Origin of the sequence: Neomicrococcus aestuarii (assembly GCF_014201135.1) — a bacterium.
Classification (GTDB): Bacteria; Actinomycetota; Actinomycetes; order Actinomycetales; family Micrococcaceae; genus Neomicrococcus; species Neomicrococcus aestuarii.
This window is the reverse complement of record NZ_JACHDR010000001.1, coordinates 634,386-749,728: the sequence shown is the minus strand read 5'-3', so window position 1 is coordinate 749,728 and position 115,343 is coordinate 634,386. Positions and strand designations below refer to the sequence as shown.

Genomic DNA, 115,343 nt, shown 5'->3' with positions numbered 1-115,343 from the left:
CCCCACCACCTCGTGTGAACGATGCCGCACGGCCGCGACCTGCATGCACTGCCACGGCCCGCTGTCATTTACGGGCGGCTCGCGCGTGCCCTCCTGCGGATGGTGTGGACGCGTGGCGAATGCGTGGAGTTGTTCGGTGTGTGGGTTCACCCGGTTGAGGGCGCGATCCATCGGAGCGGACCGAACCGCCGAAGAGCTGGGGCGCGCATTTCCTAAGGTTCCCGTGGTCTCAGCAACGGGCGCGCACCCAAAATTTGCGGTCTCTTCCCAACCGCAGCTGGTTGTCGCCACCCCTGGCGCGGAACCGCGAGCCGAGGGTGGATACCAAGCTGCGTTGCTCTTGGACGGGGACCGATCGCTCATGCGCGAAGGATTACGCGTGGCCGAGGAAGTGATGCACCGGTGGTTCGCCGCAGCGTCTTTGGTCAAGCCCGCATCAAAGGGCGGCCTCGTAGTGATTGCTGCTTCTCAATCGGATCCGACGCAAGCAATGGTGCGCGCGGATGCGGCCGGCTTTGCGTGGCGGGAGCTGGAACAGCGTCGTGACGTGAATTTGCCACCGGCCTGCCGTTCCGCAGTCATCGAGGGTCCAGCTACCGCAAGCGACCAGTTCGTAGCCGCATTGAACCTCCCCGAAACGGTCACCACTCTGGGTCCCGTGTGGATGGAAGAAGGGCAACACCGTTGGCTCTTGTTCTTCCCGTATGCGGCGGGCGCTCAAGTGGCGCGAGAGCTCAAAAACGGAAAAGTGCGCTCGAGCACGCATCGGTGGCCCATGGTCTCAGTCCGCGTTGATGATTCCAGCATGCTCTAAGCGGGATTCTTGCAGCAGGACGTTGGCTAAACCAGCGCCTGCCTTGAGAACACGAGCTACTGAAGGAACCCACGTACCGCGGCAGCAGCGGAAAACGGCGTTTCGTAATGAATCAAGTGCCCCACGCGAGGAATCACCGTCAAACGTGCATCAGGAAACAGCGACGCCAGGTGCTCTTGTTTCGGGACGCTTCCCAGCTCATCGAGTTCACCCACAATCAACAGCGTGGGCACCGGGATCCGAGTAGCGTAGTCCCGCACGGATTCCTTGATGGAGGACTCGTAGGACTGTTGCAGCACATCGATGCTGGCGAACCCGCCAAAGTAAGTGCGGTGTTGGTTGAAAACGTACCGGCGAATATCGGCGTCCTTGGACTTGGTCATCGCAAAGGAAGTGACGTCTGTGGCGAGGCGCATCTTGATGAAACTCTCGCCGAGATCGCGGGGGAGTAGCCGCGCAAAACCGTAGTATCCCTGAGCGAGGTAACTGAGTGCGCGCTGGCTGCTTTCCAACGCCGGCTCGCAAATGGGGTTGATCAGGATCAGCGATTGGAACGATCCCGGATGCTGGGCCATAAAAGCGGAGGTGACAATGGATCCATAGGAGTGGCCCAACAAGATGGCGGTGTCGCTTATCCCCAGCACCTTCTTCAGTGCCTGAATCACCAAACCGTACCCAGCGACGTCGTGCTTTGTGCCCCAGTAAGCGGTGGACTCCCCGAACCCGGGCAAATCCGGAACCACAAAGGTGTACTCGGGCAGCGCGTTAATGATGCGACGCAAGCCGTGATGATCGCCGCGGAAACCGTGGATCGCTAGGATCACGCCGTCGCTCGTGGCTTTGAAATGGCCAGAAACCTCATCCACGATGGCCCGCTGATGCTGCACTGTGGCGGGATAGGTGTACACGCGGACGTCTGATTCCTCGACCCGCACCGTCGTCGCCACGGCCGGACGGTCATCATTGAGCGGCTGATCTGATTGCACGTCATCAGCCTACGGTGTTTCACTCGTTGACTCGCGGCGCTCTGCCGAATAGTTTCAGGTCATGTCCAGTTTTATGTTGGCAATTGACCAGGGAACTACTTCAACGCGCGCCGTGATCTATGACGTTGCCGGTAAAACCATCTCGAGTGGGCAGACGGAGCACCGGCAAATCTTCGCTCAACCCGGCTGGGTAGAGCACGACGCGTCCGAAATCTGGAGCAATACGCGCGAAGTGGTGGGAATGGCTCTGGCGAAGGCGAACCTCACACGCCAGCACATTGCTGCCGTGGGAATCACCAACCAGCGCGAAACCACGGTGTTGTGGGACAAGCGAACCGGCCAGGCACTGGGACCGGCCATCGTCTGGCAAGACACCCGCACCCAGGATTTCGTCGAAAAGCACACCGCAGACGGTTTCGCCATCGCCATGAAGGACATTTCCGGACTGCGCTTGAACACCTATTTCTCGGTTTCAAAATTGGCGTGGCTACTCGATAACGTTCCGAAAGCTAGGGCGTTGGCCGAAGCGGGGCACGCGGCTTTTGGCACCATCGATTCTTGGATCCTCTGGAACATGACCGGGGGAGCGGATGGCGGAGTTCACGCCACGGACGTCACGAACGCGTCCCGCACGGGGCTCATGGACATCTACAGCTGCACGTGGTCGGCGGAGTTGTGCAACGAACTCGATATCCCGTTGTCAGTTCTTCCGGAGATCAAGCCCTCGTCCGGTCACTTTGGAGTGTGCCACGCGGATCAGCTGTTGCGGGACACCCCGATCACCGGAATCCTGGGCGATCAGCAGGCGGCCACCTTTGGTCAGGCCGTCTTTGAACCTGGCGCGGCGAAGAACACGTACGGCACGGGCTGCTTTTTCAATTTCGTTACTGGCGAGACTCCCGTGGTGTCCACCGAGGGCCTCCTCACCACCGTTGCCTACCAGCTGGAGGGGCAGCGCCCCGTATACGGGTTGGAGGGATCCGTAGCCGTGGCCGGTTCGCTGGTGCAGTGGTTGCGGGACAACCTGGGCATCATTTCCTCGTCGTCTGAAGTGGAGGCCCTAGCGGAATCCGTGCCCGATAACGGCGGCGTCTTCTTCGTCCCGGCGTTCTCTGGTTTGTACGCGCCGTATTGGCGCCCCGAGGCGCGCGGTGCGATTCAAGGACTGACGCGGTTTGCCACGAAGGCTCACCTCGCCCGCGCGGCGATAGAAAGCACGGCTTTTCAAGTGCACGACGTCGTAGCTTGCGTGAGCGCTGAGAAGCTCTCTGACGGTGGGGCCCTGAAAGAATTACGTGTCGACGGTGGCATGGCCGTGAACAACGCACTCATGCAGTTCCAAGCGGACATTCTGGGTATTGATGTCATCCGTCCGCAGAATGTGGAAACCACATCTCTGGGGGCAGCCTTCGCAGCCGGATTAGCGGTGGGATTCTGGGAAGATCTCGACGCGCTACGCAGCCTGTGGTCTGAGGAGCGGCGCTTCACTCCCTCCATGGACGAGGACACCAGGAAATCGTACTTGGGGCAGTGGAACCGGGCTGTGGGCAACACCGTAGGGTGGCTTGATCCGCTCACCTAGAGCGAGCTTTCGCGAATTAGCACACTTCGGCCTAATATTGAAGGGTGAATCAACACGTCCTACTACCGTAAAGCACGCTTCGACGCGTGCATGCCCTTGCATTTTCTGCTTCGCGGAAGGCAGGGGTTTTTCTTTGGTAGGAGCGTCGCTTGACGCAGCATGAATCACCATCACTAGAGCGAACGAGAAGTCGTTCTCAGGATTTCAGGAGTCACACGTGAGCACGGAAGAGACCGGCACCTACGATTTCAAAGCGGCCGAGTCCAAATGGGTGAAGGTTTGGGACGATCTCAACGTCTACAAGCCCCTCGACGACGACTCCAAGGAGCGTCGCTACGTGCTCGATATGTTCCCGTACCCCTCGGGTGACCTTCACATGGGCCACGCCGAAGCATTTGCCATGGGTGATGTGGTGGCCCGTTACTGGCGCCAAAAGGGCTACGACGTCCTGCACCCGATCGGCTGGGACTCCTTCGGCCTGCCGGCGGAAAACGCCGCGATCAAGCGCAACGCTCACCCTGCCGAGTGGACCTACAAAAACATCGATACGCAGGCCGATTCCTTTAAGCGTTACGGCATCTCCGTTGACTGGTCGCGGCGCCTGCACACCTCGGACCCCGGCTACTACCGGTGGACCCAATGGTTGTTCATCGAGCTGTATAACCGCGGACTGGCGTACCGCCAGAACTCGCCCGTGAACTGGTGCCCTAAGGACCAGACCGTGCTCGCTAACGAGCAGGTTGTCAACGGCGCTTGTGAGCGCTGTGGCACCTTGGTCACGAAGAAGGAACTGAACCAGTGGTACTTCAAGATCACCGAGTTTGCGCAGCAGCTGCTCGATGACATGGAGCAGCTCGAGGGCCACTGGCCTGAGCGCGTGCTGGCCATGCAGCGCAACTGGATTGGCCGTTCCGAAGGCGCTCACGTTGATTTCGTGATCGAGGCCCTCGAGGCTGACGCCGCCAGTGAGCGTAAGGTCACCGTCTTCACGACGCGCCCAGACACCTTGTACGGTGCTACGTTCTTCGTGGTGGCAGCTGATGCCAAGCTCGCAGCTGAGATTGTTGCGCCTGAGCACCGTGAAGCGCTGGACGCTTACCGTGAACAGGTCAAGGCTCTTTCTGATATTGAACGTTTGGCCACGGACCGTGAGAAGACCGGAGTCTTCTTGGGCCGTTACGCCGTCAATCCTTTGAACGGCGAGAAGCTCCCGGTCTACGCTGCCGATTACGTACTGGCCGATTACGGTACGGGCGCCATCATGGCCGTCCCTGCTCACGACCAGCGTGACTTGGACTTCGCGAAGGCGCTGGGACTTCCAGTGCGTGCCGTCGTCAACACCGGGGAAGAAGATCCAGCCGAGACCGGAGTTGCAACTTCCGGTGAAGGCAAGCTCATGAACTCGGGCGAGCTGGATGGCTTGTCCAAGCAAGAGGGAATCGCTAAGGCGATCGAGCTGGTCCGCGCTCAGGGCACCGGTGACGCGAACACGAACTTCCGCTTGCGTGACTGGTTGGTCTCCCGCCAGCGCTTCTGGGGTGCACCGATCCCGATCATCCACTGCGAGACCTGCGGTACCGTTCCGGTTCCAGATGATCAGCTGCCTGTGCGCTTGCCAGATGACATGCGTGGCGAGCAGTTGGCCCCCAAGGGTCAGTCGCCGTTGGCATCCAACGAAGCCTGGGTCAATGTGGAGTGCCCGAAGTGTGGTGCCGCCGCAAAGCGTGACACGGACACCATGGACACGTTCGTGGACTCCTCTTGGTACTACTTGCGCTTCATGTCCCCAAACAACACCGAAGCCGCCTTCGATGCAGAGGCAATGAAGAAGTGGATGCCCGTTGACCAGTACGTCGGCGGCGTGGAGCACGCGATTTTGCACTTGTTGTACTCGCGCTTCATCACCAAGGCCCTTCACGATTTGGGTCACATCAACTTCAACGAACCATTCACGGCGCTGCTGAATCAGGGACAGGTTCTTAACGGCGGTAAGGCGATGTCCAAGTCGCTCGGCAATGGCGTTGACTTGGGTCAGCAGCTCGACGAGTACGGCGTGGACGCCATTCGTCTGACCATGGTGTTCGCCTCCCCACCGGAGGATGACGTGGACTGGGCAGACGTTTCGCCGTCCGGTTCCCAGAAGTTCTTGGCTCGCGCTTGGCGCGTGGCCCAGGACGTCACTAGCGAACCTGGTGTGGACTTCACTGCCGGCGACCGTGCGTTGCGCTCGGTTACCCACCGCACCGTGGCTGATGCGACGGAACTGTTGGATTCTGGCAAGTTCAACGTGGTGATCGCCCGCATCATGAGCTTGGTGAACGCTACCCGCAAGACCATCGACTCGGGTGCTGGCGCGGCCGATCCGGCAGTGCGCGAAGCCGCCGAAACGGTTGCGATCCTGCTCAGCCTCGTCGCCCCGTACACCGCGGAGGACATGTGGGAGAAGCTCGGCCACGAGCCATCCGTGACGCTTGCAGGCTTGCCAACCGTTGATCCAGCCTTGCTGGTGGAAGATACGGTCACCGCCGTAGTTCAGGTTCAGGGCAAGGTCCGCGATCGTCTTGAGGTGTCCCCGGATGTTACCGAGGACGCGTTGAAGGAAGCAGCGTTGGCGTCGGCCACGATTCAGCGTGCGCTTGAGGGCAAGGAGATTCGCACCATCATTGTGCGCGCCCCGAAGCTCGTGAACATTGTGACCAAGTAGCCCGGATAACTAGGTCTACGTAAGTTCACACCATGGACGAGGGAAACCCTAGGGCTAGGGTGCCGGGTTGGCTTGAGCGGTTGCGTCGCTCTCGGAGCGCTGTTGCCTCTGAGAGTGACGCAACCGAGGAGAGTCGGTCACCACGCATTGCCGTCGTGACCGACTCTGGCTCCTCCCTGCCTCCCGAGTTCGTGTCAGCCCACGCGGACGTGCTGACGGTTGTTCATATGCCCGTCATGATCGATGGGCAGATCTACGCGCAGGATCCTGCGAATATTGACCGCGAGCTTGCGTTGGCCTTGGCGCTCGGGAAGCCCGTCAAGACGTCGCGGCCAGCTCCCGGTCAGTTCTCCGAGGTTTACACAGCCCTTGCGGAGCGCGGATTCCATGGTGTCGTCTCTATTCACATTTCGGGGGAGCTCTCCGGAACGGCGGATGCGGCACGGCTTGCTGCCCAAGACGGGCCAATCCCCGTCGAGGTGATCGACTCCCGTACCGCTGGACTCGCTCAGGGCTTCCTGGTGATGGACACGGTGGAATTTCTTGAGAGGGAGGACGACGACGCAGCGCAGGTTCCGTCGTCGTCCTCCGAAATCAGTGGTCCCGCTAACGGAGCCGATTCTGCGTCTGACGTAGGGGAGAAGCTCGAGCCTTCATCTGCGGAGATTGCCGATCCTGTCGAGCAGATCTTCCAGAAAATCCGCACCCTCTGCACCACCGCAGTGCCAACTATCGACTTCGCTGTCCCGTCTCTAGACCAATTGCGAGCCGGCGGCCGTATCTCGGTAGCAGCATCGGTCCTCGGATCGTTGTTGTCCGTGAAACCGATTCTGCACCTTGTGGACGGCAAGCTCCAGGTGCTTGAACGCGTGAGAACTACGCCGAAGGTCTTTGCTCGGCTCTTAGAGCTGGCTATTCAAGAAGCGGAGCGAAGCGAAGTGCCGGTCCGCTTTGGAGTTCAGTCCTTTGGCAGCGAAGAGCTCGCGAGACAACTCGCCCGGGATCTTGAGAGCCATACCAAGTATCCGGTCATCATCACGAGTGTGACCACTGTTCTGGCCGCTCATACCGGGGCCGGAGTGTTGGCGATCTGCTGCGCTCCGGAGCGGTAGGAATCACCCACATCGGTAGTGCGGGAAATAAGTCGTTCGAACTAAACGAGGACACATTGTGCTTCGACCGAAATCGGTTGGGTCCGGTCGAACTTCCCACATCAATAGAGACTTGGACTAGCGGTGCCCCCGACTGGAATCGCCTGCCGCACCTGGCAGATCACATAGTGATCAGACAGAATTTCATAAAGTCTAAAGTTGTTCTGCAGTATTAAGGAATATTGCCTCTGCAGTAATTCCCCGGTAAAAACTCCAGCTTTCTAGATCATCGAAATTATCCGTTTCTCTAATGGCTATTTCAGGGATATCTATCACTTCCGGTGGCGAAGTAAGCCCTGTAGGCGATTCATGCGTCCTAACCGCTAATGAACATGGGATGGGAGTGCCCCCAGTTTGGTTGACTCCTGACTTGTGAGGATTCTGTCCTTGCAGGAAGGATGTTCCTGTGCGCAAGCCCTACCCCACCGAGTTCCGCCGCGATGTCGTTGCGGTCGCTCGGAAGCATGAAGCCCCTCTGGCGCAGATCGCCAAGGACTTCGGGATTTCCGAAGCCACTCTGCATAACTGGCTGAAGAAAGCCGACATTGAGGGTGGCGTCAGTCCCGGCGTCACCGAGAAGGAAACCGCAGAGTTGCGGGAGGCAAAGAAGCGGATCCGTCTCCTTGAGCAGGAGAACGAGATCCTGCGCCGGGCCGCGGTGTTCTTCGCCAGGGAGCTGCCCCCAAAATGAGCTTCCCGCTGGTCCTTGACCTTGCCGCCGACGGAATCCCCGTGGCGGTGACCTGCCGGGTGCTTGGCTTCTCCAAGCAGGCCTTCTACAAATGGAAGGCAAACCCTGTCTCCGACCGGGACAGAGCTGATGCGCACCTGATCAACGCAGCCCTGGACATCCACCGCGACGACCCGGCCTTCGGGTACCGGTTCATCGCCGATGAACTGCCAGCCCAGGGCATCAGGGCCGGGGAGAACCGGGTGCAGCGGCTCTGCAGCAGCCAGCGCATCTGGTCCGTCTTCGCCAAGAAGCGCGGGCTGAACCGTAAAGCAGGCCCACCAGTCCACGACGCCCTCGTCGGCCGGAACTTCACCGCCGCCGCACCCAACCGGCTATGGCTCACAGACATTACCGAGCACCGCACCGACGAGGGCAAGCTATACCTGTGCGCGATCAAGGACGTCTATTCGAACAGGATCGTTGGCTATTCCATTGATTCCCAAATGAAAGCGGCTCTGGCGGTCTCCGCGCTGCGCAACGCGGCGGCCCTGAGGTCACCGGAAGGGACTGTGGTGCACTCGGACCGCGGATCTCAATTCCGCTCCACTGCCTTCGTTAGGACGCTCAAAAGCCACGGATGGACCGGCTCCATGGGCCGTGTCGGCGCATGCGGCGACAACGCCGCCATGGAGTCATTCTTTGCCCTGCTGCAAAAGAACGTGCTGGACCGACAACGCTGGACCTCACGACAGGAACTACGCCTGGCCATCGTGACCTGAATCGAGAAAACCTACCACCGCCGGCGCCGCCAACGCAGCCTCGGTCGTCTCACGCCGATAGAGTTTGAGACAATCAAAACCGGCCTTCAAGCGGCCTGAAAACTATCAACCCCGAGAGTCAACGAAACCCGGGGCAGTCCCGATTGAAGCGATTGTAAAAACACGCCAGTTTATTTTTGGCCCATTCTTAACCGCCTCTGAGAGAGTCACGCCTTCTGGGGCCTTATCGATAACACTCATGCTCAGCTTCAACTCCGATTCTTGATCTTGACTGCGGAAAACGCATTACCTGGAGATGGCGATAGCAGCCCTTGTGGACCACTAGGGAAGGGAACTTCTAGTCCCGAGAAAATTGATTTGAACCATGCATCTTCCGGCTTCCGGATTACCAGCGAAACGATGCGCTGATAGCGGCTAGAGAAATTTACCGCTGTGGTTGTGAACACACTTTGACAGGAACGAGTGTTCAAGTCAAGAGTTCAAGTCCGATTGACCGATTGGCCGTTAGGTCGCCGCTTACAAATTCCAAGAAGCAGCCCGGCGCCCGCGGTTTTCACTCCCGCAAGTCGGCACTTTAAGTCTTTCAAGGAACCATCCTCCTTGAGTTCAAAGATTAATTACCGAATTTTCCGGCCTCCTCAGGAAATTCGACATCCACAGAGCGGGGTACCGTGAAGCACGCGGTCGCGGGCTCATCGGAATTTTTGAGGGCTTTCAATTTGGGTTTGTTCTAGCCCACGTTCCACGGAGTCCAACGAAACGATGACTGGTAATCGAGGCTGAGGCTTCTGACCGCTTTTTAGGTCTCTTATTAACCGTGCAATTCGCGGGTGGGCGCGAGTGGCCGCAGTCATAAAGTTCCCGTATTGGATCTTTATGGCATCGGCCAACGAACTGTACCTCCCGCGAGTCGACTTCCATGAATAGATCTTTATGGAGCGTTGTTTGAAATTTGGTCCAGTCTTGCTGGACTCCTTCTACTTCAGACATTAACTCAGCTGTAACAGCAACGAAACACCCGGAGATTTACCGCTAGTATTCTGGATTTCCCAGCAGTTACCAAAAGGGAGTAGATGTAGTGGATACTTTGAATGGAAAATTGAGCAAGGCCGGAGCAATCCACAAAGTGGAAGATGGCTTCAAGAATCTTCCGAGCATGCAAGTGCCTGGTTGTGAAGCGTTCATCGGCGATTCCCTCGCTAACCCAGAGGGTTCTGCAATCAGCTCTGGATTCTTCGAACTCAAAGCATCAGAACCGCTGATTTACGAGTACACCTACGATGAAATGAAGGTCGTCATTCAAGGCGAGTTCATTTTGACCGATCAAGCCACTGGTGAGGTGACCCACGCCAAGGAAAGAGACGTTCTCTTCTTTCCAAAGGGAACAACGGTCAAGTTTGAAACGACGGACTATGCCCTAGGTTTCTACACTGGCCATCGCTCTTTCGCTCCGTAAGTCATGGAAATTGACTTCACGAGCGTGCCCGCACCGGTAGGTGCCGAGTCACCTCCGGTTCGGGCACGCTCATTCATAACAGTTTCCTTTAATACCTCCGGTGCGAAAGTGACTCAAGCGTGGCTTCGGCAATCGAATTTCAGTAGCCGTTGTCGGCATATCAGCGTGGAACGCTTGGATTCCTTAGCCTGGGAAGACCTTCGAAACATAATTGGGAACGCTCGAGTCGGCGTCCATTTTGTATTTGCGGGTCCCCAGATGGACATCTATGCAGCCAGAGCACTTGCCCTGAGCGAAGGTGCGATAGATGCAGAGATCACACTCCTCGAGACGGAGATCCGTGATCGGAGAGTCTACTGTGCCCACTGCAGAGGAACCACGGTAACTCAAGAGAAGATCGGAACGATCACAACATGTTCGGGTTGTGCACGCGAACTGCAGATTTATCATCACTTCTCACGTAAGAGCGCAAGCTACTTAGGATTCATGGCAAACGCCGAGGAGGTCACATGACTGCAATACCAGTCGCAATGAGGCCGCGAGTCTCCAAACAAATGATCCTAGAAGTCGTGGACGTCAGAGACCTTTCGCCAAAAGTTAGGAGCTTTTCGTTCGCGAGTATCAGTGGCCAGCAGTTGCCAGCATTCGTCCCGGGAAGCCATATTGTTGTCGAGTTGGGCTCAAAGTCCAACTCGTACTCTCTAACTGGAAGCGGTCAATACCCGGACGCCTACACCATTTCTGTTGCATTGGCTCCGGAGGGCAACGGCGGATCGAAAGCAATGCATCAGCTGCAAGTCGGAGATTCAATAAAGGTCTCCTATCCGCGAAGTGCATTTGCGCCCGTGGCCTCGGCCCGACACCACTTGTTCATTGCGGCGGGCATAGGGATAACTCCAATACTTTCCCATGCCCGTGCTGCAGAAGAACTTGGCAGGTCTTCATCGCTTATGTACGTATTCCGGCCCACTTCGGGAGTACATCTTCAAGAGTGCCGTTCAATTTACGGGACCACTTTGACGGAGTACACCGACCGGGAATCCTTTAACTCGTCACTTCGTAGTGCTCTCCTTAACCAGCCCATAGGGACGCATCTATACGTCTGCGGACCAGCGGGCTTCATGTCTAGTGTTCTTCGTCTGGCCGAAGAGATGGGCTGGCCAACAGAGCGACTTCACTCGGAGCACTTTGAAGCTGACGTTCAAGGACCAGGTAAAAATTTCCAAGTAACGCTCGCTCAAAGCGGCCAAACGATCACTGTACCTGGCACCAAGTCACTGTTGGAAGCGCTTGAGGGAATCGGTATCTCAGTTCCCAATATGTGTCGAAAAGGTGTCTGCGGAGAATGTGCCGTTCCTGTACTGAAGGGCCGGGTTGAACACCGCGACCTCTATTTGACGGATGAAGAAAAGGCACTCCACGAAACTGTGATGTGTTGTGTGTCGCGAGCGCAGGAGCAAGAACTGGAGTTGGATCTATGAATGTCGAAATGCAGAGTGCCGGTTCATCCACGGACGAGATTGACTTTCAAGAAGTGCCGACTTTCGAATCAGAAGTGCCCAATCGAATCAGCGGCTTCCCGTTTCCTTTTCGGGATGATGTATATCGGTACAGCACAAATGTGGAGCCGGCCCTTCAACTTGTACAAACAGAAGCAGGTAGCTGGGGTGACAGGATCATCGATATTGATTCCAACTATCTGGAGGAGCTCAATCTTCGAGAGACTGTCTTAAGACTCGATCCAACCAGACTTCAAGTGATGAGCCATATGCGTCCAGCCGCCTGGGACGCCATCACAACGGTGCTACCTCAGATGGCCGCGACATATCCAGACATCATGAAATTTGAACGCCAAGGTAATCAATGCCGCTGGCAAAACGGATTGCAGGATATTGATCTAGAATTCACGGTCGGTGCGGATGAAACCCTACCCGAAGGACCTTTGCATTTTCTCGGTAGCCAAATCCAAGACGACATAGTGCTTATGGATCAAAGAGAGGGCAGCCTATGGCTCGACGCAGGTCTAGTGACCTTCGCCGCCGATTGGTCCGTTGGATTTGATGTTGGCATGCGATTTCTTGAGATTCATGGTCCCGTTCCCCGAGTCCATGAAGAACGGATCATTACAAGGGCACACCAGTTTCTACTTCGGCTCCAGCCTGGTGAACAGTATCGCAGAACCAACTGGACCATGACGGTCGACCGGCGATTGGACACTTCCACTGAGACGTACCCCGAATGGGGTAAGGACAGAACGCTCGTTGTTGATGACCCCACGCTGCCGGACCGACTTCACCTTCGCGTTGAAGTACAGCACTTGATCAAACTGCCTGCAACCGGCGCTCTGCTATTCCTTGTTCGCACTTATCTTGCTTCACTCCGCGAGATTGCAACCGTTCCCGAATGGCGTACGAGACTCGGCAAAGTTCTGGAGGAACTGCCGTCCGACATGGCGGAATACAAAGGCATAGATCGATATCGAAACGCAGCCGCACATTGGCTTCAAGGAGGCGACTAGCTGTGGGTGTCGTGACTTTAGATAGAAACATCTCGTCGTTTGAGCTCTCGGACAATACCGTAGATCCAAGCGGCAGTTCATATCTCCTCATCTCCTTCGGCCAGAACGAAAGTGAAACGCACGCTAGGGCCTTGCTGGCAGACGCAATGAATCATGGACCTGTGCAGTGGCTGACGTTCGCCAGTTTCAGTCCTGTATCTCGTCGGCCGATAGAGGGCGCCATTCGCTCATGCAGAAACGGCGTCAGAATAGCGATCATCGGAAATCAATTTGACGTATTGCAGTGTGCCGCATTGGCTCGCTCGCTCGGTGCACTCGAGAACGAAATTCGTAAACTCATCACGCAATCGTCCGACTTGCCGATCTATTGTGCACATTGTCGTCAAACTAGCCGAGTTGTTGGCACCCCAGGATCGGTCGTAGTTTGCTCGGCGTGTGCTCGTTCGGTTGAAATTCACGCCCATTTTTCTGAGTCAAAAGGCTGTTTCCTCGCATCCGATGCAAGAGCTCGGACATTGCCATGACGTCTCCACTCAACAACTCGACGGACTTATTCGGTCACCTGCATCCGTCCTTCGACACTCGCGCTCGGGAGCTAGTAGTCCAATCCGCTGCACAAATTACCCCTGAAATCACACACTTCATACTGGAGGACCCTGAAGGCCGAATTCTGACTAGCTATGAGCCCGGGAGTCACTTGTTCATTCAAGCAGGAGTAAAGAAAAACGCGTACTCGCTTGTTGGTGACGGTGTGAATCCTCGTCAATACGCAATATCTGTTCGGCGACAAGAAACCGGCGGAGGATCTGAATGGCTCCACGCGAATGTCAGCACCGGCAGCCGGGTCGTCGTTGAGGGTCCACGTTCCATGTTCTCGCCGGACCTTGGCGCAAGGAAGTATATGCTCGTCGCCGCCGGTATCGGCGTGACTCCAGTTCTTTCACATGCCCGCGCCGCTGCTAGGTGGGGAAGGCAAGCCGAAGTCATTTATATCTACAGACCCAATGCAGCTGCACACCTTGACGACTTGAGGAATCTAGATGGTAAAGGATTCATAAAGTTGTATGAAGCAGAAGGAAGACAAGCTGGATCGGCTTTGATACGCGAGCGATTTCATGTGCAGCCATTGGGTACACACGCCTATGCTTGCGGTCCGAGCGAAATGCTTGAGTCGTTTCGAACCGCTGGGATCAATGCAGGATGGTCATCTGAACGCCTACACCTCGAGAGGTTTGATCCACCAAAACAAGAGCCTGGAAAGTCGTTCCAGGTACACGTCACCTCAACTGGGCAAACACTAACGGTTGAGCCAAGTGTCAGTCTTCTCGAAAAGCTGCTCGAAGCAGGCCATCCTATTCCAAATCTTTGTCGTCAGGGAGTTTGCGGCGAATGCAAAGTGCAAGTCAAGTCAGGCACGATTGATCATCGCGACATCGTCCTAAGCGAAGACGAGAAAAATGCAAACTCATCAATGCTGTGCTGTGTATCGCGAGGCGAAGAAATTGAGGTGGACATATGAGCGTTGTTACAAATTTGGAGTCTCGGTATACGGAAAACCTCCCTTGGCCTTTTAGGGAGGAGCAACAAGACTTCCAATACTCAGTGAATGTGGAGCCCGCGCGCATCCTCAAAAAGACGCAGGCAGGCAAGTGGGGTGCCGAAATCGTTGATCTTGGTGGCGAAGAATACTTGCACATCATGAAGGAACGTCGCCGTATATTGGAAGAGGATCCGTCTCGTGTCCAGATACTCCCTGGCATGATGCCGGCCTGTTGGGACCTGCTGATGTACTACCTTAGAGATCTGTCCATCGCTCATCCGACGTCAATGCATCTGAAGGAAGACGGAGACGTCGTACATTGGCGAAACGATCTTCTGGGAACTGATCAGACCTTTCGCATCGGCGACGAAGATTCCCTCCCTTTCGACCCGTTGACCTTTCTAGGACGAGAAATTCCCGACGATCTTCTTCTTGTTAAGGAACGCGGGGGTCAACTCTATTTTGATGCAGGCTTAGTAACTTTCGCTGCTGCATGGTCGGTCACTTTCGATGCTGGAATGAGTTTTCGAGAGATTCATACTCCTGTCCCGCGGCTAAATGGAGAAGGAATAACATCACGTGCGGAACAATTTCTTATGCGCCTGCCACAGGACAAGGTATATCGACGAGTCAACTGGACTCTCTCAGCGTCTGGCTCACGGAAACTAGACATCAGCCTAGAGAAACTTCCAGAGTGGGGACAGGATATTCCTCAACTTTTAGCTACAGGTGATCTGGGAAACCTGCAGCTGCGAATTGAACTTGAACATTTCATTCGGCTACCGATGTCCGGGGCAATTACGTTCAGCATAAGAACTTTTATGGCTTCATTGAAAGAGATCAAGAATATCCCAATTTGGAGAGACCAATTGGCAAAGATTCTAATGTCTACCCCAGAGGACATTGCGACATACAAAGGCTTCATCGAATACCGAGAAGCGGCTGCCGCCTGGTTGCTTGAAAAATAGTGCTGAATCTTTAAGCGCGGCAAGACATTTCTCAATTCCTGTTTGGCCCACTTGAACCCAAAATAATCAGCGTTCGCACCCATTGATTGGAGACTCTCATGCCCGAATCAGATCTCGCATGGTTACTTGCCGCTTTTGCGCTCGTAACTATCATGTTTCCCGGCCTAGCCTTTTACTACGGTGGATTGCTCGGAAAAAACAATGTCCTAAACATGATCATGATGGTGCTTAGCTCCTTAGCTATAGCAGCAATACTGTATGTCCTTTACGGTCACGGGATGGTGTCTGGAAGTTCTATTGCGGGTCTTGGCTTAGTTGGTAATCCGCTCGAATTCATTGGTCTAAACGGTTTGGAGGTGGACGACACTAGTGGCGGGGCTCAGTCAATCTACTGGGTGGCCTTCTTCATTCTGTTCGCAGCGATCACAATTGCCATTGTGGCTAGCGGCGCTGCCGGTCGTATGAAGTTCGGTGCGTGGATTGTATTTAGTGCAATCTGGCTGACGTTGGTCTATTTCCCGATCGCGCACTGGGTTTTTACGTTCTCCAACGAGGAGACCGGGTATGTTGGAGGCTGGCTACGTAACGTTGTTGAGCTCCATGACTTTGCTGGCGGTACCGCAGTACATATGACCGCAGGGGTCGGTGCACTTGCTCTCGCTCTTGTACTTGGAAAGAGCCGGACACCCCAGGCTAAGCCTCACAACCTACCGATGGTAATTCTCGGAGCAGGGCTTCTTTGGGTCGGTTGGTTTGGCTTCAACGGGGGATCTGCTGCAGGATCTAATTTCCTGGCACAGTATGTAATCATGACGACCCTGTTGGCCGGCTGTGCAGGAACCGTTGGCTACCTTATCGTGGAGAAAATTCGAGATGGGCAGCCTACTACGCTTGGGCTCGCTACAGGAACTATTGCGGGGTTGGTTGGTATTACACCTTCCGCTGATGCCGTAAATCCGCTTGGGGCATTAGTAGTCGGTCTAGCTTCGGGTGCGGTTGTCTGCTGGGCAATCACATGGAAACAAAAGCTGGGCTTTGACGATACTCTCGATGCATTCGCCGTACACGGAATTGGTGGAATTGTAGGCACTCTTTGCGTAGTGCTTATTGGCTCGGCAACTGCACCGGCGGGCGTGACTGGCGTTCTTTTCGGAGGTGATTGGAGCATTCTTTGGCGAGAGCTCACGGCTATCGCCGCAACCTGCCTCTACGCGTTCGTAGTTACCTATTTGATCGCATGGGTAATGAACAAGATTTCAAGAATTCGTGTTGACGAAGAGACTGAATACCGTGGACTTGATTTAAGTCTTCATTCCGAATCCGCATACACCGACTCGGAGTGACACACGGCAAATTTTCTACCGATTTTGACGAAGGAGCATCATGAAACTTGTCACCGCCATCATTCAGCCATTCAGGTTGGAGCAAGTGAAGCAAGCTTTGTCCGACACCTTGCACAAGGGACTCACGGTTACCGAAGTGCGAGGCTACGGAGCGCAAAAGGGCCATACCGAGGTTTACCGGGGCACAGAGTTTCAGGTTGATTTCCGGCCCAAAGTGAGAATTGACCTAATTGTGTCGGATGAAGATGCAGCAGAAGTAATTGAAACCATCATCCAGGCCGCCCGGACGGGAAGCCTCGGTGACGGGAAAATTTGGACCCAAGATATTTCGGACGTAATCCGCGTTCGGACAGGTGAACGGGGCATAGACGCGGTTTAGCACATGACCATTTTTAGGTCGCCGCTCACAGGCGTCTTCGACTATGAGTAGTCCACCTCAACGCAATTAGAGCCACTCAACGGGAATCGGCAGCTACTCCGGACTCATCCGGCGTAGCTGCCGATTTGCTTTTCTCGATGACTTGCCAAGCTGACGCCTAGATTCCGAAGACCAAAATTCTTGAAGCAAGTTACACAGAGTTAACGTTCGCTGCGAGCGTTTGTAACACCAATTTGGCTACTGTGGATAAACAAGGTTTCACAGCAGGCAACATCAAGTGAACAGGAAAGTTCCGATGACAAGTATCGCAGCCACTGAAGTTAATACTCAGCAAACCGCCAACGATGAAGCAGAATGCATTTCGCTGGCCGATATCGCCAAAGCTCACGGCGTGCGATTTCTGTTGGCAACATTCGTCGACATGACCGGCAAACCATGCGCGAAACTGGTACCAGTCGAAGCCGCGGACGAGCTCGAGAGTGGCGCAATGGGATTCGCAGGCTATGCTGCCGGCCTCATTGGCCAAAAGCCTCAGGACTCTGATCTAATCGCTGTTCCTGATCTCGCGTCCTTCACGCCAGTCCCATTTATCAAAGAAGGACTGGCGATTATCCACTGCGACCCATATGTCGATGGAAAGCCTTGGCCATATGCGCCACGTGTAGTCCTCAAGAACACACTTGAGCGGTTATCCCGTATGGGGATGCAGGCGAAGGTCGGCGCCGAAGTTGAGTACTTTCTCGTCAACAAAAATGTCGACGGTACTGTTAGCACCGCTGACACCCTCGATGACTCGCCCCGTCCCTGCTACGACGCACGTGGCGTCACCAGGATGTACGACCATTTGACGTCAGTGTCTGAGGCAATGAACGCTCTCGGTTGGGGCAATTACGCCAACGACCATGAAGATGCAGCCGGCCAGTTTGAGCAGAATTTCAATTTCGACCATGCGCTCACCACCGCTGACCGAGTGGTTAGCCTTCGTTACATTCTTAATATTCTGGCTGAACAGCGGGGAATGACGGCTACTTTTATGCCAAAGCCATTTACTGACCGCACCGGAACAGGTCTTCATTTTCACCTGTCTCTTTGGTCCGGTGAAGAGGCACTCTTTCCAGGCGATGACGGATCGCGGGGCTTGGGTCTCTCCCAGCTGGCTTACTCTTTCGTCGGTGGAATTCTGGAGCACGCTCCGGCATTACAAGCGTTTCTCGCTCCGACAGTCAACTCTTACAAGCGCTCAGGCGCCACCACTAGCAACTCGGGTGCAACTTGGTCGCCACGAAAGGCGTCGTTTGGTGGGAATGACCGTACGCATATGATTCGCGTCCCGGACGGAAAACGGATTGAACTTCGTTCGGGTGATGGATCCGCGAATCCTTATCTCGCCATAGCAACCGCTATAGAAGCTGGACTTGATGGAGTTGAGAACGGGATAGACCCCGGCTCACCATCCGGACCAGGGGAAGCTCGCGAGGATGCACACCTTCTTCCGCCGACTCTTCTTCACGCTGTCGAGGCACTACGTCGGGACCAAGTTATCCTCTCGAGCCTTAGCGGCGACGTGAAAATCGGCAACTATTACGCCGACGCTAAAGAAGAAGAATTCCTCTCTTGGCACAACCAAGTCAGTGATTGGGAAATACGAAATTACTTGACTTCGATCTAATATCTCCCGCTTAGTAAAGGAAATCATATGTGTGGAATTGCCGCGCTTCAGTTGCGCAACCCCTCGCTTCAGGCCGACATGGGAAGTCTTTTGAATTCGATGATGTGCCAAATTGTCGAACGTGGGCCAGACTCCGCTGGATTGGCTGTTTACGATACGCCCGGTTTAGTCTCCGAAGGCACATCTACCCTTAGCTTGCTTGGCAAAGACCATGGATTGTCGATTGATGAGATCAAAGACTCATTGACAAGCATGCTATCGCCATCGGCAACGCCGGTAGTAAAGGTAGTAGGCGACACCACTCTCGTTAGTGCATCCGTTGAGACTGATCTACTTGTTCGCTCAGTACAAGAGACCCTGCCTGATTCAGTGATTATTGGACGAGGTGAACATGTGGCTGTAATGAAGGGTGTAGGCCACCCGATGGAGATTGCATCCGATCACGGGCTTGAATCAATGGCCGGCAGTCAGGGACTCTCTCACACAAGAATGGCCACCGAGTCGGCCGTTACTGCAGGCGGTTCTCATCCCTTTTCAGTCGCAGACGATCTATGCCTTGTTCACAACGGATCTTTCTCAAATCACGCCTCTATCCGACGCGAACTCATACGTGAAGGTGTCGAATTCGATTCTGACAACGACACCGAGGTTGGTGCGCGGTACATCGCCTCCCGTTTGAAGAAGGGTGACGATCTAGAGGCAGCTCTCAGGAATCTAGGCAAGGTTTTCGATGGCTTCTATACCTTGGTTGTCACCACCTCAAAAAGCATGGCCGTCGTCCGTGACCCCATCGCTTGCAAGCCTGCCATCATCGCCGAAACAGACGACTACGTCGCAATGGCGTCGGAATATCGAGCACTGGCGTCCTTGCCAGGTATTGAGACGGCACACATTTTTGAACCAGAACCAGGAAAGGTCTACACGTGGTCACTCTAACAAGCCCCGAATCCCAGATTCCGAGCGCAGCTCCACAGGTCAGCGCAAATCCCGTCGCATTTGTGGTGGATCTAATTGATAGTCCCGTGCGTGACCTGAATCAGGCACTTCACGACGCAGAAGATGGTCAAGCGTGGACGGTAATAAACCCAGGGGGAAAACATAGCCTTGCGGTAGGCATCGACACTGATATTTCAGTAAGTATCAATGGCCATGCTGGTTATTATGCTGCCGGAATGCACCAAAAGGGCGAAGTAACCATTAGTGGCAATGCTGGTGTGGGTCTGGCTGAGAACATCATGTCTGGAAGAGTCCATGTAAAGGGCGACGCGTCACAATCTGCTGCCGCAACTGGTCATGGGGGATTGGTGGTAATTGACGGCAACGCTGGTGCCCGATGTGGAATTTCTATGAAAGGTGTTGACATCGTGGTCGGGGGAAATATCGGTCATATGTCAGCATTCATGGCGCAAGCAGGACGGCTCGTCGTCTGTGGAGACGCCGGAGAAGCACTCGGCGACTCCATCTACGAAGCAAGAATTTATGTCAAGGGAAGCGTTGCATCGCTTGGCGCGGACTGCATCCAAAAGCCCATGGAATCCGAGCACCTCGAGGAACTTGCCGAACTCCTCATTGCAGCCGGACGAACCGACGATCCAACGGAATTCAAGCGTTACGGATCAGCTCGAAATCTTTACCACTTCAGCGTCCACAACTCGACCGCCTATTAATAAGGACAGAAAAATGACCGCCACCTCAGTACCCCAAGATTCTGTTCAAATCGATCAGAGCAACCCAGCCGCTATTACTTCGGTTCAGCAGACCGAGGAACTTGGACTGCGTGAATCGGCCACTTTTGACCGAGCTACAATCGCAGACATCCAACGAGCAGCCGCAACCGGCGTTTACGATATTCGCGGCTGGGGCGCAAAACGAAAGCTCCCGCACTTCGATGACTTACTGTTCCTGGGCGCATCCATGTCCCGGTACCCACTCGAAGGATATCGCGAGAAGTGCGACACCGATGTAGTTCTTGGCGATCGTCATGCAAGCCGTCCGCTACACCTAGAGACACCGATAACCATTGCAGGGATGAGCTTTGGAGCCTTGTCCGCAAACGCAAAAGAAGCGCTGGGACGCGGTGCAAGCGAGGTTGGTACCTCCACCACCACTGGCGATGGTGGAATGACGCCCGAAGAACGCGGTCAGTCAAAGAATCTTGTCTATCAATATTTGCCGTCGCGTTACGGTATGAATCCTGATGACCTCCGCAAAGCGGATGCCATCGAAGTTGTTCTAGGCCAAGGTGCAAAGCCAGGCGGCGGCGGCATGCTGCTGGGCCAAAAGATTACTGAACGCGTCGCTGGAATGCGAACACTGCCGGTAGGAATTGACCAACGATCCGCAAGTCGTCATCCCGACTGGACCGGCCCAGACGATCTAGAAATCAAGATCGGTGAACTTCGTGAAATTACTGACTGGAAGACTCCGATCTACGTCAAAATCGGCGCGTCTCGCCCCTATTACGACACAGCACTAGCTGTCAAAGCTGGAGCAGACGTCGTGGTTGTGGATGGCATGCAGGGCGGTACTGCTGCGACTCAGCAGGTATTTATTGAGAACGTGGGAATTCCCACTTTGGCGGCCATCCCGCAAGCAGTGCAAGCCCTTCAAGAACTTGGGATGCACCGAAAGGTTCAGCTGATCGTTTCCGGAGGAATTCGTACCGGTGCCGATGTCGCTAAAGCTATGGCGCTTGGAGCCGACGCTGTAGCTATTGGTACGGCGGCCCTAATCGCCCTCGGAGACAACGACCCCCGATACGCTGCGGAATATGCAGCGCTAGGCTCGGCAGCCGGCTTTTACGACGACTTCCAAGACGGACGAGACCCAGCTGGAATCACCACGCAGGACCCCGAGCTGGCATCCCGACTTGATCCTGTAGCGGCCGGACGTCGCCTAGCAAATTATCTTCGTGTTCTAACCATGGAGGCACAGACTATTGCACGAGCTTGTGGAAAGTCTCACCTACACAATCTTGAGCCCGAGGATTTAGTTGCTCTTACAATTGAAGCATCCGCTATGGCTCGCGTGCCGTTAGCTGGAACAAACTGGATTCCAGGGGTCAAATAATGGCCGATTCATCCGATTATGTAGTGGTCGGAGCGGGCCTTGCCGGTGCCGCAACAGCATGGAATCTAGCCTCCCGAGGCCATGAAGTTACCCTCCTTGAACGAACGGTTCCGGCAAGTCACGAGGGCAGTTCTCACGGCTCTGCTCGCATTTTTCGATATGCATATCCCGACGATTTCTATACCCGCGCTGTCATCGAGTCCAGACTTCTCTGGGATGAACTCGAGAAAGTCTCGGGGCAAGCTCTGATCACTCGAGTTGGGGCGGTGGATTACGGATCCGAAAGACGTCCGGAAGAACTCGCTCGCATCCTTGAACGAGCGGGGGTAGATCACGAACTACTCAATCCAAGCGAAGCGCGCAATCGATGGCCGCACATTGCCGTTGATACGCCAGCACTTTGGCATCCAGGAGCTGGCGTTATCGATGCTGAAAGTGCGGTCAACACGATGGTCGACCAAGCCAAAATTCAGGGCGCTAGGGTTTTGACCAACTGGGATGTATCCGAAGTCCAACGTTCCCTGAATGGGTATAAATTAGTCTCTTCGTCCGGGGAAAGTCTCGAGGCATCAAATCTCATTATCAGCGCCGGAGGATGGCTCCCAGCCTTACTCGATCTCTTACCACTGCCCGCAGGATTCCTTGGGGGACTGCCGGCAATAACTGTCCGCCAGGAACAGGCATACCACTTTCACTATCTTGACAACCAAGCACCTTGGCCAACATTCATTCATAAGAGTGCAAACATGCAGACCTATGGGTTGCCGGGAGGGCGAGACGCCGACTTTGTTGGCCAGAAAGTTGCTGAATACAACGGCGGAAGGTTCATATCGTCCGCAGCGGAACAAACTGGTCAGATTGATCCGGAAAATCGACTCCGAGTCATTGATTACGTGCGTAAGTACCTTCCAGGCCTCAATCCAGAGCCCTATGCGGAAACTACCTGTTTGTTTACCAATACCCCGGACGAGAATTTCATCATCGACAAAACAGAAAACATCACAGTGCTTTCTCCTTGCTCTGGACACGGAGCAAAATTTGCGCCGTTGATTGGTGAATGGGCAGCCGACCTAGCGACAGGAACACGCGACATTCCCGTACGGTTTCGTCCGGCAACTGCTCATACTGGAGCCATCGAATCCAACTTTTAGCCACGGGAAAGACTTACAGAAATGGACGCACGAATGGGAAATTCTGCGATGAAGCCAGCATTCGGCACGGTAACCGGTCTGATGCAAGACATCGCCCGCATAGGAGCCGACAAGCATCGCGGCGGCTACTCCCGTCCAGTATTCTCCGGCGCCGAGACTGAGCTTCGTAGTTGGTTTAGCGAGCAAGCCGGACGACGCGGGTTAGACGTTTATACGGATGTAAACGGAATTATGTGGGCTTGGTGGGATACATCGATCGGAATTCGTCGAGATGCCGTTGTCACAGGCAGCCACTTGGATTCGGTACCCGGCGGTGGAGCATATGACGGCCCGCTTGGCGTGGCCTCAGCCCTCATTGCGATCGACATTTTAAAGTCTCGTGGAATTAGACCCAGACGTCCTCTGGCCATTGCAGTTTTCCCCGAGGAGGAGGGATCCCGTTTTGGCGTAGCGTGTTTAGGTTCGCGACTCCTCACGGGGGCCATAGACCCCAACAAAGTACGCAACCTCAAAGATGTTGATGGCAATACCTACGCTGATGTAGCCGCTGCAAATGGCCAAGACCCCCGATTCATCGGCGCCGATCTAAGTGCCCTTAACCAACTCGGTCTATTCATCGAGCTCCACATCGAACAGGGAAGAGGGCTGTTTGACTTAGACCAGCCAGTGGCCATCGGCTCTTCCATACTTGGTCACGGAAGATGGAAACTCTCCGTATATGGGCAGGGTAACCACGCAGGTACCACTCTGATGAGTGACCGACATGATCCGATGATAGCCGCTGCAAAAATTCTCGTTGGTATACGGGATGCTGCAACCAAATACCGAGATGCCCGCGCGACCGTTGGAAGACTTCAGCCTATTCCAGGGGGAACTAACGTGATCGCATCCAGAGTGGACATGTGGGTCGATGTTCGCCATCCCAAGGATGAAATCACGGCATCGCTCGTGGAGTCCATTCACCTCAATGCTCGCCTCATAGCCGCCGAGGAGGGATGCAATATAGCATTCGACGTAGAGTCGCTAAGCCCCACGGTTCACTTCAACACGAGTCTTAGAGAGCAACTTAAAGGACTGATTCCAGCCGCACCGATACTGAACACCGGCGCTGGTCATGATGCCGGAGTACTTGCCTCCCATATTCCTACCGCTATGCTGTTCGTCCGAAACCCCACCGGAATTTCACACTCCCCAGAAGAGCAAATCGAAGATGCGGATTCCGAAGCAGGCGCCCTATGTCTGGCAGATGCATTGTCTGGGCTCATCGGTCGAGCACGGCATATAGGCTAGAAAGCCAAGTCCAGCCTATGATGTCTCAATGATCACCCCTCCTCCTTACCATTCGGACCTTCCACTGGACTCAAAAGGTGATGCGGACACGGATATAAGTCGTACCCCAGTTAGTCTTGAACAAATCATCGCTGGACAAGTTCGGCATTACAGGACAGCAAACGGTCTCTCCTCAGCTGAGCTCGCATCGAGGACAAATATGTCAAAAGCCATGATTTCCAAGATTGAGTCGGCCAGCACATCCTGTTCACTGACGACGCTACAACGACTGGCAGATGGTTTGAGGGTTCCGGTGACCGCCCTATTCCGCGGAGCAGACACCGACCGAGATGCTACCTTCACCAAAAACGGAGAAGGTAGCGTAACAGTCCGAAGCGGAACGCAGCACGGACATGAATATCGTGTGCTAGGAACCCTCAAAGGACGACCAGACGCCCTAGAACCAACCCTGGTGACACTGACGGACGCTTCGGACGTCTTCCCCCTTTTTCAGCACCCCGGCACGGAATTTCTATACATGCTCTCGGGTAAAATGATTTACGGACATGGAGCCTATGAATATTCAATGCAAGCCGGTGACTCGCTTCTTCTCGACGGAGAGGGCCCACATGGCCCATTAGTGCTGATTGATTTGCCTATCAAATTTCTTGCTGTTTCGGCAAAGTGAGGCAGCAAGCATCTATCTATTAGATCCGCACAACTTCACTCTCAGAATTTGTATTCTGTAACCAGAGTCAGCGTTTTTGAGCCAGTGGAGGTTTAGCTGCTTAGAAGTTCGCGAGTGACTCAATCGACTTAGCAGTTGAACTTATGCGTTAGATCTTAGATGAACAAAATTCAATGCCGGGCTGAGGATAATTTCCCGCTCACGGCATGTTCCCTGAGCTCAATTAACCGTTGGAAGTTGTTTTGCGAACTGCGACCTCCTTCTCTCGACTAATGCAGCGATTCACCCACATCTGTTCAGCTAAAGTGCTGAACCCCCTCTTTATCAACAATTCACGACTTTCGCTGAAATAGGGCTGCCTTCCATCTCTAACCTCTTTGCTATGGGGCGACATCGATGGGAACAACTCGAACTTGAACACGACATCGGCGATGCAGCAGAGTCCGATCCGCAGTACCAGTCGGATCAGGAACGCATCAAGGGTGGTCGACGCGATGCGGCGCGCGTTGATTCTTCTCGCGGACATTGGCTTCGTCGGAACCTGACACGATCACGCTCCGCTCTGATAAGCGGATCGAAGAAGTCTCCGCGAAATCCAGAGCGGCTTGATCTCACGTGGCGTGTGAAACGAAGCGCAATCCTTTGCCTTCTGGTGGGAGTTCTGCTGTGGATCGCTTTTAGCTTGTGGCTACGCCCAATCCCGCAGTCTCAAGAGCTGGGATCCATCACCAGAGAAGCACCCACTGCAACAAGCCCCAGCTCATCAGCCCTCAGTTTGTCCGATCCAAGCTCATCCAGTTCCAGTCCGATAGGCGAGAGCCCTTCACCTTACGAAGCTTCATCGACGCCGAGTGAGTCGAACCATCCCGAAGGTCAAGTCACGGTCTCGGTTCAAGGTTTGGTGAAAAAGCCCGGGCTTTACACGGTCACGTCTGGGGAACGTTGGGGAAACGTCATCGAGCGTGCCGGCGGCATCTTGCCTGAAGCGGACATCAAATCCATCAATCTGGCCGAGCTGGCACAAGACGGACAGCAGTTGTACGTCCCGAAAGTGGGCGAGCCGCCGCCAGTTGCTGCGCCAGGGTCTGCGTCAGGCTCTGTACCCGGTAATTCGTTAGACGATTCATCGACTAGTGGCGCAAATGCAACCGATTCGGCACCTAGTGTCTCTGGCACCAGCCCCGTCACCAATACGGTCATCAACGTCAACGTGGCCTCCGCTCAAGAACTTGAAGCACTGCCAGGAGTGGGGCCTGCACTGTCCCAGCGCATTGTTGAGTTCCGCGAACAGAATGGCCCTTTCGCTTCCATGGCGGAGCTCGATGCAGTCTCAGGGATCGGTCCAGCGCTCATTAAGAAGTTCGAAGGCCTGGTTGGCTTCTAGTGGCCGCAACAACACAGCGACTCGATCTTCGTCTCGTCTGGCTAGCCACCGGCGCGTGGCTTGCTGCTCTGTGGCTTTTGCCGTCCTCTCTTGAAGTGTCCGCGATTGCGCTCGTTATAGGAACTATTTTCAGCGCAGCTGCTTTGTGGGTCCTCAGCAAACAAGAGGGCATCCTGAGCTGGTTCTCGCCACTCTGGTCACCACTAGCCATGGCACTGGCCGGCGCCACAGTTCTCGCAGGAGCCACTACTCTCCACCATCAAGATCTGAATTCCTCGCCGCTCGTAGGACACATCAACGAAGAGAAGACGGTCAGGCTCAAGATAGAGCTGCTTGAAGATCCTCAGCCGATCACCATGAAGACCGCATTTGCCAGTGAATCGGCTACACCAGCCGTTCCGGCGGTCGGCACAAGTCCGGATTCGGAGCAGGATCCGCGTTCTACTGCGAATGCATGGTTGACGGACATCAGAATCGAACAGTTCACCAACGACGGCAAATGGTTCTCCGCCAACGCGACCGCCACTCTCACGCTGACACCTGAAATGATGAGGTCCTTCGGGAGCTCCTCACCGCTTAGCGGGATGAAGTTCGAAGTACTGGCAAAACTCGGACCCGCCGAACCCGGCCGAAGGAGTATCGCGTGGGTCCGTGCGGTCACGAAACCCCTACCTCTAGCAGCCGAAGAGTCATCAGCATTCGGTCAATGGGTTAGGCACACCCGTGACACACTCAGCCAACAAGCTCAGCAACTTCCGGGCGACGGTCCAGCGCTGTTACCAGGCATGGTGATGGGGGACCGAAGCGGTCAGAGCGATGAGCTAGAACAAGCCATGAAAGATGCTGGCCTCGCGCACCTCACGGCCGTGAGCGGCGCAAACTGCTCCCTGATCCTAGGATTCATTGGGCTACTGCTTCGCTCTCTCGGGCTCTCACGATGGCTCGTCATTCTAGGGTGCCTTTTGGGCCTGGTGTGCTTTGTTCTGATCGTCTTCCCTGAACCCAGCGTGGTACGAGCAGCCGTCATGGGCAGTATCGCAGCACTAGCCGTTTTCGCCGGCCGCCAACGGCAGGCTCTCACAACGCTTTCCTTGAGCATCACGTTGCTCTTAGTGATAGATCCGTTCTACGCGTATGAACCAGCTTTCCAGCTTTCCGTGAGCGCTACGGCAGGAATCATCCTGATTGGTCGACCCTTATCCTCGCTTTTGAGCCATCTATTTCCAGAATGGTTCTCCCAAGCTCTAGCGCTTGCTTTGTCTTCCCAGATTGCTTGCCTGCCCGTGCTGACACTGTTGGCCCCGCAGTTTTCTACTTGGTCTACCTTTGCCAATATTGTGGTGAGCCCACTCATTCCATTCATCACCATTCTTGGGACCGCGGCACTGCTGATCGGCACTGTCATCCCATTAATTTCTCTACCACTCGTATGGATTGCTGGGCTTCTTTCAGCCGTTGTGGGTTGGATTGGTCGGTGGTTCGCTGGCCTGCCATATGCTGTTCTCGAATGGCCATCCGGTGCACCTGGCGCACTCGTCGCGTGGATGGTGGCCGCGTTCCTCTTAGTGGGTCTCTGGAATTTCAAGAGGCCCCTAGTGAGGTTCGTTCTTATCACCGCGGCCTGCGCGGCCCTACTGGCTAGCCTCGTACCGCTTTCCAAGTTTGTTCCCGTTTCACCGGGGGAGTGGAACATCGCGATGTGCGATGTGGGTCAGGGGGATGGATTCGTGATCCGCGCCAGTAACGGATCCGATCCCAGCGCGAACGCCAACGCCAACGAGGTCATAGTCGTTGATACCGGTCCGGATCCTCTGTTGATGGACGAGTGTCTCAAGTCGCTCGACGTCACGCAGATTCACACGTTGTTCGTCACTCACTTACATGCAGACCACGCGGGCGGAGTTTCGGGGGCGGTCGAAGGAAGAAAGGTAGGAAGTATCTATTACTCAAGCTCCGAAGACCCCGCATCTTCCAACGCCCCGGAATCACTGGGCGGCCACGATGTTCCAGTCACGCAACTTCACGAGGGGCAACACGGGAGAATCGGAGGGATCTCGTGGACTGTCCTATCCGCAGACTCAAACGCGTCCAACGAGAATGACGCGTCCTTAGTGGTGAAGTTCGTGATCAACGGCTGGAGTTTCCTCACCACGGGGGACATTGAATCCGACGCCATGGATGCACTCATCGATCGGTCACCCGACAGTGCGCTCGAAGCCGAAATCCTGAAGATCAGTCACCACGGAGCACGGAACGGTGGCACTCGCATTATGGAGGCCGCATCGCCACAGCTGGCCCTGATCTCCGTCGGCCTCGATAACGACTACGGGCATCCCGCACCAACTACCACTGATCGACTCAGCGAATTGGGCATACCCGCTGCTCGCACCGATCAGCACGGCCTTGTGCTGATCACCATCACCGATTCTGAGCGCCTAAATTACCGTGCGATTCCCACTCGAACTAGGATCGAATAGGCCCAACAGAGGAGAACACTCGTGACACCTGCTCCCGCGTCCCGCGGAAAGGCGAAATCAGCTACCGGAACGTCGTGGCGACAAGCCGCGCCCGCCCCATTGATCTTGCTCAGCGGTTCCGACGACTACATCGTCTCCAGAGTGCTCGACAAACTCCGCACAGGCATCCGCCAACAATTTCAGGACGCCCAGCTAGTCCAGTTGGACGCCGCCAAATATCAGGGCGGCGAGATCATGCTCTCGGCGACGCCGTCGTTATTCAGCGACTTCATCATTCTGGAAGTCACCAACGCTGCAACCATGAGCGATGCCTTCCTCGAAGATGCCTTGAACTACATCAAGTCGCCAGCGGAAGACGTAATGTTCGTGCTGCACCACAGTGGCGGCAACCGCGGCAAGAAACTTCTTGACGCACTCAAAAAAGCCGGCGTGTCAACGATCGACTGCGCGGCACCAAAGTCCGAAGCAGAGAAAAACGATTTCGTGATTCAAGAGTTTCGAGCTCTAGATCATCAAATTCACCCCGAAGCAGCTCGCGCTCTCGTGGCGGCTCTTGGAAACGAGCTGGGTGACTTGGCTGCTGCATGCAAACAGCTCTCCGAGGACATCACAGGCCCCATCACACTTGAGCACGTGGACAAGTATTACGGCGGACGAGTCGAAGCAACCGGATTCAAAGTAGCTGACGCAGCGCTTGCTGGACGTTCCACCCAGGCTCTCAGCTCTTTACGTCATGCACTCTCAACAGGCACGGACCCCATTCCCATCATTGCGGCATTAGCGATGAAGCTCCGTCAGATTGCCAAGGTGGCCGGACGACGCGGCGGCGCAGAGTTGGCCGGTGAGCTAGGGATGGCCCCCTGGCAGCTCCGCCAAGCGCAAGACCTCGCAAACTACTGGTCCCAAGACGACCTCATCTCCTGCATTGCACTCGTGGCCGAAACCGATGCCATGGTCAAAGGCCAATCTCGTGATCCGGAGTACGCGGTAGAGCGCCTCGTGACCCAGATTGCCTTGTCTGCCCGGCGTTAGAGCCAAGCGCGCGACGTTGGACGAAGAGAAGAGACATCGGGCCGAGAAACTTGGGACAACACAAAAGTGGCCGCCTCCCGAAGGAGACGGCCACTTGAAGTTCTATGAGAACGCTACTGCTTAGAGAGCAGCAACCTTCTTCGAGATCGCAGACTTGCGGTTAGCAGCCTGGTTCTTGTGGATAACACCCTTGCTAACAGCCTTGTCAAGCTTGCGGTTAGCGGTGCGCAATGCCTTCTCAGCGGCTTCTTTGTCAGCGGAGGTTACAGCCTCGTTGACGGCGCGGATGAGGGTCTTGAGCTCGGAGCGCAAAGCAAGGTTGCGAACGCGAGCCTTCTCGTTGGTGAGAATGCGCTTCTTCTGGGACTTAATATTGGCCACGAATGAATTTCTCTCTGATGATTCGGACAGGATCGTGAGGGTTCCAAGTCGATTGGACCGGCTGCGTGGGGATACAGTTGAAAAGATCGACTTGGGTGCCCGTCGATCTGCGCGGACACACAGCTGTATATCCTAGCAGGAATAACAGTTGATTTACAAAGATACGGGCCGCTAGCGGAGTGTCAGAAACTCTCGCGCATGGCTTGAGCTACGTCGTCGTACGTCTCGCGGGAAAGAACTGCGCCCTCACGACGGATGCCATCCTGACGCAAGCGAATCACACGATCCAACTTTGCCTCGCTCGGGCGACCCTTCGAATCCCAACCGCCAGTACCTACATCAATGTAGCTATGGTTCTGACGAACCGAATTATCCCGATCCTTCGTGGTCAGCATGAGCCCCAGCAGGTACTCGCCGTCTCTACCAATCACTAGGACGGGCCGGTCCTTGCCGCGAGAGTAGTCCTCCTCGTACGGAACCCACGCCCACACCACTTCACCGGGATCAGCAGCACCATTCGGGTTGGGAGCGTATGCAGCGGCTACGCCCTGCGACGAGCGCGCTGGGTAATCACCCGGATAACCGCCGCGTTCCCACGAACCTTGAGCGGCGTCGTCGTATTGGCGTGAACTATCAGACGTATTTCGGGACGGGGAAGGAGTGGATGAACTGGTACGCGTCGAGGATCCGCTCTTCTGACCGGACTGCGAACCGGAGCGGTCATTGAGACGCTCACGAATGATGGGCTCGGCAATCCGAAAAATCTGGCGGGCGACCCGCATCAAAGCGTTCGCATCAAATTTCATGTCCCCACGCTATCAGCGCTGCAACGAACCGGGGGAGCTTCATGGGACAATAGGAAATCCGCATCCGATCCATCGACATGCGGAATTCCATTAAGAATGATCCGCAAGCGAGGCTATTTACGTGTCACCTCAGGCCCGCACCGCTCCGGTGCCCGCCGCCACCGATCCGGCGCTCATCCGAAATTTCTGCATTATTGCGCATATTGACCACGGCAAGTCAACGCTTGCCGACCGCATGCTGCAGCTCACCGGAATCGTTTCCCAGCGTGACATGAAGGCTCAGTACCTCGACCGCATGGACATCGAGCGCGAACGTGGCATCACCATCAAGAGCCAGGCCGTTCGCATGCCATGGGAAGTCGATGGCACCGCGTACGCACTGAACATGATTGACACGCCCGGTCACGTGGACTTCACCTACGAAGTGTCACGTTCTCTAGCAGCGTGTGAAGGCGCCGTGTTGTTGGTGGACGCAGCTCAGGGCATCGAAGCCCAGACGCTCGCGAACCTCTACCTGGCGATGGAGAATGACCTCACCATCATTCCCGTGCTGAACAAGATCGACCTTCCGGCAGCGCAGCCAGAAAAGTATGCCGCTGAACTTGCCAACCTCATCGGTGGAGATCCCGAGGACGTGTTGAGGGTCTCCGGTAAGACCGGAGAAGGCGTGGAAGCGCTGCTTGACCGCATTGTTGGCACGCTCCCAAACCCTGTGGGTGACGCGAACGCGCCGGCCCGCGCCATGATTTTTGACTCCGTGTATGACACCTACCGGGGTGTGGTCACCTATGTTCGCGTGGTGGACGGCAACTTGTCTCCGCGCGAGCGCATTCAGATGATGTCCACGCGCGCTACCCACGAACTCCTCGAGATCGGCGTGAGCTCGCCGGAACCAGTTCCTACCAAGGGTCTTGGCGTTGGCGAAGTGGGCTACCTCATCACTGGCGTGAAGGACGTTCGTCAGTCCAAGGTGGGCGATACCGTCACCAATTTCGCCAAGCCAGCAACCGAGTCGCTTGGAGGCTATGAAGACCCCAAGCCGATGGTGTTCTCTGGTTTGTACCCGATTGATGGCTCCGACTACCCGGCGCTTCGCGACGCTCTGGATAAGCTCCAGCTCAACGACGCTGCCCTCATCTATGAGCCGGAAACCTCCGTGGCTCTGGGCTTCGGCTTCCGCGTGGGCTTCTTGGGTCTTCTGCACCTCGAAATCACGCGCGAGCGTCTGGAGGCCGAGTTCGGTCTGGACCTCATCTCCACGGCACCGAACGTTGTGTACGAGGTCATGACGGAAGACAAGAAGATGACCACCGTGACGAACCCGAGCGAGTTCCCGTCCGGCAAGATCTTGGAAGTCCACGAACCCATGGTGGCAGCCACCATTTTGGCCCCGAACGAATTCGTCGGCGCCATCATGGAGCTGTGCCAGTCTCGTCGTGGCATCATGCGCGGCATGGATTACCTCTCTGAAGATCGTGTGGAGATCCGATACCACTTGCCGCTGGCTGAGATCGTCTTCGACTTCTTCGATGTTTTGAAGTCCAAGACCCGCGGCTACGCTTCCTTGGACTGGAAGGCCGACGGTTCACAAGTTGCAGACCTTGTAAAGGTGGACATTCTGCTCCAGGGCGAGCAGGTTGACGCGTTCAGCGCCATCACGCACAAGGACAAGGCTTACTCCTATGGCGTCATGATGACGGGCAAGCTTCGTGAGCTCATCCCGCGCCAGCAGTTCGAGGTGCCCATCCAGGCAGCCATTGGATCCCGCATCATTGCTCGCGAATCCATTCGCGCAATCCGCAAGGACGTTCTGGCCAAGTGCTACGGCGGCGACATCTCCCGTAAGCGCAAGCTGCTTGAAAAGCAGAAGGAAGGCAAGAAGCGCATGAAGATGGTGGGCCGCGTGGAAGTTCCACAAGAGGCCTTCATCGCGGCGCTGTCTTCCGGTGAAAGCTCCAAGGACAAGAAGAAGTAACCCATGCCGTCAACTCTTCCTGACGGGGATCCGGCGCCAGCTGACGGTCGGCTCCCCGAAGGAACGGCGGGCCGTTCTGCGGGCCGCGATTTCTCGCTCTACGTCCACATCCCTTTTTGCGCTGTGCGCTGCGGGTATTGCGACTTCAACACCTATACCGCGCACGAGCTCGGCGGGGGAGCATCGCAAACAACGTATGCCTCCACGGTGAGCCAGGAGCTGGTCTTCGCGGGGCAGGCGCTGCAGGAGTCCGGCATAGAATCACGCCAGCTCTCCACGGTGTTCTTTGGCGGCGGCACTCCCACGTTGCTGCCGGCCGAGGATCTTGCGCGCGTGCTCGCAACCGCGAAAGAAGTGTGGGGCTTGGCCCCTAACGCGGAAGTCACCACTGAGGCGAACCCGGACTCGGTGACCCCCGAATCGCTGAAGGTTCTCCGGGACGCGGGTTTCACGCGAATTTCGTTCGGTATGCAGTCCGCCGTGCCGCATGTACTCAAGGTTCTGGATAGGACGCACCGTCCCGAGAACGTGGGCATCATGGTGCAGGCTGCCAGGGATCTGGGCTTGAGCGTGAGCGTCGATCTGATTTATGGCACCCCCGGGGAGTCCCTTGAGGATTGGAAGACCAGCCTGGAGACGGCGCTGAGCTATCAGCCGGACCACATTTCTGCGTACTCGCTCATTGTTGAGCCCGGAACCAAGCTTGCTGCCCAAATGCGGCGCGGTGAGGTTCCTCCCGTGGACGAGGATGATCACGCCGAGAAGTATGAGCTTGCCGACTCGATGCTCGCCGCTGCCGGTTACTCCTGGTACGAGGTCTCCAACTGGTCTCGCACTCCGGAGGATCGCAGCGAACACAACCTCGCGTACTGGCGTGGAAACGATTGGTGGGGTGCCGGCCCTGGCGCGCATTCGCACATCGGTGGAACGCGCTTTTGGAACGTCAAGCACCCGAGCGCGTACCAAACGCGCATCGATGGGGGAGTCTCACCTGCGGCCGCCCGGGAAACTCCGGACGAGGATGCACGGTACCTGGAAGATCTCATGCTTCGGGTTCGGATTTCCGAGGGGCTTCCGTTGAGCGTGCTTCGCGATGATGCACGACGACGCGTGGCCGGCTTGATTGCCGATGGCTTAGTAGAGCCCGGACCGGCGTTAGGCGCACAAGGCGAAAAGCGCTTGGTGCTGACGCTCAAGGGCCGCTTGCTTGCGGACGGTGTTGTACGTACCCTCGCGGACTTTTAGTCAATCAGTCGAAGGTTGAAGCGGTAACGGTACGGCCGTCCCTTGTTCACTTCGATACCCGCGATCACACCGTTGATGGTCAAGAACAACCACAGCAACACGGCGATGACGGCGAAGAACCCACCAACGAACGGGATCATCGAGAGCAAGTTGGCGACGATCGCGAGAATGGTGGGGGGAAGCGTGAAGTTGAAGGCTTCCTTAGATTCTTGCGCCGTGAACGGTCCACGTTCGCGGAAAACATAGTGAATGATTCCAGAAGGAATGCATCCCAGGATCGCACCAAAGTGCGCAATGGTTGCCCACTGACGGTCTTCGCTAGGAGTCAACGGTTGGGGCTGCTGAGCGGATGCTTCAAAGCGGGGATCCTCTGGAGAGTTCCCTGAATTAACACCACCGTTGTGTATCCCGCCGTTCACCGTTGTTGACTCCTTGAAAGTGTTTTCATGCATCAAAAATACTCGGCAGGTGCCGATGAATTCTCGCCTATCTTAACCTGCCAACACTGCAATAACCGCATGGCTCGCGGAAACCAGGCGCATCTTTGCCTCAACTGCCGACGGAAAGCACGACGACACAATGCCGCGGCCTTTTGGAATAGGACATGCAGAAATGTGAATATCTACGAGTGAAACTTGTTACGGCACTTCAATCTGAAGCTAAATCCAGCTGTTCGAGCCAAATGGTTGGGGCCGCCGTGGATGACTTAGCATCCGCAGAACTCGCAAACACCTTTAAGGCATTGAGCGATCCTTGCCGCGTCCGGCTCCTGTCCATCATTGCAGCCCACGAAAACCAAGAAGCCTGCGTGTGCGACTTGAACGAGTCCTTCGAGCTTTCGCAACCCACCATCAGCCGTCACTTGAAGATTCTTGCCGACGCTGGTCTAGTCACTCGCGATAAGCGTGGTGTCTGGGTCTACTACCGCGCTAACAACGACGCGCTCGTCAAGCTGGCCGACTTCCTTTGGCCAAGTCAGCCTGCCGAACCGATATCGAACCGTCGTGCAGCTGCCCCTGCAAAGTTGGCGGCAAGAGCGTGACACCTACAGGCCTTCAGCGTGTCGTCGCAGAGTTCCTCGGGACCGCTTTCCTCGTGATGGGCGTGATCGGCTCGGGCATCTATGCCTCGAAGCTATCCACCACAGATGACGGACTAGCGCTCCTCGAAAACAGCATCGCCACGGGTGCCATTCTGGTTGCCTTGATCATCGCATTCCAAGGAATTTCGGCCAGCTTCAATCCCGTAGTGACCTTGGTCAACCGTTTCCTGGGACATTTGGACACCAAGCTCATGTTCGCCCTCATGGGTGCGCAAATGACGGGTGCGTCACCGGCACGTTGCTCACCCACATCATGTTTGAAAAGCCAGCGTTCACCATTTCCACGAATGATCGCTTCGGCGGGCATCTTTGGATTTCCAAAGTCATTGCGACGATAGGGCTCTTGCTGATCATCTTGTTGACGATCAAGAGTGACAACGCGAGATATGTCTCCGTGGCCGTGAGTGGTTACATCGCCGCCGGGTATTCGTTCACGTTATCCATGAGTTTCGCCAAACCAGCCGCGACGTTCGCGCGAATCTTCACGGACACCTACGCCGGAATCGCTCCAACTTCCGCGTGGCCCGATAGGGGTCTGACCGGTAGCAGAACAGTGGTTGGCGCCATAGAATCTTTTGGTGCGGCATGCTTCAGGCATGGCCGGTGGACAGGTGACGATAAATAGATGCCCGGGAGACCCCCAAGGCCTTGACGATTCGGGTGGGACTTTAGCCGAGGGCGCGCCTGGCCCGGGCGGCTGCGAGGGTATCGGCATCCCCGACGGTGGTCAGGCCGCGGGTGCGACCCTGGGCACAGGCGGCGGCGAGACCGGCCATGGTGCGTTCACGGATTATGTCGCGCTCGAGTTCGGCGAGCGCTGCCATCATGATGAAGAAGAATTTCCCTTCTACTGTTGGGCTGTAGGTTCCCGTCAGTGTTCCGGTGAGAATAAGCAGGCCTACCCCCTGGACGTGGAGGCCATCGGCGATGGTGAGCACTTCCTTCACCGACCGGCCGAGCCGGTCCAATTTCCACACGCATAGGGTGTCCGTCGGCCGGAGATGGTCAAGTGCTTCAACGAGTCCCGGGCGGGCGGTGGCGCGACTGGAGATTGTATCTTCGAAGACTCGGCCGCAGCCGGCAGCCTCAAGGGCATCCCGTTGGAGCTGGGAGTCCTGCCCATTGGTAGAAACACTGGCGTAACCGATGAGATTGAAATGCTGAGTTGCCACTGATCAACTGTCGCACAACCGTTGCTGGTTTTCCGGTGAGTAGGTTTTCCAGTTGCAGGCCGGTGGTCTTCTCTTCGCCTTCAAGGTCGGTGACGGCGCTGTTCCAGATGAACTCGATCTTCGGGTGAGCCAGTGCCCGGTCGGCCATGGTCTTCGAAGCGCGCAGGCTCTCGCGGCGGTACACGACGGTGACCTTGCAAGCGAATTTGGTCAGGAAGAGCGCTTCTTCCAGGGCGGAGTCGCCGCGGCCGATCACGGCAATCTCTTGTCCGGGGAAGAAGAATCCGTTGCAGGTTGCGCAGGAGGATACGCCGTGGCCGGTCAGTCGCTTTTCGTTCGGTACGCCTAAGGTGCGATAGACCAAACCCTTGGAAAGGATGACGGTGTGTGCCAGATAGGTGGTGCCGTTGCCTGCCGTGACCTTTTTGATGTCACCGGCCAAATCGACGTGAGTGACGTCGTCAAAGAGAATTTCGGCGCCGAAGCGTTCGACCTGCTTCTGCATGTTCTCCATCAGATCCGGGCCCATGATGCCCTCGGTGAAGCCGGGGAAGTTCTCCACCTCAGTGGTGTTCATGAGTTCTCCGCCGGCGGTGACCGAAACAGCAATGACTAGCGGGGCCAGATCCGCGCGGGCGGTGTAAATTGCGGCGGTGTATCCGGCGGGGCCGGAGCCGATGATGATGACGTTGCGGATGAACTCGGAGGTACCAGGGCTCATGGGGAAGCCTTTCAAAACAGGTACGAATCGATGAGTGAAGGATTTAGTGCGAGGCGAGGAGGCGGTGCTTGAGCTCATTGACGCGGGTGTGGATGTCATCGCGAACCAGTTCCATGCGTTCGCGTCCCTCGATGCCGCGTAGGCAGGGCTCATCGGTCTCCCATACTTCGATCTGGACGCCGCCCAGGTCGGGAACGCTGGCCTCGGTGCCTAGTACGACGACGAGTCCGGCGGCGCGCATGTTCTCCTCGGTCAACAGCTTGGTGTTTTCGGCGCTGAGGTCGATACCCAGATCCGCCAGGACCTCAGCAGAAAGAGCGTTGAGGGCTTTTCCTAGTTGGGTCCCGGCCGAGGTTACGGTGATGTCGCTTCCGGCTTCATCAGTCCGGCGGCCATTTGGGACTTGCCGCCGTTCTTCACTCAGACGAACAGGACGGCAGGACGGGCTGCTGGTGAAATGGTGCTCATGGGTTAGGCCTTCGGGATTAGGGTTGCGGCCAGGGAATCCAGGGCGCCGGGAACTAGAGAGTAGTAGGCCCAGACTCCGCGCTTTTCGCGGTTTAGCAATCCGGCTTCGACCATGATTTTTAAGTGGTGCGAGACGGTGGGCTGGCCGAGGTTTAGCGGCTCGGACAAATCGCAGACGCAGGTTTCGGCCGTCGGGGATGAGGAAACGATCGAGAGGATGCGTAGACGGTTCGGATCGGAGAGCGCCTTGAAGCGTGCGGCCAGGGCCTCGGCCTCGATCGCAAGCAAGGAATCCTCGCCGTGTGTGGGAACGCAGCACGGAGCTTCGATTTCCTGCTCGGAAACCGCGGGGGTTTCCTGACGGGTTGGGGTGGCAACGGGTGTGGACATATACCTCGCCTCACTTTCCTTAGGTCCCCGTAAGAAATATTGACAATCGTCGATATATGCAACAATACTCGATACATCGAGGTTCGTCGATGTCTAGTTTTGGAGATAATTTGCCGTGACACACACCCCCGCACCCGCAGACACGGGGCACATCACCGCCAAGCTATCCACTTTGGATCGCTACCTGGTCATCTGGATTCTGGCGGCCATGGCCCTCGGGCTCGGACTAGGACGACTCATCCCAGATCTGGGCCACGCCCTAGACTCCATCAAGGTCGCCGGAGTCTCCCTGCCGATCGCCCTGGGCCTGCTGGTGATGATCTACCCGGTCATGGCCAAGGTTCGCTACAACGAGACCGGGCGCGTGCTGAGCGATAAGAAACTGATGATCACCTCCCTGGTGATCAACTGGGCCCTCGCTCCGGCATTCATGTTCGTCCTAGCCTGGACCTTCCTGGCCGATCTTCCCGAATACCGCACCGGGTTGATCATCGTCGGACTGGCCCGCTGCATCGCGATGGTCTTCATCTGGAACGATCTGGCCTGCGGGGACCGCGAGGCCGCCGCCGTGCTGGTGGCCATCAACTCCGTCTTCCAGGTTCTCGCCTTCGGCGCGCTGGGTTGGTTCTACCTCCAGGTGCTGCCCACATGGTTGGGTCTACCGACTACCAGTGCCGAGTTCTCCGTCTGGTCCATCACGCTCTCGGTCCTAGTGTTCCTAGGCATCCCACTCATCGCAGGGTTCCTTACCCGTACCTTCGGCGAAAAGGCCAAGGGCAGGGAATGGTACGAGGACAAGTTCCTCCCCAAAATTGGCCCTTGGGCCCTCTACGGGCTGCTGTTCACCATTGTCGTTCTCTTCGCCCTGCAGGGTGATGCGATCATCGCTAAGCCGCTGGACGTCGCACGCATCGCGCTGCCGCTGCTGGTCTACTTCGCGGTGGTGTTCGGCGCGTCAATGCTCATTGGCCGCTCCCTGGGCATGGGCTACGCACGGACCACTACCTTGGCGTTCACTGCGGCGGGCAACAACTTCGAACTGGCCATCGCCGTCGCCATCGCCACCTTCGGCGTCACCAGCGGCCAGGCCCTAGCCGGAGTCGTCGGACCGCTCATCGAGGTCCCGGTGCTTGTAGCACTGGTCTACGTCGCCCTCTGGTCTCGCAAGTTCTTCGCTTCCTTCAACACCGCAAAGGTCAACGCATGAACACCACCGCTAAGCCCTCCGTCCTCTTCGTCTGCGTCCACAACGCCGGACGCTCCCAAATGGCAGCGGCCTTCCTGAGCAACCTCTCCAACGGGCAGATCGAGGTCCGCTCCGCCGGCTCGCAGCCAGCTAACACCGTGAACCCGGCTGCCGTCGCTGCGATGAACGAGGTCGGCATCGACATGTCCAACGAAATCCCCAAGATCCTCACCACCGAAGCCGTCAAGGAATCAGACGTGGTCATCACCATGGGCTGCGGCGATACGTGCCCCATCTTCCCGGGCAAGCGCTACGAGGACTGGAAACTGGAAGATCCAGCAGGCAAGGGCGTCGATTCCGTGCGCCCCATCCGTGACGAAATTCGCGCGCGCATCGAGACGCTGATCAGCGAACTTCTACCAACTCGCTAGTTATCCACTTCCGTCAGGAAGTCGATAATCTCCTCGACGCGACCCAGCAAGGCGGGTTCAATGTCGGCGTAGTTGGTGACGCGAGACAGAATTCGCCGCCAAGCCAGGCCCAGATCTTCGGGCGTGGAAGCTGGCCAGCCAAACGCGGTGACGATTCCGGTCTTCCAGTCTTGGCCGCGGGGGGCAACTGGCCAGGCGGGAATTCCCAGAGCGCTGGGCTTGACCGCCTGCCACACGTCTACGTACGGGTGACCCACAATCAGGACATTGCCGGCCGCGCCGGGAACTTTCATGGCGCGCTCGGCGATCTTCTGCTCCTTGGTGCCCATGACCAAGTGGTCTACAAGGATTCCCAAGCGACGCTGTGGGCTGGGCGCGAAGTCAGCGATCACCGCAGCCAAGTCGTCGACGCCGTGGAGCGGTTCCACCACAATGCCTTCCACGCGAAGGTCGTGGCCCCACACCTTCTCCACCAGCTCGGCGTCGTGCTTACCTTCAACCAAGATGCGGCTGGCACGTGCGGTGCGCGCTTTCAATCCCTGGACCACTACGGATCCGGAGGCAGAGCGCGTGACGGGAGGCAGCGTCGTCGTTTTCACGGGAGCAATGATGCGGACGGGTTCGCCGTCCAGAAGGAAGCCGTAACCGGCCTTGAAGGAACGGGTCTTTCCGCCGCGGCCCTCCAAGTGGAGCACCAACATGCCGCCGGATTTCTCAATCCGCATAATTTCACCCACAAAGCCGGTCTCGACGTCCTCGATGACCATGCCTTGCGCGGCAGGCACTTCTCGCAATAATTTCCGAACCGGCTTACCAATTGCTTGCGGTCCCCATGAGCTGTAGTCCACATCTCTCCTCTCCGGCCTTTGATGCTAGCAATGCCTCAAAAAGTATTAGACTTAGCACTTGATCGTGTCGAGTGCTAAAAGTATGAGCACTAGAGGGAGGTGCCGCATGGATCAGTTCAAAGCTAGCCGACGAGATACGTCCAAAACGGAACCTCGTCGCCTCGAAGTTCTCCGGGCGATCGTTGAGGATTTCGTGCAGACCCGTGAGCCAGTGGGCTCTAAGGCTCTCGTGGAACGTCATCTCTTGGACGTCTCTGCTGCCACCATTCGTAATGACATGGCGGCGCTTGAGGACGAGGGCTTCATCGTTGCACCACACACGTCGGCCGGCCGCATTCCCACGGAAAAGGGCTACCGCCATTTCGTGGACATGATTGAGGAAGTTCGCCCGCTCTCGGCGGCGGAGCGACGTGCCTTCCAGGTCATGCTCGAGGGCGCTGAGGATGTTGACGAAATCCTGGACCGCACGGTTCGCATGCTGGCTCAGATTACGCAGCAGGTTGCGGTTTTGCAGGTTCCCATAGTGGACGACGACGCTGTTCGGCATCTCGAGCTCGTTTCGTTGGGTGCCACTCAAGCATTGATCGTGCTCATTTCTTCCACCGGCAAGGTGGAGCAGCGCGTCATTGTGGTTCCACCGAGCACCACGGACGAGGTGTTGAGCGAAGTACGCACGGCCATCCTGAGCACCATTCAGGGCGAGCCGATGATGGTCGTGGGAGCCGAGGCTCGCGTCGGCGTCACCACGCTGCCGTTCCCACTGCGAGAGCTTGGCGAGCTGGTTGCCGCCGGACTCGAAGTCATGGCGAATCAGGGCAACAGCTCGCGCTATTTGGTAGCCGGTACTGGAAACCTGGCCCGCTCCACAAGCGACTTCCAGCAGACCATCACACCGATCTTGGACACCCTTGAGGAACAAGTTGTCCTCTTGCGGTTGTTGTCAGAACTAGAGCAAGACGCGCACGGAATCGCGGTGTCCATTGGACACGAGAATTCCTACGGAGGACTTTCCGAAGCTTCCCTCGTGGCGTCCTCCTACGGACCCGGGCAGCTCGCGAAGCTCGGCGTCCTTGGCCCGACGCGCATGGATTACCCCGCAAGTATGGCCGCCGTGAGAGCGGTAGCCCGGTACTTGTCACGAATTTTGGCCAGCTAGCACCTAGCTGAATCGCTAGAAAGGAAACTGCCACCACATGGCAACCCACTACGAGGTATTGGGCGTCTCCCAGGACGCCACCGCGGAAGAAATCAAGAAGGCATACCGCAAGCTCGCCCGTAAGCTCCACCCGGATATCAACCCGGGCGCGGAGGCTGCTGAAGAGTTCAAGCTCGTCACGCGCGCGTATGAAGTGCTCTCCGATCCGGATAAGCGCAACATCTACGATCAGACGGGTAACGAGAACGGCACGTCTCAAGGCTTCGGCGGCGGCGCTGGCGACTTCGGTTTCGGCGACATCTTTGAGCAGTTCTTCGGTGCCGCGTCCGGCGCAGGTCAGGGTCCCATCCCACGCACCAGCCGCGGACGCGATGCACTCATCACGGCAACCATCGAGCTCAAGGACGCCGTGCAGGGCACGGTTTACCCCTTGGACATTGAAACCGCCGTCACCTGCCCGGTCTGCGATGGCTCGTGCTGTGAAGCCGGCACGCAGCCGGAAACCTGCACCATTTGCCGCGGCCGCGGTCAGGTTCAACGCCCGGTTCGTTCTTTCTTGGGACAGATGATGACCCTCGAAACCTGCTCCGCTTGCCGCGGACACGGCACCATCATTCCTAGCCCGTGCCGCGAGTGCCAGGGCCAGGGCCGCATCCGTGAGCGCGTCACCAAGCAGCTCAAGATTCCAGCAGGCGTCAGCACGGGCACGCGTATCCGCTTGGACAGCCAAGGCGAAGTGGGCCCCGGCGGCGGACCTGCCGGTGACCTGTACGTGGAAATCGACGTCAAGCGCCACGCCGTCTTCGAGCGTGAAGGAAACGATCTTCACGCCGAAGTCACGCTGCCAATGACCGCTGCTTCGCTCGGTACCACCGTCAAGTTGGACACCTTCGATGGCTCGAAGGACGTCACCGTGGATCCAGGTACGCAGACGGGCCACACGGTCCGCTTGCCAGATCTTGGTGTGCCTCGTTTGCGTGGCTCGGGACGCGGAAACATCGTGGTTCACATCAACGTCGAGACTCCTACCAAGCTCGACGATGAACAGCGCGAGCTCCTCGAAAAGCTCGCCGCACTGCGCGGCGAAGAGTTCGCTGAGGGCCGCGTGGAGAACCGTGGAGGCTTCTTCTCGCGCCTCAAGGATCACTTGAACTCGCGCTAAAGCCGCCGCAGTTCACACCGCAGTTCACGTTGACGCTGAAAGACGCCGAAGGGGTCGCATGAGCAATCAAGCATTTTGGTACGGTTCGTCCTTGGCTGCAGTTGTTGCCGGTGACGAGCTGGAGCTCGGCGGCCCCGAGGGTCATCACGCGTCCAACGTAAAACGCATCGCGGTAGGTGAGCAGGTTGATCTCGTCGACGGCGAAGGTCACCGAGCTGTCACCGAGGTGACGGCAACCAGCAAGTCTGGCCTGTCCCTGAAAGCCCTCCAGCTCCACACTGAGGCCGCTCCGCGTTTCCCCGTCACTCTGGTGCAAGCCCTCGCCAAGGGAGACCGGGATCTTCAAGCGGTGGAGTCCGCCGTTGAGCTCGATGTCAGCCACGTTGTTCCATGGCAGTCGGAGCGCAGCATCGTCAAGTGGCCGGCCGATCGCGCGGCAAAAGCACTCGCCAAGTGGGAATCGCTGATCCTGTCTGCCACGAAACAATCACGCCGTAGCTTCCGGCCCAGCGTAGAAACGGCCATCACGTCCACGCAGCTGAAACGGCGCATCGGCGAATGGACGGCAGATGGCTCGCTCGTGGTCATCCTGCACGAGGCCGAAAACAACGCGCTAGCTCACGTGGTCTCTGCTTATCTCAACCAGAGAACCGCGCAAGGCGGACTTGAGGACGCAAGCGGCGCCGTCGTACTGATTGTTGGCCCTGAAGGCGGCATCAGCCCGCAAGAAATTGAGAAATTCACGCAAGCAGGAGCCGTTCCTGCGCTTTTGGGCCGCAACGTGCTGCGCAGTTCTAGCGCGGGGCCGGCGGCCATGGTGCTGGTGCGTCATCTCACCGGGGAGCTGTAGCCTTCCGCTCCTGTCAGAGTGGGACGCCCCAAGGGGACAGCGAATCGTTAGCTCATCGCGAAGGACTTGGTGTCCACCGCAACGCGTTCGCTAGAGCCTTCATTCTGACCCCACACCACCAATTGGTAGGTGCCAGGCTCGAGGTCCAACTCAAGGCGGAATTCTGAATCCGTGGGGAGCTTATTCGCCTGTGAGATTGTTCCGTCTGCCACGACGTCGCCCGTTTGGCCGTTTTCTACGCGCAATACCTCGTAGAAGGAGCCACCCGTGAAGCGCGATGTCAGGCCGAAGACTTTGAGTTTCTCGCCGTAAGTGGAACCCTCGGCCGGATCAATGACCCACAACGGCGCGCGGAGAGCACTATTTCGCGTCATTGGCTTGTCCAGCGTGACGAAACCCCACGCTTTGTAGCCTGTGCGGCCATCGACCGCGATTGACACGGTGGGATCCTGCTTTCCGGTCAGCAACCCGGAATTCGCGGCCGCAGCGGTAGCGGTGTACACCAATTGCTGGATGCTGCGTTCGGCCAAGCCCTTGTCAACGGAACGGTCGAAGGCATCGGAGGAGATGTCTACCGTGATCTCGTTCTCAGCTGTGATAGTTGCGCCGATGCGCTCAGCAGGGGACCACACATTGAAGTAGTTCGGATCCTTGGGCGTTCCCTCAAGCATGTACTTAACGCTGGTCACTACCGGATCGCCTTGATCCGGCACCGAGGAGAACTCGCGATACAAGTACACGTTTTCCGCGTTCTCGCCCAACCAATAGGTGGGGGAGAGCTGATTAGCGCCGAGCGTCTCGAGTCGCGATTCAGAAGCGACCGGAACAGAGGCCGACGAGGACGCTTCGCTCTGGGCAGGCATCGTTGACTGCGCAGGAATGATGGGACTTTCATCGGTCGAACAGCCCACAGCAGCAATCGCCACTACACCGGCTACGGCCGCGACTGCAATGGCAGCGCGAGCACGTCCTTTCGACAAATTCATCAAGTACTAATCCTCATTAACGGCAAAAAGCGCGGGGGATGCGCGTCAAACAGGCTACACACGAACAATTATCCATAACATTGTTATTTACAATATTGCCCATTCCGTAATCAATTCTTGACCTTTCAGTATGAAAGGGACTGCGCTGTGAGCGAGGTTCTTGCTGCCTTCCGGGTGGGAAGTGGGCGCGTGAACTAGAATCAAAAAGCGCGGATTCATTCGCAGAAATAGGGAAGATAGGTGTCCAGCCCGCATGGCAGATGAGCTCGAAAATTCAGTGAGCTTCAGCGTTCCTTTCGAAACGACCCAGGAAATGGTTGCGGCCTTGGGTGCTCAAGATGAGCTCCTGCGGGTCCTCTCTGGTGTTTTTCCGTCCGTGAGTGTCACTCCAGTTGACCAAGATTTGACCGTCCGTGGCCCCAAAGAAGAGGCCAACGGTGTCAAAAACGTCCTTGAAGATGCGCGTCAGTTGGCGCGGCTCGGCACCACGGTGACCCTTGAAGTCATCGAGGAATTGGTGCGTCATCACTCGACAAAGGTAGGCGCGCCCGCGGTGACGTCTTCACGAGGAAAGCACGACGCCGCAGCTGGGGTTGCGCCGTCTTCTAGCGGTTTCCGGGCACTTCCGCCACAGTCCTTTGGTCTGAACATTCTCACCAGCAAGGGGCGCAGCATCCGTCCAAAGACGGTGAACCAACAGCGCTACGTGGACGCGATAGACAACAACACCATCATTTTTGGTATTGGTCCGGCAGGTACAGGTAAGACCTACTTGGCAATGGCGAAGGCAGTTCAGGCTCTGCAGGCTAAGGAAGTTTCCCGCATCATTCTGACGCGTCCCGCTGTAGAAGCCGGCGAGAAGCTGGGCTTCCTGCCAGGCACGCTCACGGACAAGATCGACCCGTATTTGCGTCCGCTCTACGACGCTTTGCACGACATGGTGGACGGTGAAACCATCCCGAGGCTCCTAGCTGCGGGAACCATCGAAGTGGCACCCCTTGCCTACATGCGAGGACGTACGCTCAACGATGCGTTCATCATCCTCGATGAGGCCCAAAACACCACCCCAGAGCAGATCAAAATGTTCCTGACGCGTTTGGGCTTTGGCGCCAAGATGGTCATCACCGGCGACATCACTCAGGTGGATCTGCCAGGCAATACGCGTTCCGGCTTGCGCGCCGTCACCGAGATTCTTGACGGTGTGGATGACATCTCCTTCCAGTATTTGGAATCCTCAGACGTAGTACGACACCGGTTGGTGTCCCAGATTGTGAGTGCGTACGAGAAGTGGACGGACGAACAAAGTTCGGAGCCGCGCTCGGGTCACCGGAAGATCGGAAAAAAGAATGTCCATTGAAATCAGCAACGAAACCTCGATCGCCACGGACCTCGATGAGGTTCGTAAGCTAGCCCGTCACGTTCTCGACAGCCTGTGGGTTCACCCGGAAGCTGAAGTAGGCATCACGCTGGTGGATGAGGAAGCCAGCTCACGATTGCACGTGGAGTGGATGGACCTCGAAGGCGCCACGGACGTCATGTCCTTTCCGATGGATGAACTTACTCCCGGCACCCCCGGAAAGCCCAGTAGCGCCGGCATGCTCGGTGACATTGTGATCTGCCCGATGGTGGCACAGGATCAGGCGAAGGCGGGTGGGCACTCCTATTTGGACGAAGTGCTCTTGCTAACCACCCACGGGCTCTTGCACCTCCTTGGCTTTGACCACGATGAACCAGATGACCGCGAGGAAATGTTCTCGCTGCAGCGCGAGCTTTTGGAGAAGTTCCTGGGTCGCCCTGCTCCCAAGGAGACCATTCAATGATTCCTGCCACCCTTGCGATCGGAGCTCTTGCGTTTCTTGCGATCGCTGGCCTCCTGTCCGCTGTTGAGGCAGCTTTCTTCTACCTGAGTCGGCAAGAAGCCGAGCAGCTCTTGGCACACAAACCCAAGAGCGCTCTGCGTGCCATCCTGGACGATCCCGTCCCGCACACCAACGCTCTTCGCTTGTGGCGCTTGTGGTTTGAGATGGCAACCGCCGTCGCCGTAGCCATGCTGTTCACGTTCCTGATTGAGAACTTGTGGATCGCCGGGTTAGCGGCCACCCTGACCATGTCACTCATGGCGTTCGTGGTGGTGGGAGTTTCTCCTCGCCGCTTGGGACGCAACCGTGCTTCCTCCTTCGTAGCAGGCACCGCCCCGCTCATCCGACTCTTGCGCATGGTCCTAGGTCCAATTCCGCAATGGCTTGTGGCTGTCGGCAATAAGTTGTCTCCGGGCGAGACCAGCGGCGACGAAGCCTTCTTCTCCGAAGAACACTTCCGAGACATGGTGGACCGCGCTAACGAAGCGGACATGATTGAAGACGTTGAGGCAGAATTCATCCATTCCGTCTTCGACCTCGGAGACACCCGGGTGCGTTCCGTCATGGTTCCGCGCACAGACATGGTCACCGTTGATTCGGGAACATCGCTCGCCGACTGCATGACTTTGTGCTTGAAATCCGGCTGCTCCAGAATTCCCGTGATTCAAGAAACCAGCGACCACATCGTGGGCATCGTGTACTTGAAGGACATCGCACGAGAACTGCACTTCAAGTCAGATCCAGATTCCACCGTCGATGACATCGCTCGAGACGTCCGCTACGTTCCCGAATCCAAGTCTGTGGCAGAACTGTTGAAAGAACTGCAGATCGAGTCCACCCACGTGGCGATTGTGATTGACGAGTACGGCGGAACTGCCGGCCTGGTCACCCTCGAAGACTTGATTGAGGAAATCGTCGGCGAGATCGACGACGAGTACGATCGCTCCCGGCCAGACGTTGAAGAAGTACGTCCCGGCGTGTTCCGAATCAGCGCCCGCACACCACTCGACGACCTTGGCGAACTCTTCAACAAGGATCTTGAAGACGACGAAGTAGATACCGCCGGTGGCCTTCTAGCCAAGTACTTGGGCCGCGTGCCCATCGTGGGTTCGGAGGTTTCCGTCGAAGGAATCCATCTCCACGCAGAAACTCTCGAGGGGCGCCGCAACAGAATCGGTTTCCTTCTGACCTGGTTTGAACCCGAAGACACCGAAGAGGACGAAGAATCTCACGGTTCTCACGGTTCCAGCGGACGACGCGATTCTGCAGACATTCACCACCTCGAAAGCGAGCAAGCCTCATGAGTAACACCACTGAAACCACGCCGGAAAACTTCCGTGCCGGATTCACCTCCTTCGTAGGACGTCCCAACGCCGGAAAGTCCACGCTCACCAATGCAATGGTGGGACAAAAGGTGGCCATTACCTCCAATAAGCCGCAGACCACGCGTCACACCATTCGCGGAATCGTGCACCGCGAGGATTCTCAGCTGATCCTCGTTGACACCCCGGGACTACACCGCCCCCGCACGCTTCTAGGTCAGCGACTCAACGACCTCGTTGCGGAAACCTTGGGTGAAGTGGACGCCGTGGGCTTCTGCCTCCCAGCCAACGAAAAGATTGGCCCTGGCGACAAGTTCATCGCCCAAAAGCTCGGTGGACTACCCCCTCGTACGCCCATCATTGCCCTCGTCACCAAGACGGACCTCGTCAACCCAGCGCAACTGGCCGAGCAATTGCTCGCCGTCACCAAGCTGGGAGAGGAACTCTTGGCACCCAAGGGGTTTGCCGCCGTCGTACCGGTATCTGCTAAGGACGGCTACCAAGTCGAAGAGGTCGCTAAGGTCCTGGCACAGCTCATGCCAGTTTCACCGCCGTTGTACCCAGACGGGGAACTGACGGACGAGCCGGAAATGAAAATGATTTCCGAGCTCATTCGCGAGGCCGCACTCGAGGGTGTCCGCGATGAACTGCCGCACTCGTTGGCTGTTGTGGTTGAGGAAATGATCCCTCGCGAAGACCGTCCCGCCGATAATCCGATGGTGGATATTCACGTCAATCTCTACGTCGAACGGCCAAGCCAAAAGGCGATCGTCATTGGCAAGGGTGGAACGCGACTTCGAGACGTCGGCACCAAGGCTCGCAAGGAGATCGAAACCCTGTTGGGGACCAAAATCTACCTTGACCTGCACGTGAAGGTCGCGAAGGAATGGCAGCGAGACCCCAAACAGCTGGGACGACTCGGCTTCTAAGCCACCAGTAATTACGACACTCGGTCGTTAACAAGTCGCGAAGTGGGGCTAGGGGAGTGCTAGGGTCGAAACATGCTTTCGGGATTGCTACTACTTAGCCGCCGCGGCGGGGCCTAAAGAGCGCAGGCGCTCTGGCCGATCCCCGCTGCGGAGTTTGCGTCCCCGGCCATCGCTCATAGCGACCGAAATTTCTCTTACACAGAAGGCTAAGCAATGCAGAATTTCCAGAAGCCCTCCGGAATGCCCATCCACAAGTATGTGCCGTTCCAAGACCAAATCGTCACCGCACTTCCTGACCGCACCTGGCCAGACAAAGTCATCACGAAGGCACCACGCTGGTGTGCAGTTGACCTTCGCGACGGCAACCAAGCGCTGATCGAACCAATGAGCCCAGAGCGCAAGCACAAGATGTTTGACCTCTTGGTCCGCATGGGATTCAAAGAAATCGAAGTGGGATTCCCGTCCGCTTCACAGACCGATTTTGACTTTGTTCGTCAGCTCATTGAGCAGGATCGTATCCCCGACGATGTGACCATTCAGGTGCTGACTCAAGCACGCGAACACCTCATTGAACGCACGTACGAAGCGATTCAGGGTTCAAAGCAAGCCATTGTTCACCTGTACAACTCCACCTCCATCCTCCAGCGCCGCGTGGTTTTCGGTGAGGATCAGGACGGCATCTTGGACATCGCCGCCTCGGGTGCGCGCTTGTGCAAGAAGTACGAAGAAGAACTGGCCGGTGACACGAAGATCACCTACGAATACTCGCCGGAATCCTTCACAGGAACAGAGCTGGAGTACGCCGTGCGCGTTGCGAACGCTGTGGCTAACGAGTTTGGGGTAACACCTGAGCGTCCAATGATCCTGAATTTGCCGGCAACCGTTGAGATGGCAACCCCAAACGTGTACGCCGACTCCATCGAGTGGGTTCACCGCAACATCGCCAACCGCGATTCCATCATCATCTCGCTGCACCCACATAACGACCGTGGAACCGGCGTCGCGGCAGCGGAACTCGGCTACATGGCCGGCGCCGACCGCATTGAAGGCTGCCTTTTCGGCAACGGTGAGCGCACTGGAAACGTCGACTTGGTAACCCTCGGCATGAACATGTTTAGCCAGGGCATCGATCCAGAGTTGGACTTCTCCGACATGGACGAAATCCGTCGCACCGCCGAATACTGCAACCAGCTGCGCGTTCCCGAGCGTTCACCCTACGGTGGCGACTTGGTGTTCACCGCTTTCTCCGGCTCGCACCAGGATGCCATCAAGAAGGGCTTCGAGCACATGGAGCGCGACGCTGCGGCGGCCGGCAAGACGGTCGACGAAATCCCTTGGGCAGTCCCGTACTTGCCGGTGGATCCCAAGGACATTGGGCGTAGCTACGAAGCGGTCATCCGTGTGAATAGCCAGTCCGGTAAGGGTGGCGTTGCGTACTTGCTCAAGAACGATCACCAGTTGGATTTGCCTCGTCGCGCACAGATGGAGTTCTCTGGCGTTGTGCAACGACGTGCGGACACCGAGGGCGGCGAAATTTCCGGCGCACAACTCTGGACGATCTTCAAGGACGAGTACTTGCCGTCCGATGATGCAGACAAGAAGTGGGGCAAGTTCCAGCTCGGCGGTGTCCGCACCGACACGGGTGAGAACGGCGAATTTGAGCTGACTGTCAAGCTCTTCGTTGATGGTGAAGAGCGGATCCGTACCGCTAGCGGCAACGGTCCCATCAGCGCTTTCGTCAACATCCTCACGGCTGAAGGCATCGACATCCGCGTCCTGGATTACTCCGAACACGCTTTGAGCGAGGGCGGTACGGCTCAAGCCGCCGCCTACATTGAAGCAGCCGTTGGCGAACGAGTCCTCTGGGGTATCGGCATTGACGCCAACACCGGAACCGCATCGCTGAACGCAGTGATCTCGGCCGTCAACCGCGCCTTGCGCGAATCTACGCCGGCCGCATAGCGAGTGAGGGTACCGCGCATAACGCGCGGATACTGAAGATATATGTCACGACACGCGTCCTTCGCGGCACGCTCCTACCGAACCCACGGGATAGTGCTTCGCACCTACAAGCTAGGCGAAGCAGACCGCATCATTGTGATGCTCACTCCCGATCGTGGGCAGGTTCGAGCGGTCGCGAAGGGCGTTCGTCGTACCACCTCTAAACTCGGTGCAACTTTAGAACCGTTCATGTACGTGGACGCGCAAATTGTCCAAGGCCGAACTCTGGATATTGTCACTCAGGCGGAGCTCAAGCGTCCCTACGGTCAGTACATTGCAACGGATTACACACTGTTCACCACGGCAAATGTCATGGCCGAAACCGCGGAGCGCTTGACCCAAGCTGACGACGAATCATCGGCCGTACAGTACCGGCTATTCCATGGGGCACTGGCCACCTTGGCACGCGGCGGACATAACCCGACGCGCGTCCTGGATTCCTACTTATTGCGCGCTCTCGCCGCCGAAGGCTGGGCACCCAACTTCGAAGAATGCGCGAAGTGCGGAAAACCTGGACCTCATGCTTCCGTAAATGTTGTTGGCGGCGGAAGCGTGTGTGTTGATTGCCGGCCTTCAGGTTCGCTCTCGCCAGGGCCATCGACTGTCTCTCTGTTGGCGGCTCTTTTGAGTGGGAACTGGGAAGCTATAGACATCGCGGATCCCGCTGATCAGCGTGCTGCCTCCGGAATTGTTACCGCTTTCGTACAATGGCACCTTGAGCGTGGCCTGACGTCCATGCGACATATTGAAAGGATTACCGAGTGAGCGGCACGTACCAGGCTCCCTATCCGCACCCTTCGGGAGCAACGGCGCCCGCGATGGACCCGCGGTTTATCCCAGAACACGTCGCAATCGTGATGGATGGCAACGGTCGATGGGCCAATCAGCGTGGATTGCCCCGCACCGAAGGACACCGGGCGGGCGAAGCCGCTTTGCTGGATGTCATGGCGGGCGCCGTTGAGCTGGGTATCAAGTATGTTTCCGTCTACGCATTTTCAACGGAGAACTGGAAGCGCAGCCCCGAAGAAGTCCGCTTCCTCATGGGATTCTCTCGAGATGTTCTTCGCCGGCAACGCGACACTCTGAACTCTTGGGGTGTCCGCATTCGGTGGGCGGGTCGCAAACCTCGCTTGTGGTCCAGTGTTATCAAAGAACTGCAGGCCGCTGAAAAGCTGACCGCACAGAACACCGGAACACAGCTGACCATGTGCGTAAACTATGGGGGTCGCGCTGAGATCGCCGATGGTATTGCCAAGCTTGCCGAGGATGTCCAGCGTGGGAAGCTCTCACCCCACGGCATCACAGAGCGCACGCTCAATAAATACCTTTACGCGCCTGAGCTACCCGATGTTGACCTGTTCTTACGCACCTCTGGCGAGCAGCGCACATCGAACTTCCTGCTGTGGCAATCAGCGTACGCGGAGATGGTGTTCATGGATAAGCTCTGGCCTGACGTTGATCGCCGGACTCTGTGGGAAGCAGTGGAACTCTACGCGCAACGCGACCGCCGATACGGTGGCGCGATCGATCAGGCTAGCGCAAGTACCCCTGAGACCAGCGCGTAATCGCCGCGTACGCACCTTCGCGCACGTCAGAAGACGAACTCAAAAGGTCGTGCATTCCGTCCGCAATTCGAACTACTGTCACGTTGCTGCCTAAGCTCAATACCCGTTTGAGGTTCACGTCGACGTCGAGTACGGAATCGGCGGCCATCATTTCGGGGACGAAGCTCAGTCCTAGCTTCGAGCGTTCGGAATACAGTGCCAGAATTGGCGTCTGAATGTTCAGCCCTTTGCTGACCTGAGCGTGTCCGTTCAAGATGGCCAGCAGCCAGCCTGCGCGGATAGGGAAGGCCAGACGAGGCCGCCATACCGGGTGCAGATCCCATTCGCCGTCGGCTTCCCGGCTCAGTGAGCGCCAATAGTGATCAACCTCTGGCAGCTTGACCAGCTGGCGTGGATTGCGCCTCGCCAGAGGTGTCAAGAGTGATCCCACGGTGTTGCGTAGGGGAGTGGAACCGTAGAACTCAAGCCACGGTGAATTCAAGATCAACGCCGCGAAAGTTTCTGGATGGCGTGCGGCAAATAGAGACATCACCAGTCCACCCGTGGAATGTGCCATCCCGACCAACTCAACATCGGCTTCATCGCCGAGCAGTGCTTTAAGGTCATCGTGGATCCGGCCTATCGCTGTGGTGAGATCCTCATCGTATTCAGTCAGGTCAGTAATGAATCCTGGCGTGGTCCACTTGCGAAGGCTTCTGCCAAATCTTCGAAGATCCAGTGCAAAGAAGTGAACACCTTGTTCGTGCCAGTACTCGGCAAGTCGACGGTGGTAGAAGTAATCGCTCCACCCGTGTAAATACAGGACAGCGCGAACGCGACCCTGCGTCGTCGTACTAACCGTCCCTCCACCAGAATCCGGGCGAAACCGTACGAGGGTCGCCGAAACCGGGCCTTCGTCGTCGTCCTCAAAATGTAGCGTCGTGTACTCAAAACCGTCGCCCAGAATATCCGGCCGCCACTCACCGTCAACGGTGTCCTCCGCGAACTCGCCGAAGGGGACGCCGTCACGCGAGGTGTGCTGCTGATCAACTGGTGGCACGGTCATGAACAGAGCCTACTGAAAAGCGGGGGATTGCCGCAGCGGAGCAGGTCAGGCCACGGACGAGAGCGTCGAAACCTCAGCGGACCCTCGCCAGTTATTTGGTGAGGTCTGCGTGACGCTGGAAGAATACTTCGCATGCGCTTTTATCCCACGTTCTTTAAAGTCTTCTTTTCCGGTATGGAACCTGAAAAGGCTCACCACGTGGGATTTTCCATGGTGCGACTCGCAGAAAAAACGGGCGCCTCCGCAGTACTTCGCCGCATGACCGCACCCGATCAGTCCCTGGAACGCACCGTCATGGGCTTGACCTTCCCCTCACCGTTCGGCCTCGCAGCGGGCTTTGACAAGGAAGGACACGGAACCACAGCGCTTTGCGACCTTGGTTTCGGCCACATTGAAGTGGGTACCGTGACCGCAATCGCGCAACCCGGTAACTCTCAACCGCGCCTCTTCCGCCTTGTTGAGGACAAAGCGCTCATCAACCGTATGGGCTTCAATAATCCCGGTGCAGCAGCCGTTGCACCGCGCATCCGCGAATCTCTTACACATCTGTCACGCCGCTTCGGCCGCACTCGCCCCATCTTGGGCATCAACATTGGCAAAAGCAAGGTTGTGGAACTCGAGGACGCTGTATCCGATTACCGGACCAGCGCGGCGACCTTGGCACCACTTGCCGACTACATGGTGGTCAATGTTTCCTCCCCGAACACTCCGGGTCTTCGTCTCTTGCAGTCCGTGGAGAGTCTCCGTCCCATCCTTGAAGCGGTCCGCGATGAGTCTGAAGCAAAAGCCCAGCGCCGTGTACCCCTGCTGGTAAAAATCGCACCCGACCTCGCGGACGAAGACATCGCAGAGGTTGCGGCGCTGGCAATCGAGCTCAAGCTCGATGGCATTATCGCCACCAACACCACCATTTCGCGCGAAGGTCTCTCCACGAGCAGCGATGCCGTCGAGTCGATGGGCGCCGGCGGCTTGTCCGGCGCACCGCTCAAAGACCGCTCCATGCAGGTCCTCCAGCAGCTTCGTGCACTGCTTCCAGACAGTATCGCCATCATCTCCGTGGGCGGAGTCACCGATGCTGAAGACGTGATCGATCGTTTGAACGCCGGTGCAGACCTTGTTCAGGCCTACACCGCGTTCCTCTACGAGGGTCCATTCTGGGCATGGCGCATCAATGCGGGGCTGAAGAAGGCGCAGCGCGCCGGGCGTCTAGCTCGCAGCTAGCTTCCCTCAGTAGTCGGCGAGCTTGCCTCGGCTTCCGGAGGTTCGGCGAGACGATCCACGCGGCGCCGGCGTTCGCGGAGGTAGGTCTGTTCGTATACACCCTGCTTGGGATTCCGCTGACGGGCTTCCTCGAGCGAGTGGCCCAAGAAGGTTCCATCCTTACCAAGGCCTCCTTGCTTGCGAAGGGACTCCCAGTTCTGAACAACCTGGCCCCATGTAAGCCTCGAACTCATCGTCGTCATACCTATAACCTCCTGTAGATGTTTACACACAAGAAGACTATGAGCACCCCCTGACACTTAGAACTGGGGAAGTAGTTCACACAAAAAAACTGGGCCGGTACTGCATACATGATGCGGTACCGGCCCAGCTAAAAACTGACTGAAGTGCGCTTACTGTGGGTGCTCGCCGCGCGCAACCTGCGGCTTCGGCAGACGAAGCTTGCGGAACTGCATGCCACGAGTCGCCGCGTACCAGAGCACGCCTCGCTCCACGGTGCCGAACTTCTCCAGAAGGCGCTTCTTAAGCTTGCGGGTCATGATGAGAGTGTCCACCACGGTGATGAGCAGAACTGCCCACATGGCCAGCGTGATGTAGGACTGCACGCTGATGTCCTGAATGAGGAGCGCAACAATAATGAAGGCCAACAGGACGAACATCAGGTATTCAGAGAACATGTAACGGGCGTCTACAAAGGCACGGGCGAAGCGCTTTTGCTCCCCACGATCCTTCGGCAAGAGGTAACGCTCATCGGCGGTCTCATTCGCAAGGCGGAACTGACGCTGACGCTCTTCGCGTTCTTTGATCTTCTGTTCCTTGCTGAGCTTACGATCGCTCGGCACCAGCGGACGCTTGTTTTGAGCCTGCTGCACCGATCGCTTCGGCGTCGGTGCCCCCTTCCCAGCCTGCGGGTCACGGTCGGTGACTTCCGGCTCAGTGGTTACAGGGGTCTCGGTCTCTTTATTCTTGCGTCCAAACACCCCACAATCCTACCGGTCAGTGGATAGAGTGAAGAAATGGCAACACACTCAATCCCATCTCAAGATGCCGTAGACGTTGACGCGATCCGTCAGATTGTCTCGAAGAACTTCTCTACCAGCGTTGAACATCTCAAGAACCTCGCCCGGATTCCGTCTGTAGCGTGGGATTCGTTTGACCCGATTCATGTGCGTCGCAGTGCTGAGGCGGTCGCCGAACTCGCGAGGGAACTCGGTTTTAACGATGTCCGCATCGCAACGGCTCCCAAGCCCGATGGCACCGAAGGTTCCCCGGCGGTGCTGGCAAAGAAGCCGGCGGCCCCGGGAAAGCCCACCATCCTGCTCTACGCTCACCACGATGTGCAGCCTCCAGGCGATCGTGAGCTGTGGGACTCGGAACCGTTCGAACCTGAGCAGCGCGGGGACCGCCTGTACGGCCGCGGTGCCGCGGATGACAAGGCTGGCGTGATGGCCCACTGGTCCGCCATCCGGGCGCTCGAGGAGTCCACTCCCGATCACGGTCTGGGCATCACCTTGTTCATTGAGGGGGAGGAAGAGGCGGGTTCGCCGTCGTTCCGGAATTTTCTCGAAGCGCACCGTGAGGATCTTGCCGCCGACGTAATTGTGGTGGCAGACTCCGCGAACTGGTCCGTGGGCACTCCCGCACTGACTACCTCGTTGCGCGGCATGCTGGGCGCCGAGTTCGAGATCCGCGCATTGGATCACGCCGTGCACTCCGGAATGTTTGGTGGTCCGATTCTGGATGCCCCGATTCTCGCGGCACGATTGGTCGCTTCATTACATGACGCCGACGGAAATGTTGCAGTGGCCGGCTTGGAACAAAGAGACACTGCAACGGTGGAATATGACGAAGAGCAGTTCCGCTCAGATTCGTCCGTAGTGGAGGGCTACCGCTTGGCGGGATCGGGAAAGATCACGGACCGTTTGTGGAACCGACCGGCAATTTCGCTCATCGGCTTGGACATGGTCAGCGTCGCCAATTCGGCAAACGCACTGATTCCACAGGTACGCGGCAAGCTCAGCGTGCGCTTGGCACCGGGCCAGGATCCCGTGGCCGCGGGGGAGACCTTGCGCACCCACATTGAAGGCTTGGATTTGCAGGGAGCTGAGGTTCGTTTCACGGTGACGGAAGCGGGCAGCGCTTATTTACAGGATGCAGAGCACGACGCCGCAGCTCGCCTCATGAACGAATCCTTGCGGGATGCTTGGGGCACCGATCCGGTCAATACGGGCATCGGCGGAAGTATTCCGTTTATTGCCGATCTTAAGGAGCTGTACCCCTCGGCGCATATCTTGATCACGGGCGTCGAGGATCCGGATTCTCGAGCACACAGCGCCAACGAATCATTACACCTACCCGAATTCGAGAAGGCCATTACTGCCGAAGCGCTACTTTTGGCTCGACTAGCAGCTGGTGGATTAGGCGCCTCATCTCCTGAGTAAAAGGGTGCAGTACCTACCGCACATGCTCGGGAAGAAGTTTGCAGACTAAGCCGTTGAACATTATGCGAAGGTTTGGTGCGGCAACTTAGCCCTTGCAGACGTAAGATTGATCAATAGATGCGGTCCATCACCATCCGGGCCGTGAGAAAGCGAGTTGATGAAATATGAGTACTGTCACTAACGATGTACAGGCTTCTGCTGAGGAGATGCCAACGCACGAAGTGTTGCTCTCTGATGTAGCTGCGGGCAAGGTTCGCAGCCTACTGGAGCAAGAAGGACGTACGGATCTTCGCTTGCGCGTTGCCGTTCAGCCAGGCGGTTGTTCCGGCCTGATCTACGAGCTCTACTTTGATGAGCGCGTGTTGGATGGCGATTCCGTGCGTGATTTCGATGGCGTTGAGGTCATCGTGGACAAGATGAGCGTTCCGTACTTGAGCGGCTCGTCCATTGATTTCGAGGACACCATCAGCAAGCAGGGATTCACGATCGATAATCCCAATGCTGCAGGTTCTTGCGCCTGTGGAGACTCCTTCCACTAAGCAGAGCTGACTTGGAACTTCGCTCCGGCATGTCATTTACACGCGCCGGAGCGTTGTTTTCCTTTTTCTGGGCACAGAAGAGGGTAAGCTCTACAGGGAGTAGTAGAAGAACAATGATGCGCTGGTACTTCTAACGAGCCAGGGAGTGGGAAAGTTCCCACGGACTCGAGAATCCACCATCGCCACCGCCGCACCAACGAAGAGGAAGGGCCGTCTGTGAGTTCGCAAGATCGAACCGGTAGCCGCCGGATGGTTGCAAAGGTTACCGCCATTGCTGCCGCCGGCACGCTGCTGTTGACGGGTTGTTCGGAAGAAGTTCAGCGAGGCTGGCTTCCGAACGTCGTAAAGGACACCACAAACCACACTGGTGCCATTCAAGAGCTCTGGGTTAACTCTTGGATTGCATCTCTTATCATCGGCTTGCTGACTTGGGGCTTGTTGCTCTGGTGCATCATCGCCTACCGCCGCCGTAAGGGCGACGAGGGGTACCCGCGCCAGCTCAGCTACAACATGCCGATGGAGATCTTCTACACGGCTGTGCCGATCATCATCGTTTTGACGTTCTATAGCTTCTCGAACACTACGCAGCACGCAATCGACGAGCCTGTCGATTCGCCGCTCGTTATCGACGTTCGCGCTAAGCAGTGGGCTTGGGACTTCAACTACCAGTACGAGGGCGAAGAGAAGTACTTCGCTGGCGTACAGGCGCACCTTGACGGCGAAGCAGGCGCCGAGGATCGTCTCCCCACTTTGTACCTTCCGGTTAACGTTCCAGTCACCTTCGAGTTGAACTCGCGCGACGTTATCCACTCTTTCTGGATCCCAGCCTTCTTGCAGAAGCTGGACATGATTCCAGGTAAGACCAACCACATTTACTTGACCCCTCAGGTGGAGGGCGAATTCCAGGGTAAGTGTGCAGAGCTTTGCGGAGAGTACCACTCCGAAATGCTCTTCAAAGTCAAGGTTGTCTCTGAGCAAGAGTTCAACGACTACCTGGCGACTCTTCCTGACGGACAGCTCGGCGAGGAATACGACCGCCAGCCGAACGTCGTCAACAGCGCAGTACAAGGCGAAGGGGAGTAGGCACAATGACTACCTACGAATACGCCACGGACGAAGCGAAGGCTATTGCCCCTCGCGTGGTCCCGGTATCTAAGGGAAAGATCGTCGTTGACTGGATCACGACGACCGACCACAAGAAGATCGGTTACTTGTACCTGATCACTTCGTTCTTGTTCTTCTGCATCGGCGGCGTCATGGCACTCATGATTCGCGCTGAATTGTGGGAGCCAGGAATGCAGATCCTTCAGACGAAGGAACAATACAACCAGCTCTTCACGATGCACGGCACGATCATGCTTCTCATGTTCGCTACGCCGTTGTTCAATGGCTTCGCTAACGTTTTGATGCCACTTCAGATCGGTGCTCCGGACGTCGCGTTCCCACGTTTGAACGCCTTGGCCTACTGGCTGTACCTCTTCGGTTCCACGATCGCCGTGGCCGGCTACATCACCCCGCAGGGTGCTGCATCCTTCGGTTGGTTCGCTTACGCTCCACTGGCTTCGACCACCTTCAGCCCTGGCGTTGGCGGCGACTTGTGGGTCTTCGGTCTGGCACTGTCCGGTTTCGGTACCATCCTTGGTGCCGTCAACTTCATCACCACGATCATCTGCATGCGTGCTCCTGGCATGACCATGTGGCGCATGAGCATCTTCACGTGGAATACGTTGATCACCTCATTCTTGCTCATCATGATCTTCCCGCCATTCGCAGCCGCTCTGTTCGCCCTTGGCGCTGATCGACGCTTCGGGGCGCATGTGTTTGACCCCGAACACGGTGGACCTATTCTCTGGCAGCACCTCTTCTGGTTCTTCGGACACCCTGAGGTGTACGTCATAGCACTGCCGTTCTTCGGTGTGGTATCTGAGATCTTCCCGGTCTTCTCTCGTAAGCCAATCTTTGGTTACAAGGGCTTGATTTTCGCAACCATCGCTATTGCAGCGTTGTCCGTCGCAGTGTGGGCTCACCACATGTACGTCACGGGCGTCGTCCTGTTGCCATTCTTCAGCTTCATGACCATGCTGATCGCAGTTCCAACCGGTGTGAAGATCTTCAACTGGATCGGAACTATGTGGCGAGGATCCATCACCTTTGAAACTCCGATGCTTTGGTCGATCGGCTTCTTGGTTACCTTCCTCTTCGGTGGTTTGACCGGTATTACGCTTTCCGCTCCTCCGCTCGACTTCCACGTATCCGATACCTACTTCGTGGTTGCTCACTTCCACTACGTGGTTTTCGGCACCGTGGTCTTCGCGATGTTCGCTGGCTTCTACTTCTGGTGGCCAAAGTGGACCGGAAAGATGCTCAACGAGCGCCTTGGCAAGATTCACTTCTGGCTCTTGTTCGTTGGCTTCCACATGACGTTCCTCATCCAGCACTGGTTGGGCGTCTTGGGTATGCCACGTCGTTACGCTGACTACATGGTGGAAGATAACTTCGCCGCTATGAACGAAGTTTCCACTGTTGGTTCCATCATCTTGGCCATGTCCATGATCCCGTTCTTCTGGAACGTGTTCATCACGGCTCGCAACGGCCGCAAGGTTGAAGTTGATGACCCATGGGGCTTCGGCGCTTCGCTCGAGTGGGCAACGTCTTGCCCACCGCCACGTCACAACTTCCACTCGATCCCACGTATCCGCTCCGAGCGTCCTGCGTTGGATCTGCACCATCCTGAATTGTCCGCATTCCGGACGACTCCAACCACTGCCGCAGCGAAGATCTTCGGCCCGGCTGACCAAGGGGATAAGCGCTAATGAAAGTTGAAACTGGCATCTTCCTCGGTGGAGCGGCATTCTTCCTTCCAGTAGGAATCGTTTACGGTTTCCTCACCGGATTCAACGAATGGGTTGGCTTCCCAGCCATCTTGATGGTCGCGATCATGTCGGCATTCATCGGCTTCTACTTGCAGAAGACCGCAAAGAGTGTTGGCCCCCGCCCCGAAGACCGTAACGATGGCGAAATCCACGAGAACTCTGGTGTGGTTGGCTCGTTCAGCCCCTGGAGTTGGTGGCCACTGGTTCTTGCCGGTGCAGCTGCTATCGGGTTCTTGGGACTCGCAGTTGGCTTCTGGGTAACGTACATCGGTGCCGGACTGGCAGTAGTCGCCCTGATCGGGTGGGTCTACGAGTACAGCCGCGGCGATCACGCCCACTAAGCTCTAGCTAAAAGGTCTGGCCCTTCCTGTTGTTTCAGGAAGGGCCAGACCTTTTTTGTGTCCACTCTTGGCTTCCTTCTCCGAGAATCGATCACCAATGACTAAGTCACCGAGAATCATTCGCTTCGAACCACCGTCCGCCAATCGCCGGCACATCACCTGCCCACCAATGGCTCGTCGCCTGCCGCTCATCCACTCGTCACCCTCCGACGCACTTGTCCTCTCCCAACAGTGCGGCCAAATTTCTACAACTCCAGTGCGTTTTCTCGTCGCAATCCGTACTCGCATAGGGGTGGGTTGTATTGAACTGGCCTCATATTGGTCATGTGAAGCTTTGACATCTAGCTGGAGTTGCGGCGGGCCAATCGACGACCTCTGATTGAAGCGCAACGCCTACTTCGCTCAAACCCGAACGACAACACCGGTGACGCTTCAGTCGAAGCTCTAAGATGGTCGCATGCCATCGTCACTGCCGAAGTATCAACGAATTCGTCTGGAACTGAAGCAAATGGCGGACAACCATCCCAACAGCCGAGATCCCATTCCATCCGAGCGCGACTTGAGCCAGCGCTTCGAGGTTGCCCGCATGACGGTTCGTCGGGCCATCGACTCTCTCGTTGAAGAGGGCGTGCTGGAGCGAGTTGTTGGCGTCGGAACGTTTGTTTCGCGTCCCAAAGTGGATCTCCACGCACGATTGACCTCCTACTCGGAGGAAATGCAGCGACGAGGCATGGTCCCAACGTCCAGACTCCTCTATTTCGATGAGCGGGCCGCAAATGCTCATCTCGCACGAGAAATGGAACTCAGCGAGGGTGAACCAGTAATTCGCCTCCAGCGCCTTCTACTGGCCGATGGAGAGCCGATGAGCCTCGATGAGAACTATCTGCCCGCCAAGTACGTCCCAGGCATCTTGGACGAGCCGGCGCCATCGTCTCTGTACAACCTCCTAGAGGTCCGCTACGGGATTGTGATGCAGTGGGGCGAGGATCAAGTCGAAGCAACAGCTGCTAGCCCCTCAGAAGCGCGTCTACTGGGCATAGACGTCGGCGTCCCTCTTATGCGCATCCAAAGGCACGCCTTCGTAGGTCAAGAGCTGATGGACTACTCGGTGTCCTTGTACCGGGCCGATCGTTACAAGCTCTGGGTACCGCTGGAGCGAGTGCGCACGAGTTCACGTCGAGCGGCTCCCGGTCGCCCCTAAATCCTACCTCGTCCTACTTCGACCGAACCCTACTGCTAGCTGTCCCGCCAGAAGAGCACATGCGCTGCCGCCCGGCAGTAGAGGCATGAAGTCAGCGTCAGCAGATTATGGCCGAATACAACCTCACCAGCCCACAGCTAGCATTTGGTGCATGAGGACGGCCTCGCGCCTCACAGTCACCCGATCACTCTGGCAAATCTCTTGGGTACAACAAACCCTGTACCTGGCATCTATGGACGACCTTCTGGTTGGTGCTAGTGGTCGGGCACTGCCGGCGAACATCTAGTTGGTACTGGTGCTTGGCACTGGTGGTCAGCTGAGGTTTGGCGGGCACCGGACTTGCAGAAGCGTAGGGGAGTGGACCGCATATGTGGAACGCAAAAAGGGTCTGCCCCTCACGAAAGTTAATTCGTGAGGGGCAGACCCTTAGCTGTATGAAGGCTTAGTGCTTCAGCTCTTTAGCCGAGTAGCTGTCGCCTTCAACTGCGTGGTGACCGTGAGCCATAGCTTCTTCAAGCTCGCGTGGCGTCACTGGAGCAACGCGGTCTTCGAAGAACAAGCGGGAAAGTTTTCCACGCTGCTTCTCCCAGAACGTGACCTTGCCCTGCTCGTTTGGCAGTGCAGGGATAACGTCTGGCGACTCCCAAGCAACCAACTTGTAACGCTTGTACTCATCCAGGTACTCGTGACGCTCGGAGTATCCGCCAACTGGGGACATCTCGATGATGCCGGCTTCGCGACCGTGCAAGACGATCTCGCGATCCTTGCGCTGCAGCGAGAGGCAGATACGGCGAGTGATGATGAAACCAAGGATGGGGCCCAAGAAGAAGAGGGCACGCAACCAGTAGGTGACGTCATTCAGTGCCACGTGGAAGTGAGTTGCAATCAAGTCAGAGGAGGCAGCAGCCCACATGACGCAGTACCAGATGAATCCGGCGACGCCCACAGCCGTACGGAATGGGGCGTTGCGTGGACGCTCTGCGATGTGGTGTTCGCGGTTGTCCTTCGTGATCCAACGCTCAATCCAAGGCCAGCCGATCATCACACCAATGAGGATGGCGGCAGGAAGCATTGGAGCCAAGACGTTGAGAACCAGGTTGTTAGCGCCCCATGGCAGTGGAATAACCCACTCGAAGGAGAAGTCGCCAAGCACACCAGGCATCAAACGAAGAGCACCGTCAACCCAGCCGATGTACCAGTCAGGCTGTGTACCTGCGGAAACGGGGGATGGGTCATATGGACCGTAGTTCCAGATCGGGTTGATCGTGAAGAAGCCCGAGATCAGAGCGACGATACCGAAGATGATGAAGAAGAAGCCGCCGGCCTTAGCGCCGAAGACGGGTCCAACCGGTGCACCAACAACGTTCTGCTCCGTGCGACCTGGGCCAGCGTACTGAGTGTGCTTGTGCAAGACCACGAAGATCATGTGAAGCGCAATCATGAGCAGGATCAGAGCTGGAACAACCAGCACGTGAAGGATGTAGAGACGGCCGATAATCGCGGTGCCCGGGAACTCGCCACCGAAGAGGAAGAACGAGATGTAGGTACCAACAACAGGGATGGCCTTGATAACACCGTCGATAATGCGAAGGCCGTTACCGGAAAGAAGATCATCGGGGAGGGAGTAGCCGGTGAAGCCAGCAGCCATACCCAGGATCAAAAGAACACAGCCGATTACCCAGTTGAGTTCGCGTGGGCGGCGGAATGCGCCGGTGAAGAACACGCGGAGCATGTGCACTGCCATAGCGGCAACGAACAACAGGGCCGACCAGTGGTGTACCTGGCGGACGAACAAGCCGCCGCGGATGTCGAAGGAGATGTCCAAAGACGAGGCGTAAGCCACGGACATCTCGACGCCCTTGAGCGGGTTGTAAGAACCGTCGTAGGGAGTCTCCGCCATGGACGGATCAAACCAGAAGGTCAAGAAAGTGCCGGACAGCAACAGGATGACGAAGGTGTACAGAGCCACTTCACCAAACATGAACGTCCAGTGGTCAGGGAAGACCTTGCGGCCGAATTCCTTGACCATTGCCGAAGCGGATACGCGCTGATCTACGAAGTTCGCGATCTTGCCCGTAGTCGTCTTGGGCTGGAATTCCTGGCTAACAGTGCTCATCGTTCACCACGCTCCCAGTAGCTAGGACCAACAGGGGACTTGAAGTCGCTCTGAGCCACGAGGTATCCCTCAGGATCCACGGTGATCGGGAGCTGCGGAAGTGCGTGACCTGCTGGACCGAAGATGACCTTGCATTCCTGCGTGAGGTCAAACGTCGACTGGTGGCAAGGGCACAAGAGGTGGTGGGTCTGCTGCTCGTACAAAGCGACAGGGCAACCAACGTGGGTGCAAATCTTGGAGTACGCAACGATGCCGTTCACGTGCCAGTTTTCACGACCGGGGGAGATCTGCATCTTCGAAGGATCCAGACGCATCAAGAGAACAACGGCCTTAGCCTTCTCGTTCAGCTTGCCTTCGTGCAGTTCGTTCAAGCCATCAGGGATGACGTGGAATGCAGAACCGATCTGAACGTCGGATGCCTTGATTGGAAGACCGGAAGGGTCGCGAACCAAGCGAACATCCTTGTCCCACATGGTGTAGCGGAGACGGTCAACCATCTCGCCAGCACTGAGCTTGGAGGTGTCCAAGTCGCGGAACATGAAGATTGCCGGAAGAGGTGCAAGTGCCATGGCACCGATCAAGGTGTTACGGATCAGCGGGCGGCGCTTGATGCCAGATTCGTCGAGGATGTCCTCAACCATCTTGGCGGCTTCCTGGCGATCTTCTTCCTTGGTGATCTCATGACGCTCTTGGACCCACTCGGTGTCCGGCATCAAGGTCTTGGTCCAGTGGACAATGCCTACGCCGATGCCCAGCATGGCGCATGCGGTTCCCAAGCCCAGAAGCATGTTCTGAAGGCGAAGGTCAGCAATGTTAGTGGTGTGTCCTACAACAAAGTAGGAAACGAAGAAGAGGAGCGTGCCAAGAATGGAGATGATGAACAACCAAGAAACTTGGCGTTCTGCTTTTTTGGCAGCTGCTGGATCGGTGTCCGCGAGCCGTGGCCGGTGCGGCGGTAGACCCGGATCCAGGAATGTTTCCGAGGAATCCGGGCCAGCCGTAGCAACGGTGCCGGACTCATTCGGCCCCCCGTGACTATGGTTGCCCATATTGTGTCTCATCCTTCTCTCAATAGGAATGTTTGCAAGTGATGTTTGGTAGTGAGACTACCGAAAATTCAAGGAATTACGAGGAGCGGGAGGTGATCCAGATGGTGAATCCGATAACCATTGCAAGTCCGGCAGTCCAGACCAACAAGCCTTCAGACACTGGGCCAAGCGATCCAAGCTGCGCGCCACCTGGCGATCCCTGAGCTTCGATTTCCTTCAAGAAGGTGATGACGTCGCGCTTCTCTTCTGGGGTGATGTTGGAGTCATTGAAGACTGGCATGTTCTGTGGGCCAGTCGCCATTGCTTCGTAGATGTGCTTTTCAGAAACACCAGCAAGGGTTGGAGCGAACTTACCGCGGGTCAAGGCGCCACCAGCTGCAGCTGCGTTGTGGCACATTGCGCAGTTCACACGGAAGACGGTTCCACCGTTGGCGGAGTCGCCGCCCTTGTCCAAGTACTCCTCGGAAGGAATGCCTGGGCCTGCACCAAGCGATGCAACGTATGCGGACAACTGTGCAATTTGTTCTTCATCGAACTGAACCGGCTTAGCCTGGGCCTGCGGTCCCTGCATCTGCATTGGCATACGTCCGGTGCCAACCTGGAAGTCCACAGCTGCGGCGCCAACGCCAACCAACGATGGGCCAGCGTCGCTGCCTTCAGCGTTCATTCCGTGGCAGGTTGCGCAGTTTGCCACGAAGAGCTTTCCACCTTCTTCAACGTCCTCAGCGGACGCCGTGGTGGACGCACTAGCGCCACTCAAGTTTGTTGCGGCGAAATACAAACCGCCGGTGACCAACAGACCAATCATGAGAAGCGCAAATGCGGCGAGCGGATGGCGACGCCGTTGCGAAATAGCCTTCACGAGCTTTTTCCTTACCTAGTGTGAGCGATATCAGTCTTTAGCGGCTTCTACTTGAGGAAGTAGATGATTGCGAAGAGCGCAATCCACACCACGTCAACGAAGTGCCAGTAGTAGGAGACAACAATTGCTCCCGTTTCCTCGAACTGGCCAAAGTTGCGGGCCAATAATGCGCGACCGATGATCAGCAAGAAAGCGATCAATCCGCCGGCGACGTGGATGCCGTGGAAGCCAGTGGTGAGGTAAAAGGCTGAACCGTAAGCGTGCGAGCTTAGGGAGATTCCGCGGTGAACGAGTTCGACGTATTCAAACGCCTGAACCGAAACGAAGATCGCACCCATGATGAAGGTGAGTACGAACCATTCGACCATTCCCCATTCCTTGAACTGGAAGAGGCCACCGGATCGGCGGGGCTTGTGCCGTTCGGCAGCCCAGACACCGAACTGGCAGGTTACCGAGCTCAGGACGAGGATGATCGTATTCATAAGAGCGAAGGGGACGTTCAGCTTCGCCGTTTCCGTTGCCCACAATTCGGGCAGAGCGGCACGCAGTGTGAAGTACATTGCGAAGAGAGCGGCGAAGAACATCACCTCGCTTGAAAGCCAGACGATGGTGCCGACCGAAACAAGGTTCGGGCGATTCGGCACCGGGTGGGCCGGGGCGTTTAGGGCATGAGTTGCAGTGGTCACCCACCTATTATGTCGGTGACACGCCCAAAGTCCCAACGCAATTTCAATCGCGTCGCATGTGTTTCTTCCCTAATTAGTGGGGAATCCGCGAAATTCCGCGGGAGAAACATTTCCTCTGTTTCTACGAAACGTAGATAACCTATCGGTGTGTCAACGAAACAAGTAGCTCAGAAGTTCCCAAATTGGCCCACAATCATCACCCGATTGATTTCTCACGAGGATCTTTTGGTACAGGATGCGAACTGGGCGATGGCGGAAATCATGGCCGGCAATGCCGCTGATGCTCAGGTCGCGGGCTTCCTCGTTGCGTTACGTTCTAAGGGCGAAACGGTCGAGGAATTGAGCGGTCTCGTTGAAGCGATGGTTGCGGCTGCAAAGCCCCTGAATATTGGGGGAGAGAAGCTGGACATCGTGGGTACTGGCGGCGATCGCCACAACACGGTGAACATCTCGACCATGGCTTCTCTCGTGTGCGCCGGTGCGGGTGCCCGCATTGTTAAGCATGGAAATCGGGCCGCGTCCTCTTCTTCGGGTTCGGCAGATGTGATGGAAGCGCTCGGTGTGAAGTTGGATGCGCCGGTAGATCAGCTGGAAACCATCCTGGATACCGCTAACATCACGTTCTGCTTCGCTCAGGTTTTCCATCCGTCGATGCGTTTCGCTGCCCCTACCCGCAAGCAGCTGGGAGTGGCGACGGCCTTCAATTTCATGGGCCCACTAACGAATCCGTCCTTGCCTACTGCTTCGGCTATCGGTTGCGCGGATGCCCGCATGGCCCCACTCATGGCTGGCGTCTTGGCTCGCCGCAATCAGCGCGCCCTCGTCTTCCGTGGCGCTGACGGGCTCGATGAGCTCACTGTCACCGCAGAGAATTCTGTGTGGGAAGTTCGCAATGGTCAGGTGACTGAGTCAGTGTTTGACGCTCAGTCACTCGGCATGCCCCGCGCCACCCTCGAGGATTTGCGCGGTGGCGACGCCAAGCACAATGCCCAGGTGGTTATTGACATCCTCAACGGTGCCCGCGGTCCGGTGCGCGACGCCGTCGTACTGAATGCCGCAGCCGGGCTAGTTGCGTTCGATATCACCGCTGAAGATCCGCTGTTGGATCGTCTTGCCGCGGCAGCCAAACGCGCAGAAGAATCCATCGATTCCGGTAAGGCTCTCACCGCCCTCGAAAGTTGGGTCTCGGCCACCACGCGTGCCATGAACGAATCGTAGTCACAAGCTATTAGGCTTGTTTTTATTGATACAAGCTTCTAGGCTTGTCTAATGATGGTTCTCACGATTGACCAACGCGGTTCTCGTAAGGGTTCCGACAAGGTTCAAGCACTACTTGAAGATTTGCGTAGTGTGCGAACTGTACGACCTTTTCAACGCACTGCCGGGGATGAAATTCAGGCCGTCCTGGATGATCCGGCAATTGCGCTGGGAATTGCGCTGCATTTAGCGAATTCTGGGTCATGGTCCGTGGGTATCGGCGTGGGACCGGTGAGCACCCCGCTGCCCGCGGAAACACGTGCCGGCTCGGGTGAGGCCTTCATTCTGGCGCGCACGGCCGTAGAGAGCGCCAAGAAGAACTCGGCGAATATTTGCTTGAAGGCCCGCCCGGAACACTACATTGCCGCGGAACGCATCGATGCGTCCTTACAGTTGGTTTCCTTGATAGAACGACGACGCAGCGCGGCTGCCGCGGAAGCCGGTGCGTTACTAGCCAGTGGGCTCACGCAACGCGAAGCTGGCGAATCCCTCGGCATTTCGCAGCAGGCTGTTTCGCTACGGCTTTCCAATGGATTGTGGCATGAGGCCGAACGCATGAAAGCATGGATCGTCACCGATCTGGGGGAGCTGAGTTCATGATGTGGAGCGCGTTAGTAGCATTTGTGCTCATTGCGCCGATATCCGTTCCGCTGATCATCAAGCGGTACCAGGAGTCCTCTAAAGCCTTAGTGTTCGGAAGCGCAATCACCATTCTGGTTCTTGGCGCCTACGCAGCAATCGTGGGCAGTATCAGAATCGAAAGTGCCCCCATTCCCGGGGTAATCGTTGCCATCTCGGGTGTACTGGTCTCCGCGCTCGGTGGCGGACCCATCACCGTTGCAATCCTGCGGGCCTCGCACCGCGTAGATCTTGATCAAAGCGAAGAATCAGCCCCCGCACCTGCTGCTGCAACGTCCGCGACCGTCAACATGCCAACGTCAGTTCCCGGAGCCGAAAGCATCTCCGCGGTTGAACTGAAATCCTTATCCGAAGAAAACACCGAACACGATCCAGTCCTGCGCGGGGGATTGTGGATTGGATTGCTTGAACGCATCGCCGTCACCACCACACTCTTAGTGGGTTGGCCTGAAGGCATTGCCATTGTCCTTGGCGTCAAAGGCCTTGGACGATTCAAAGAACTTGGAAAAGAAGGTGCCGCAGAACGATTCATTCTGGGCACCTTCGCAAGTGTGTTGTGGGCTTGCGCAAGCTACGGAATTATCCAGCTCCTGCGCTAGCGCTCTAGGACATCACCTCAGTGGTTTACTCGAGGCCGATCGAGAACGCTGCTTCCAGATCATGCTCTGAGTAGGCACGGAACGCGATCTGAGTGTTCGTCTCTTGGACACCCTGAACCTTGGACAGCTGGTTGGCGATCACGTCAGCCAGGTCCTCGTGCTTACGCACTCGCGCAATGGCAATGAGATCCCAATCGCCGGCGACCGAGTACACCTCACTAATTCCCTGAAGTTCGGAAATCTCCTGAGCACATTCTGGGATGCGATCAGCCTCAACCTGGATCATGACAAATGCGGTAATCATCACTGAGCCTTTCTACTATCGAAACCTACTTCGAGCTTAGGCCAGTTCGCCGAGACTTTCGCGAAATCAACGCCCGTATTGCGGCATGAGCCACCAAGAACAAGCCCAGCGTCACGAAAGTGACGATTTGGAACGCAGGCGCCGCCGTCGCACCAAAAAGTACGCGGAAAACCAAACCTAAGCCCGCCGTCACTAGCCACGTAAGAACAGCATCCGGCCAGATACCTCCCACGCGCCGCGGCCACGCAAAACGCGCAACCACGGAAATGAGGAAGTAGGCAAGGAGAAACGGGGCTGCTGTCTGAGCGATGCCAAGGATGGAGAGGCCATGCTCATGAGTCTGACGGCCCAGCATGGTGAAAACCACAATGAGAACAACGTCAACAAGGTAGCGACTTACAGAATTCTTCATGTTTCCACTGTAGATACTTGCCACGGCTTACAAGGAGTTTGAGTCCGGCAATTGAACTCTAGGACGGCCGGTCGGATTCACTAAAGGGGCCAGCGGGGGAGAGCGGGTTCACCTGGCCATTACCAATGGATATGTCTTCAGAGGGTCGGCGTTAACTAATTGTTTGCCCGCTGATAAATGCTGGCCAGAACTTACGAGCATCAGATCATAGATTGACGCACAGAGCGAGAATGAGATCTGCCGAGAACAAGGCAGACAAAGCTCAACACAATGGGCACTCAGGCGATAATGAGCTCAATAAGCTACGGCCACTGGGGAGGCCCGATAAACATTACTGGCACGTCTGCGTATCAGGTTCGGGCGTGTTGCCAGGACGTTCCCGGATGGGGTGGGTCGACTGGGCGACTGGGTGCACCGCGGTTTCTTACGCGTACTACCCGGCTAGAGGTGTCCTCGGGCCCACCGGTAGGGTTCAGACGAAGTTGGCGCGGACGCGGGACGTCTCGTCGTCGCTGAGCCACTCCAAGCGGTACCGCGTCGGTTCCTCGTTCCGGTAGGGCTGGCCGGAGAACTCGCCACGCTCCCACGAGTCGATTTCATCATCCAGCTCTTCCTCGTCCAGCATGGCATCGTCGAACTGCCCGTCCGGGTAGTCCATGTAGAGCATCACGAATTCGCGCGGGGCCGACCAGCGTCGCCACCACATGTGCCCGCTGACTTGAGTGCAACACACGCCCACATCTGCATAGATCAAACCGGACGCGCCGTCTGGACCAATAATTCGGCCAGCCCGTCGGCGATACGGGGCAAGGCGCGGGTGTGGAACTTGGTCAGGCTCAGGAAATGCAGGAGGGTTCCACGACATGGACCCATTCTGTCAGCTCGAAATCGATGGGAACCTAGGGCTGCCCTCCTCGACATTGGATCCATTGCCGGGCCGATGTTGTGGCTCTGCCGGCAGGGGTTAGGACGGCGGGACGTTGTGGTTTGCCTTCAGGTCGGCGTAGCGTGCCCAGGGCTGTGCGGAGGCTTCGGAATGGAGGAACGCGACCTGGTGGCTGAAGCCGAGTGCGTCGGCGACCAGTGGTGGCGGCGCGGCGGAGAGGTGTTCGTCCAGGGCTGTGTTTCGCGCGCCGCGCAGTTCGAGGCCGAGGCTGCGGAGCCTGTCCATGATGGTGTTGGGGTGGAGATGCTGGCCTGTCCGGGTTCCCGGGAAAAGCCAAGGGCTGTCCGACCCCGATCCCGTTCTGAGATTGGGACGGTTTTGGAGGTACTGCGTGAGGAGTTCCGCGAATGGCTGCGGGACGGGCACGGGATGCGTGCCGAGGGTGATGCTCAGCGTCCCGGTGTTGTCGTTGACGCTGATTGCGTCGCTGCGGAGCGCGGCCACCCGGACCAGGGGCTGGGCATAGAGGAGAAGCAGTATGCCGGCGACCCGGTAGGGCGGGGACTCGCTGTTGCCGGTGAGCATTTCCCGGAGCCACGCGAGGCGTTCCTCCTGCGTGATGGCCGGGCGGCTCTTGGCCTTGTAGTGGCCGATCTCGACACGCGTGTTCGTGCCGGTCTTCTTCGCGAACACGAAGAACGTCCGGATGGCCTTTCTTGTGGTTGGTCCCGTTGAGAGCCAGGTGTCAACGTCCTGCTGGGTGCTGGTGGAGGCGGTGCGCTGGTGGGTCTGCCAGAGCCAGCCGAGGAATTTGATGGTTTCGGTGATCTCTTGTTTGGCTGCGTGCACGGGACCGCGGGCAGTCGAGTCCGGAGTTGCCATGACCCGGATGCGCCTGAGGTGGTGCCATTTGGCGAATTGTTCGATGGGTTTGGCGACTTCGGCCGGCAGGGCGCGGAGCTTGTCGTCTATCCAGGTCTCGAAGCGGCTGAGGTACGGGTCGCGCTGGGGGAGAAGTTCGTGGTGCATGAGCAGTGCCCGGAGGTGCTCGGCTGCTCGTCCTGCGCTGTCGCTGTGACTGTCCAGCCCTTCGTGGGTCAGAGGTGTCTGGCCGCTCGAGAGGGATGCCAAAAGCGCTTGGACCCTGGGGGAGCGCTTCCAGGTGATGACACTTTCGGGGCGCTCGGCCTCGCAAAGGACGTTGATCAGCCTTGCTGCACTTTTCGGATCGTCTGGGTTGGTCAGCAGCAGGGCGGTGAGGTCGTCCCTGAGGGCGCAGCGGGCGCAGATGCCGCGGCGGTAGAACTCGCCTTCGTGGCCGCAGCGGGTGCAGTGGAAGTCGTGGTGGATGCCGGCGCACGGTGCGCACCGCGGTCCTCCCTCGCCTGAGGGTGGGCCGGGGAGGAGTCTGTGCTGTCCGCAGTCGGGGCAGGTGCCGCGGGTTCGGGTCGCCAAGGTGAAGCAGGGACCGCAGATCTTGCCTTCTGGCCAAGTCGCCCGTGCCCTGCCGGCGGCGCGGCCGCAGCGGGAGCACTGGACGGAGCCGTTCGTGCGGGGGCGGCCGCGGGCGGTGTTGCGCCGCGTGAGTCCTGCGGGTGGTTCAGTCGTCATCGTCGATGATGCGGGCGCGGCGTGGGCGGACAGTCCGGTTGAGGTCCACGACGTTGGGCGAGTTGTTGGTTCCGGTCTTGCGTGCCCGCACGTCGGCGGCGGTGACGGTGATGAGGTCTTCGGGTCCGCAAGAGAAGATGTCGCAGATGGCGGCTATGACCTGCAGGGCTACGCGTTCAGGCTTCTGGTTGACGATGCGGTAGACCTGGGGCCTGGAGAGATTGATTCCGCGTTCGGCCAGCAGGGGGATGAGGTCGGTGGTGTTGTGCAGTCCCCGGACCGCCATCAGCTCGGCCAGCCGCCACGTGTATTCGACTTGGCGCTTCATTGCTCTCCTCCGGATTGCGGTCCCAGCGCCTCGCCCAGCGTGCGGTCCAGAGAGGCCCGCAGGGTGGTGTTGCGGAAGTCGTCGCTGACGAATTGGTAGATTCCGGTGGTGGAGGCGTGTTCGTGGCCCATTTGGTATTGCACGAATCTAGGATCCCACCCGGCTTCGAGCAGGTGCGTCGCGTAGGAGCGCCGCAGTGAATGCAGGTCAAGCCCGTCCGATGGCATTCCAAGTTCGTCGAGGTACCGCCGGAGCCGGCGCAGGAGGGTGGACTCCACGATCAGGCCGCCGCGTTCGCTGGGGAAGAGGTCGGGCGTGTGGAGTGTTCCGCGGCCATTGGCGAGCCAATCCTCCAGGATGCCTGCGGTCCAGTCGAAGACGGTCAGCACGCTGCGGGGCTTGGGCGGCGAAGCCCTGCGGGACTTGCCGAAGCGGACTTTGCAGACACCGAATCTCCCGAAGCCGCGGGCGCGGGGGTTGGTTGCGAAGTCGACGGACTGCAGGTGCCGGAGCTCATTGAAGCGCAGCCCGTAGGAGTAGGCCACCTTGAGCATGACGGTGTCGCGGTAGGCCGCCTTCCAGCCCTTCTTGCCCGAGGCCTCGATGAGTCCGACCTCGTCGTCGGCGTGGTCGAAGACCCTCTGGAGTTCCTCCTTGGTGAAGGGCCGTTTGGCGGGGCGGCCCTCGAACCCCTGCACGTGCGTGGCCGTGTTCCACTCGTAGAAGACCTGGGAGGGATGGGTGCCGAAGAGCTGCTCGCAGGCCCTATCCCAGCCGTAGTCGGGGTTGGAGACGTATGTGGTGAAGTGGCGCAGTGCGGACTGGTGGGCGCGGAGTGTCGCATGGCTCACGCGCCGGATCGAGCGCAGGTCCCCGAAGTACTCCTCGACGTGGGCCGGCGTCCAATTCCAGGGAAACTCGTTCACGTGGTCCACGAACCTGCGGACATACCGGGCGCGCTGGTCGATCGTGTCGAACTTGAGGTTTCGCGAGAGCTGCTGGTTGCGCCAGCCGTCCAACATCTCGTCCAAGGTCTGCTGTTCGGGATGCAAGAGCGGAATGGAGCCCAGCAGATACACCCGACCTGATCCGTCGACCGCCATTCCGCCTCCAAGTCCGTTGTATTGATTGAATCAATGATTCATCAATTGCATCATCCGGGCAAACGAACAGGTCAGACGCGGTTTCTGGCGGCCTAAGCCCCTGATCCGCGCAGATCCGCGGAAGGACTGCCGCTACCGTTCCAATTCGGTGGACCCCTGAAACACCGCGGCCCAGGGGGCGGCAAGTGTCCGGACCCGAACGGCCGCGGGAGAGGGCCTGACTGATTCATCCGATGAGATACGCAGAGTACTTAGTTTACATAATGTATATTATCGGCATTATAAATAAACGTGGGAGCGGCCAGGAATTCTCAGGAATTTCACCAAACACAACCCTCACTGAATAACGCCCACGACGTTATCCCAGTTCCACGCACGTGCCTTCTGAAATCACACGGATGTCACCATCGACCACGGCAATTGCTGAATCGTCATCCATGGCGAAGGCTGGATGATCAATCTGCTCAAACCATTTCTCAGCAGCCTGCAACGAATTGGTCGGCATGTCCGGATGGTTCAGGTGCGGGAAGATTGAAAACTCGATGGCACTCAGACCGGCGTCTGCAGGCGCTGGAAGATCTTCACGGCCCCAAATGTCTTTTGATCCAGAGGTCATGAACTCACGGCCGATTCGTGGCGTCAACACCATGCTGCCGGCGCTCACACCCACCCAGACGAGATTCGAGAATCGTTGCAGCTCATCCCAAAGGCCTGATTGCACCAGCCAATGACGAAGATAGATTGCATCGCCGCCGTCCACCAAGAGCACATCCGCCGCTTCAAGCCACGGCAACCAGCGTTCCTTGTTCATACTCGGTAACGCCAGTAGCTCTAACAGCCCCACGGATTTCCATCCCAAGCCGGTCATATGGGACGGCTGCTCACCGGCCACAAAATTCCACATGCTCTGTGGTGTACACCAGGGATGTCCGTATTGCGCGGTGGGAATACACAGTGCCGTGGATTCGGAAACGGGTTTCCCCGGGAGCCTCTCGAGGGCCTCCCGAATGCTGTCGTTAGTGATGCCGCCGGAGGTCAGCAGGAGTTTCATGACGTTGTTCCACCAAGCATGCCATCTAGTGTGGCACGGCACTCGCGAAAAACAACGATGGGTTCAACAATCACATCTTCGGCCGACAACTCCCCCCAGCGCATCCAGCTAGTCCGCCACAGCGCAAGCGAAATTTCGGCAACCAAAAGCAAGCTCGCGGCGTCGTAATTCGGCAAATTCCGTTCTAAGGACTCCCGCAAAACCTTGCCCAAGTACTGCTCCTGAGCGGCCGCAAGCGAGCGCATATCCCCCTCTGTCGCCAGTAGGCGGGCGATTCTGCGGTGCTCCCCCGCACTCGGTTGATTTTCGGAGAGCATCACGCTTTCGGCGACGTTAGCCATGATGCGCAATAGATCAGAGGTGCTCTGAACGTTACTGAAGTCAACGGATGCCATGGCGTCCACCATGCGTCGTTGACCAGGCAACGCTGCCTGCTCCTTGCTGGCAAAGTATCGAAAGAACGTGCGCGAGGAAATGCCTGCTGCGTCCGCAATATCCTGCACCGTAGTGGCAGCCACGCCCTTTTGCTCAAAAAGCGTAATCGCGGCTTCGTGGATTTCGTTTTCCGTTTGAAGTCGACGCCGCTCGCGCAATCCGAGGGGCTGCTCACTGGATTTACTGGGGCTCACTACCCCTCCCTTACGTCGTTGTATCGAATGTCACCAGTATATGTCACTTACGACAACTTGTCACAGTGTGCCATAATTTCAACAGAGCACTTTCGTGCAATCGAGGTCACCCTCCAGCCACACAGAAACAGGTACCCGCATGTCTTCATCCCTCCAGCCGGAGGAATCCGCGCCATCACAGACGGACGCTGTTCAAGCGCTCGACCGCAAGGGCGTCACTACCATCATCACGGTGCTGGTCATCTCCGCCTTCTTGATGATCCTGAATGAAACCGTCCTTTCGGTTGCACTTCCAAATCTCATGGCCGAGTTCAACGTTGATGCAGTACAGGTCCAGTGGCTCACTACAGGCTTCTTGCTCACCATGGCCGTGGTCATTCCGACGACCGGCTTTCTAACTCAGCGGTTCACAACGCGCACACTGTTCACCGTGGCGATCTCGCTGTTCATTGTGGGCACGCTCGTCGCAGCGCTAGCACCGTCTGTTGGCGTCATTTTGTTGGGCCGCATCATTCAAGCGGGCGGCACGGCCATCGTCCTGCCTTTGCTCATGGTTACCACGCTTACGCTGGTGGCACCTGCTCGCCGCGGTACCGTCATGGGATTGAACTCCGTGGTGATTTCTGTGGCACCGGCCATTGGTCCCACGCTCTCCGGACTCGTGGTGAACACGTGGGGTTGGCGCTGGATCTTCGGGGCCATTGTGCCGCTGGCGGTCATCTTGTTGATCGCGGGCTACGTCTCACTCAAGCACAAGAACCCGACTCGCCGCGCTCCCCTAGATCTCCTCTCGGTTGCTTTCTCGGCGGTTGCCTTCGGCGGGCTGGTCTACGGTCTCGCGTCCATCTCTTCCATCATCGGCGGATCTATGGCCCCTTTGGGCGCCTTCGTGGTGGGTCTCATTGCATTGGCGATCTTTGTCCAGCGACAGATTGCGCTGCAACGCAAGGATGATTCAGCTTTGCTGAACCTCAAGCCCTTCAAGTTCCACAATTTCCGCATCGCCGTGACCATTCTGGTGATCGCCATGGGAAGCATGCTGGGAACCGTCATGGTCCTGCCAATTTACCTGCAGAACGGCCGTGGATTCAGCGTGCTCGAAGCTGGCCTGGTACTCCTTCCAGGCGGCCTGATCCAGGGCATCGCCTCACCGTTCATCGGCCGTCTCTATGACAAGCTCGGCGCACTCCCCCTCGTGCTTCCGGGCGCCGCGCTCTTGGCGGGCGGGCTCTGGTGGATGACCACCCTCGACGCCGAAAGCTCATTGACTACGGTGATCATCACGAACGTGGTGTTCAGCTTGGGCATGGCCATGGTCATGACTCCCCTGATGACGACGGCGCTTGGCTCGCTTCCGCGCGAGTTGTACGGACACGGTTCAGCGATTTTGAATACGCTTCAGCAACTCGGTGGCGCAGCAGGCACGGCGGGCTTCATTGCCGCCCTCTCGATTGGCGCGGCGACGGCAGCGAGCAGCGGTTCTGATGAAGCTCACGCCGTTATTGCCGGCGCGGACGTTGCGTTCTCGCTCGGAGGCATCCTTGGAATCATCGCCATCATCTTGGCGTTCTTCCTGCGCAAAGATGCGTCGAATCAGTCCGCTTAAGCGGTCACATACTCTTTGAGGTAGCGCCCCGTGAGCGTGGAGGCATCGGCCACCAGCTCCGCGGGCGTGCCCTCAAAGACCACGGTGCCACCGTCAACACCAGCACCCGGGCCCAGATCAATGATCCAGTCCGCGTGAGCCATCACGGCCTGATGATGCTCAATAACAATGACGGATTTCCCGGATTTCACGAGTCGGTCCAGCAAGCCCATGAGCTGTTCCACGTCCGACAGGTGGAGCCCGGTGGTGGGTTCATCGAGGACGTAGATTTCGCCCTTATCCCCCATCTGGGTTGCTAGCTTGAGGCGTTGGCGTTCGCCGCCGGACAGAGTGGTGAGCGGCTGGCCAAGGCTCAAGTAGCCCAAGCCCACATCAGACAAGCGCTGCAGGATCTTGTGCACCGCAGGGATTTTGGCGTCTCCTTCACCGAAGAACGCCTCGGCCTCATCCACGGGCATCGAAAGCACTTCGTGGATGTTCTTACCAGCGAGCCGGTACTCGAGCACCTCCGGCTGGAAACGCTTGCCCTCACAGTCCTCACAGGTGGTCCCCACAGTCGCCATGAAACCGAGCTCCGTGTAGACCACGCCGGCACCGTTACAGGTGGGGCAGGCTCCCTCAGAGTTGGCACTGAAGAGCGCCGGCTTGACCCCATTCTCCTTCGCGAACGCCTTGCGAATAGGTTCGAGCATCCCAGTGTAGGTCGCGGGATTGCTCCGGCGAGAACCACGAATGGCCGTCTGATCGATCGACACAACGCCGTCATTCTTGGCGATGGATCCATGAACCAGCGAGCTCTTACCTGATCCTGAAACGCCCGTGACAGCCACCAGAACGCCGAGTGGCACATCCACATCAACGCTTTGAAGGTTGTTTTCCGAGGCACCCCGGATCTGCAGAGTCCCCTTGGGCTTGTTCACGCTGGCCTTCAGGGTGGAGCGATCATCCAGATGCTTTCCGGTGACGGTGCCGCTCTTGCGAAGATCCTCGACGGATCCTTCAAAGCAGATCTGTCCACCGCGCGATCCCGGCCCTGGGCCAAGGTCCACCACGTGATCGGCGATCTCAATCATTTCTGGCTTGTGTTCCACCACTAGCACGGTGTTGCCCTTGTCCCGCAAGCGCTGCAGGAGCTCGTTCATGCGCTGAATGTCATGCGGGTGCAGTCCCACGGACGGCTCATCGAACACGTAGGTCACATCCGTGAGTGCAGATCCCATGTGGCGGATCATTTTCACGCGCTGGGATTCACCGCCGGACAGAGTGCCGGACGGCCGATCCAGCGTCAGGTACCCCAGGCCAATTTCCACGAACTGATCCAGGGTGTGCTGCAGGTTCTCGACGAGCGGACCCAAGGCCGGCGCTTCCAGAGAACGGAGCCACACAGCCAACTCGTTGATCTGCATGGCGCAGAGATCGGCGATGTTTTTGCCGTTGATAAAAGAGTTTCGCGCAGGTTCCGCTAAGCGAGTGCCATCGCACGCGGGGCACATTTTGAAGGTAGCAATGCGGTCCACAAACGCCCGGATATGCGGTTGCAAAGCGTCCCGATCCTTGGAAAGGAAGGACTTTTGAACTTTAGGAATCAGGCCTTCGTAGGTCAGGTTAATGCTGTCGATCTTGACCTTAGTGGGCTCTTTGTAGAGCAGGTCGTGCATCTCAGACTCGTTGAACTTCGCGATCGGCTTGTCTACGTCGAAGAAGCCCGATCCGGAGAAGATCCTCATGGCCCATCCGTCGGCGGTGTAACCAGGGATCTTAAATGGTCCTTCGGCCAGTGACATCGAGGAATCGTAGAGTTCGTCCAGGATGATGTCGGAGACCTGTCCGCGGCCCTCACATTCGGGGCACATGCCGCCGGTCTGGTTGAACGTCTTCTTCTCGGCGACTTCTTTGCCGCCCTTGGTCACTTTCATGACGCCACTGGCGCTGACGGAGGGCACATTGAACGAATACGCGTTGGATGAGCCGATGTGCGGTTCGGCGATGCGACTAAAGATGATGCGCAGCATGGCGTTGGCGTCTGTGACGGTGCCGACGGTCGAGCGCGGGTTAGCGCCCATGCGCTCTTGGTCCACGATGATCGCCGTGGTGAGCCCTTCCAGCAGATCCACTTCTGGCCGGCCGATGTTGGGCATGAATCCTTGCACGAAGGAGCTGTAGGTCTCGTTGATCATGCGCTGCGACTCCGCAGCGATGGTTCCGAACACCAAGGAGCTCTTGCCGGAGCCTGAAACCCCGGTAAACACCGTGAGTCGACGCTTGGGAATCTGGACAGACACGTTTTTCAGGTTGTTCTCATTCGCGCCGTGAACGCGAATCATTTCGTGACTGTCAGCCAACGGCACTGCGGCCATGAGTCCTCCAAGGGTGACAAAACAAGGGCTTAGCGAATTGATCCTACCGGCGGCGCTTGGAAGAAGTCGTGAATGATTACCACTGCCCGGCGTAGACCACCACGGGAATGCCGGTTCTGCTGACGGTGTGCCGCTCAAGACGCATGCCGACCTTCTCCGCGACCCGCCGTGACGCGAGGTTCTCGGGGTGAATGATGGAGATCAGTCGCTTGTGCCCGAGGGACAAGGCCAGATCGCGGCTCGCGATGGCGGCTTCCGTCGCTAGGCCCTGCCGTTGCCATCCGGGGCGCACGTGGTACCCAATTTCCAGTTCTTCGGTGCCGTCAATTTCCTGCCACGTGAGTCCGCAGTCCCCTATAAAGGACGACGACGCAGCTCGACTCCCGCTGTCTGCTTGTGTCGCGCTGGGCGTGGGTTCGCCGACTGGGGTCACGTCACTGCGAGCGCGAAGGATCCAGAGACCGAGTCCGTCTCGCTGATAGTTGCGTTGGTTCCAGTGGATCCGGGGTCCGGGGAAGATCTTCTCGGAAATTCACGCTAACGACGTTCCGGTGTTAGCTCCGGCAAGGTCGGTGAAATTCGATGGATCTAAGCGGCTGCCTCGACGGCCCGTTTGATGGCACGGTAGACGGTTGACCGGGCTACGCCGAAGAGTTCGGCGATTTCACCAGTCGTGTGCGTTCCCGCCCCGTGAACGGAAACCAGGTGTGCTTCCTGGGCTTTGGAGAGTTTGGGTTGTTTTCCGCGTAGCCGGCCCTTTGCCTTGGCAACGGCCATCCCCTCACGGGTTCGTGCCCGAATCAGGTCTGCCTCGAATTCGGCAACCATTCCCAGCACATTGAAGAGGAGTTTGCCCACGGGATCGGTGGGGTCATGGACGGAGCCGCCGATGCTGAGCTTGACCTCGCGACGGGTGAGCTCGTCAACGATGTCCTTGGCATCTCGCAGTGACCGGGCCAGGCGGTCAAGCTTGGTCACGACCAGGGTGTCCCCACCCCGGCAGGCGGCCAGCGCCTGCCCAAGCCCAGGCCGCTCCCTATTCGCACCGGTGAGGCCCTGATCGGTGAAGGTCTTCTCCGGCGACACGCCCAAGCCAAGCAAGGCGTTCTTCTGGACGGTGAGGTCTTGGTCATTGGTGGATACGCGCGCGTATCCGATGAGGAGTCCGGTCATGGTTTTGAGTGTACCGTTTAGCCCCCCATCACCGGGCTTAATTGCGGGCACGGTATACGGGAATCTGACATGTGCGGAAACACGCGGTTTTGAAAAAAGTCCGAAGTCGTCTGCACACGCTCCGCTGGCCGACCGTCTTACGGGACAGGGATGACCATGCGTGATGTCAGGGTCTTGAGGTAAGAATTTCCTGTCTGTGACAATCCGACTTATCTAGAAGTTGGCTCGGGGTGAAGGGTTCGAGTCATGTAGTGGCTGTGAGTATCTTCAATGTAGGAGCCGAATGGCTGACATTGATCGAACCCATGTTTTTTGTACAGTGCCCGGGCTGGTGCGAAAAATTCCATAGATCCGGTCTCCAGAGATATGCGATCTACCTTGCGCGCTCTCGCCGTGGCCAACACATGGTGTAGCAACTGCGAAGCGATTCCTTGTCCGCGAAAGTCCGGGTCGGTACGCATGCTCTTGAGCTCCTCGTGTCCCGGTGTCAGTACCGCCAACGCGCAGGTTCCCGCTATCCGTTGTTCCTTCCACGCTACCCAGAGTTGAACTGTGGGCTGCCGAAGTGCAGACAGGTCCAACGCGTGCTGAGATTCCAGCGGAGAATGGGGAGCCATGTCGGCAAGGTGCTCTTCAAGGAAGATACTCAAAGCGGGATCGTCGAAGTTTGCGAGTTGAATGTTCAGCGTCATAGCCACAAGTTAACAACTCTATGTATCGGGGATGTTAAGTGCGGAAAATTTCCCGTCAACCATCAAACCGATTTCACAAACATTTCCGTTAGACCTTCCCTTGCGGGCGGGGATATGTTCAGGGAAATGTTGCCTCGTTTAGGTCTCCAGGTCCTCATCGGGGTTCCTCAATGGCCGAAGTTCGGTTCCTGTGGCGCCTGCAGTGAAAGAGTAGCGGCCCAGCATATTGATGTGTTCCGAAACCAGCGGCGACAGGCGTTGCACGTCCTCGTCTGCAACGTTGTGGCCGCGGTCGCGGAGCCCGCTGAGTGCGGCGTCCAGGTAGCGGGTGTTCCACAGGATGACGGCGTTCAGGACCAGGCCAAGGGCGCCGAGTTGGTCTTCCTGGCCTTCCCGGTAGGACTGCCGTATCTGGCCCCTCCTGCCGTGGAAGATGAGTCTGGCCAGGGCATGCCGGGATTCCTGCACAGTCAACTGTGTATGGATTTGCCGGCGGTACCCCTCATCGGCATCGATGAAGTCCAACAGATGCTCGGTCTTGGCAATCCTCCCGTACTCCGCCAACGCCTTCCCGAGCAGCGTCGGTGCCCCGCCTCCCTGGGTGACCCGCAGGACTTCCGAGGCACGCACGGTCCCGGCAGTCAGGGACCCGGCAAGGCGGAGCATGTCCGGCCAGTTCGACGTGATGAGATCCAGGTTGATGCGGTTGCGGCCGGCCACCGCGTTCAGCTTCCCATAATCCGCCGTGGCGTCGATGCGCCAGAACCGTTGGTCCGGCAACCCGGCCAGTCGGGGTGAGAACCGATATCCGAGCAGGGTGAAAAGCCCGAAGACCTGGTCCGAGTAGGAGGCCGTGTCAGTGGCGACCATCTCGGGGCGTTGGCCGCCGTCAAGATCGAGCAGCCCATCGAGAATGTGCAGGGAATCGCGGACCGTTCCCGGAACCACGACGGCGCCCAGGCCGGAGACCTGGTCGTTGAGATAGTTCAGCCAGGTCAGGCCGCGGCCCTGGCCGAAGTAGCGCGGATTTGCCCCGGCATTGACGGTGGCCACCGGCACCACGAACCGCATCCCGTCGACGGACGCCAGCAGGCCTGTGCCCCAGCGTTGCGCGAGTCCGAGACCGGACTGGGCCTTGATCAGGCGGGCGTTGGCCGCGCGCAGCGTATCGGCACGCACATAGTTTTGGTCGACGTGGCTCAGGCGTCCACGTGTCAGGGCGGGGTGGCCATCCCTTACCACCGGTGTGAGTCCGACGTTGCAGGCCTCGGCCACCAGGAGGGCTGCGACGGAGACATCGAGCTGGACCATCCTCGCGGAGGCCTCCGAGACGTGGCTGAATTCCGAGAGGAATCCCGTCCAGGAATGTACTTCCAGCAGCACATCGGGCAGGTCCACCCTCGGCAGTATCCCGGAGACCATCCCCCGCAACTGCGTCAGGGACTCCGGGACCTTTTTGGCTTCCAGGGGTGAGAGGTGGACTTTGCCGGCATCATCAATCCGTACCGTTGGATTGTCGGCCAACTGCTCAGCCGCCGCACGATATCGGGCATCAAGGCGGTGGCGCACACCAGCCAGATGCTCCGTTGGCTCTTCGGGCAGCTGGAGTGCCCTCAAGGTCTCTTTTTTGGTGGCCTGCCACGCCGGATCGGTCAGCAACCGCGCCCGAGGGTCTCCCCAGCGACGCCCGCCCACCACGAAGATGTCCCGGCGCCGCAGCGCCTTGTGGACGGCCACCGTCACTGCCACCGTGTAGGCCTTGCGGTCGATTTCCTCCGAAGCCGTGACAAGGCGCTGCCAAGTTGGAGAGAGTACGGACAGATCAACCTCGGCAGGGTCTTTCTTGCGGCCGTCCAGAACTTCCGGCAGTGCCGTCAGCGCCGCCAACGTTGGCGTCCCGCCCGCGGTGGCCCCGAAGGGTGCCGCCTCGGCCAATGCTGGCAGGAACGAGCGCACGGTGGCGAACCGGCGCAGCATCTGCCCCGCAGTGTCAGCCTCGGCACCCTCGGGATTCACCACTTCGTTCACCACCTCCAGCGCGGCGCGTAGCTCGGACAAGGAAACCTGATCGGCCAGCACCGAGGCGGCCTCTGCGCCGGAATAATCCGTGTTGTCCAACACCTCGACCAGTGTTTTCGCGGCCTTCGCCAATTGCAGCGAGGCCTTGGACAAACGGGGCAGGGACTTCAACCGGGCGGCAGTGGATTCCCTGGTTGCCTTGCGCAGAACGCGTTCGTTGACAATGGCGTCCAGGGCATCACACAAATCATCGGCAACCTCCGACGTCAATGCGCGCACGGCACAAAGCAGTGTCGCACCCCGGCGCTGTCCCGATAGTCCTCGAAGCGATGAGGCCTTGCCCGCCAACCCGTAGCGGGCCAGGGCGTTCATCCGGCCCTCGGGGATCATCTCCACATCAATGGACCCGGCACCCAGGGACCGCAAGCGACCCAGCCGCTCCAACTGCCGCAACAATTCCGGCACCGAGACCCTCGAAGGCCCGGTCCGCAGCCGTTCCCACGCGGTCAACCGTGACCCCTCCCCAACGCGAAGCAGACCTTCCAATTCCAGAATCAATGCGGGGCCGGCCGCGTCCACCAGCATGGAATGGAGGCGGTCATTTGCTCCGGAGCGGACCTCTAAAACCAGTCGTGTCAACGTGGAGACGCCGGGGAGAAGGACCTTGCGCTCACGCAGCCAGAGAGCTGCCCGTTCAAACAAACGCACCGGTCCCTCCGACGAAGTCCAGGCCCGGGCCTCCAGAAACAGCCTCAGCTCTTCGTACCTGGCCGGATCGGAGAAATCCGCATACCCGTACTCGGTGGAGATTTCCGCGGCGTGCTCGTACCCGGTCTGTCCCCGCTGCGCATACAGCTTGAGCACGGAAGCATCGGCAATGCCCAGCTGCCCGGCCAGGGATTCCACCACCGGCCACGGAACAGCCAATGGATCCGTCAAAAAACGTCCGACTACCCGCACCGTGATCAGTTGAACAGCAAATCCCAGGCGGTTGTGCATTCCCCGGCGGCGACCAACCACCGACAAATCGGCATCGTCCAACCAACAGAAACGTTCCAGGTCCTCCGCTGGTACCTCGTCGGGGAATCCGCTGAACCCTGCGACCTGCTCATCACTTAGAAAATCGACCGCCATGTCACCCATTCAACAGGCCGCTGACTCCTTAGCGTGAATTTCCGGGCGATTCTTCCCCAGACCCCGATCCAGGCGAGTGCTTCTTCGCGGGTTTTGGGTCGTGGGTAGTACGTCATGGTTTCCGGGTCTCCCAGCAGCTGGGCCATCTCGCTGAGATCGCTTTCTTGCATGCGCGCGTACTGGAGCCGATGCGAGCGCGGCACGATGATCTGATTCATGGGGTAGTAACCCTAAATCCCGAAGGGCGCGGCGTAGCGGACGGTGCCCGCTGGGAAAGTCGCTACCGAGTCTTCTTCAAGGTTGAGCACCATGAGCGACTCTTCGGGTACGTCGATGCTGAGTCCTACTCCGAACGTCGCGGCTCGTTTGAATCCAAAGCGCGGGTAGTACTCGTGATGCCCTAGGACAACCACGTATTTCTCCCCTTGTGCTCGCGCGGCGTTGAGGACCGCGGTGATCGCGGCGGATCCTGCTCCCGTGAATTGATACTCGGGAAGGACCGCGCACGGGGCAAGGGCGAGGGCGGGCGTCTCCCCCACGTAGCATCGCGTGAGAAGCGCGTAGCCTACCGGCCGGTCTCCATCGCACGAGAGCATCGAGAGCCCTGGCATCCATGCCTCTGGATTCTTGCGCAGAGCATTCACGAGGTCTGCTTCTTCCTCCGTGGGGAAGGCGGCGGCGTTGATGCCATGGATATCGGCTTCATCTCCTGCCTGTTCGGCTCGTACCGTCCACGCTGACGCGAGTGGCTCACCGCTCTCCTCGGTGATCTTCAGCATCGCCTCTCCGGAGGTTGCATCCACGGGCACTGACGCATGCTCATGAACAATGAGCCACTCTTCGCCGATTCGCTCAAAAAGCCAGGTCACCCGTCGGCGTTGGTGCTCGGTAGGAGTGAAGTGTTCTTCGCTATCACCGGTGACCAGCGTGTGCCGCACTAAGGCACTCACGCTCGCTGCGCCGTCGTACTCCCTGAGATCCAGGAAAGAGAACGAAAGAACCAGCCGCTCACCACTGGCGGCGCGAGCCAAGAGCGCACGCGCAGATTCCCGCGCACCATCCGCCCCGCGCCGCTCCCACACCATCTGCGCATCGAAAATACGGGCGCTATCACTGAATAAGGAAGCAAACGCTTCGACGTCCTTGTCATAGATGGCGTCCCGATAGCGCCGAAGGAAGGCCCTCAACGGGAAGGTGGAGCTCACAGCGTTCACGTCCTTCCTAGTGATCGCTACTCGTCACGGGCAAATACCGGTTCCACCACTCGAGAATTGCCTCGAAGCGTTGCTTACGGTGCCATGGCGTACCGGCGCGTGAGAGCTCGTGGTTCTCCCCCGGGAACACCAACATTTCCACCTCGGTGCCTTGCAGCTTGAGCTTGGTGAAGTACTGCTGCGCTTGTTCGAACGGGCAGCGGTAGTCCTCTTCCGAATGAATGATGAAGGTGGGGGTGGTGTTGTTATCTGCCGCTGCGTAGGGACTCTGGCGCCGTTGCGCTTCAGCGTCACGTCCCATGTATTCGCCCAAGAAGAACCAGCCAATGTCGGAGGAACCCTGGAACGCGTACGGCTCCAAGCAGCCGCGTTCCACAATGGCTGCGGTGAAGCGGTGGTCGTGGCCGATGAGCCAAGACGAGAGGTAACCGCCATAAGAGCCGCCCATCACGCCGAGCCGCTCACCGTCCAATTGCGGGAAGCTGGCGACGGCTTGCTCGAGGAAGGTGAGAACGTCGCTCGCGTCTACGGTGCCCATTCCACCCTTGATGGCCTTGCCATGGTCCAGACCGTAGCTGGCAGAACCTCGCGGGTTGCAGTGCAGTACCGCATACCCGGCGCCGGCGTAGACCTGTGGCTCGTCGAAGAACGCCCAATCGTGTTGGTGGAACGGCCCACCGTGGATATTCAGCAGGACCGGGTGCGGTCCTTCACCTTCGGGGATAAAGACCCAGCCGTGGATTTCCGTGCCGTCACTGGCCGTTGCAGTAAATTCTTGCGGCGCAATCACGGTGGTTGCATCACGCAGTGCGGCACCGAAGTCGGTGATCCGCGTGTAGGCGCCGTTAGTGAGGCTCGCGAGATCCGCTGGCGTCTGTGGGTCTGAATAGGTCACTACGACGACGCCGCCTTGCGTTGCCGCAATACCTTTGACAACGCGTTGGCCTGCGTCAATGCGCTGGGCGCCCTGAGACGACACGAGTACCGGCGACGCGCTGCCTCGGTGGCGACTAATGGCCCAAACGCCAGCGGTTGCGGCCGGAACCAGAGCAGAGGTTTCGGAGAAGTCATCCGCATTCAGGTCCGTGAGCAACCTAAATTCATTTCCCGGGGTGCCATCCCCCAAGGAGTAGACGCCTACCGGTTGCCCCACGAAGTCGGTTCCCGTCGATCCCAGTGCGCCACCGAGCGCGTACAGGATGCCGTCCTTGCCAAATCGCGCCGATTCCACACCGACCTCACCGGACGTGGTGGTGACCAGCTCCGGAGCGGCAACTTCAAGTGTTACGTGGTTATCAGACAAGTGTTCGAAGATGCGTTCTAGAGGGACACGGTAGACATCAAATTGGAGGTCCGTCTGCGCAGATTCGTGCAACGCGGCTCCGAAATACAGCCATGCTCCATCGGGGCTGAATTCAGGTGCGACAGCGTCCGTGTCGATGCGCGTCACTAGAACTGCGCGCGGAACACCCTTTTCACCGCCGAGAACGCCCAAATGTGTTTCATCAACCGTTGAGGTTCCACTCGCCGGATCCTGGCTTACATCTTGGCTTACATCTTTGCCGGCGCTCGCAGAAGCGGACTTCTTCTCTGCCTTAGCGGCTCGGCCCTTGAGCTCCACGTAAGGTTCTTCGTCCACGGGAGGAACAGCGAGCACGTAGAGGCCACTGCGTTGATCAATCGTGAAACCGGCGCCGTTGATGCGGTACTGCACGGTGGTGATGCGACGCGCATCCTCTTGACCACCAGAGATTCCCTCCGTGGTTCCGTACCGGTCCTCTTCTGGTCGCGCCGCTTCAAAGGCAATCCATGTGCCATTTGGGGAGAACGTGAAGGAGCTGACGCCGAGCGGCGCTGCCGTAATAAGCCGCGCTTCTCCTCCATCGCCAGGGGCAATCGCCACTTGAGGCTTACCGTCCGAGTCTTTGCGCAAGAAAGCCAGCACGCTGCCATCCGGAGAAAACTGAGGCGCCCGGTCACCCAACGCTTGAGTGATGCGGCGCGCGCCGGAGCCATCGACCTTTATGTCCCACAACTGGCCCGTATAGGAGTCATTGCGAAAATTGGGGCGAACAGCTGCAACAACCACTCGCGAGCCGTCAGGATGTAGCGCTGGCGCAGATAGGCTAGTGAGCAGGTCGATATTCTCCGGTTTCATGTCGCGAGCCTACTCGATTCACCCCCTTTGTGAAACAGTTATTGAACGGTATTTTTGTGAATTACTCCCCCGTGACCGATTGGTCCGACGTACTGGTATGCCCCGTCTGCGCAAGCGAGTTGGTGCTTTCTCAGTCCGAAATGCCTCACCCCTCAAAGCTCGCGTGCGAGAACGGGCACCAGTACGACGCCGCACGTCAGGGTTATTTCAATCTCCTCACCGGCAAGGGCACCAAGTTTCGCGAGGACACCCAGGACATGGTGGCAGCGCGCTTGAGGTTCTTAGAAGCGGGTCACTACGCACCCATCGCCGAGGCAGTGGCGTCAGCTGTTCCTACGGATGCGTCCCTGATCTACGATGCCGGTTCCGGACCGGGCTACTACCTTGAACGCGTCATGAACGGAATGAGCTCTTCAGATGGCACGCGGGCTATCGCCATGGACATTTCCCGCGCCGCCGCAAAGTTCGCGGCTAAAGTTCCAAAGACCCTTGCACTCGTCAGTGACGTGTGGAGTGTCCTGCCAGTAGCGGCAGGAAGCGTTGACGTTGTCCTCAATATCTTCTCCCCGCACAACGCCGAGGAGTTTCGGCGGATTCTGCGTCGCGGCGGTCGCGCCATTGTGGTCACACCGCTCCCCCATCACCTCCAAGAGCTACGCGACGCGCAACTGGGGTTGCTGACTATTCAGCGGGAGAAGCAAGCCAAAATCCACGAAACCTTCTCCGAGGGCTACGCGCTCATCCAGGAAGAAAGTCTCGAATTCTCGCTGACTTTGAACCCTGACGAGGTCGCTGACCTTGTGGCGATGGGTCCGGCAGGTCACCACGAGCCCACGTCAACGGAAACTGAACAGCGGACGGTGAGCTGCGGCGTCGTCATTACCGTTTTTGAAAAGAAATAAGCAACCTACAAAAATTCGGTAACTTTTTTAACGCAAGTACGCCTCAAGGCGGACGAGATTGCGATCCAAAACAGGCATAGTGGTACTCGAGATTTGTATCTAAATGGTCAGTCAGGAGCGAAAAACCGGCATGTTTGAGTGGATTATCGCCAATGGGTGGGTGTTCTGGCTGGTGCTGTTCTTGGTGCTCGCTGTCATCGAAATGGTGTCTTTGGACCTCTACTTCATCATGCTGGGGCTCGGCGCGCTGGGCGGCGTCACAGCCGCACTGTTGGGGGCCGAATTCTGGCTACAGGCCCTTGTCTTTTGTGCGCTTTCTCTTGTTCTGATTTTCATGTTGCGCCCGCTTGCCATCAAGCATCTGCGGAAAGCGCCGGAGTCGTTGCGCACCAATATTGAACGGCTCATTGGCGAGGAGGCTCTTGTCTTGGAGCCCACCAGCAGACTCATGGGAAGCGCCAAAATCGGTGGCGAAATCTGGACCGCTCGCACCGAATCAGGTGCACCCCTCCAGCCGGGAACTTACGGGTCTGTGGTGCGCATTGAAGGCGCCACCGCCTACCTACGCCCCCGAGACACCGAATAGTTCAGTCACTATCAATCAGCAGCACATCTGAAAGGGGGACGGATGCCAAGCAATGGTGGCGCAACCGCAACAGCGATTGTCCTTATTGTTCTTGCAATCTTCGTGATTGTTGTTCTCATCCGCTCAGTTCGAATCGTTCCGCAAGCCCGCGCGGGAGTTGTGGAAAGACTCGGAAAGTACCAACGCACGCTCGGCCCGGGCCTGACGTTGCTCATTCCGTTCGTGGATCGACTTTTGCCGCTTCTGGATCTGCGCGAACAAGTGGTCAGCTTCCCACCGCAGCCGGTCATCACGGAAGACAACTTGGTAGTCAGCATCGACACCGTGGTGTATTTCCAAATCACGGAGCCACGAGCAGCGACCTACGAAATCGCCAATTACATCCAGGCCGTCGAGCAGCTCACCACCACCACGCTTCGTAACGTGGTGGGCGGATTGAACCTCGAAGAAGCACTCACCAGCCGCGACCAGATCAACGGCCAACTGCGTGGTGTGCTGGATGAAGCCACGGGTAAATGGGGCATCCGCGTTTCACGCGTGGAGCTCAAAGCTATCGATCCGCCGCTGTCCATTCAGGACTCCATGGAAAAGCAAATGCGCGCCGAACGCGATCGGCGTGCCGCGATCCTCACTGCCGAGGGCACCAAGCAGTCACAAATTCTGACAGCGGAAGGTCAGCGACAAGCGGCCATTCTGGCCGCCGAAGGCTACGCTCAAGCCGCCGTCCTTCGCGCTGACGGTGAAGCTCAAGCTATCCAGAGAGTCTTCGACGCCATCCACGCCGGCCGGCCGGACCCCGAGCTTCTCGCGTACCAATACCTTCAGACGCTGCCGAAGCTGGCTGAAGGCAGCTCCAACAAGTTGTGGATCATCCCCAGCGAAGTGGGAGAAGCACTCAAGGGAATCGGCGGAGTCTTGGGAAATGTGGGACACAGCGCCGGAAACGTGGGACACAGCGCTACAGAAGCGTCTGCCCCGAAAGCCGACCCTGCGTCGTCGTCCTCCGAAAATCCGGAACCGCCGCGCCCGTAAACAGGCGTCTGCGTGCAAACCAGTAGCAACAAGCGCCCCATAAGTGAGCAATCGCCCAGCTTCGAACCCTAGATGCGCCAGAAGCTGGGCGATTTCGCTATACTTGAGTGTCTTTGCGGGAATGATTCTAGGATCTGGCTCGTTAAGTAAAGGCGAGTAGTTTATCTAGCGGAGGGAAGACAGTGAGCGATCGCAGTTTGCGCGGTATGCGCCTGGGAGCACAGAGCATGGAGACGGAGTCTGGCGTTGAGCCGGCACCTCGCCAGCGCGTCGAGTACCGCTGTGAAGACGGCGAGCAAGTGTTCGTCATGTTTGCCGCCGAGGCGGAAGTACCACCCACCTGGACATCTAAGACCGGCAAGGAAGCCGTGTTGGTCAACGGCGAAAAGCCTGTTGATAGCAACGAAAAGCCAGTTCGTACCCACTGGGACATGCTCATGGAGCGCCGTTCCGTGGACGAACTCGAGCAAATCCTTGCCGACCGCCTGACGAAGCTGCGCGAATCCCGCGGCGAGGTCAAGGCTTCTAAGTAGTTCTTAGAACGACTCCCAACGACGAAAAACCTCAACTTAGTGTCTACGTTGAGTACGCTCGTTGGGAGTCGTTTTTTATGCCTAAGCTACGGGATTCTCACACGTAGACATCTACAAACAATAAAGAATCGGCGGCGGTTCACTCCCAGTAAAGGGGGTGAACCGCCGCCGATTCTTGTTGAAAAAGAGCTTGCCACTTCCCGCTCACAGCGCGGAACGGTAGAGCCTGACGTTCTAGCGTCCCAAGCGACGCTTGATCTTTCCGGACAGAGTTTCCACGCGTGCCGAAAGTCCCCAGCGAACAACGTTCACCATTGCCTCCGTGACAATGTTTCCGCTCATCTTTGAGACGCCGAGCTCGCGCTCAACGAACGTGATGGGAACTTCCACGATGCGCGCGCCCATGCGGGCCACGCGGAATGTCATGTCCACCTGGAATCCGTAGCCCACGGAGTCGATCTGGTTGAAGTCCATTGCCCGCAGGGTCTGTGCCGTGTAGGCGCGGTATCCGGCGGTGATGTCACGGAGCTTCAGTCCCAGCATGATGCGAGAGAACTGGCTACCGCCCAAGGAGATGAACTTTCGGTGCAACGGCCAATTCACAACAGAACCGCCCTTGACCCAGCGCGAACCGATAACCAAGTCAGCGCCGCGCGGAATTTCAGCCAAAAGACGTGGAAGCTGCTCGGGTTGGTGGGAGCCATCTGCGTCCATCTCAACAAGGACGTCATAGTCCCGTTCGAGTCCCCAGCGGAAACCGGCGATGTAAGCAGCGCCAAGTCCTTCTTTACCCTTGCGGTGCATCACATGGATGTTGGAATCATTCGCAGCCATCTCATCCGCGATGGCACCGGTGCCGTCAGGGGAATTGTCATCCGCAATCAGAATGTGCACATCCGGTGCCGCGGCACGAAGACGGTTGACGGTAATCGGCAAAGACTCCCGCTCGTTATAGGTGGGAATGATTGTCAGTACCCGCACGGGCGGAATCCTCCTGAAGAGACATAAACATGACGTCCCCCGTCACTACCGGATGAGGGGCACTCATTACCCTACAGGCAGAAATGAGGGAGTCCGCGAAACTTCGGGCCAAGACTCGACAGTGTGACGCATCTTGTTTTCTAAGGTTTCACGGACTCCCTCGTGCAGTGCTGGTTTTACCAGCCAGGAAAGCCTTTCGACTCACCCGTGACCTTCCACACTAGTAGCTCTGACGAACGTGTCAACCGCTACCTGACTAGGGAATTCCTAAATACAACCTAGTCACTTCGGAGTGGCGACATCCTTTAATCTACTAGTTTGACAATTGATCGAACAGAATGTTTCCATCCTTGACCGTGCGGAGGCACTGCGGGCTTCCGCTGTCCAAGGTCGGCAACAGCGGCGTTCCGGCCCGCGTGTCGGTGCTCCACGCGGAAACTCGCTCATCCGGGGTCTGGACAGAAAGTTCCCATGGCTCCCACACTGCAAAGGTTGCCGGGGCACTTGGACCCAGTTGGCCCAAGAACGGGCTCGCCTCACGAATGGCACGGTAACCGGCCCGAGTGTGCGCAATAAAAGCGGCCTTGGCAGACAAACGTGCGGCCGCGTGGTTCAGCGAGAACGCCGCAGCTACAGTTCGCCAAGGATTCGCTTCGGTCACTGGCGAATCAGAACCAAAGGTCACCGGAATGCCGGCGGCCAACATGGTTCCAAAACGGTTCATGGTTTCAGCCCGCTGTTCACCGACGCGCTGCGCGTACATGCCGCCAGACCCACCCCAGTGCTGATCAAAGAGAGGTTGAACCGAGACAGTAATGCCGAAGGCTGCCAATGCCTGAATGTGCGCATCGCTAGCCATTTCCACGTGCTCTAGGCGGTGTCCCGCACCCCTGAGTCGGTCCGCGCCCACGACGGCGGCGGCGCGCTCCAGCGCCTCTACTACGGTGTCCAAACCGCGTTCGCCGATCACGTGGAAGCCGCCTGGAATTCCCGCAAGGGTGCACGCCACGAGGTGAGCTGCGGCGTCGTCCGCTGAAAGATACAACTGACCGCTTTCGGCGGCAGCGTCCGCGTAAGGTGCGTTCAAAGCGGCCGTCCTAGATCCCAAGGATCCGTCAACACGCAAATCGCCGGCCAAGCCGCGGACCACGCCAGGACCAAACGAACCAACGAGTTCGCGAGCATGCGCCTCATCGCGCGCCAACTCTCCCCACAAGGAGTAAACGGTGGGAAGCGAGTCCTGCTCAGCGTTGGCCAATGCGGCCAAGGATTCCAAGTCAGCGCGGCCAGAGATATGTGGAGCAGCATTCTCCACCACAGCTCCGTAGCCACGGGACGCGAAGTGCTCGAGCGCCTTGCGCTGAAGCAGCTGAAGCCCGGATGCCGAAAGTTCGTTGACGGACTGACGTGCAGCAACGTGCTGCTCCCCCGTCAGCCGGTCCGCATCGGCGGAAAGACCTAGGCGGTTCTGGAGCGACTCGTTAGCAATTCCCGAGTGCGCATCCACGCGCGTCAGATACACCTCTTTGCCGCCGGAAGCGCGCTCAAGCTCTTGCGGGGTAGGCACGCGGTGGCCGGCCCAGCGAGACTCATCCCAGCCGTGGCCCACTACGCGATCATTGGTTTTAGCGTGCGCAGCAACTGCCTCAAGAACCGCCTCGGCGCTCTCTGCTTTGCTCAGGTCCAAGCCCGTGAGTGCCTGTCCCGTCTCCGTGACGTGCACATGCGAATCAACAAACGCCGGCGTAATGAGCGCGCCGTCAAGGTCGATAACGGTCATGCGGGAATCCTTCAAAGACTCCGCGGCCGCTTCCCCGCCGATCCACGCCACTTGACCGTTTTCCACGATCATGGCCGTTGCATAAGGATCCACCGTGGAATAGATGAACCCATTGCGGTAAAGCGAAATCTCCGACACTGTACTGGTACTTCCCTTTCGATGCACGGCTTAGTCAACTTCTCCTAAGCCAATATGAATGACGACGCCGCGGCGTACGAGGTCTACAGCCCTGCGGCAGTTCTTGGCGAACTTGGGCGAAATTCCCTGTACCTTCGCAAGCTGATCAAGCGAATCGATGACCTGCTTTGCCCAGCGCACAAAGTCGCCCGCAGCCAAGTCCGTTCCCTTGATGGCGTCACCGAGGTCTTTGCCGCGTGCCCAATGGAACATCGGCCAGACCAGACCAAGTTCGGGTGCCGCGGTCTGCGGCAGGTGGTGTTCTTCCTCCAGGTCCGTGAGCTCGGACCATTCGCGCACCGCAACATCCCACGCGTCATGGATGCCAGGGCTCGGGAGCTTGACGTCCAACATGCGCTCTTCGCGTTTCGCTTGGAACACCAGCGTGGTGATGAAGGCCGCGAGCTCTTCCGGATCCAGGTTTTCCATGACACCGGATTCCAGCACCAGCGAGGTCAGCATGTCCCGTTCGCCGTAGATCCTGCGGAGGCGCTGACCGGCCTGTGAAATGAGGGCCGATCCGTCGATGCCTGCGGCGTCAAGTGCCGGATCCGCAAGGTCTGTGCCTGATTCGGGTACTTGTCCGGCGCTCGAATAGCGTGCGTGCGAACCATCGGCGATCGAAGCCATTTCCTCGTCCAGCTTGAGGTAGCCGTAGTGATTGAGCACGGCGCACACACGGTCATAGATCTTGGCGATGGTGTTCGTGCGGCCGCCAATCTGCGCCTTGAGCTGGTCCGTCTCCTTCCGAAGTGACCACCAGCGGTCGGCCCAGCGCGCGTGTTCTTCGCGATCCGAGCAACCGTGGCACGGGTGATGACGAAGCTCCTTGCGCAAGCGGGTAATCTCGGCCTCAATGCGATCCGAGCCCTCATAGGAGAATGCTCGCGAGAAGTGCTTGGGCGGACGTTTGTCCTGAAGCAGGTTACGCAGGCTCGATGCCAAGTCGCGTCGTTCGCGAGGTGTACGGCCTGTGAAATGGTTCGGGATGCGGAGACGCTCGTGAACCACCACGGGGCTGTCTAGCTCCAGCGGGTTCAAGCGTTTGATCTTGCCGTCCTCGGTGAGGATGGTGGGCGAAGGATCGCGGAGGGAGCGAGAGGTTTCCAAAACAACACACCGAGTGACCCCGCGGGGACCCTTAGCTAGGAGCACGTCCCCACGCGAGATACCTTCGAGGCTCGCTGCGGCAGCGCCGCGACGCATGCGCCGCTCGGAAGAGCTCGCATCCTTTTCCGCTTGGCTCAACTCTCGGCGGAGCTTCGCGTACTCAGAGAAGTCCCCCAAGTGGCACTTCATGGATTCCGCGTACCCAGCGAGGGACTCTTCGCGACCACGAACTTTTCGGGCCAGTCCCACGACGGAGCGGTCCGCTTGGAACTGGGCGAAAGAGGATTCCAGAATGCCGCGGCCACGTTCTCGACCAAACTGGGCCGTCAAGTTCAGGCTCATGTTGTAGGTGGGGCGGAAGCTGGAGTTCAGAGGGTAGGTGCGCTTGGACGCCAGACCGGCTACGGCCGCTGGATCCGTTCCGGGTTGCCACAGCACCACGCCGTGACCTTCCACATCGATGCCTCGGCGACCCGCGCGTCCGGTCAGCTGCGTGTACTCACCCGGGGAGATCTGCACATGCTCTTCACCGTTGAACTTCACGAGCTTTTCAAGCACCACAGAGCGAGCAGGCATGTTGACGCCCAACGCGAGCGTCTCGGTAGCGAAGACCGCGCGGACATAGCCTTCAGCGAAGAGTTTTTCTACGACCTCTTTGAAGACCGGAAGCATTCCCGCGTGGTGGGCTGCGAAGCCATTGATCAAGCCGTCGCGCCAGGACCAAAAGCCCAGCACGTCAAGATCGCTGGGGTTCAGGTCCTTCGCGGCATCATCCACAATCGCGGCGATTTCGCGGGATTCAGCATCATTGGTGAGCTTCAGTCCCGAGCGCACGCATTGGCTGACGGCCGCATCGCAGCCTTTTCGCGAAAAGATGAAGACGATGGCGGGCAAGAGTCCGGCGGCTTCTAGGGCGCGAATCATGTGGGGACGTGACACGTTGAAGCGCGGAGCTTCCTCGGTGGTTTCCCACTTGCTCGAGCTATCTCGTTTGCCCGCACCGTCACGACTCTTGGAGCCATCCCACGTGCCAGATCCATCGCGGTTATTGAAGCGCCGATCGCCCTTCCCACGCCCGGCTCCGCCGTGGGCTTTTCCACCGCGGGAGGCGCGGAACTCTTCGCGGTCCCGCCGTGAAGAACCGCCGCGACCGCTACGCGTCAAGGTAGTGGCGCGATCGTGACGAGCAATCCGCAGCAACTCCGGGTTCACGGTCAACGCCTCACGACGCTGTTCCGTGCCGGCTTCGTCGAAGGACACTTCCTCAGCGAACAAGTCCACAATTCGTCCGCCCACCATGACGTGCTGAAAGAGCGGGATGGGGCGGTGCTCGGACACGATGATGGCGGTGTCACCGCGGACAGCATCAAGCCAGCCACCGAACTCTTCGGCGTTGGACACAGTTGCCGAGAGGGAGACCACCTGCACGGAATCGGGCAAGTGAATGATGACTTCTTCCCACACGGCTCCACGGAACTTATCCGCCAAGTAGTGGACCTCGTCCATCACTACGAAAGACAGCCCACGCAAGGTGTCCGAGTCGGCGTAGAGCATGTTCCGAAGCACCTCGGTGGTCATGACGACGATCTCTGCTTCGGGATTGATGGAGGTATCGCCGGTAAGAAGACCTACCCGTTCGGGGCCGTATTTCTCAGAGAACTCTTGAAACTTCTGGTTGGAGAGCGCCTTGATGGGCGTGGTGTAGAAACATTTACCGTCACGTTGCAACGCGAGATAGACGGCAAACTCGCCCACTACGGTCTTACCAGCGCCAGTGGGGGCTGCGACGAGGACTCCTCGGCCTGATTCGAGCTCTCTGCAGGCTTCGATTTGGAAGCCGTCGAGCTCGAAGGAGATTTCCTGTCGGAAAGAATAAAGTAGGGTTTTCGCCTCCGCCGCTCTAATTTTGGCGGCTGCGTACCTTTCGGCCGGAGAGGTCATAACGTTCCCTTTCCGGTCCGGTCGCGGACCTGTAGATGTGACGCTTTGGGGGATGTCAGCGCCATAGTGTGACTTTAACCCGGAAGCCACGCGAACGCGCAGTAGGCGCTCGCGTGGCTGCGTGGGCTAGTCGATGGTTTCTGGCTTTGGAAGAGAAGATCCCTCTCCCCGAGCCATACGTTCGTTCTCAGCTTCTTGTTCTGCACGCTTCTTAGCTACTCGCTTGTCACGAACCAAGCAGAAGATCGTGGCTACTGCGAAGAGGATCAAGAGCGGTCCAGCGAGGACGAGCATGGTGAGCGCGTCACCGCCAGGAGCGGCCATGGCGGCCACCAAACAAATGAGGAATACCGTGATGCGCCAGTGCTTGACGATCAGCTTTCCAGGCAGGATGCCCATGAAATTCAGGCCCACCATCAGGACCGGCACAATCATTGCTATGCCGAAGGCCAGCAAGAGCCGGAGCACGAACGGCAAGTACACGTCGATACCAATGATGTTGGTGGCGGTACCTGGGGTCAGCCCCATGAAGAACTGGAGAGCGTGCGGGAGTACCCAGAAGCCCAAGTACAGGCCCAACAAGAACAATGGAAGAGCTGCACCAATGAAACCCAGTGCGTACTTCTTCTCATTCTTGTGCAGGCCCGGGACGATGAACGCCCAGATCTGATAGAGCCAGATGGGAGCTGAGAGCACGACACCGAGGAACACCGAGACCTGAATCATGGTGTCGAAGGGTGACACTGCGGTGGTGAAGTTAACTTCTCCGCCGAGGCTCTTGACCGGTTGGATCAAAATGTCGAGCACCGGGTAATACAGGAAGAACCCGGCAATAGTGGTTACGAGAAGCGCACCCAGAGCAATGAACAGCCTATTCCGGAGCTCAATCAAGTGCTCCTTGAGGGCCATTCGCCCCTCGGGGTTAGCTACGCGCTCTTTCCGCGAGGCCACCGAGACTTAGAGGTTAGGCGTGTCGCGCTTGCGCTCAGGGTCAATGATGTCGCCCTCAACGGTTTCACGCTTCTTTGCCTGAGTCTCGTCGACGCCGTCAGCGTCCTTTTGGTCCTCGTCCTTCATTTGACGCACTTCAGACTTGAAGATGCGAAGAGACTGGCCCATCGAGCGCGCTAGTCCTGGAAGCTTTGGTGCTCCGAAAAGCAAGAGAGCCAAAACAATAATGATGACCAAATGCCATCCCTGAAGTCCACCCATTGCACGGTCCTTTCGTCGATTTAAGTTTACGCTACAAAGCTCTGCCCAAATGCCCGGCGTGAGCCCTTATGAAGTCAAGATGGCTGGTTTCCGCTCTCAGCGTGCATCTTTGACGCATCTTCGAGCCATTCTTTGATTTCTCGACGCTTCTCCGGGGGTGCCACCACTTCAAAGTGCCCGGCGTGCGAGGTCACGAGGTCTCGCAGAGCCTGGTCTCCGGCGCTGGAAATTTCGGCAATTACCGATCCGTCAGACTGTTTCGTCGAAACCTTTGTTGGCGTGAATTCTGGGAGCAACGGCCGCAAGCGAGCACCAAACTTCACCACAACATCGTCCGCATTCGCCAGCGGTGAATACAGATCGGTGGGCACCTTCGCAAGCTCTGCGGCGTCGTCCGCAAAATGCTCATCCAGCACCGTGAGCGAGCGAACGCGATCCATCCGGAACACCCGAGGCGCGTTGGCAGACGTGCACCACGCTTGCAGGTAAATGCGACCAGTCTGCTCCTTCAGCCGGACCGGCCAAATCACGCGCTCCGTCAGCGCGTCGCGTCCTCCCGAAATGTATTTGAGCCGAGTGACGCGGTGATTCTCGATAGCGTCATAAAGCTGGGACCATCGTTCGGGGTCTTCGCTTGCCACAAAACGTGCCGTGATGGCGTTGGACAGATTGCTGAAGTGGCCAGTTGCCGCCTCAATCTTGGAACGAGCGCTCTCCACTACCGAGTCGTCGCCCACTCCCGGAACAGCGCTCATCAGCTCAAGCGCCACCATGAGGGAGAAGGCCTCGGCAAGATTCAACCGCACCTTGTGGTTGAGGTGCTCGGCGTTCAAAATATTGACGTCATCGCCGACGATGATGACATCGAGGAGTTCGTCGTGCAGCCCGCCGGGCAGTCCGCACAACGAGAGCCGTTCGAGTTCGCTTTGAAGCGTGCGGCGGTCAAGATCAAAGTGCTCGCTCAGTTCCGCGAAGGTTGCTCCCCCGTGGTCATGAATGTAGGACACCATATCCAGCGCGCGGGCTACCTTGACGGTCTCCGGAATTCTTCCGGCGGATTTCTTTGGCTTGCGGAGCTCATAGGTTGGGACTGCGGTCCGGTGCGCTTCGAGGGCGCGTTCCACTAACGACGACGCAGCTCGCTTGAGGGAGGCCGGCTCCAGGACTCTCGCGGCATTTCCCAAGGCTGCGACGTCTTTCGCCATATCTTCAACGTTGTCGAAGCGGACGGTGAGTCGGTCCCAGCCCTCTTCACTTTCGACGATCTCCTCGGCCCGCGTGCGCAACGAGATGCCGCGTCCTTCACGGAGTTCTATTGAGGCGGAGCTGGTGCCCGTATCAAGTTTCATGCGATTGAGGGCTTCGCGCATTGAGAAGTCGGACGGCCGCTCATGCGTGAACTCATTTGCCGCGCGTTTGACCTCATTGAGGATTCGCGAGAGTCGGAAGATGCGCTGAGCTTGACGGTCCAGATCCCAACCCGTGACGTACCAGTGGCCGAAGCGCTGCCCCAGCCCCCATGGTTCGAGGACTCGGACGGACTGCTCCCCCACCGGGTTGGCGTAGGTGAAGGTCACCGCGAAATGTTCAGTGATGGCTTCGAGGAGCTGACCAAAAGCGGGTTCAGAGCTCGAGACGCGCGGTTCAAAGACGGAATGCTCTAGCTCAGTGGACTCTACGCCAAGCCGAGCGAGCGCCCGTTGAGCGGCGTTGCCCAGGGCGTCTTCGCCCCAATAGCTCGCCGCCATGGCAATGGCTGCTGCTTCAGGAGCGGAAAATTCGATCTCATCCAACCGGTACTTTTCCGGAAGGATGCGGTAGAACGTGGTGTTTCGGCCGTTGGTATCTTCGCGCTGAATCGTCTCAATCGGGATTCCTAGCCGTTCAAGTTCACCTTTATCGCGCGCAAAATACCTTTGGAACGTCTCCGTATCGATGTTCTGATAACGGTCTACGCGAGAGCGTAAGAATTCGGCGGAAATGCCGTTCTTCTTGCTCAGAAGTGTGTAAACGAGGCTCACCAGAACCTCTGTTAAATCAGCAGGCACGAACCACAGCTTACTGGGATTCGTGCCTGCTGGGACGTATTTACGACGTATGGACTACTTACTTCACGTCCACGAGGTCAACTACGAAGATCAGCGCTTCATTTGGACCGATTGCAGAGCCAGCTCCGCGGGCTCCGTAAGCCAGCTCGGAAGGAATTTCCAGACGGCGACGACCGCCGACCTTCATACCGAGAAGACCCTGGTCCCAGCCACGGATAACCTGACCGATGCCCACGGTGAAATCGAGTGGCTCGCCGCGGTTCCAGGAAGCGTCGAACTCTTCGCCTGTGGACCAGGCTACGCCCACGTAATGGGTGGAAACGGTCTTGCCGGGTACTGCTTCGGCGCCGTCACCGACGATGATGTCTTCGATGACAAGCTCAACTGGTGGGTTTTCGCCAGGGAACTCAATCTCTGGCTTCTGGCGGTCGTATTCGCGCTGTCCGAAGGACATATGCACTCCTCAATGATGCTTATTCTTGCGGTGGTCTTACTGCAATGTACGCAAGAAAGATTACTTGACGTCCGTGATCTCAACGTAGAACACCAGCGGGCCGGTTGGTCGTCCGCTAGTTCCGGACTCGCCGTAGGCCATCGACGAAGGAATCGTCAACAGGACCTTGGAGCCCTTCGTCAGGCCGGTCAGGCCCTGAGTCCATCCTGGGATGACCTGATCAAGGCCGAAGGACGTTGCTTCGCCGCGGTCGTAGCTCGAGTCGAAGATTTCGCCGTTGGACCACTGAACGCCCACGTAGTTGGCGGTAACCGTAGAGGTTTCCGTTGCAACGACATCGCCAGTTCCTTCTTCAAGGACCTCCACGGCTAGATCCGCGGGGGCATCCTTGCCTTCTGGGATGGTGATGGTTGGGGTGCCCTTAGAGTCTTCATTCACGGTAGGAAGTGCGCCTTCCTCCGACAACTTTTTCACTTCGTCCTCAGAGAGCTTCTTCGGCGCGTCTTGAACAGCGGTTACTTCCATGATGAGCACCTGGGTAGCTTGCGCTGGGGCGCTGGAGGAAGCTGCGGCTCCGTCAGAGGCTGAGGCCGAGGCTGAAGCACTGCCTGAGCCCGAAGCTTCGGCAGAACCCGAGGCGCTCTCGGATGCAGAGGCGCTGGCTTCGGCAGATTCCGTGGACTCGGTGGTGGTGGACTCGACGGGGCGCGTGTACGCGATCCACGAGCCGACCTTCGCTCCCACCAGCACTTCGTAAATCTCTGGGTCAGCGGTCTTAAGCATTTCGCTGAGCTCAATCTGCTGAGCAGACTGGTCAAAGGTGTTACCGATTTCGCTGCCGTCTTCGGTGCTGTAGCCGGCGAGCTTATAGGAGACTAGCTGGCCTTCTTTGATCTCGGCGCCGTCACCATTCCTGACGACCTTCGCACCAGCTTCAGTGGCTACCAGTGGGGTATCAAAAGTGACCTTAGGAGCCGTAGTTGCGTTGGCTTCGGCTGAGATCTCAATGGAGTTCAACGGCGTCGGGTTACCGGAGGACTGCATCTCTTGAGATCCGCAGGCGGTAAGGGACAACATTCCGATCAGGACGGCGGACGCAAGAACTTTTCGCACAGAAACAACTTTCAACGGGGTCTGGACAGGCCAAAGGCCTCGTTCAGCGTACCCATGGAATCTGTGTGGGCGCTGAGCATAGGGCTAGTTTCGGGGCGCGTGTTGAAAGAAAGGTGCTAACGCTCTAGGCGCCACGAATGGCGTTGATGAGCTCTGTTGCCGCAGCATCCTCAGTCACAAACGGGTCCTTCAACAGCACCGTGGCACCTTGAGCGTCGTTGACTTTCAGGTGCAACCAGTCCGCGGTGACGTCACGTCCGTGCTCTCGCGCCGCCTTGATGAACTCGCCGCGGATCTTTGCGCGCGTGGTTTGAGGGGCCACGGTGACTGCTTCTTCCACGGATTCTGGAGTGACCACGGTCGAGGCAGCGCCTCGGCGTTCCAGCACGTGGAAGAGCCCGCGTTCTAGGGAGATGTCATGGTAGGTCAGGTCAATTTGAGCCACGCGTGGCGAGGAAAGCTCAAGTGAATTCTTGGCCATGTAGGCATCGATGAGCCGCTTCTTGATGGCCCAGTCAATGTCCTTGTCAATCAAGCCCAGGTTCTGAGTTTCAATGGCGTCCAAGGCGCGTTCCCACAGCTCCAACACGCGGGACACGTGCGCGTGATGCGCGCCGTTCTTCTCGACAAAGGCAGTGACGTGTTGCAAGAAGAATCGCTGGATTTCCAAGGCGGACATTGAACGGCCAGAGGCAAGTCGAACCTCTTGTCGCCCCGTGAGATCGCGTGAGATCTCACGAATCGAACGAATGGGATTCTCCAGCTTGAGATCTCCCAGAATGGCACCGGATTCGATGAGGCGCAGGACCAGGTCCGTGGCTCCCACTTTCAGCAGCTGCGTGGTTTGGGACATGTTCGAATCGCCCACGATCACGTGCATGCGGCGGAATCGCTCGGCGTCGGCGTGGGGCTCGTCGCGGGTGTTGATGATGGGGCGGGAGCGCGTGGTGGCGCTCGAAACGCCTTCCCAGACGTGGTCTGCGCGTTGCGAGAAGTGGAATCCGCAGTTATCCCCCGCGAGGTTCACCTTGCCGGCTCCACAAATGAGCTGACGGGTCACCAAGAACGGGATCATCAGCTCGGAGAGGCGCGAGAATTCAAGCTTTCGCGGAATCATGTAGTTCTCGTGGCAACCGAAGGAGTTACCCGCGGAATCCGAGTTGTTCTTGAACAAATAGATGGAACCTTGAATGCCGTCTTCATGCATCAAGGCCTCACCGCGTTCGATGAGCGAGCGCATGACGGATTCACCCGCGAGGTCTTGAGAAATCAAGCCCAGCAGGTCATCGCATTCAGAGGTTGCATACTCGGGGTGTGACCCCACATCGAGGTAGAGTCGCGCACCGTTGGTAAGAAAAACGTTGGAGCTGCGTCCCCACTCCACCACGGGTTTAAACAAATATCGCGCCACTTCTTCAGGGGTGATGGAGCGTGACCCCGGATGCGAGTGAGCGATCCCGTATTCGGTCTCAATACCAATAATGCGCCGGTCCACGAGGCTACTGACCGCCCTTTTGCACGAATCCGCGCACGAATTCTTCAGCGTTGGTTTCTAGTACACCATCGATCTCGGCGAGGAGGTCATCCACTTCTTGCACTTGAGCTTGAGCCGAGGCAGACGCTGGTGCTGGCGTGGGAACGCCGGGAACGGCTTCCTCATCCTGCTTTTGAGGCTGCGGCTTAATCTGTTCTTGTGACATGGTCTAGTCCTTCCTTTGGATATCCATCATGCCCCGCGTTAGGTGCGCGGCAAAGCGTCCACGAACGCGGCGATATCTTCCTGCAATTCGAAAAGGGATTCCACGGTAGCTCTAGATCCCCAGAACGGGTCGATCAAGGAGCGACGTTGGATTCGTGCTCGTCCGGGAACGCTGAAACTTAGTGCGTCCCAGCTGGCGCCCACCACATGATCGGGGAATGCCGTGACCGCTTTGCCGCGCAAATACGCGCGTGTATCCTCCGGCGGGTTCACTGCAGCACTCTCGATCGCGGCGTCATCAAAGAGCCGTTCCATGCGGCCCCGCTCCGCGAGTTTGAAGTACAGACCCTTGTCCTTGCGCAGGTCCGACCACTGCAAATCCATCATGGCCAACCGCGGGTCATCCCACTGCAAACCGTTTCGATCGCGGTAGGCGGACAGCAATTGATACTTCGCAACCCAATCCACCGTCGAGGCAACCTCAAAGGGGTCGCGCGCCAATGCATCGAGAGTGCTCCCCCACCGACTCAGCACGTCCGCCGTCTGTGGCTCCGTGTCCGCACCGGTATCCGCGCAGAGCGAGGCTGCGGCGTCGTAATAAATTCGTTGGATATCGATGGCGGAAAGCTTGCGGCCATCCTTAAGGCGTACGACGGCGCGTGCTTGCGGATCGTGGCTTACCTGCTGGAGCGCCTCAACTGGGTCCATGAGCGCGATTTCTGGGGCGCGCCCGGATTCGATGAGCGAAAGGACCAAGCTGGTGGTGCCGATTCGAAGGTAGGTGGACACCTGACCCATGTTGGCGTCGCCGATGATGACGTGCAGGCGACGGAACTTTTCCCAGTTTGAATGTGGTTCATCGCGGGTGTTCACGATGGGTCGACGCACGGTGGTTTCCAGGCCAATTTCGGCTTCGAAGAAGTCTGCGCGTTGGCTGATCTGAAAACCCGGAGTACCGCTTCGGGTGCCCAGTCCCACGCGACCGGAGCCGCAAAATACCTGACGAGTGGCGAAGAACGAAATGAGCGCGGCTGCCGCCTTCTCAAAATCCACTTCCCGGGGCATCAAGTAATTCTCGTGCGCCCCGTAGGACTGTCCTTTCCCGTCGGTGTTGTTCTTGTACAGCAAGAGCTCGCCCAACCCCCACGCGTCACGCACATGATCGGCGGCTCGACGAGCAATGACATCGCCCGCCTGATCCCACAGCACGGCATCGGCCGGCCAGAGGGTCTCGGGTGACGAGTACTCCGGGTGAGCGTGGTCCACATAGAAACGCGCACCGTTGCCGAGCACCATGTTCATGCGCACGTGACCCACGTCGTTGGCATCTTCGCGGTACATCGCCGCCAGCATGGAGGCTTCCTCGGCAAAGATCTTGCCAGGCTGAGCGTCCGTGGTGAGCGCTATTTCCTCCGCGGTGAGCTCTCGAGGGGTATCCGTCAGCTGGCTTGGATCGGCCGCGTCGCGGTCCATCTCGAAGCCACGGGCATCGTGAAGGGGACGCTCATCCGTGTAGTCCCAACTAGTGGCCGCAACGTGGTGGCGTTCGCGGGCCACCAGATCAGCGTGGGCGTTGATCAACCGCGCAGACAACACCGTGGCATTGGCGTTCAGATCCTGAGGGGCCAGAATCCCGAACTCCGTTTCTAGGCCCGCGAAGCGTTTGACCGTCACGCTTGCTCCGTGATGCTCTGCGCGGCGCTAGAAGCCGAGGCGCGGCTGGCTTGCTTGGCTGCGTTTGCCTGTACATCGCGTTGCTCTTCGTGATCGATGGTGCGCAAATGCGCAATACGCTCGCCCTTGCGTCCCGAGATTCGCGCCCACTCATCCGGGTTGGTGGTGTTCGGCAAATCCTCATGCTCGCGGAACTCATCCACCACAGCAGTCAGCAGGTGTTCGCGAGTGATGCCGTGCTCGCCCGTGGACAGCAAGCTCTTGATGGCGGACTTCTTGGCGCGGTCTACCACGTTGCGAATAACAGCGCCGGAGGTGAAATCGCCGAAGTAGAGCATCTCGGAGCTGCCATCGACATAGGTGATTTCGATGAACTGATTCTCGGGAGTGTGCGCGTACATCGTGTCAACTGTTTCTTCGATGAGAGCGTCGATGGCGGCCTGTTTGTTGCCGCCGTTGCGCTCAATCTCATCGCGATGAACCGGAACCGCTGACGTGAAGTGCTTGGAGAAGATCTCGGCCGCACCGTCCCGGTTGGGGCGGCGAATCTTGATCTTCACGTCCAGGCGACCAGGGCGCAGGATTGCGGGGTCGATCATGTCTTCACGGTTGGAAGCACCAATCACAATGACGTTATCCAGCTTTTCGACGCCATCGATCTCGCTGAGCAGCTGCGGGACGATAGTGGTTTCCACGTCGGAAGACACACCCGTTCCACGCGTGCGGAACAGCGAATCCATCTCGTCAAAGAACACCACTACGGGATTGCCGCCGCTCGCCTTCTCGCGAGCACGGCTGAAGATCAACCGAATATGACGTTCGGTCTCACCCACGTACTTGTTCAGCAGCTCAGGACCCTTGATGTTCAAGAAGTAGGACTTCGCTTCTCCGGTGCCCTTGATCTTTGCGACGTTTTCGGCCAGCGAGCTAGCGACGGCCTTGGCGATGAGCGTCTTACCGCAACCGGGAGGGCCGTAGAGCAAAATGCCCTTGGGGGCTTTCAATCCGTGATCGCGGTACACATCCGCGTGCAAGAACGGCAGTTCAACGGCGTCGCGAATCTGGGTGATCTGCGGGCCAAGGCCACCGATGTTCTCGTAGGAAATATCCGGAACCTCTTCAAGAATGAGGCTTTGGACTTCGCTCAGGTGAAGTCGCTCGATGGCGTAGCCGGATTTCGGCTCGATCACCAGGGAGTCTCCGACGCGGATCTTCTCCCCCTTGAGGGCGCCGCCGATCTTCACCACTTTCTGATCATCCGAACGGCCCACGGTCAAGACACGTTCCTCGTCAAGAACTTCCTTGACGGTGGTCACTTCACCCAACTTTTCGGTGTCAGAGATCGCCACGATCACGAGGGCCTCGTTCAGTAGAACCTCGACACCAGGCCGGATGGCGTCCCAAGCGATCAAGGGGCTCACACCTACGCGAAGCTTTCGCCCCGCCTGAAGGATGTCCACGCTCTTCACGTTTGCGGCGTCGATCGAGTGGGTGCTCTTGGCGTGCCCGCGTTCGTTCTTGGAGATGACGGTGCCGTAGCCGAAGGGGAAATCACCGTCGCGCTGAAGCGCCTGCTTGAGCTCGATGATTTCTTCACGAGTGCGCTCGAGAAGATCCACCATGCGCTTGTTATTCACTCCAGCGGCACGAAGCTGGGCGTCAACTTCGCGCGTCTTATCGCGCTGCTGCGCGAGCTGACGCTCAGCAACAATAACTTGATTCTCAAGCCGCACCAGCTGATCCACGGTGGGGGCTGCCTTGCCGGTGTTCACTCCACCAGTTGGGTTCTCTGCCATCACTTTAACCCCTTCGTCAGGCGTCCATCTGGACTAATTCATCCTAGTCATTCGCGCTCTCATCGAGGTGGTTCAAGGCACCTCGTTGCGTGGTCGAGGCCGCGTCACGCGCTGCTCGGCGCAGTTTGCGATCGGACACATTACGTTCTCCCAGACCATCCGCGTTCCACGCTTCTGGATCATGGCCGGCAGTCCATGCGGCCAGATCTTCCGGAGCGAACTCCGTATTCTTGATGCGCTTTTGTCCCGGAATTCCGGACATGCCGTCAGCTAGGCGACGCGTGGTCATCAGGAAGCCGGTGTGTGCCACCATGCGGTGGTCCGGACGGACAGCGAGACCTTCCACGTGCCAGCCGCGCACCATGGACTCCCATGATTCAGGCTGAGTGAAGCGGCCGTCTCGGCGGATCGCTTCAACAGTGCGGGACAACTGCGTCACGGTAGCAACGTAGTTCACCCAGACGCCGCCCGGAGCCAACACGGTAGCAACCGCGTCCACGCACTCCCACGGTGCCAACATATCGAGGACCACGCGATCCACGCTGCCCGGCTCTTCGAGCTCTACAACGCGATCTTGGAAGTCACCAATCGAGATCTGCCATGCTGGGTGCGGGCCACCGAAGATGGTTTCCACGTTTCCTCGAGCAATATCAGCGAATTCTTCGCGTCGCTCGTAGCTGTGTAGGTAGCCCTGATCGCCCACTGCACGAAGCAAAGAGATCGAGAGCGCGCCTGAGCCCACTCCGGCTTCTACAACGCGGGCGCCTGGGTAGATGTCACCCATGGTGACGATCTGTCCGGCGTCCTTGGGGTACACCACGGTGGCGCCACGCGGCATGGACAGGACGAAGTCCTTCGCGAGCGGCCGGAGCGCTTGATAGCGCACGCCGAGGGAGTTCTCAACAATGCTGCCTTCGGGCGCACCAATGAGGAGGTCGTGTTTGAGCACGCCCTTGTGTGATTCGAACTGTCCGTTCTCTGTCAACGTGACGGTGTTGATTCGACGCTTTTCATCCGTCAACTGCACACGGTCACCCGCGCGGAACGGTCCGCGGCGGTGCGCTGCACCCACTGGCTCGCTAATGAGAGTCTCCTTTTATTTCTTTCCAAGAACGGCATCAACAATACGGTCTTGTCGCATGAGGCCGCATATTGAACCGGCCGAATCCACTACTGCCACAACATCGGCATCAAAAGTGGCAAGGTAATCCACCATCGTACGTCCCTCAGCGGAGACCGGCACCGCCGGTATCCGCACCGGAAAGCGTGCGACGGACGCAAGCGGCGTCGTCGTCCTTAAAGCGGTGGGGACGGCACCAGCCGCAGCCGGATCCACAAGGGCAACCGGCTGGTTGCTGTCACTCATGAGAATCACGGCGCCTGGGTAGTTTCCCAACTGCTCATCGAGCTGACCTAGCGAGGCATTCTGGGGGAAGCCCGTGGCAGGTTCCATCAATCGTGCAGCGCTGATGCCGTCAACTCTCGAACTAATGCCGGCGAACTTGATGGCTTGACCCGCGCCCATCCACAAGAAGCCGCAGACCATGACCACCACAATGACGATCTGCAATTGCAGCTGCTGCCCGGTCATGAGCGGCCAGATCAGGAAGTATCCAATCAGCGCCACCACAATGAGGCGGCCCGCCCAGCCTGCGGCAATGGTTCCCTTGGCTTGGTTTCCGGTGGCGCTCCAGACAATGGTTTCCACGAGGCGTCCGCCATCAAGTGGCAGGCCCGGTAGCAAGTTGAAGACGGCGACCAGGAAGTTTGCCCAGATGAGTACATTGAGCAGCAATCCCCCGGGCCCTTCAGGCTGCAGGGAAGATTCCACGAGCCAGCCCAGTCCCGCCAGCACCAAGTTGGCAGCGGGACCAGCCAGCGCCACCGCAAGGGACTTCCACGGAGTGGCGCGCGCCGCGTTGAACTGCGTGTGCCCGCCCCAGAGCGTCAAAACAATTTCAGAAGCATTCCATCCGAAGGACTTTGCCGTGAGCGCGTGAGCGAGCTCGTGAACTAACACGGAGACCGCCAAGAACACCGCGTAAAGGAACGCAAGAGCGTAAGCACCAACACCCAGATACGGGAAGATTCGCGCAATATCCGGGCCGAACATGAACACGATCAACGCCGCGATAATGAACCACGACGGAGCCAAATACAGTGGGACGGAACCTACCCGTCCCAACGGAATGTTTCGGGAGGCAACAGGGGTTTCGCTACTCACTGGCAACCATGCCGGCTCTCGCGGCCACGAGTTCTTCCAAGTCCGCTAGGGTCTTTCCATCTAGGGAGTCCCACGTGGTCCACGCTTCGTTCGGAGGAACGGGCACGTGGTGCGGAACGCTGACAGCCACCACGCCGCTGGCTACGGCAGATGCCACACCAGGAACAGAATCTTCAATGGCCACCACGGCGCCCTTCGTGAGCCCGTCATACATTTCCGCGAGCATGTCAAAGGCCAAATTGTAGGGCTCCGGATCTGGCTTACCCTTGGTGACAAGGTCGCCGGTCACCAAGAAATCAAAAGTCCCGTTGGGAAGCGCTGCAGCAATGAGCCGGGCCAGCGGACCCTCGGACATCGTGACCATGGCGCACGGAACACCAGCAGCATTGAGCTCCTCGAGCAGTTCACGAGCGCCGGGACGCCACGGAACTTCCACAGCTACATGTGAGCTCACGCGGTTGGTCAGCCAGTCGATGATTTCGCGGACTTCCATCTTGACCCCGTGAGACTGCAGATACTCTGCGCTCTTGGGCAAGGCGTTTCCCACGAGCTTGAGACCGTCTTCGGAGGTCCATGTCCCGCCGAAACGCTCTACGAGTTGGCGCTCGGCCTCAATCCAGTAGGGCTCGGTATCGACAATGGTTCCATCCATGTCCCACAACACGGCGCGAACTTCACTCATGGCGGCGTCCTCTCAGTGAGGGTCTTTGATAACTGTGATTCAGCCATCTGCTACTGAAAGTCTACGGGGAGGCGCCTTGGCGTCACCTGTGCTTCGGCTTTTAGTGGACAGAACGAGGCGATCGTCACAGCGGGTACTAATGTGGGTGACGTGGCAGATCACTCTGAGACAAACAACGACTTCATTTCGTGGGTAGCCCAACGAGGCACGGATAGTTCGGTCCGTCCGGCGGTCATGTTGGTAGCTTTCGAAGGCTGGAACGACGCCGGCGAGGCGGCTTCAGATGCCGTCCGCGCGTTTGCGGATGCTTGGGGTGCACAATTGATTGCGCAGCTTCCAGCCGACGACTACTACGATTACCAATTCTCACGGCCCACGGTGCGCCGAAACGTTGAGGGTAAGCGCGTGGTTTCGTGGCCCACAACGCACGTTTATCGTTCAGAGATCCCTGATCACCAGATTGACGCGGTGTTTGTTCGCGGCGTCGAGCCCACCTATCGCTGGCAAGCATTCACGGCTCACGTGCTGGGTATTGCACAGGAACAGAACGTTCAAGCGATTATTTTTGTGGGTGCGTTGCTTGCGGATGTACCGCATTCACGTCCCATTCCGACGACGCTCTCTAGCGAAGAGCCGCACCTGCGGGACATGTTGGATGCGCAAGAGGCAACCTACGAAGGCCCCACCGGAATTATTGGCGTGATGTCAGAGACGGCAACCGAATCATCCATACCCGGAATTTCTTTGTGGGCTGCTGTACCGCACTACGTGGGTCAGTCTCCGTCGCCGAAGGCTTCGCTGGGTCTGGTCAAACAGATTGAGCACATTCTCCACGTGACCATTGACGAGACCGAACTACGCGAGTTCGCTGAGGCGTGGGAACGCGGCGTCGACGAACTCGCTCGCGAAGACGCGGAAGTTGCGGCCTACGTCAAGCAGCTCGAGGAGCAGCAAGACGCTACCGAGCTTCCCGAAGCAAGCGGCGAATCTATCGCGCGCGAGTTCGAACAGTATTTGAAGCGCCGAGACAAGAATCGTCGCGACAACTGGGGCGATGCTGGCTCCGGAGAGCCGCTCTCTTAGGGAATTAGACCCTGAAGAGAAGCGGACCCCTGAGAACGCTAGACCTCTTAGAGCGCCAGTCCCAACAAGGAATCCAATGCTGTCCGCACCGTGGCGGCGGCATCGGCATGTGCGGTTTCAGCGTTGTCAGTTTCCGTGGTGGTTGCCCACTCATCAATCGCTACGAGCGCTCCAGGCGTATCAAGGTTGTTTGCGACAGCCTCACGGATCTGCGCGATCACAGCAGCGGCGGCTTCGGTGCTGGTGCCTCGGTCAAGGGCTGCACGCCAGCTTGCGATGCGCTCTTGAGCGGCGACCAGCTTGTCTTCGGTCCAGAACCAATCGGTCGCGAAATGCTCTGCAAGGAGCGTGGCGCGGATTGCTACTGGCTCTACGCCGCGGGCTCGAAGCTGGGAGACCAAGACGAGGTTGCCTAGGGACTTGCTCATTTTCTCGCCATCGAGGCCCACCATTCCGGTGTGCACGTAGTGGTTAGCGAGTTCCTTGCCGTCCACGGCGGATGCGTGTCCGGCCGAGAATTCATGGTGCGGGAAGATCAGGTCGCTTCCGCCACCTTGAATAGTGAACGGAGCCGGAAGGTAGGTTCGCGCGATGACGGAGCACTCGATGTGCCACCCTGGACGGCCCTCCCTGAGAAGTCCTCCGTCCCAGAGTGGTTCGCCTTCGCGAGCTGCACGCCATAGCAACGGATCCAAAGCGTCGTGCTTTCCGGCGCGGTCAGGGTCTCCGCCACGTTGGGTGAAGAATTCCATCATGACGTCGCGGTCGTAACCGCTCACGTCGCCGAGTCGCCAAGCATCGCTGGCAGCTTTCTCAGAATCAAAGTAGAAGTCAGAGGCGCCCTTATGCACCGCGGTGCCATCAGTAACGGGAACCGGGTACGCGATGCCAGCGGCGAGGAGCTGTTCCAAGACAGGAACGATGGTGGAGATTGCTTCTACGGCACCAACGTAGTGATCGGGGGCGATCACGTTGAGAGCTTTCATGTCCGTCCGGAAAAGTTCGGTCTGGTCTTCGGCCAGCGCCTGCCAATCCAGTCCGCGATCATTAGCGCGTTCCAAGAGCGGGTCATCGATGTCAGTGACGTTTTGGACATACGTGACGGTCTTGCCCTGATCTTTGAGCTGACGAATCATCACGTCAAAGTTCACGTAGGTGGCCGCGTGACCCATGTGGGTGGCGTCGTATGGCGTGATGCCACAGACATACACGCCGGCAGCATCCCCTGCCGTCTTGATAGGCGTGGTCTGATTGCCGCGCGAAGAGTCCTGAAGTGCAAGCACCGGAGCCGTGCCCTCCACCTTAACTACCGGTCGAGTTTCCCAAGCGTGCACAAGTTTCCCTTCGTTGAACATGACGGCTATCAAAAGCCAGTGGCGCTCTCACCATCGTAAAGAGCGCCACTGATTCTAGTTATTTATGAACAGCTTTTCCGCTTAGGCCGAAATCACCTGAGTGGCCAGCAAGATGTAGAGCGCGAGTCCCAAAAGGATGCGGTACCAGACAAAAAGCTTGAAAGTATGCGTGGAAATGTAGCGAAGCAGCCATCCGACCATGACGAATCCCACCACAAATGCGATAGCGGTTGCGAGGAACGTCTCACCCAGACCGTACGGTCCTACCACTCCTTCACCGCTCAGAGTCTTAGCGAGCTTGTACAAGCCAGAGGCAAAAACGGCAGGAATGGCCAACAGGAACGAATAGCGAGTAGCCGCTTCACGGGTGTATCCCATGAGCAGACCGCCGGTAATGGTTCCGCCGGAGCGGGACACACCCGGAATGAGTGCGAGTGCTTGGAAGAGTCCAAAGAAAATGCCGTGCTTGACCGTGAGCTGTTCTAGGTGACGGTCCTGCTTGCCGATGGCATCGGCCACGGCCAGGATGAGGCCAAAGACAATGAGCATCGTGGCGGTGATCCACAGCGAGCGGAACGTGGTGTCGATGTATTCCTGAAGCAAGATGCCCAGGACACCGATAGGAATTGAACCGATGATCACGAGCCATCCCATGCGGGCGTCTGGATCATCGCGGGACACTTTGCCTGTCAGCGAGCCAAACCAGCGGCTGATGATGCGGACAATGTCTCGCCAAAAGAACATGATGACGGCGAGCTCGGTGCCGAGCTGCGTGATCGCAGTAAAAGCTGCGCCCGGGTCCTGCGCGGAGGGCAAGAATTCGCCAACAATCCGCAAATGGGCGCTAGAAGAAATGGGCAAGAATTCTGTCAGGCCCTGTACCAGGCCCAAAATGATGGCTTCGATCCAACTCACACGTGAACACTACTGCACAATTCGGGAGAATCCCGGCAGGCCAGAACGCCTTAAAAGGACTGTGGGCGCCCTCTCACGCATTCGGAAAGGACGCCCACAGCACTGCGCGACGGTTAGTCAGCCTTGTTTACAGCCTGCACAGCGTCGTCTTCAGAATCGTCATCGTCTGTATCTTCATCAGAGTCTTCGTCCGAGTCATCCTCGTCATCCTCTGATTCGTCATCGTCGAGTTCTCCCTCGCCGTCGTCGTACAAATCAAGCGGTGTCACTTCACCGTATTCTTCGTACAACGCGTCTTCGTAGTCCTCGAAAGCATCGGCAATCCGCAAAAATGCCGCGTCTACTGACGGGTCGTCCTCGCCTCGGCGAGAAACAATTGCAGACAGATGCTCCTCAAGCGATGAAACTAGAACTTCTAATGCAACACGCGGATCCTTGGTCATGAACTAGACGTTACTAGGGTTTTGGGCAGAATGGACAGGTCATGAGAGAAATTTCTACTCCACAGACTCAACTCAAGCGCGATCCATCGAAACCGTTTGAGTATTTGATTGTGACTACGCGCCCCGAACATAATCTCGCCGATGTGCGCCGCCAGTTGGCTGAGTACGCCGAGTACGGCAAGTGGGATCTGCACCGGACCCGGCTCTACATGGGTGGAGCCCGGCGCTACTGGATGAGGCGACGTATTCTGCGCGTGGAACGCACACTCCCGCCTATTCAGTAACGAAACCAGGCCCCTGCTTAGGATTCGTTGGCCGTTTGGATGGGTCCTACGAGCCAGTTGGCGAGCGTATTGTGGGCCGATTCCGCATCCGATGGGTGATACAAACTCGCGAGCACATCACGGTAGAGACGCTCGAGTTCCGTGCCGCGGTAGTACTGTCCGCCGCCGGAAACTTGGAGCGCCAACTGCACCGCTTCGCGCGCCTTGTTGCCTGCGTCTGTGCGGAACGTCACCAAGCGAGGGAACCACGACGCGCCGTGGTCGACACGGTCATCCAGGTCACCGGCGATGGTGCGGGCGTGAGCGTCGAGCGCTAACTTCAGCATTCCTGCGTCTGCGATCTGCCAGCGGATGGTGGGGTCGTTGGAGTAGGTCGCACCTCCTTGAGAGAGAGAACGACGACGCCGCGGGGTTTCCGAGGCAATCTCGGTTGCGCGGTCCACAATTCCCACATAGACGGAAGCCGTGAGCGTCAAGAAGGACGCGAAGATGCCGAAGATCAGCGGATCGGCGTTCGGGCCTACCGGCAGCTTAGAGTGAATGCGTCCGGCGCTCACCCGCGCCCCGTTGAGGCGAGTGGAGTGCGACTGGCTGGCCCGCATCCCTAGGGTGTCCCAGTTTTCGATGGTTTCCACGCCCGGATCACTGCGATCCACGAAGCCGTGAACCAGCAGTTGCTGATCCCCCTCGGTCGACTTGCCGAAAATCCCAAGCTTCGTCCAAGCCGGAGCCAGGCTCGTGAAAATCTTGAGCCCAGTGAAACTGTAGGAGCAATCGTCGGCGAGCTGCGCCGTCGTCATGGAATCAAACAGCACCGAATCGTTGCCGGCCTCTGAAATGCCGAAGGCCATCACTTCGCCGTCTGAAACCCACTCTTGAACCATGGCCAAGCGGTTGTCGCCGCGTTCAGCGAGCAAACGGGCCACGCCTGTCCACACCAAGTGCATGTTCACAGCCAGAGCCGTTGCAGGAGCGTGCGCGGCCAAGAGACGCTGCGCTTCCACTGCTTGACGCATTCCCCAGTTGAATCCGCCCAGATCCCGAGGGAGCATTGCCTTCAAGTATCCGGCGGCAACTAGCTCTTCGAAATCCTCCGTGGGAAACACGTTTGCAGAATCGTAGCCAGCGGCACGCTCGCGGATCCGAGCCAGAAGATCGGGGGTGAGGACACTGGTTACGGGCACTTCGTTGTGATTAGTCAACAGTCACTCCATCATGATGTGAATAGGTTCAACGTCTATCAGTAGGTGGACAACAAGCTGTGAAGCACACGCATTCCAAAGCGAAGTGAGTCGATGGGCACACGCTCGTCCACGCCGTGGAAGAGGCCCGTGAAGTCCAGCTCCTTCGGCAAACGCAGCGGAGCGAAGCCGTAACCGGTGATGCCGAGGCGGGACAGCGACTTGTTGTCTGTGCCACCAGAGAGCATGTAGGGAAGGACCACAGCGCCGGGATCTTCCTTTTCCAACGCCAGCACCATGGAGTCCACCAAGTTGCCGGAGAAGGAGGTCTCGAGGGCAACGTCTTGGTGGACGATCGAGAGATCAACGCCCTGACCAGCCAGCTCTCGGATCTTCTCAATCACG

The 115,343-nt window shown here is 57.9% G+C and carries 110 protein-coding genes and 1 pseudogene (2 of these 111 cut by a window edge); 58 read left to right on the top strand and 53 right to left on the bottom strand.

What is annotated here, in order from left to right; all coding sequences use genetic code 11:
- Positions 1-814 carry the 3' end of a primosomal protein N' family DNA-binding protein gene (locus HD598_RS03310; protein WP_311538935.1) on the top strand. Its footprint begins 1,256 nt before the window's first position, so 814 of the gene's 2,070 nt are visible here — the last part of the coding sequence; its start codon lies beyond the left edge, outside the window; it ends in the stop codon at positions 812-814.
- A 56-nt stretch (positions 815-870) separates the two neighbouring features.
- Here HD598_RS03310 and HD598_RS03305 read toward each other — a convergent pair whose 3' ends face one another.
- Positions 871-1,800: an alpha/beta fold hydrolase gene (locus tag HD598_RS03305; RefSeq protein ID WP_183663796.1), complete on the bottom strand. Its 930-nt coding sequence runs from the start codon at positions 1,798-1,800 to the stop codon at positions 871-873.
- A gap of 61 nt (positions 1,801-1,861) precedes the next feature.
- Between HD598_RS03305 and glpK the strand changes: the two genes are divergently transcribed.
- The 23 genes and pseudogenes from glpK to holA all read left to right on the top strand — a co-directional run bounded on the left by glpK (position 1,862) and on the right by holA (position 29,632).
- The gene (glpK, locus tag HD598_RS03300; protein WP_183663794.1) at positions 1,862-3,382 is read left to right on the top strand and encodes a glycerol kinase GlpK; all 1,521 of its coding nucleotides are present in this window, start codon (positions 1,862-1,864) and stop codon (positions 3,380-3,382) included.
- Between the two features lie 217 nt (positions 3,383-3,599).
- Positions 3,600-6,086: a leucine--tRNA ligase gene (gene leuS / locus HD598_RS03295; protein WP_183663792.1), complete on the top strand. Its 2,487-nt coding sequence runs from the start codon at positions 3,600-3,602 to the stop codon at positions 6,084-6,086.
- A 155-nt stretch (positions 6,087-6,241) separates the two neighbouring features.
- Positions 6,242-7,198: a DegV family protein gene (locus HD598_RS03290; RefSeq protein ID WP_311538934.1), complete on the top strand. Its 957-nt coding sequence runs from the start codon at positions 6,242-6,244 to the stop codon at positions 7,196-7,198.
- A 445-nt stretch (positions 7,199-7,643) separates the two neighbouring features.
- A pseudogene (locus HD598_RS03285) lies at positions 7,644-8,788 on the top strand (IS3 family transposase).
- 979 nt (positions 8,789-9,767) lie between these two features.
- Positions 9,768-10,145: a cupin domain-containing protein gene (locus tag HD598_RS03280; protein WP_311538933.1), complete on the top strand. Its 378-nt coding sequence runs from the start codon at positions 9,768-9,770 to the stop codon at positions 10,143-10,145.
- A gap of 3 nt (positions 10,146-10,148) precedes the next feature.
- Positions 10,149-10,658, top strand: a complete 510-nt coding sequence (locus HD598_RS13845; RefSeq protein WP_409366171.1) for a dimethylamine monooxygenase subunit DmmA family protein — start codon at positions 10,149-10,151, stop codon at positions 10,656-10,658.
- A complete protein-coding gene (locus tag HD598_RS13840) occupies positions 10,655-11,626 on the top strand; it encodes a PDR/VanB family oxidoreductase (RefSeq protein ID WP_183663788.1) in 972 nt (323 codons plus the stop codon). The genes HD598_RS13845 and HD598_RS13840 overlap by 4 nt, the downstream gene beginning before the upstream one ends.
- Complete coding sequence (locus HD598_RS03270; RefSeq protein ID WP_260170478.1) at positions 11,623-12,663, top strand: heme-dependent oxidative N-demethylase family protein; 1,041 nt, start codon at positions 11,623-11,625, stop codon at positions 12,661-12,663. The genes HD598_RS13840 and HD598_RS03270 overlap by 4 nt, the downstream gene beginning before the upstream one ends.
- On the top strand, positions 12,549-13,187 hold the full coding sequence (locus HD598_RS13835) for a dimethylamine monooxygenase subunit DmmA family protein (protein WP_409366170.1): 639 nt from the start codon (positions 12,549-12,551) through the stop codon (positions 13,185-13,187). Before HD598_RS03270 ends, HD598_RS13835 begins: the two co-directional genes overlap by 115 nt.
- Positions 13,188-13,360: 173 nt before the next feature.
- Entirely contained in the window at positions 13,361-14,182 is an 822-nt protein-coding gene (locus tag HD598_RS03265) for a PDR/VanB family oxidoreductase (protein ID WP_221244582.1), read from the top strand.
- Positions 14,179-15,171, top strand: a complete 993-nt coding sequence (locus tag HD598_RS03260; RefSeq protein WP_183663784.1) for a heme-dependent oxidative N-demethylase family protein — start codon at positions 14,179-14,181, stop codon at positions 15,169-15,171. Before HD598_RS03265 ends, HD598_RS03260 begins: the two co-directional genes overlap by 4 nt.
- 98 nt (positions 15,172-15,269) lie before the next feature.
- Positions 15,270-16,514 (top strand): ammonium transporter, encoded by a 1,245-nt coding sequence (locus HD598_RS03255; protein WP_183663782.1) that lies wholly within the window; start codon positions 15,270-15,272, stop codon positions 16,512-16,514.
- 40 nt (positions 16,515-16,554) lie between these two features.
- Positions 16,555-16,893, top strand: coding sequence for a P-II family nitrogen regulator (locus HD598_RS03250; RefSeq protein ID WP_183663781.1), 339 nt, complete (start codon positions 16,555-16,557; stop codon positions 16,891-16,893).
- 295 nt (positions 16,894-17,188) lie between these two features.
- Complete coding sequence (glnT, locus tag HD598_RS03245; RefSeq protein WP_183663779.1) at positions 17,189-18,562, top strand: type III glutamate--ammonia ligase; 1,374 nt, start codon at positions 17,189-17,191, stop codon at positions 18,560-18,562.
- Positions 18,563-18,589: 27 nt separating this feature from the next.
- Positions 18,590-19,498, top strand: a complete 909-nt coding sequence (locus tag HD598_RS03240) for a class II glutamine amidotransferase domain-containing protein (RefSeq protein ID WP_183663777.1) — start codon at positions 18,590-18,592, stop codon at positions 19,496-19,498.
- The gene (locus tag HD598_RS03235) at positions 19,486-20,229 is read left to right on the top strand and encodes a GltB/FmdC/FwdC-like GXGXG domain-containing protein (protein ID WP_183663775.1); all 744 of its coding nucleotides are present in this window, start codon (positions 19,486-19,488) and stop codon (positions 20,227-20,229) included. The genes HD598_RS03240 and HD598_RS03235 overlap by 13 nt, the downstream gene beginning before the upstream one ends.
- Before the next feature lie 13 nt (positions 20,230-20,242).
- The gene (locus HD598_RS03230) at positions 20,243-21,631 is read left to right on the top strand and encodes an FMN-binding glutamate synthase family protein (RefSeq protein WP_221244581.1); all 1,389 of its coding nucleotides are present in this window, start codon (positions 20,243-20,245) and stop codon (positions 21,629-21,631) included.
- Positions 21,631-22,782, top strand: a complete 1,152-nt coding sequence (locus HD598_RS03225) for an FAD-dependent oxidoreductase (RefSeq protein ID WP_183663773.1) — start codon at positions 21,631-21,633, stop codon at positions 22,780-22,782. The genes HD598_RS03230 and HD598_RS03225 overlap by 1 nt, the downstream gene beginning before the upstream one ends.
- A 33-nt stretch (positions 22,783-22,815) precedes the next feature.
- On the top strand, positions 22,816-24,072 hold the full coding sequence (locus tag HD598_RS03220; RefSeq protein ID WP_260170477.1) for an allantoate amidohydrolase: 1,257 nt from the start codon (positions 22,816-22,818) through the stop codon (positions 24,070-24,072).
- 28 nt (positions 24,073-24,100) lie between these two features.
- Complete coding sequence (locus tag HD598_RS03215) at positions 24,101-24,739, top strand: helix-turn-helix domain-containing protein (protein ID WP_183663771.1); 639 nt, start codon at positions 24,101-24,103, stop codon at positions 24,737-24,739.
- A 382-nt stretch (positions 24,740-25,121) separates the two neighbouring features.
- Positions 25,122-26,123, top strand: coding sequence for a helix-hairpin-helix domain-containing protein (locus tag HD598_RS03210; protein ID WP_183663769.1), 1,002 nt, complete (start codon positions 25,122-25,124; stop codon positions 26,121-26,123).
- Complete coding sequence (locus tag HD598_RS03205; protein WP_183663767.1) at positions 26,123-28,600, top strand: ComEC/Rec2 family competence protein; 2,478 nt, start codon at positions 26,123-26,125, stop codon at positions 28,598-28,600. The genes HD598_RS03210 and HD598_RS03205 overlap by 1 nt, the downstream gene beginning before the upstream one ends.
- A gap of 21 nt (positions 28,601-28,621) precedes the next feature.
- On the top strand, positions 28,622-29,632 hold the full coding sequence (gene holA, locus HD598_RS03200) for a DNA polymerase III subunit delta (protein ID WP_071893554.1): 1,011 nt from the start codon (positions 28,622-28,624) through the stop codon (positions 29,630-29,632).
- Positions 29,633-29,752: 120 nt separating this feature from the next.
- On the opposite strand, the gene rpsT is transcribed toward holA, so the two are convergent.
- Entirely contained in the window at positions 29,753-30,013 is a 261-nt protein-coding gene (rpsT, locus tag HD598_RS03195) for a 30S ribosomal protein S20 (RefSeq protein WP_071893555.1), read from the bottom strand.
- Between the two features lie 182 nt (positions 30,014-30,195).
- The gene (locus HD598_RS03190) at positions 30,196-30,819 is read right to left on the bottom strand and encodes a type II toxin-antitoxin system PemK/MazF family toxin (protein WP_183663765.1); all 624 of its coding nucleotides are present in this window, start codon (positions 30,817-30,819) and stop codon (positions 30,196-30,198) included.
- A gap of 121 nt (positions 30,820-30,940) precedes the next feature.
- Here HD598_RS03190 and lepA point away from each other — a divergent pair, with 121 nt between their 5' ends.
- Entirely contained in the window at positions 30,941-32,794 is a 1,854-nt protein-coding gene (lepA, locus tag HD598_RS03185) for a translation elongation factor 4 (protein ID WP_071893557.1), read from the top strand.
- A gap of 3 nt (positions 32,795-32,797) precedes the next feature.
- Complete coding sequence (gene hemW, locus HD598_RS03180; protein ID WP_183663763.1) at positions 32,798-34,039, top strand: radical SAM family heme chaperone HemW; 1,242 nt, start codon at positions 32,798-32,800, stop codon at positions 34,037-34,039.
- Here hemW and HD598_RS03175 read toward each other — a convergent pair.
- A complete protein-coding gene (locus tag HD598_RS03175; RefSeq protein WP_183663762.1) occupies positions 34,036-34,491 on the bottom strand; it encodes a DUF4870 domain-containing protein in 456 nt (151 codons plus the stop codon). The two genes, hemW and HD598_RS03175, sit on opposite strands and share 4 nt — an antisense overlap.
- A 245-nt stretch (positions 34,492-34,736) precedes the next feature.
- Between HD598_RS03175 and HD598_RS03170 the strand changes: the two genes are divergently transcribed.
- Together HD598_RS03170 and HD598_RS03165 are read left to right on the top strand one after the other, a co-directional pair.
- Positions 34,737-35,081 (top strand): ArsR/SmtB family transcription factor, encoded by a 345-nt coding sequence (locus HD598_RS03170; RefSeq protein WP_409366169.1) that lies wholly within the window; start codon positions 34,737-34,739, stop codon positions 35,079-35,081.
- Entirely contained in the window at positions 35,078-35,479 is a 402-nt protein-coding gene (locus HD598_RS03165; protein ID WP_183663760.1) for an aquaporin, read from the top strand. Before HD598_RS03170 ends, HD598_RS03165 begins: the two co-directional genes overlap by 4 nt.
- A 330-nt stretch (positions 35,480-35,809) precedes the next feature.
- Here HD598_RS03165 and HD598_RS03160 read toward each other — a convergent pair whose 3' ends face one another.
- From HD598_RS03160 to HD598_RS03145, 4 genes are all read right to left on the bottom strand, one after another.
- On the bottom strand, positions 35,810-36,313 hold the full coding sequence (locus HD598_RS03160; RefSeq protein WP_311538932.1) for a recombinase family protein: 504 nt from the start codon (positions 36,311-36,313) through the stop codon (positions 35,810-35,812).
- The gene (locus HD598_RS03155; RefSeq protein ID WP_157103195.1) at positions 36,228-37,034 is read right to left on the bottom strand and encodes an NAD(P)/FAD-dependent oxidoreductase; all 807 of its coding nucleotides are present in this window, start codon (positions 37,032-37,034) and stop codon (positions 36,228-36,230) included. Before HD598_RS03155 ends, HD598_RS03160 begins: the two co-directional genes overlap by 86 nt.
- A gap of 43 nt (positions 37,035-37,077) precedes the next feature.
- Complete coding sequence (locus HD598_RS13700; protein ID WP_311539060.1) at positions 37,078-37,290, bottom strand: hypothetical protein; 213 nt, start codon at positions 37,288-37,290, stop codon at positions 37,078-37,080.
- A gap of 215 nt (positions 37,291-37,505) precedes the next feature.
- On the bottom strand, positions 37,506-37,892 hold the full coding sequence (locus tag HD598_RS03145) for an ArsR/SmtB family transcription factor (protein WP_084636945.1): 387 nt from the start codon (positions 37,890-37,892) through the stop codon (positions 37,506-37,508).
- Between the two features lie 115 nt (positions 37,893-38,007).
- Here HD598_RS03145 and arsB point away from each other — a divergent pair, with 115 nt between their 5' ends.
- Positions 38,008-39,099 (top strand): ACR3 family arsenite efflux transporter, encoded by a 1,092-nt coding sequence (arsB, locus tag HD598_RS03140; RefSeq protein ID WP_183663758.1) that lies wholly within the window; start codon positions 38,008-38,010, stop codon positions 39,097-39,099.
- Positions 39,096-39,509 (top strand): arsenate reductase ArsC, encoded by a 414-nt coding sequence (locus tag HD598_RS03135; protein ID WP_183663756.1) that lies wholly within the window; start codon positions 39,096-39,098, stop codon positions 39,507-39,509. The genes arsB and HD598_RS03135 overlap by 4 nt, the downstream gene beginning before the upstream one ends.
- On the opposite strand, the gene HD598_RS03130 is transcribed toward HD598_RS03135, so the two are convergent.
- A complete protein-coding gene (locus HD598_RS03130; protein WP_183663753.1) occupies positions 39,506-40,357 on the bottom strand; it encodes a DUF3097 domain-containing protein in 852 nt (283 codons plus the stop codon). The genes HD598_RS03135 and HD598_RS03130 overlap by 4 nt on opposite strands.
- Positions 40,358-40,463: 106 nt before the next feature.
- Between HD598_RS03130 and hrcA the strand changes: the two genes are divergently transcribed.
- From hrcA to HD598_RS03115, 3 genes are read left to right on the top strand one after another with little or no spacing between them, the layout of a single operon-like run.
- Positions 40,464-41,513 (top strand): heat-inducible transcriptional repressor HrcA, encoded by a 1,050-nt coding sequence (gene hrcA / locus HD598_RS03125; RefSeq protein ID WP_183663751.1) that lies wholly within the window; start codon positions 40,464-40,466, stop codon positions 41,511-41,513.
- A 37-nt stretch (positions 41,514-41,550) separates the two neighbouring features.
- Positions 41,551-42,675, top strand: a complete 1,125-nt coding sequence (gene dnaJ / locus HD598_RS03120) for a molecular chaperone DnaJ (RefSeq protein ID WP_183663749.1) — start codon at positions 41,551-41,553, stop codon at positions 42,673-42,675.
- A gap of 58 nt (positions 42,676-42,733) precedes the next feature.
- Positions 42,734-43,525, top strand: coding sequence for a 16S rRNA (uracil(1498)-N(3))-methyltransferase (locus HD598_RS03115; protein WP_183663747.1), 792 nt, complete (start codon positions 42,734-42,736; stop codon positions 43,523-43,525).
- Between the two features lie 47 nt (positions 43,526-43,572).
- Here the strand turns inward: HD598_RS03115 and HD598_RS03110 are convergent, their stop codons facing one another.
- A complete protein-coding gene (locus HD598_RS03110; protein ID WP_183663745.1) occupies positions 43,573-44,511 on the bottom strand; it encodes a GerMN domain-containing protein in 939 nt (312 codons plus the stop codon).
- Positions 44,512-44,764: 253 nt separating this feature from the next.
- Between HD598_RS03110 and HD598_RS03105 the strand changes: the two genes are divergently transcribed.
- The 7 genes from HD598_RS03105 (at position 44,765) to HD598_RS03075 (ending at position 52,187) form a co-directional block, all read left to right on the top strand.
- Complete coding sequence (locus tag HD598_RS03105; RefSeq protein ID WP_183663743.1) at positions 44,765-45,868, top strand: PhoH family protein; 1,104 nt, start codon at positions 44,765-44,767, stop codon at positions 45,866-45,868.
- On the top strand, positions 45,858-46,331 hold the full coding sequence (gene ybeY, locus HD598_RS03100; protein ID WP_071893569.1) for an rRNA maturation RNase YbeY: 474 nt from the start codon (positions 45,858-45,860) through the stop codon (positions 46,329-46,331). The genes HD598_RS03105 and ybeY overlap by 11 nt, the downstream gene beginning before the upstream one ends.
- On the top strand, positions 46,328-47,674 hold the full coding sequence (locus HD598_RS03095) for a hemolysin family protein (RefSeq protein WP_183663741.1): 1,347 nt from the start codon (positions 46,328-46,330) through the stop codon (positions 47,672-47,674). Before ybeY ends, HD598_RS03095 begins: the two co-directional genes overlap by 4 nt.
- Entirely contained in the window at positions 47,671-48,621 is a 951-nt protein-coding gene (gene era / locus HD598_RS03090; protein ID WP_183663739.1) for a GTPase Era, read from the top strand. The genes HD598_RS03095 and era overlap by 4 nt, the downstream gene beginning before the upstream one ends.
- 213 nt (positions 48,622-48,834) lie before the next feature.
- Complete coding sequence (gene leuA, locus HD598_RS03085) at positions 48,835-50,583, top strand: 2-isopropylmalate synthase (protein ID WP_183663737.1); 1,749 nt, start codon at positions 48,835-48,837, stop codon at positions 50,581-50,583.
- A 42-nt stretch (positions 50,584-50,625) separates the two neighbouring features.
- A complete protein-coding gene (gene recO, locus HD598_RS03080) occupies positions 50,626-51,387 on the top strand; it encodes a DNA repair protein RecO (RefSeq protein ID WP_183663735.1) in 762 nt (253 codons plus the stop codon).
- Positions 51,384-52,187, top strand: coding sequence for an isoprenyl transferase (locus HD598_RS03075; RefSeq protein WP_311538931.1), 804 nt, complete (start codon positions 51,384-51,386; stop codon positions 52,185-52,187). Before recO ends, HD598_RS03075 begins: the two co-directional genes overlap by 4 nt.
- Here HD598_RS03075 and HD598_RS03070 read toward each other — a convergent pair.
- Complete coding sequence (locus HD598_RS03070) at positions 52,156-53,232, bottom strand: alpha/beta hydrolase (protein WP_183663733.1); 1,077 nt, start codon at positions 53,230-53,232, stop codon at positions 52,156-52,158. The genes HD598_RS03075 and HD598_RS03070 overlap by 32 nt on opposite strands.
- A gap of 132 nt (positions 53,233-53,364) precedes the next feature.
- On the opposite strand from HD598_RS03070, the gene HD598_RS03065 reads away from it, so the two are divergent.
- Positions 53,365-54,453: a quinone-dependent dihydroorotate dehydrogenase gene (locus HD598_RS03065; RefSeq protein ID WP_183663731.1), complete on the top strand. Its 1,089-nt coding sequence runs from the start codon at positions 53,365-53,367 to the stop codon at positions 54,451-54,453.
- Here the strand turns inward: HD598_RS03065 and HD598_RS03060 are convergent.
- Positions 54,450-54,695, bottom strand: coding sequence for a hypothetical protein (locus tag HD598_RS03060; RefSeq protein ID WP_183663729.1), 246 nt, complete (start codon positions 54,693-54,695; stop codon positions 54,450-54,452). The genes HD598_RS03065 and HD598_RS03060 overlap by 4 nt on opposite strands.
- Positions 54,696-54,845: 150 nt before the next feature.
- On the bottom strand, positions 54,846-55,433 hold the full coding sequence (locus HD598_RS03055; protein ID WP_071893577.1) for a DUF3043 domain-containing protein: 588 nt from the start codon (positions 55,431-55,433) through the stop codon (positions 54,846-54,848).
- A gap of 36 nt (positions 55,434-55,469) precedes the next feature.
- On the opposite strand from HD598_RS03055, the gene HD598_RS03050 reads away from it, so the two are divergent.
- The 6 genes from HD598_RS03050 (at position 55,470) to HD598_RS03025 (ending at position 61,848) form a co-directional block, all read left to right on the top strand.
- Positions 55,470-56,894 carry a dipeptidase gene (locus tag HD598_RS03050; protein ID WP_183663727.1) on the top strand — a complete coding sequence of 475 codons (1,425 nt, stop codon included), beginning with the start codon at positions 55,470-55,472 and terminating at the stop codon, positions 56,892-56,894.
- A gap of 164 nt (positions 56,895-57,058) precedes the next feature.
- Positions 57,059-57,433, top strand: a complete 375-nt coding sequence (locus HD598_RS03045; RefSeq protein ID WP_183663725.1) for a HesB/IscA family protein — start codon at positions 57,059-57,061, stop codon at positions 57,431-57,433.
- A 216-nt stretch (positions 57,434-57,649) separates the two neighbouring features.
- On the top strand, positions 57,650-58,516 hold the full coding sequence (gene ctaC / locus HD598_RS03040; protein ID WP_311538930.1) for an aa3-type cytochrome oxidase subunit II: 867 nt from the start codon (positions 57,650-57,652) through the stop codon (positions 58,514-58,516).
- A 5-nt stretch (positions 58,517-58,521) separates the two neighbouring features.
- The gene (gene ctaD / locus HD598_RS03035) at positions 58,522-60,246 is read left to right on the top strand and encodes an aa3-type cytochrome oxidase subunit I (RefSeq protein WP_183663723.1); all 1,725 of its coding nucleotides are present in this window, start codon (positions 58,522-58,524) and stop codon (positions 60,244-60,246) included.
- Entirely contained in the window at positions 60,246-60,647 is a 402-nt protein-coding gene (locus tag HD598_RS03030; protein ID WP_183663721.1) for a cytochrome c oxidase subunit 4, read from the top strand. The genes ctaD and HD598_RS03030 overlap by 1 nt, the downstream gene beginning before the upstream one ends.
- Before the next feature lie 457 nt (positions 60,648-61,104).
- Positions 61,105-61,848, top strand: a complete 744-nt coding sequence (locus HD598_RS03025) for a GntR family transcriptional regulator (RefSeq protein ID WP_071893583.1) — start codon at positions 61,105-61,107, stop codon at positions 61,846-61,848.
- A 442-nt stretch (positions 61,849-62,290) separates the two neighbouring features.
- Here HD598_RS03025 and qcrB read toward each other — a convergent pair whose 3' ends face one another.
- From qcrB to ctaE, 4 genes are all read right to left on the bottom strand, one after another.
- On the bottom strand, positions 62,291-63,964 hold the full coding sequence (qcrB, locus tag HD598_RS03020) for a cytochrome bc1 complex cytochrome b subunit (RefSeq protein WP_183663719.1): 1,674 nt from the start codon (positions 63,962-63,964) through the stop codon (positions 62,291-62,293).
- The gene (gene qcrA, locus HD598_RS03015) at positions 63,961-65,013 is read right to left on the bottom strand and encodes a cytochrome bc1 complex Rieske iron-sulfur subunit (RefSeq protein ID WP_183663717.1); all 1,053 of its coding nucleotides are present in this window, start codon (positions 65,011-65,013) and stop codon (positions 63,961-63,963) included. Before qcrA ends, qcrB begins: the two co-directional genes overlap by 4 nt.
- Before the next feature lie 76 nt (positions 65,014-65,089).
- Positions 65,090-65,875 carry a cytochrome bc1 complex diheme cytochrome c subunit gene (gene qcrC, locus HD598_RS03010; protein WP_183663715.1) on the bottom strand — a complete coding sequence of 262 codons (786 nt, stop codon included), beginning with the start codon at positions 65,873-65,875 and terminating at the stop codon, positions 65,090-65,092.
- Positions 65,876-65,922: 47 nt separating this feature from the next.
- Entirely contained in the window at positions 65,923-66,561 is a 639-nt protein-coding gene (gene ctaE, locus HD598_RS03005) for an aa3-type cytochrome oxidase subunit III (RefSeq protein WP_183663713.1), read from the bottom strand.
- Between the two features lie 147 nt (positions 66,562-66,708).
- Here ctaE and trpD point away from each other — a divergent pair, with 147 nt between their 5' ends.
- From trpD to HD598_RS02990, 3 genes are read left to right on the top strand one after another with little or no spacing between them, the layout of a single operon-like run.
- Positions 66,709-67,779 carry an anthranilate phosphoribosyltransferase gene (gene trpD / locus HD598_RS03000; RefSeq protein WP_183663711.1) on the top strand — a complete coding sequence of 357 codons (1,071 nt, stop codon included), beginning with the start codon at positions 66,709-66,711 and terminating at the stop codon, positions 67,777-67,779.
- A gap of 51 nt (positions 67,780-67,830) precedes the next feature.
- Entirely contained in the window at positions 67,831-68,418 is a 588-nt protein-coding gene (locus HD598_RS02995) for a hypothetical protein (protein ID WP_183663709.1), read from the top strand.
- A complete protein-coding gene (locus tag HD598_RS02990; protein WP_183663707.1) occupies positions 68,382-69,056 on the top strand; it encodes a hypothetical protein in 675 nt (224 codons plus the stop codon). The genes HD598_RS02995 and HD598_RS02990 overlap by 37 nt, the downstream gene beginning before the upstream one ends.
- A gap of 25 nt (positions 69,057-69,081) precedes the next feature.
- Here the strand turns inward: HD598_RS02990 and HD598_RS02985 are convergent, their stop codons facing one another.
- The 4 genes from HD598_RS02985 to HD598_RS13420 form a co-directional block, all read right to left on the bottom strand.
- The gene (locus HD598_RS02985; RefSeq protein WP_183663705.1) at positions 69,082-69,360 is read right to left on the bottom strand and encodes an Lrp/AsnC family transcriptional regulator; all 279 of its coding nucleotides are present in this window, start codon (positions 69,358-69,360) and stop codon (positions 69,082-69,084) included.
- A 25-nt stretch (positions 69,361-69,385) separates the two neighbouring features.
- On the bottom strand, positions 69,386-69,772 hold the full coding sequence (locus tag HD598_RS02980; protein WP_183663703.1) for a DUF3054 domain-containing protein: 387 nt from the start codon (positions 69,770-69,772) through the stop codon (positions 69,386-69,388).
- Positions 69,773-70,244: 472 nt separating this feature from the next.
- A complete protein-coding gene (locus HD598_RS02975) occupies positions 70,245-70,637 on the bottom strand; it encodes a hypothetical protein (protein WP_183663701.1) in 393 nt (130 codons plus the stop codon).
- Between the two features lie 99 nt (positions 70,638-70,736).
- Positions 70,737-71,687 carry a site-specific integrase gene (locus HD598_RS13420; RefSeq protein ID WP_260170475.1) on the bottom strand — a complete coding sequence of 317 codons (951 nt, stop codon included), beginning with the start codon at positions 71,685-71,687 and terminating at the stop codon, positions 70,737-70,739.
- 45 nt (positions 71,688-71,732) lie between these two features.
- Here HD598_RS13420 and HD598_RS13415 point away from each other — a divergent pair, with 45 nt between their 5' ends.
- Positions 71,733-72,047, top strand: coding sequence for a hypothetical protein (locus tag HD598_RS13415; protein ID WP_260170474.1), 315 nt, complete (start codon positions 71,733-71,735; stop codon positions 72,045-72,047).
- Between the two features lie 211 nt (positions 72,048-72,258).
- Here HD598_RS13415 and HD598_RS02965 read toward each other — a convergent pair whose 3' ends face one another.
- The 4 genes from HD598_RS02965 to HD598_RS02950 all read right to left on the bottom strand — a co-directional run bounded on the left by HD598_RS02965 (position 72,259) and on the right by HD598_RS02950 (position 75,380).
- Positions 72,259-72,597: a helix-turn-helix domain-containing protein gene (locus HD598_RS02965; protein WP_183663697.1), complete on the bottom strand. Its 339-nt coding sequence runs from the start codon at positions 72,595-72,597 to the stop codon at positions 72,259-72,261.
- On the bottom strand, positions 72,594-73,700 hold the full coding sequence (locus tag HD598_RS02960; protein ID WP_183663695.1) for a tyrosine-type recombinase/integrase: 1,107 nt from the start codon (positions 73,698-73,700) through the stop codon (positions 72,594-72,596). Before HD598_RS02960 ends, HD598_RS02965 begins: the two co-directional genes overlap by 4 nt.
- A gap of 358 nt (positions 73,701-74,058) precedes the next feature.
- Positions 74,059-74,751, bottom strand: a complete 693-nt coding sequence (locus tag HD598_RS02955) for a Type 1 glutamine amidotransferase-like domain-containing protein (RefSeq protein ID WP_183663693.1) — start codon at positions 74,749-74,751, stop codon at positions 74,059-74,061.
- Positions 74,748-75,380 carry a TetR/AcrR family transcriptional regulator gene (locus HD598_RS02950; protein WP_071893597.1) on the bottom strand — a complete coding sequence of 211 codons (633 nt, stop codon included), beginning with the start codon at positions 75,378-75,380 and terminating at the stop codon, positions 74,748-74,750. The genes HD598_RS02955 and HD598_RS02950 overlap by 4 nt, the downstream gene beginning before the upstream one ends.
- Before the next feature lie 139 nt (positions 75,381-75,519).
- On the opposite strand from HD598_RS02950, the gene HD598_RS02945 reads away from it, so the two are divergent.
- Positions 75,520-76,986 carry an MDR family MFS transporter gene (locus tag HD598_RS02945; protein ID WP_183663691.1) on the top strand — a complete coding sequence of 489 codons (1,467 nt, stop codon included), beginning with the start codon at positions 75,520-75,522 and terminating at the stop codon, positions 76,984-76,986.
- Here the strand turns inward: HD598_RS02945 and HD598_RS02940 are convergent.
- From HD598_RS02940 to HD598_RS02905, 8 genes are all read right to left on the bottom strand, one after another.
- Positions 76,983-79,343 (bottom strand): ATP-binding cassette domain-containing protein, encoded by a 2,361-nt coding sequence (locus HD598_RS02940; protein ID WP_183663689.1) that lies wholly within the window; start codon positions 79,341-79,343, stop codon positions 76,983-76,985. The two genes, HD598_RS02945 and HD598_RS02940, sit on opposite strands and share 4 nt — an antisense overlap.
- A 76-nt stretch (positions 79,344-79,419) precedes the next feature.
- Entirely contained in the window at positions 79,420-79,776 is a 357-nt protein-coding gene (locus tag HD598_RS02935) for a GNAT family N-acetyltransferase (RefSeq protein WP_183663687.1), read from the bottom strand.
- Between the two features lie 155 nt (positions 79,777-79,931).
- A complete protein-coding gene (locus HD598_RS02930; RefSeq protein ID WP_183663685.1) occupies positions 79,932-80,516 on the bottom strand; it encodes a recombinase family protein in 585 nt (194 codons plus the stop codon).
- Between the two features lie 209 nt (positions 80,517-80,725).
- Positions 80,726-81,208: a GNAT family N-acetyltransferase gene (locus HD598_RS02925; RefSeq protein WP_183663683.1), complete on the bottom strand. Its 483-nt coding sequence runs from the start codon at positions 81,206-81,208 to the stop codon at positions 80,726-80,728.
- A gap of 138 nt (positions 81,209-81,346) precedes the next feature.
- On the bottom strand, positions 81,347-84,361 hold the full coding sequence (locus HD598_RS02920; RefSeq protein ID WP_183663681.1) for a Tn3 family transposase: 3,015 nt from the start codon (positions 84,359-84,361) through the stop codon (positions 81,347-81,349).
- Positions 84,343-84,579 carry a GNAT family N-acetyltransferase gene (locus HD598_RS02915; protein ID WP_183663679.1) on the bottom strand — a complete coding sequence of 79 codons (237 nt, stop codon included), beginning with the start codon at positions 84,577-84,579 and terminating at the stop codon, positions 84,343-84,345. Before HD598_RS02915 ends, HD598_RS02920 begins: the two co-directional genes overlap by 19 nt.
- A gap of 12 nt (positions 84,580-84,591) precedes the next feature.
- A complete protein-coding gene (locus tag HD598_RS02910) occupies positions 84,592-85,566 on the bottom strand; it encodes a GNAT family N-acetyltransferase (RefSeq protein ID WP_183663677.1) in 975 nt (324 codons plus the stop codon).
- Between the two features lie 16 nt (positions 85,567-85,582).
- A complete protein-coding gene (locus HD598_RS02905; protein ID WP_183663675.1) occupies positions 85,583-87,733 on the bottom strand; it encodes a S9 family peptidase in 2,151 nt (716 codons plus the stop codon).
- Positions 87,734-87,789: 56 nt separating this feature from the next.
- On the opposite strand from HD598_RS02905, the gene HD598_RS02900 reads away from it, so the two are divergent.
- From HD598_RS02900 to HD598_RS02885, 4 genes are all read left to right on the top strand, one after another.
- Positions 87,790-88,635: a putative RNA methyltransferase gene (locus HD598_RS02900; RefSeq protein WP_183663673.1), complete on the top strand. Its 846-nt coding sequence runs from the start codon at positions 87,790-87,792 to the stop codon at positions 88,633-88,635.
- A 130-nt stretch (positions 88,636-88,765) separates the two neighbouring features.
- Positions 88,766-89,221 (top strand): NfeD family protein, encoded by a 456-nt coding sequence (locus HD598_RS02895; protein WP_071893602.1) that lies wholly within the window; start codon positions 88,766-88,768, stop codon positions 89,219-89,221.
- Positions 89,222-89,263: 42 nt separating this feature from the next.
- Complete coding sequence (locus tag HD598_RS02890) at positions 89,264-90,253, top strand: SPFH domain-containing protein (protein ID WP_183663671.1); 990 nt, start codon at positions 89,264-89,266, stop codon at positions 90,251-90,253.
- A gap of 182 nt (positions 90,254-90,435) precedes the next feature.
- Positions 90,436-90,786, top strand: a complete 351-nt coding sequence (locus HD598_RS02885; protein WP_071893604.1) for an RNA polymerase-binding protein RbpA — start codon at positions 90,436-90,438, stop codon at positions 90,784-90,786.
- 234 nt (positions 90,787-91,020) lie between these two features.
- Here HD598_RS02885 and HD598_RS02880 read toward each other — a convergent pair whose 3' ends face one another.
- The 15 genes from HD598_RS02880 to HD598_RS02810 all read right to left on the bottom strand — a co-directional run bounded on the left by HD598_RS02880 (position 91,021) and on the right by HD598_RS02810 (position 109,677).
- Positions 91,021-91,767, bottom strand: coding sequence for a polyprenol monophosphomannose synthase (locus tag HD598_RS02880; RefSeq protein WP_183663669.1), 747 nt, complete (start codon positions 91,765-91,767; stop codon positions 91,021-91,023).
- Positions 91,768-92,080: 313 nt separating this feature from the next.
- The gene (locus tag HD598_RS02875) at positions 92,081-93,685 is read right to left on the bottom strand and encodes an amidohydrolase (RefSeq protein ID WP_311538929.1); all 1,605 of its coding nucleotides are present in this window, start codon (positions 93,683-93,685) and stop codon (positions 92,081-92,083) included.
- A 30-nt stretch (positions 93,686-93,715) separates the two neighbouring features.
- A complete protein-coding gene (locus HD598_RS02870; protein ID WP_183663667.1) occupies positions 93,716-96,775 on the bottom strand; it encodes a DEAD/DEAH box helicase in 3,060 nt (1,019 codons plus the stop codon).
- A gap of 126 nt (positions 96,776-96,901) precedes the next feature.
- Positions 96,902-97,726: a twin-arginine translocase subunit TatC gene (tatC, locus tag HD598_RS02865; protein WP_311538928.1), complete on the bottom strand. Its 825-nt coding sequence runs from the start codon at positions 97,724-97,726 to the stop codon at positions 96,902-96,904.
- 6 nt (positions 97,727-97,732) lie between these two features.
- Entirely contained in the window at positions 97,733-97,987 is a 255-nt protein-coding gene (tatA, locus tag HD598_RS02860) for a Sec-independent protein translocase subunit TatA (RefSeq protein WP_071893610.1), read from the bottom strand.
- 74 nt (positions 97,988-98,061) lie between these two features.
- Positions 98,062-100,035 (bottom strand): helix-turn-helix transcriptional regulator, encoded by a 1,974-nt coding sequence (locus tag HD598_RS02855; protein ID WP_183663665.1) that lies wholly within the window; start codon positions 100,033-100,035, stop codon positions 98,062-98,064.
- A gap of 58 nt (positions 100,036-100,093) precedes the next feature.
- Positions 100,094-100,489, bottom strand: coding sequence for an FKBP-type peptidyl-prolyl cis-trans isomerase (locus HD598_RS02850; protein ID WP_071893612.1), 396 nt, complete (start codon positions 100,487-100,489; stop codon positions 100,094-100,096).
- A gap of 60 nt (positions 100,490-100,549) precedes the next feature.
- Positions 100,550-101,602, bottom strand: coding sequence for an FKBP-type peptidyl-prolyl cis-trans isomerase (locus HD598_RS13690; protein WP_183663663.1), 1,053 nt, complete (start codon positions 101,600-101,602; stop codon positions 100,550-100,552).
- Positions 101,603-101,726: 124 nt separating this feature from the next.
- Positions 101,727-103,097, bottom strand: coding sequence for a Pup--protein ligase (pafA, locus tag HD598_RS02840; protein WP_183663661.1), 1,371 nt, complete (start codon positions 103,095-103,097; stop codon positions 101,727-101,729).
- Between the two features lie 4 nt (positions 103,098-103,101).
- Positions 103,102-103,302, bottom strand: coding sequence for a ubiquitin-like protein Pup (locus tag HD598_RS02835; protein WP_071893615.1), 201 nt, complete (start codon positions 103,300-103,302; stop codon positions 103,102-103,104).
- Between the two features lie 38 nt (positions 103,303-103,340).
- On the bottom strand, positions 103,341-104,975 hold the full coding sequence (gene dop / locus HD598_RS02830; protein WP_183663659.1) for a depupylase/deamidase Dop: 1,635 nt from the start codon (positions 104,973-104,975) through the stop codon (positions 103,341-103,343).
- Entirely contained in the window at positions 104,972-106,771 is a 1,800-nt protein-coding gene (gene arc / locus HD598_RS02825; protein WP_183663657.1) for a proteasome ATPase, read from the bottom strand. The genes dop and arc overlap by 4 nt, the downstream gene beginning before the upstream one ends.
- A gap of 43 nt (positions 106,772-106,814) precedes the next feature.
- Positions 106,815-107,855, bottom strand: coding sequence for a tRNA (adenine-N1)-methyltransferase (locus HD598_RS02820; protein WP_071893618.1), 1,041 nt, complete (start codon positions 107,853-107,855; stop codon positions 106,815-106,817).
- Positions 107,856-107,867: 12 nt separating this feature from the next.
- Positions 107,868-108,995 (bottom strand): site-2 protease family protein, encoded by a 1,128-nt coding sequence (locus HD598_RS02815; protein WP_232318057.1) that lies wholly within the window; start codon positions 108,993-108,995, stop codon positions 107,868-107,870.
- Positions 108,988-109,677 carry an HAD family hydrolase gene (locus tag HD598_RS02810; RefSeq protein ID WP_071893620.1) on the bottom strand — a complete coding sequence of 230 codons (690 nt, stop codon included), beginning with the start codon at positions 109,675-109,677 and terminating at the stop codon, positions 108,988-108,990. The genes HD598_RS02815 and HD598_RS02810 overlap by 8 nt, the downstream gene beginning before the upstream one ends.
- A gap of 150 nt (positions 109,678-109,827) precedes the next feature.
- On the opposite strand from HD598_RS02810, the gene HD598_RS02805 reads away from it, so the two are divergent.
- Entirely contained in the window at positions 109,828-110,760 is a 933-nt protein-coding gene (locus HD598_RS02805) for a proteasome assembly chaperone family protein (RefSeq protein WP_311538927.1), read from the top strand.
- 47 nt (positions 110,761-110,807) lie between these two features.
- Here HD598_RS02805 and mshC read toward each other — a convergent pair whose 3' ends face one another.
- From mshC to HD598_RS02790, 3 genes are all read right to left on the bottom strand, one after another.
- Positions 110,808-112,094, bottom strand: a complete 1,287-nt coding sequence (mshC, locus tag HD598_RS02800; RefSeq protein ID WP_183663655.1) for a cysteine--1-D-myo-inosityl 2-amino-2-deoxy-alpha-D-glucopyranoside ligase — start codon at positions 112,092-112,094, stop codon at positions 110,808-110,810.
- 102 nt (positions 112,095-112,196) lie between these two features.
- Entirely contained in the window at positions 112,197-113,030 is an 834-nt protein-coding gene (locus tag HD598_RS02795) for an undecaprenyl-diphosphate phosphatase (RefSeq protein WP_071893622.1), read from the bottom strand.
- Between the two features lie 113 nt (positions 113,031-113,143).
- Positions 113,144-113,473: a primosomal protein gene (locus tag HD598_RS02790; RefSeq protein WP_071893623.1), complete on the bottom strand. Its 330-nt coding sequence runs from the start codon at positions 113,471-113,473 to the stop codon at positions 113,144-113,146.
- A gap of 41 nt (positions 113,474-113,514) precedes the next feature.
- On the opposite strand from HD598_RS02790, the gene HD598_RS02785 reads away from it, so the two are divergent.
- Positions 113,515-113,757, top strand: coding sequence for a DUF5703 family protein (locus HD598_RS02785; protein ID WP_071893624.1), 243 nt, complete (start codon positions 113,515-113,517; stop codon positions 113,755-113,757).
- A 17-nt stretch (positions 113,758-113,774) separates the two neighbouring features.
- Here the strand turns inward: HD598_RS02785 and HD598_RS02780 are convergent, their stop codons facing one another.
- A complete protein-coding gene (locus HD598_RS02780; protein ID WP_183663653.1) occupies positions 113,775-114,959 on the bottom strand; it encodes an acyl-CoA dehydrogenase family protein in 1,185 nt (394 codons plus the stop codon).
- Positions 114,960-114,997: 38 nt separating this feature from the next.
- Positions 114,998-115,343, bottom strand: the end of a protein-coding gene (locus HD598_RS02775; protein WP_183663651.1) for a M20/M25/M40 family metallo-hydrolase. 974 nt of this gene lie beyond the right edge of the window; 346 of the gene's 1,320 nt are visible here — the last part of the coding sequence; the start codon falls outside the window, past its right edge; it ends in the stop codon at positions 114,998-115,000.

What these genes read in the sequence shown, in the direction of transcription:
- glpK (WP_183663794.1), top strand. Translation starts at nt 1,862, where the DNA reads ATGTCCAGTTTTATGTTGGCAATTGACCAGGGAACTACTTCAACGCGC.
- HD598_RS13845 (WP_409366171.1), top strand. Translation starts at nt 10,149, where the DNA reads ATGGAAATTGACTTCACGAGCGTGCCCGCACCGGTAGGTGCCGAGTCA.
- HD598_RS13840 (WP_183663788.1), top strand. Translation starts at nt 10,655, where the DNA reads ATGACTGCAATACCAGTCGCAATGAGGCCGCGAGTCTCCAAACAAATG.
- HD598_RS03270 (WP_260170478.1), top strand. Translation starts at nt 11,623, where the DNA reads ATGAATGTCGAAATGCAGAGTGCCGGTTCATCCACGGACGAGATTGAC.
- HD598_RS13835 (WP_409366170.1), top strand. Translation starts at nt 12,549, where the DNA reads ATGGCGTACGAGACTCGGCAAAGTTCTGGAGGAACTGCCGTCCGACAT.
- HD598_RS03260 (WP_183663784.1), top strand. Translation starts at nt 14,179, where the DNA reads ATGAGCGTTGTTACAAATTTGGAGTCTCGGTATACGGAAAACCTCCCT.
- HD598_RS03255 (WP_183663782.1), top strand. Translation starts at nt 15,270, where the DNA reads ATGCCCGAATCAGATCTCGCATGGTTACTTGCCGCTTTTGCGCTCGTA.
- HD598_RS03250 (WP_183663781.1), top strand. Translation starts at nt 16,555, where the DNA reads ATGAAACTTGTCACCGCCATCATTCAGCCATTCAGGTTGGAGCAAGTG.
- glnT (WP_183663779.1), top strand. Translation starts at nt 17,189, where the DNA reads ATGACAAGTATCGCAGCCACTGAAGTTAATACTCAGCAAACCGCCAAC.
- HD598_RS03240 (WP_183663777.1), top strand. Translation starts at nt 18,590, where the DNA reads ATGTGTGGAATTGCCGCGCTTCAGTTGCGCAACCCCTCGCTTCAGGCC.
- HD598_RS03230 (WP_221244581.1), top strand. Translation starts at nt 20,243, where the DNA reads ATGACCGCCACCTCAGTACCCCAAGATTCTGTTCAAATCGATCAGAGC.
- HD598_RS03225 (WP_183663773.1), top strand. Translation starts at nt 21,631, where the DNA reads ATGGCCGATTCATCCGATTATGTAGTGGTCGGAGCGGGCCTTGCCGGT.
- HD598_RS03220 (WP_260170477.1), top strand. Translation starts at nt 22,816, where the DNA reads ATGGGAAATTCTGCGATGAAGCCAGCATTCGGCACGGTAACCGGTCTG.
- HD598_RS03215 (WP_183663771.1), top strand. Translation starts at nt 24,101, where the DNA reads ATGATCACCCCTCCTCCTTACCATTCGGACCTTCCACTGGACTCAAAA.
- HD598_RS03210 (WP_183663769.1), top strand. Translation starts at nt 25,122, where the DNA reads ATGGGGCGACATCGATGGGAACAACTCGAACTTGAACACGACATCGGC.
- HD598_RS03190 (WP_183663765.1), bottom strand. Translation starts at nt 30,819, where the DNA reads ATGAAATTTGATGCGAACGCTTTGATGCGGGTCGCCCGCCAGATTTTT.
- hemW (WP_183663763.1), top strand. Translation starts at nt 32,798, where the DNA reads ATGCCGTCAACTCTTCCTGACGGGGATCCGGCGCCAGCTGACGGTCGG.
- HD598_RS03175 (WP_183663762.1), bottom strand. Translation starts at nt 34,491, where the DNA reads ATGCATGAAAACACTTTCAAGGAGTCAACAACGGTGAACGGCGGGATA.
- HD598_RS03155 (WP_157103195.1), bottom strand. Translation starts at nt 37,034, where the DNA reads ATGAGCCCTGGTACCTCCGAGTTCATCCGCAACGTCATCATCATCGGC.
- HD598_RS03145 (WP_084636945.1), bottom strand. Translation starts at nt 37,892, where the DNA reads ATGTCCACACCCGTTGCCACCCCAACCCGTCAGGAAACCCCCGCGGTT.
- HD598_RS03135 (WP_183663756.1), top strand. Translation starts at nt 39,096, where the DNA reads ATGAACACCACCGCTAAGCCCTCCGTCCTCTTCGTCTGCGTCCACAAC.
- hrcA (WP_183663751.1), top strand. Translation starts at nt 40,464, where the DNA reads ATGGATCAGTTCAAAGCTAGCCGACGAGATACGTCCAAAACGGAACCT.
- dnaJ (WP_183663749.1), top strand. Translation starts at nt 41,551, where the DNA reads ATGGCAACCCACTACGAGGTATTGGGCGTCTCCCAGGACGCCACCGCG.
- HD598_RS03115 (WP_183663747.1), top strand. Translation starts at nt 42,734, where the DNA reads ATGAGCAATCAAGCATTTTGGTACGGTTCGTCCTTGGCTGCAGTTGTT.
- HD598_RS03110 (WP_183663745.1), bottom strand. Translation starts at nt 44,511, where the DNA reads ATGAATTTGTCGAAAGGACGTGCTCGCGCTGCCATTGCAGTCGCGGCC.
- HD598_RS03105 (WP_183663743.1), top strand. Translation starts at nt 44,765, where the DNA reads ATGGCAGATGAGCTCGAAAATTCAGTGAGCTTCAGCGTTCCTTTCGAA.
- ybeY (WP_071893569.1), top strand. Translation starts at nt 45,858, where the DNA reads ATGTCCATTGAAATCAGCAACGAAACCTCGATCGCCACGGACCTCGAT.
- HD598_RS03095 (WP_183663741.1), top strand. Translation starts at nt 46,328, where the DNA reads ATGATTCCTGCCACCCTTGCGATCGGAGCTCTTGCGTTTCTTGCGATC.
- era (WP_183663739.1), top strand. Translation starts at nt 47,671, where the DNA reads ATGAGTAACACCACTGAAACCACGCCGGAAAACTTCCGTGCCGGATTC.
- leuA (WP_183663737.1), top strand. Translation starts at nt 48,835, where the DNA reads ATGCAGAATTTCCAGAAGCCCTCCGGAATGCCCATCCACAAGTATGTG.
- recO (WP_183663735.1), top strand. Translation starts at nt 50,626, where the DNA reads ATGTCACGACACGCGTCCTTCGCGGCACGCTCCTACCGAACCCACGGG.
- HD598_RS03070 (WP_183663733.1), bottom strand. Translation starts at nt 53,232, where the DNA reads ATGACCGTGCCACCAGTTGATCAGCAGCACACCTCGCGTGACGGCGTC.
- HD598_RS03065 (WP_183663731.1), top strand. Translation starts at nt 53,365, where the DNA reads ATGCGCTTTTATCCCACGTTCTTTAAAGTCTTCTTTTCCGGTATGGAA.
- HD598_RS03060 (WP_183663729.1), bottom strand. Translation starts at nt 54,695, where the DNA reads ATGACGACGATGAGTTCGAGGCTTACATGGGGCCAGGTTGTTCAGAAC.
- HD598_RS03050 (WP_183663727.1), top strand. Translation starts at nt 55,470, where the DNA reads ATGGCAACACACTCAATCCCATCTCAAGATGCCGTAGACGTTGACGCG.
- HD598_RS03045 (WP_183663725.1), top strand. Translation starts at nt 57,059, where the DNA reads ATGAGTACTGTCACTAACGATGTACAGGCTTCTGCTGAGGAGATGCCA.
- ctaD (WP_183663723.1), top strand. Translation starts at nt 58,522, where the DNA reads ATGACTACCTACGAATACGCCACGGACGAAGCGAAGGCTATTGCCCCT.
- HD598_RS03030 (WP_183663721.1), top strand. Translation starts at nt 60,246, where the DNA reads ATGAAAGTTGAAACTGGCATCTTCCTCGGTGGAGCGGCATTCTTCCTT.
- HD598_RS03025 (WP_071893583.1), top strand. Translation starts at nt 61,105, where the DNA reads ATGCCATCGTCACTGCCGAAGTATCAACGAATTCGTCTGGAACTGAAG.
- qcrB (WP_183663719.1), bottom strand. Translation starts at nt 63,964, where the DNA reads ATGAGCACTGTTAGCCAGGAATTCCAGCCCAAGACGACTACGGGCAAG.
- qcrA (WP_183663717.1), bottom strand. Translation starts at nt 65,013, where the DNA reads ATGGGCAACCATAGTCACGGGGGGCCGAATGAGTCCGGCACCGTTGCT.
- HD598_RS02995 (WP_183663709.1), top strand. Translation starts at nt 67,831, where the DNA reads ATGATGGTTCTCACGATTGACCAACGCGGTTCTCGTAAGGGTTCCGAC.
- HD598_RS02990 (WP_183663707.1), top strand. Translation starts at nt 68,382, where the DNA reads ATGGATCGTCACCGATCTGGGGGAGCTGAGTTCATGATGTGGAGCGCG.
- HD598_RS02985 (WP_183663705.1), bottom strand. Translation starts at nt 69,360, where the DNA reads ATGATTACCGCATTTGTCATGATCCAGGTTGAGGCTGATCGCATCCCA.
- HD598_RS02980 (WP_183663703.1), bottom strand. Translation starts at nt 69,772, where the DNA reads ATGAAGAATTCTGTAAGTCGCTACCTTGTTGACGTTGTTCTCATTGTG.
- HD598_RS02975 (WP_183663701.1), bottom strand. Translation starts at nt 70,637, where the DNA reads ATGTCGTGGAACCCTCCTGCATTTCCTGAGCCTGACCAAGTTCCACAC.
- HD598_RS13420 (WP_260170475.1), bottom strand. Translation starts at nt 71,687, where the DNA reads ATGCACCACGAACTTCTCCCCCAGCGCGACCCGTACCTCAGCCGCTTC.
- HD598_RS02965 (WP_183663697.1), bottom strand. Translation starts at nt 72,597, where the DNA reads ATGAAGCGCCAAGTCGAATACACGTGGCGGCTGGCCGAGCTGATGGCG.
- HD598_RS02960 (WP_183663695.1), bottom strand. Translation starts at nt 73,700, where the DNA reads ATGGCGGTCGACGGATCAGGTCGGGTGTATCTGCTGGGCTCCATTCCG.
- HD598_RS02955 (WP_183663693.1), bottom strand. Translation starts at nt 74,751, where the DNA reads ATGAAACTCCTGCTGACCTCCGGCGGCATCACTAACGACAGCATTCGG.
- HD598_RS02945 (WP_183663691.1), top strand. Translation starts at nt 75,520, where the DNA reads ATGTCTTCATCCCTCCAGCCGGAGGAATCCGCGCCATCACAGACGGAC.
- HD598_RS02940 (WP_183663689.1), bottom strand. Translation starts at nt 79,343, where the DNA reads ATGGCCGCAGTGCCGTTGGCTGACAGTCACGAAATGATTCGCGTTCAC.
- HD598_RS02930 (WP_183663685.1), bottom strand. Translation starts at nt 80,516, where the DNA reads ATGACCGGACTCCTCATCGGATACGCGCGCGTATCCACCAATGACCAA.
- HD598_RS02925 (WP_183663683.1), bottom strand. Translation starts at nt 81,208, where the DNA reads ATGACGCTGAACATTCAACTCGCAAACTTCGACGATCCCGCTTTGAGT.
- HD598_RS02920 (WP_183663681.1), bottom strand. Translation starts at nt 84,361, where the DNA reads ATGGCGGTCGATTTTCTAAGTGATGAGCAGGTCGCAGGGTTCAGCGGA.
- HD598_RS02915 (WP_183663679.1), bottom strand. Translation starts at nt 84,579, where the DNA reads ATGAATCAGATCATCGTGCCGCGCTCGCATCGGCTCCAGTACGCGCGC.
- HD598_RS02905 (WP_183663675.1), bottom strand. Translation starts at nt 87,733, where the DNA reads ATGAAACCGGAGAATATCGACCTGCTCACTAGCCTATCTGCGCCAGCG.
- HD598_RS02895 (WP_071893602.1), top strand. Translation starts at nt 88,766, where the DNA reads ATGTTTGAGTGGATTATCGCCAATGGGTGGGTGTTCTGGCTGGTGCTG.
- HD598_RS02890 (WP_183663671.1), top strand. Translation starts at nt 89,264, where the DNA reads ATGCCAAGCAATGGTGGCGCAACCGCAACAGCGATTGTCCTTATTGTT.
- HD598_RS02870 (WP_183663667.1), bottom strand. Translation starts at nt 96,775, where the DNA reads ATGACCTCTCCGGCCGAAAGGTACGCAGCCGCCAAAATTAGAGCGGCG.
- tatA (WP_071893610.1), bottom strand. Translation starts at nt 97,987, where the DNA reads ATGGGTGGACTTCAGGGATGGCATTTGGTCATCATTATTGTTTTGGCT.
- HD598_RS02850 (WP_071893612.1), bottom strand. Translation starts at nt 100,489, where the DNA reads ATGTCCTTCGGACAGCGCGAATACGACCGCCAGAAGCCAGAGATTGAG.
- HD598_RS02835 (WP_071893615.1), bottom strand. Translation starts at nt 103,302, where the DNA reads ATGTCACAAGAACAGATTAAGCCGCAGCCTCAAAAGCAGGATGAGGAA.
- arc (WP_183663657.1), bottom strand. Translation starts at nt 106,771, where the DNA reads ATGGCAGAGAACCCAACTGGTGGAGTGAACACCGGCAAGGCAGCCCCC.
- HD598_RS02810 (WP_071893620.1), bottom strand. Translation starts at nt 109,677, where the DNA reads ATGAGTGAAGTTCGCGCCGTGTTGTGGGACATGGATGGAACCATTGTC.
- HD598_RS02790 (WP_071893623.1), bottom strand. Translation starts at nt 113,473, where the DNA reads ATGACCAAGGATCCGCGTGTTGCATTAGAAGTTCTAGTTTCATCGCTT.
- HD598_RS02785 (WP_071893624.1), top strand. Translation starts at nt 113,515, where the DNA reads ATGAGAGAAATTTCTACTCCACAGACTCAACTCAAGCGCGATCCATCG.